Origin of the sequence: Luteolibacter ambystomatis (assembly GCF_018137965.1) — a bacterium.
GTDB classification, from domain to species: Bacteria; Verrucomicrobiota; Verrucomicrobiia; order Verrucomicrobiales; family Akkermansiaceae; genus Luteolibacter; species Luteolibacter ambystomatis.
Map to the genome: position 1 here is coordinate 4207402 of NZ_CP073100.1, position 113461 is coordinate 4320862.

The 113461-nt window shown below is 62.9% G+C and carries 103 protein-coding genes and 1 other RNA gene (2 of these 104 running past the window's edge); 47 read left to right on the forward strand and 57 right to left on the reverse strand.

What is annotated here, in order from left to right; genetic code table 11:
* The 5 genes from KBB96_RS16140 to KBB96_RS16160 form a co-directional block, all read right to left on the reverse strand.
* On the reverse strand, positions 1–591 hold the 5' portion of the coding sequence (locus tag KBB96_RS16140; protein ID WP_226373561.1) for a methyltransferase. 444 nt of this gene lie to the left of the window's left edge; 591 of the gene's 1035 nt are visible here — the first part of the coding sequence; the start codon lies at positions 589–591; its stop codon lies off the left edge, out of view.
* 117 nt (positions 592–708) lie between these two features.
* On the reverse strand, positions 709–2997 hold the full coding sequence (locus KBB96_RS16145; RefSeq protein WP_211630527.1) for a transglutaminase domain-containing protein: 2289 nt from the start codon (positions 2995–2997) through the stop codon (positions 709–711).
* Between the two features lie 208 nt (positions 2998–3205).
* The gene (gene rsgA / locus KBB96_RS16150) at positions 3206–4312 is read right to left on the reverse strand and encodes a ribosome small subunit-dependent GTPase A (RefSeq protein WP_211630528.1); all 1107 of its coding nucleotides are present in this window, start codon (positions 4310–4312) and stop codon (positions 3206–3208) included.
* Positions 4313–4366: 54 nt separating this feature from the next.
* On the reverse strand, positions 4367–5521 hold the full coding sequence (locus tag KBB96_RS16155) for an acyl-CoA desaturase (RefSeq protein ID WP_211630529.1): 1155 nt from the start codon (positions 5519–5521) through the stop codon (positions 4367–4369).
* A 127-nt stretch (positions 5522–5648) separates the two neighbouring features.
* Positions 5649–7016 carry a DEAD/DEAH box helicase gene (locus tag KBB96_RS16160; RefSeq protein WP_211630530.1) on the reverse strand — a complete coding sequence of 456 codons (1368 nt, stop codon included), beginning with the start codon at positions 7014–7016 and terminating at the stop codon, positions 5649–5651.
* 358 nt (positions 7017–7374) lie between these two features.
* On the opposite strand from KBB96_RS16160, the gene KBB96_RS16165 reads away from it, so the two are divergent.
* Complete coding sequence (locus KBB96_RS16165) at positions 7375–8010, forward strand: hypothetical protein (RefSeq protein ID WP_211630531.1); 636 nt, start codon at positions 7375–7377, stop codon at positions 8008–8010.
* A 60-nt stretch (positions 8011–8070) separates the two neighbouring features.
* On the opposite strand, the gene KBB96_RS16170 is transcribed toward KBB96_RS16165, so the two are convergent.
* Positions 8071–9522, reverse strand: a complete 1452-nt coding sequence (locus KBB96_RS16170) for a DUF1501 domain-containing protein (protein WP_211634669.1) — start codon at positions 9520–9522, stop codon at positions 8071–8073.
* Between the two features lie 77 nt (positions 9523–9599).
* Positions 9600–12764, reverse strand: a complete 3165-nt coding sequence (locus tag KBB96_RS16175; protein ID WP_211630532.1) for a DUF1553 domain-containing protein — start codon at positions 12762–12764, stop codon at positions 9600–9602.
* 240 nt (positions 12765–13004) lie between these two features.
* On the opposite strand from KBB96_RS16175, the gene KBB96_RS16180 reads away from it, so the two are divergent.
* The 3 genes from KBB96_RS16180 to KBB96_RS16190 all read left to right on the forward strand — a co-directional run bounded on the left by KBB96_RS16180 (position 13005) and on the right by KBB96_RS16190 (position 14518).
* On the forward strand, positions 13005–13496 hold the full coding sequence (locus KBB96_RS16180) for a DUF2726 domain-containing protein (protein WP_211630533.1): 492 nt from the start codon (positions 13005–13007) through the stop codon (positions 13494–13496).
* A 137-nt stretch (positions 13497–13633) separates the two neighbouring features.
* Positions 13634–13933 (forward strand): hypothetical protein, encoded by a 300-nt coding sequence (locus KBB96_RS16185; RefSeq protein WP_211630534.1) that lies wholly within the window; start codon positions 13634–13636, stop codon positions 13931–13933.
* Between the two features lie 48 nt (positions 13934–13981).
* Positions 13982–14518 carry a TlpA family protein disulfide reductase gene (locus KBB96_RS16190; protein WP_211630535.1) on the forward strand — a complete coding sequence of 179 codons (537 nt, stop codon included), beginning with the start codon at positions 13982–13984 and terminating at the stop codon, positions 14516–14518.
* A gap of 175 nt (positions 14519–14693) precedes the next feature.
* Here KBB96_RS16190 and KBB96_RS16195 read toward each other — a convergent pair whose 3' ends face one another.
* From KBB96_RS16195 to KBB96_RS16230, 8 genes are all read right to left on the reverse strand, one after another.
* Positions 14694–15587 carry a YceI family protein gene (locus KBB96_RS16195; protein ID WP_211630536.1) on the reverse strand — a complete coding sequence of 298 codons (894 nt, stop codon included), beginning with the start codon at positions 15585–15587 and terminating at the stop codon, positions 14694–14696.
* Positions 15584–17455, reverse strand: coding sequence for a monovalent cation:proton antiporter-2 (CPA2) family protein (locus KBB96_RS16200; protein ID WP_211630537.1), 1872 nt, complete (start codon positions 17453–17455; stop codon positions 15584–15586). The genes KBB96_RS16195 and KBB96_RS16200 overlap by 4 nt, the downstream gene beginning before the upstream one ends.
* An 11-nt stretch (positions 17456–17466) precedes the next feature.
* On the reverse strand, positions 17467–18045 hold the full coding sequence (locus KBB96_RS16205) for an NAD(P)H-dependent oxidoreductase (RefSeq protein WP_211630538.1): 579 nt from the start codon (positions 18043–18045) through the stop codon (positions 17467–17469).
* On the reverse strand, positions 18035–18499 hold the full coding sequence (locus KBB96_RS16210; RefSeq protein ID WP_211630539.1) for a VOC family protein: 465 nt from the start codon (positions 18497–18499) through the stop codon (positions 18035–18037). The genes KBB96_RS16205 and KBB96_RS16210 overlap by 11 nt, the downstream gene beginning before the upstream one ends.
* Before the next feature lie 251 nt (positions 18500–18750).
* Positions 18751–19335 (reverse strand): L,D-transpeptidase family protein, encoded by a 585-nt coding sequence (locus tag KBB96_RS16215; protein WP_211630540.1) that lies wholly within the window; start codon positions 19333–19335, stop codon positions 18751–18753.
* Between the two features lie 86 nt (positions 19336–19421).
* Positions 19422–19982 (reverse strand): flavodoxin family protein, encoded by a 561-nt coding sequence (locus KBB96_RS16220; RefSeq protein WP_211630541.1) that lies wholly within the window; start codon positions 19980–19982, stop codon positions 19422–19424.
* 78 nt (positions 19983–20060) lie between these two features.
* Positions 20061–20708 carry a YceI family protein gene (locus KBB96_RS16225; protein WP_211630542.1) on the reverse strand — a complete coding sequence of 216 codons (648 nt, stop codon included), beginning with the start codon at positions 20706–20708 and terminating at the stop codon, positions 20061–20063.
* A 43-nt stretch (positions 20709–20751) separates the two neighbouring features.
* Positions 20752–21468, reverse strand: coding sequence for a pirin family protein (locus tag KBB96_RS16230; RefSeq protein ID WP_211630543.1), 717 nt, complete (start codon positions 21466–21468; stop codon positions 20752–20754).
* A gap of 130 nt (positions 21469–21598) precedes the next feature.
* On the opposite strand from KBB96_RS16230, the gene KBB96_RS16235 reads away from it, so the two are divergent.
* From KBB96_RS16235 to KBB96_RS16245, 3 genes are all read left to right on the forward strand, one after another.
* Entirely contained in the window at positions 21599–22876 is a 1278-nt protein-coding gene (locus KBB96_RS16235) for a DUF2314 domain-containing protein (RefSeq protein ID WP_211630544.1), read from the forward strand.
* Between the two features lie 31 nt (positions 22877–22907).
* The gene (locus tag KBB96_RS16240; protein WP_211630545.1) at positions 22908–23792 is read left to right on the forward strand and encodes a LysR family transcriptional regulator; all 885 of its coding nucleotides are present in this window, start codon (positions 22908–22910) and stop codon (positions 23790–23792) included.
* 184 nt (positions 23793–23976) lie between these two features.
* The gene (locus tag KBB96_RS16245; RefSeq protein ID WP_211630546.1) at positions 23977–24492 is read left to right on the forward strand and encodes a DoxX family protein; all 516 of its coding nucleotides are present in this window, start codon (positions 23977–23979) and stop codon (positions 24490–24492) included.
* A gap of 15 nt (positions 24493–24507) precedes the next feature.
* Here KBB96_RS16245 and KBB96_RS16250 read toward each other — a convergent pair whose 3' ends face one another.
* Together KBB96_RS16250 and KBB96_RS16255 are read right to left on the reverse strand one after the other, a co-directional pair.
* Entirely contained in the window at positions 24508–25932 is a 1425-nt protein-coding gene (locus KBB96_RS16250; RefSeq protein WP_211630547.1) for a Gfo/Idh/MocA family protein, read from the reverse strand.
* Positions 25933–25939: 7 nt separating this feature from the next.
* Positions 25940–26875 carry a DUF6807 domain-containing protein gene (locus tag KBB96_RS16255; RefSeq protein ID WP_211630548.1) on the reverse strand — a complete coding sequence of 312 codons (936 nt, stop codon included), beginning with the start codon at positions 26873–26875 and terminating at the stop codon, positions 25940–25942.
* Between the two features lie 113 nt (positions 26876–26988).
* Here KBB96_RS16255 and KBB96_RS16260 point away from each other — a divergent pair, with 113 nt between their 5' ends.
* The 6 genes from KBB96_RS16260 to KBB96_RS16285 all read left to right on the forward strand — a co-directional run bounded on the left by KBB96_RS16260 (position 26989) and on the right by KBB96_RS16285 (position 31623).
* Complete coding sequence (locus tag KBB96_RS16260; protein ID WP_211630549.1) at positions 26989–27534, forward strand: RNA polymerase sigma factor; 546 nt, start codon at positions 26989–26991, stop codon at positions 27532–27534.
* Positions 27527–28444 (forward strand): hypothetical protein, encoded by a 918-nt coding sequence (locus KBB96_RS16265; protein WP_211630550.1) that lies wholly within the window; start codon positions 27527–27529, stop codon positions 28442–28444. Before KBB96_RS16260 ends, KBB96_RS16265 begins: the two co-directional genes overlap by 8 nt.
* Positions 28445–28535: 91 nt before the next feature.
* Entirely contained in the window at positions 28536–29303 is a 768-nt protein-coding gene (locus tag KBB96_RS16270) for an ABC transporter ATP-binding protein (protein ID WP_211630551.1), read from the forward strand.
* A 27-nt stretch (positions 29304–29330) separates the two neighbouring features.
* Complete coding sequence (locus KBB96_RS16275; protein ID WP_211630552.1) at positions 29331–30332, forward strand: MlaD family protein; 1002 nt, start codon at positions 29331–29333, stop codon at positions 30330–30332.
* 9 nt (positions 30333–30341) lie between these two features.
* Positions 30342–31001 (forward strand): hypothetical protein, encoded by a 660-nt coding sequence (locus KBB96_RS16280; protein ID WP_211630553.1) that lies wholly within the window; start codon positions 30342–30344, stop codon positions 30999–31001.
* A gap of 46 nt (positions 31002–31047) precedes the next feature.
* A complete protein-coding gene (locus tag KBB96_RS16285) occupies positions 31048–31623 on the forward strand; it encodes a hypothetical protein (protein WP_211630554.1) in 576 nt (191 codons plus the stop codon).
* 66 nt (positions 31624–31689) lie between these two features.
* Here the strand turns inward: KBB96_RS16285 and KBB96_RS16290 are convergent, their stop codons facing one another.
* The 4 genes from KBB96_RS16290 to KBB96_RS16305 form a co-directional block, all read right to left on the reverse strand.
* Positions 31690–32163, reverse strand: coding sequence for an EF-hand domain-containing protein (locus tag KBB96_RS16290; RefSeq protein WP_211630555.1), 474 nt, complete (start codon positions 32161–32163; stop codon positions 31690–31692).
* Between the two features lie 187 nt (positions 32164–32350).
* Positions 32351–33145 (reverse strand): hypothetical protein, encoded by a 795-nt coding sequence (locus tag KBB96_RS16295; protein ID WP_211630556.1) that lies wholly within the window; start codon positions 33143–33145, stop codon positions 32351–32353.
* 122 nt (positions 33146–33267) lie between these two features.
* A complete protein-coding gene (locus KBB96_RS16300; RefSeq protein ID WP_211630557.1) occupies positions 33268–34200 on the reverse strand; it encodes a LysR family transcriptional regulator in 933 nt (310 codons plus the stop codon).
* Positions 34184–35077, reverse strand: coding sequence for a LysR family transcriptional regulator (locus KBB96_RS16305; RefSeq protein ID WP_211630558.1), 894 nt, complete (start codon positions 35075–35077; stop codon positions 34184–34186). The genes KBB96_RS16300 and KBB96_RS16305 overlap by 17 nt, the downstream gene beginning before the upstream one ends.
* 578 nt (positions 35078–35655) lie before the next feature.
* Between KBB96_RS16305 and dnaE the strand changes: the two genes are divergently transcribed.
* The gene (gene dnaE / locus KBB96_RS16310) at positions 35656–39132 is read left to right on the forward strand and encodes a DNA polymerase III subunit alpha (protein ID WP_211630559.1); all 3477 of its coding nucleotides are present in this window, start codon (positions 35656–35658) and stop codon (positions 39130–39132) included.
* A 105-nt stretch (positions 39133–39237) separates the two neighbouring features.
* On the opposite strand, the gene KBB96_RS16315 is transcribed toward dnaE, so the two are convergent.
* The 7 genes from KBB96_RS16315 to KBB96_RS16345 all read right to left on the reverse strand — a co-directional run bounded on the left by KBB96_RS16315 (position 39238) and on the right by KBB96_RS16345 (position 47017).
* Positions 39238–40887 (reverse strand): AAA family ATPase, encoded by a 1650-nt coding sequence (locus KBB96_RS16315; RefSeq protein WP_211630560.1) that lies wholly within the window; start codon positions 40885–40887, stop codon positions 39238–39240.
* A 27-nt stretch (positions 40888–40914) separates the two neighbouring features.
* Entirely contained in the window at positions 40915–41421 is a 507-nt protein-coding gene (locus KBB96_RS16320) for a DUF6985 domain-containing protein (RefSeq protein WP_211630561.1), read from the reverse strand.
* Between the two features lie 32 nt (positions 41422–41453).
* Positions 41454–42206 (reverse strand): PspA/IM30 family protein, encoded by a 753-nt coding sequence (locus tag KBB96_RS16325; protein ID WP_211630562.1) that lies wholly within the window; start codon positions 42204–42206, stop codon positions 41454–41456.
* A 116-nt stretch (positions 42207–42322) separates the two neighbouring features.
* Positions 42323–43225 carry a hypothetical protein gene (locus tag KBB96_RS16330; RefSeq protein ID WP_211630563.1) on the reverse strand — a complete coding sequence of 301 codons (903 nt, stop codon included), beginning with the start codon at positions 43223–43225 and terminating at the stop codon, positions 42323–42325.
* Between the two features lie 17 nt (positions 43226–43242).
* A complete protein-coding gene (locus KBB96_RS16335) occupies positions 43243–44115 on the reverse strand; it encodes an ABC transporter ATP-binding protein (protein ID WP_211630564.1) in 873 nt (290 codons plus the stop codon).
* Positions 44102–45208 carry an ABC transporter permease gene (locus KBB96_RS16340; RefSeq protein WP_211630565.1) on the reverse strand — a complete coding sequence of 369 codons (1107 nt, stop codon included), beginning with the start codon at positions 45206–45208 and terminating at the stop codon, positions 44102–44104. The genes KBB96_RS16335 and KBB96_RS16340 overlap by 14 nt, the downstream gene beginning before the upstream one ends.
* A gap of 63 nt (positions 45209–45271) precedes the next feature.
* The gene (locus KBB96_RS16345; RefSeq protein WP_211630566.1) at positions 45272–47017 is read right to left on the reverse strand and encodes a phosphate ABC transporter substrate-binding/OmpA family protein; all 1746 of its coding nucleotides are present in this window, start codon (positions 47015–47017) and stop codon (positions 45272–45274) included.
* A 227-nt stretch (positions 47018–47244) separates the two neighbouring features.
* On the opposite strand from KBB96_RS16345, the gene KBB96_RS16350 reads away from it, so the two are divergent.
* On the forward strand, positions 47245–47637 hold the full coding sequence (locus KBB96_RS16350) for an NINE protein (protein ID WP_211630567.1): 393 nt from the start codon (positions 47245–47247) through the stop codon (positions 47635–47637).
* Here KBB96_RS16350 and KBB96_RS16355 read toward each other — a convergent pair whose 3' ends face one another.
* The gene (locus KBB96_RS16355; protein WP_211630568.1) at positions 47638–48735 is read right to left on the reverse strand and encodes a substrate-binding domain-containing protein; all 1098 of its coding nucleotides are present in this window, start codon (positions 48733–48735) and stop codon (positions 47638–47640) included.
* A gap of 394 nt (positions 48736–49129) precedes the next feature.
* Here KBB96_RS16355 and KBB96_RS16360 point away from each other — a divergent pair, with 394 nt between their 5' ends.
* Entirely contained in the window at positions 49130–53977 is a 4848-nt protein-coding gene (locus tag KBB96_RS16360) for an Ig-like domain-containing protein (protein WP_211630569.1), read from the forward strand.
* Positions 53978–54040: 63 nt separating this feature from the next.
* On the opposite strand, the gene KBB96_RS16365 is transcribed toward KBB96_RS16360, so the two are convergent.
* Complete coding sequence (locus KBB96_RS16365; protein ID WP_211630570.1) at positions 54041–54460, reverse strand: low affinity iron permease family protein; 420 nt, start codon at positions 54458–54460, stop codon at positions 54041–54043.
* A gap of 114 nt (positions 54461–54574) precedes the next feature.
* On the opposite strand from KBB96_RS16365, the gene KBB96_RS16370 reads away from it, so the two are divergent.
* From KBB96_RS16370 to KBB96_RS16380, 3 genes are all read left to right on the forward strand, one after another.
* Positions 54575–56689 carry a prolyl oligopeptidase family serine peptidase gene (locus KBB96_RS16370; protein WP_211630571.1) on the forward strand — a complete coding sequence of 705 codons (2115 nt, stop codon included), beginning with the start codon at positions 54575–54577 and terminating at the stop codon, positions 56687–56689.
* 67 nt (positions 56690–56756) lie between these two features.
* Positions 56757–58871, forward strand: coding sequence for a prolyl oligopeptidase family serine peptidase (locus tag KBB96_RS16375; protein WP_211630572.1), 2115 nt, complete (start codon positions 56757–56759; stop codon positions 58869–58871).
* 19 nt (positions 58872–58890) lie between these two features.
* On the forward strand, positions 58891–59355 hold the full coding sequence (locus tag KBB96_RS16380) for an SRPBCC family protein (protein WP_211630573.1): 465 nt from the start codon (positions 58891–58893) through the stop codon (positions 59353–59355).
* An 80-nt stretch (positions 59356–59435) separates the two neighbouring features.
* Here KBB96_RS16380 and pabB read toward each other — a convergent pair whose 3' ends face one another.
* The gene (pabB, locus tag KBB96_RS16385; RefSeq protein WP_211630574.1) at positions 59436–60704 is read right to left on the reverse strand and encodes an aminodeoxychorismate synthase component I; all 1269 of its coding nucleotides are present in this window, start codon (positions 60702–60704) and stop codon (positions 59436–59438) included.
* A 52-nt stretch (positions 60705–60756) separates the two neighbouring features.
* Positions 60757–61692, reverse strand: coding sequence for an endonuclease/exonuclease/phosphatase family protein (locus tag KBB96_RS16390; protein ID WP_211630575.1), 936 nt, complete (start codon positions 61690–61692; stop codon positions 60757–60759).
* A 120-nt stretch (positions 61693–61812) separates the two neighbouring features.
* Here KBB96_RS16390 and KBB96_RS16395 point away from each other — a divergent pair, with 120 nt between their 5' ends.
* From KBB96_RS16395 to KBB96_RS16405, 3 genes are all read left to right on the forward strand, one after another.
* The gene (locus KBB96_RS16395) at positions 61813–63444 is read left to right on the forward strand and encodes a beta-N-acetylhexosaminidase (protein ID WP_211630576.1); all 1632 of its coding nucleotides are present in this window, start codon (positions 61813–61815) and stop codon (positions 63442–63444) included.
* 140 nt (positions 63445–63584) lie between these two features.
* On the forward strand, positions 63585–64469 hold the full coding sequence (locus KBB96_RS16400; protein ID WP_211630577.1) for an ADP-ribosylglycohydrolase family protein: 885 nt from the start codon (positions 63585–63587) through the stop codon (positions 64467–64469).
* Positions 64470–64539: 70 nt separating this feature from the next.
* A complete protein-coding gene (locus KBB96_RS16405; protein ID WP_211630578.1) occupies positions 64540–65508 on the forward strand; it encodes a 6-phosphofructokinase in 969 nt (322 codons plus the stop codon).
* Between the two features lie 120 nt (positions 65509–65628).
* Here KBB96_RS16405 and KBB96_RS16410 read toward each other — a convergent pair whose 3' ends face one another.
* From KBB96_RS16410 to KBB96_RS16465, 12 genes are all read right to left on the reverse strand, one after another.
* Entirely contained in the window at positions 65629–65832 is a 204-nt protein-coding gene (locus KBB96_RS16410; protein ID WP_211630579.1) for a hypothetical protein, read from the reverse strand.
* A 274-nt stretch (positions 65833–66106) separates the two neighbouring features.
* On the reverse strand, positions 66107–66661 hold the full coding sequence (locus KBB96_RS16415) for an RNA polymerase sigma factor (protein WP_211630580.1): 555 nt from the start codon (positions 66659–66661) through the stop codon (positions 66107–66109).
* A gap of 128 nt (positions 66662–66789) precedes the next feature.
* On the reverse strand, positions 66790–68007 hold the full coding sequence (locus KBB96_RS16420) for an MDR family MFS transporter (RefSeq protein WP_211630581.1): 1218 nt from the start codon (positions 68005–68007) through the stop codon (positions 66790–66792).
* A gap of 732 nt (positions 68008–68739) precedes the next feature.
* On the reverse strand, positions 68740–69153 hold the full coding sequence (gene atpC, locus KBB96_RS16425) for an ATP synthase F1 subunit epsilon (protein WP_211630582.1): 414 nt from the start codon (positions 69151–69153) through the stop codon (positions 68740–68742).
* A gap of 88 nt (positions 69154–69241) precedes the next feature.
* Positions 69242–70705 (reverse strand): F0F1 ATP synthase subunit beta, encoded by a 1464-nt coding sequence (gene atpD / locus KBB96_RS16430; protein WP_211630583.1) that lies wholly within the window; start codon positions 70703–70705, stop codon positions 69242–69244.
* 62 nt (positions 70706–70767) lie between these two features.
* Positions 70768–71664 carry an ATP synthase F1 subunit gamma gene (gene atpG / locus KBB96_RS16435; RefSeq protein WP_211630584.1) on the reverse strand — a complete coding sequence of 299 codons (897 nt, stop codon included), beginning with the start codon at positions 71662–71664 and terminating at the stop codon, positions 70768–70770.
* 101 nt (positions 71665–71765) lie between these two features.
* Positions 71766–73307: a F0F1 ATP synthase subunit alpha gene (atpA, locus tag KBB96_RS16440; protein ID WP_211630585.1), complete on the reverse strand. Its 1542-nt coding sequence runs from the start codon at positions 73305–73307 to the stop codon at positions 71766–71768.
* Positions 73308–73358: 51 nt separating this feature from the next.
* Positions 73359–73751: a F0F1 ATP synthase subunit delta gene (locus KBB96_RS16445; protein WP_211630586.1), complete on the reverse strand. Its 393-nt coding sequence runs from the start codon at positions 73749–73751 to the stop codon at positions 73359–73361.
* A 28-nt stretch (positions 73752–73779) separates the two neighbouring features.
* The gene (atpF, locus tag KBB96_RS16450) at positions 73780–74361 is read right to left on the reverse strand and encodes a F0F1 ATP synthase subunit B (protein WP_226373562.1); all 582 of its coding nucleotides are present in this window, start codon (positions 74359–74361) and stop codon (positions 73780–73782) included.
* An 84-nt stretch (positions 74362–74445) separates the two neighbouring features.
* Positions 74446–74676 carry an ATPase gene (locus tag KBB96_RS16455; protein ID WP_211630587.1) on the reverse strand — a complete coding sequence of 77 codons (231 nt, stop codon included), beginning with the start codon at positions 74674–74676 and terminating at the stop codon, positions 74446–74448.
* Between the two features lie 73 nt (positions 74677–74749).
* Positions 74750–75643, reverse strand: coding sequence for a F0F1 ATP synthase subunit A (gene atpB, locus KBB96_RS16460; protein WP_211630588.1), 894 nt, complete (start codon positions 75641–75643; stop codon positions 74750–74752).
* 137 nt (positions 75644–75780) lie between these two features.
* Positions 75781–77109 carry a YiiX/YebB-like N1pC/P60 family cysteine hydrolase gene (locus KBB96_RS16465; protein WP_211630589.1) on the reverse strand — a complete coding sequence of 443 codons (1329 nt, stop codon included), beginning with the start codon at positions 77107–77109 and terminating at the stop codon, positions 75781–75783.
* Positions 77110–77335: 226 nt separating this feature from the next.
* Here KBB96_RS16465 and KBB96_RS16470 point away from each other — a divergent pair, with 226 nt between their 5' ends.
* Positions 77336–77611: an HU family DNA-binding protein gene (locus KBB96_RS16470; RefSeq protein WP_211630590.1), complete on the forward strand. Its 276-nt coding sequence runs from the start codon at positions 77336–77338 to the stop codon at positions 77609–77611.
* A gap of 136 nt (positions 77612–77747) precedes the next feature.
* Here KBB96_RS16470 and KBB96_RS16475 read toward each other — a convergent pair whose 3' ends face one another.
* Both KBB96_RS16475 and KBB96_RS16480 read right to left on the reverse strand, forming a co-directional pair.
* Positions 77748–78038 carry an NINE protein gene (locus KBB96_RS16475; RefSeq protein ID WP_211630591.1) on the reverse strand — a complete coding sequence of 97 codons (291 nt, stop codon included), beginning with the start codon at positions 78036–78038 and terminating at the stop codon, positions 77748–77750.
* Positions 78039–78078: 40 nt separating this feature from the next.
* Positions 78079–78603, reverse strand: coding sequence for a hypothetical protein (locus tag KBB96_RS16480; protein ID WP_211630592.1), 525 nt, complete (start codon positions 78601–78603; stop codon positions 78079–78081).
* A gap of 49 nt (positions 78604–78652) precedes the next feature.
* On the opposite strand from KBB96_RS16480, the gene KBB96_RS16485 reads away from it, so the two are divergent.
* The 3 genes from KBB96_RS16485 to KBB96_RS16495 are packed head-to-tail and all read left to right on the forward strand — an operon-like array spanning position 78653 to position 81945.
* Positions 78653–79327, forward strand: a complete 675-nt coding sequence (locus KBB96_RS16485) for a hypothetical protein (RefSeq protein WP_211630593.1) — start codon at positions 78653–78655, stop codon at positions 79325–79327.
* A gap of 42 nt (positions 79328–79369) precedes the next feature.
* Complete coding sequence (locus KBB96_RS16490; protein WP_211630594.1) at positions 79370–80767, forward strand: permuted SH3 domain-containing protein; 1398 nt, start codon at positions 79370–79372, stop codon at positions 80765–80767.
* Positions 80764–81945 (forward strand): prenyltransferase/squalene oxidase repeat-containing protein, encoded by a 1182-nt coding sequence (locus KBB96_RS16495; RefSeq protein WP_211630595.1) that lies wholly within the window; start codon positions 80764–80766, stop codon positions 81943–81945. Before KBB96_RS16490 ends, KBB96_RS16495 begins: the two co-directional genes overlap by 4 nt.
* A 12-nt stretch (positions 81946–81957) precedes the next feature.
* On the opposite strand, the gene KBB96_RS16500 is transcribed toward KBB96_RS16495, so the two are convergent.
* Both KBB96_RS16500 and KBB96_RS16505 read right to left on the reverse strand, forming a co-directional pair.
* On the reverse strand, positions 81958–82929 hold the full coding sequence (locus tag KBB96_RS16500) for an MDR family NADPH-dependent oxidoreductase (protein WP_211630596.1): 972 nt from the start codon (positions 82927–82929) through the stop codon (positions 81958–81960).
* Positions 82930–83252: 323 nt separating this feature from the next.
* Positions 83253–84515 (reverse strand): Glu/Leu/Phe/Val family dehydrogenase, encoded by a 1263-nt coding sequence (locus KBB96_RS16505; protein WP_226373563.1) that lies wholly within the window; start codon positions 84513–84515, stop codon positions 83253–83255.
* 9 nt (positions 84516–84524) lie between these two features.
* On the opposite strand from KBB96_RS16505, the gene KBB96_RS16510 reads away from it, so the two are divergent.
* From KBB96_RS16510 to ffs, 5 genes are all read left to right on the forward strand, one after another.
* Positions 84525–84854 (forward strand): hypothetical protein, encoded by a 330-nt coding sequence (locus KBB96_RS16510; RefSeq protein ID WP_211630597.1) that lies wholly within the window; start codon positions 84525–84527, stop codon positions 84852–84854.
* Positions 84855–84910: 56 nt separating this feature from the next.
* Positions 84911–86965, forward strand: a complete 2055-nt coding sequence (locus tag KBB96_RS16515; protein WP_211630598.1) for a glycosyltransferase — start codon at positions 84911–84913, stop codon at positions 86963–86965.
* 105 nt (positions 86966–87070) lie between these two features.
* Entirely contained in the window at positions 87071–88756 is a 1686-nt protein-coding gene (locus KBB96_RS16520; RefSeq protein ID WP_211630599.1) for a pyridoxal phosphate-dependent decarboxylase family protein, read from the forward strand.
* A gap of 156 nt (positions 88757–88912) precedes the next feature.
* Positions 88913–89902, forward strand: a complete 990-nt coding sequence (gene queA, locus KBB96_RS16525) for a tRNA preQ1(34) S-adenosylmethionine ribosyltransferase-isomerase QueA (protein WP_211634672.1) — start codon at positions 88913–88915, stop codon at positions 89900–89902.
* A 47-nt stretch (positions 89903–89949) separates the two neighbouring features.
* An RNA gene (gene ffs, locus KBB96_RS16530) (signal recognition particle sRNA small type) lies at positions 89950–90045 on the forward strand.
* A gap of 11 nt (positions 90046–90056) precedes the next feature.
* Here ffs and KBB96_RS16535 read toward each other — a convergent pair.
* The 3 genes from KBB96_RS16535 to KBB96_RS16545 all read right to left on the reverse strand — a co-directional run bounded on the left by KBB96_RS16535 (position 90057) and on the right by KBB96_RS16545 (position 94710).
* Positions 90057–91382, reverse strand: a complete 1326-nt coding sequence (locus KBB96_RS16535; RefSeq protein ID WP_211630600.1) for an OmpA family protein — start codon at positions 91380–91382, stop codon at positions 90057–90059.
* Between the two features lie 95 nt (positions 91383–91477).
* A complete protein-coding gene (locus KBB96_RS16540) occupies positions 91478–93019 on the reverse strand; it encodes a trypsin-like peptidase domain-containing protein (protein ID WP_211630601.1) in 1542 nt (513 codons plus the stop codon).
* Between the two features lie 65 nt (positions 93020–93084).
* Entirely contained in the window at positions 93085–94710 is a 1626-nt protein-coding gene (locus KBB96_RS16545) for a hypothetical protein (protein ID WP_211630602.1), read from the reverse strand.
* A gap of 256 nt (positions 94711–94966) precedes the next feature.
* Here KBB96_RS16545 and KBB96_RS16550 point away from each other — a divergent pair, with 256 nt between their 5' ends.
* Together KBB96_RS16550 and KBB96_RS16555 are read left to right on the forward strand one after the other, a co-directional pair.
* Positions 94967–95374 carry an acyl-CoA thioesterase gene (locus tag KBB96_RS16550; protein WP_211630603.1) on the forward strand — a complete coding sequence of 136 codons (408 nt, stop codon included), beginning with the start codon at positions 94967–94969 and terminating at the stop codon, positions 95372–95374.
* A gap of 88 nt (positions 95375–95462) precedes the next feature.
* Entirely contained in the window at positions 95463–97514 is a 2052-nt protein-coding gene (locus KBB96_RS16555; RefSeq protein WP_211630604.1) for a S46 family peptidase, read from the forward strand.
* Here KBB96_RS16555 and mnmG read toward each other — a convergent pair.
* On the reverse strand, positions 97511–99382 hold the full coding sequence (gene mnmG, locus KBB96_RS16560; RefSeq protein WP_226373719.1) for a tRNA uridine-5-carboxymethylaminomethyl(34) synthesis enzyme MnmG: 1872 nt from the start codon (positions 99380–99382) through the stop codon (positions 97511–97513). The two genes, KBB96_RS16555 and mnmG, sit on opposite strands and share 4 nt — an antisense overlap.
* 127 nt (positions 99383–99509) lie before the next feature.
* On the opposite strand from mnmG, the gene KBB96_RS16565 reads away from it, so the two are divergent.
* The 7 genes from KBB96_RS16565 to KBB96_RS16595 all read left to right on the forward strand — a co-directional run bounded on the left by KBB96_RS16565 (position 99510) and on the right by KBB96_RS16595 (position 105759).
* The gene (locus KBB96_RS16565) at positions 99510–100082 is read left to right on the forward strand and encodes a DUF6580 family putative transport protein (protein WP_211630606.1); all 573 of its coding nucleotides are present in this window, start codon (positions 99510–99512) and stop codon (positions 100080–100082) included.
* A 56-nt stretch (positions 100083–100138) separates the two neighbouring features.
* Positions 100139–101221, forward strand: coding sequence for a pyruvate dehydrogenase (acetyl-transferring) E1 component subunit alpha (gene pdhA / locus KBB96_RS16570; RefSeq protein ID WP_211630607.1), 1083 nt, complete (start codon positions 100139–100141; stop codon positions 101219–101221).
* Between the two features lie 57 nt (positions 101222–101278).
* Positions 101279–102265 carry an alpha-ketoacid dehydrogenase subunit beta gene (locus tag KBB96_RS16575; RefSeq protein ID WP_211630608.1) on the forward strand — a complete coding sequence of 329 codons (987 nt, stop codon included), beginning with the start codon at positions 101279–101281 and terminating at the stop codon, positions 102263–102265.
* A gap of 252 nt (positions 102266–102517) precedes the next feature.
* Positions 102518–102889 carry a hypothetical protein gene (locus tag KBB96_RS16580; RefSeq protein WP_211630609.1) on the forward strand — a complete coding sequence of 124 codons (372 nt, stop codon included), beginning with the start codon at positions 102518–102520 and terminating at the stop codon, positions 102887–102889.
* 151 nt (positions 102890–103040) lie between these two features.
* Positions 103041–104351 (forward strand): dihydrolipoamide acetyltransferase family protein, encoded by a 1311-nt coding sequence (locus KBB96_RS16585; protein WP_211630610.1) that lies wholly within the window; start codon positions 103041–103043, stop codon positions 104349–104351.
* A gap of 39 nt (positions 104352–104390) precedes the next feature.
* On the forward strand, positions 104391–104864 hold the full coding sequence (locus KBB96_RS16590; protein WP_211630611.1) for an SRPBCC family protein: 474 nt from the start codon (positions 104391–104393) through the stop codon (positions 104862–104864).
* A gap of 259 nt (positions 104865–105123) precedes the next feature.
* Positions 105124–105759, forward strand: coding sequence for an SDR family NAD(P)-dependent oxidoreductase (locus tag KBB96_RS16595; RefSeq protein ID WP_211630612.1), 636 nt, complete (start codon positions 105124–105126; stop codon positions 105757–105759).
* A 198-nt stretch (positions 105760–105957) separates the two neighbouring features.
* Here KBB96_RS16595 and tsaE read toward each other — a convergent pair whose 3' ends face one another.
* Positions 105958–106368: a tRNA (adenosine(37)-N6)-threonylcarbamoyltransferase complex ATPase subunit type 1 TsaE gene (gene tsaE, locus KBB96_RS16600; protein WP_226373565.1), complete on the reverse strand. Its 411-nt coding sequence runs from the start codon at positions 106366–106368 to the stop codon at positions 105958–105960.
* 128 nt (positions 106369–106496) lie between these two features.
* Between tsaE and rplU the strand changes: the two genes are divergently transcribed.
* Both rplU and rpmA read left to right on the forward strand, forming a co-directional pair.
* Positions 106497–106808 carry a 50S ribosomal protein L21 gene (gene rplU / locus KBB96_RS16605; RefSeq protein WP_211630613.1) on the forward strand — a complete coding sequence of 104 codons (312 nt, stop codon included), beginning with the start codon at positions 106497–106499 and terminating at the stop codon, positions 106806–106808.
* 20 nt (positions 106809–106828) lie between these two features.
* On the forward strand, positions 106829–107092 hold the full coding sequence (gene rpmA / locus KBB96_RS16610) for a 50S ribosomal protein L27 (protein ID WP_211630614.1): 264 nt from the start codon (positions 106829–106831) through the stop codon (positions 107090–107092).
* An 88-nt stretch (positions 107093–107180) separates the two neighbouring features.
* On the opposite strand, the gene KBB96_RS16615 is transcribed toward rpmA, so the two are convergent.
* Both KBB96_RS16615 and KBB96_RS16620 read right to left on the reverse strand, forming a co-directional pair.
* On the reverse strand, positions 107181–107474 hold the full coding sequence (locus tag KBB96_RS16615; RefSeq protein ID WP_211630615.1) for a hypothetical protein: 294 nt from the start codon (positions 107472–107474) through the stop codon (positions 107181–107183).
* Positions 107474–107743 (reverse strand): hypothetical protein, encoded by a 270-nt coding sequence (locus tag KBB96_RS16620; protein ID WP_211630616.1) that lies wholly within the window; start codon positions 107741–107743, stop codon positions 107474–107476. The genes KBB96_RS16615 and KBB96_RS16620 overlap by 1 nt, the downstream gene beginning before the upstream one ends.
* A 191-nt stretch (positions 107744–107934) precedes the next feature.
* On the opposite strand from KBB96_RS16620, the gene pyrE reads away from it, so the two are divergent.
* Both pyrE and KBB96_RS16630 read left to right on the forward strand, forming a co-directional pair.
* Positions 107935–108501, forward strand: coding sequence for an orotate phosphoribosyltransferase (pyrE, locus tag KBB96_RS16625; RefSeq protein WP_211630617.1), 567 nt, complete (start codon positions 107935–107937; stop codon positions 108499–108501).
* Positions 108502–108520: 19 nt separating this feature from the next.
* The gene (locus KBB96_RS16630) at positions 108521–109537 is read left to right on the forward strand and encodes a hypothetical protein (RefSeq protein ID WP_211630618.1); all 1017 of its coding nucleotides are present in this window, start codon (positions 108521–108523) and stop codon (positions 109535–109537) included.
* A 7-nt stretch (positions 109538–109544) separates the two neighbouring features.
* Here KBB96_RS16630 and KBB96_RS16635 read toward each other — a convergent pair whose 3' ends face one another.
* Entirely contained in the window at positions 109545–110138 is a 594-nt protein-coding gene (locus KBB96_RS16635; protein ID WP_211630619.1) for a hypothetical protein, read from the reverse strand.
* Positions 110139–110245: 107 nt separating this feature from the next.
* Between KBB96_RS16635 and ribD the strand changes: the two genes are divergently transcribed.
* Positions 110246–111277, forward strand: coding sequence for a bifunctional diaminohydroxyphosphoribosylaminopyrimidine deaminase/5-amino-6-(5-phosphoribosylamino)uracil reductase RibD (gene ribD / locus KBB96_RS16640; RefSeq protein WP_226373566.1), 1032 nt, complete (start codon positions 110246–110248; stop codon positions 111275–111277).
* Here ribD and KBB96_RS16645 read toward each other — a convergent pair whose 3' ends face one another.
* Positions 111278–111601: a hypothetical protein gene (locus tag KBB96_RS16645; RefSeq protein WP_211630620.1), complete on the reverse strand. Its 324-nt coding sequence runs from the start codon at positions 111599–111601 to the stop codon at positions 111278–111280.
* A gap of 182 nt (positions 111602–111783) precedes the next feature.
* Between KBB96_RS16645 and KBB96_RS16650 the strand changes: the two genes are divergently transcribed.
* The gene (locus KBB96_RS16650) at positions 111784–112488 is read left to right on the forward strand and encodes a hypothetical protein (RefSeq protein ID WP_211630621.1); all 705 of its coding nucleotides are present in this window, start codon (positions 111784–111786) and stop codon (positions 112486–112488) included.
* 82 nt (positions 112489–112570) lie between these two features.
* A protein-coding gene (locus KBB96_RS16655) for a DUF3472 domain-containing protein (protein WP_226373567.1) crosses the window boundary here: on the forward strand, positions 112571–113461 show its 5' portion. The gene runs 360 nt beyond the window's last position; 891 of the gene's 1251 nt are visible here — the first part of the coding sequence; its start codon is at positions 112571–112573; its stop codon lies beyond the right edge, outside the window.

Genomic DNA, 113461 nt, shown 5'->3' on the forward strand with positions numbered 1-113461 from the left:
CGCGTTCGCGACCAGCGAGCAGGCGTAGATGCCGGAACCGCCGCCGATGTCCACCAGCCGCGTGAACCGGGAGAGATCGAGCTTCTGCGCCATCGCGGGTCCGAGCAGCACGCCGCGGCAATCCATGGCGGTGGTGAAGAGGCGGGCGAAGGCATCGTCCTCCATCAACTTGTGCCAATCGCCCGCATCGTAGCTGCCCCACTTGGCCGGTTTCCCGGTGGCGAGCACCTTGAGATAGTCCATGGTGACAGGGCGGTCCTTCAGCGAGGCATAGTAGGGTGCGAGCGACCACGGCGAGCCGGCCGTAAGAGCCTCACGACCGCTCTCCGTGACATGGAACATGCCGTCCTCGGAGCGGACGAACCCATTCGCGGCGAACAAGGTCATCATCACATCCGCCGGACGGGTGGCGGCGAATCCGAACTGCCTGCAGATGGCTGGGAGATCGGATGGATGCTCCGCGAGCCAGGTGAAGAAATCAAGATGCACCAGCGCCGCGGTGACCAGATCTCCGGCATAAATGCCGTCGCGATAGCGGTAGGCGCGGATGGGATCGGTATCCGGCAGGCGGGTCAGGTCCACTTCGATCATGACATCCACCATGGATGACAACTCCGCCCTGCCAAGTCCCAACAGGCCTCACACATTCGAACAAAAAGCCCGGCGGAGAGACTCCACCGGGCTTTTCAAAACAAACTTCGGCGGTTGTTACAGCGCGTCGCGTTCGGCCTTGGCCATTTCCCGTTCGTAGCGCTTTTCCAGCATCTTCGCACGGGGTTCGTCGCCGACCTGGCGATAGTAGCCGGCGATGGTGGTCACGATGCCAGCTTCGGTCTTGGTGCGGAACCAGTCGCCGGAGTTGCTCTTCACCACGCGGTTGAAAGCGAGCTCGATGTCGCGGACAGCCTTCTTCGCCATCTCCGGATCATCCTTCATGTAGCCGAAGTAATCCGAGGAGATCATCTTGAAGCCGGTGATGCTGCCGCCGTATTCGCGGAGCGCCGGATCGTAGAGGTGCTCGATGTCCTTCTTCGCGGTCGGCTCGTTGCGTTTGAGGATGATCTCGGCCTCGCGCTTGAGCGACTCGGCGATGAGGTCCTTCTGCTCGGACTGGTTGCGCTCGTCGCGGCGGCGCTCGCGGAGGAAGGCGGTCTTGGCATCGTTTTCGCTGCCATACGGGAAGACGTGCTCGGTCTCCGCCTTGGCGGCGAGAGCGGCCATGCGCGGGTTCTCACGGAACTCGCGGCGCATGTCGCCGGCGAACTTCTTCCATTCGCCATAGACCTCGGGATCCTTCGGATCCTTCGCGCCGGTCTCATCCTCCAGAACGGCGTAGAGTCTGGCCCAGCTCTCGACAAAGGAACGGCCGATCGTGTTCGACAGCCGCACGGCCTCGGCCACGAGGTCCTTCTTGCCCTGCTCGGAGAAGTAGTCGCACAACCAGAGGTGGCGATAGACGCTGATCGAGATCACCGGGCTCTGGTGGTCGCGGTCGTTCCACTGCCAGACTTCCTGCTCGGTGATGGCACCGCCGATCTGCGGATTATCGGTCTGGCCCTTGGAGACGCCACCGATGCGGCCGACTCCGGTGGTCCATTCGTCATCCTTCACCTTGAGCGCCACCCAGGCATGCCCGCCGAGGTCGGTTTCACCGGCGAAAACCATCGCCGGAATGCCGTTGGCGCGGGCGGTGTTCGCACAAAAATAGGACTGGTCACCGCAGATGCCGCCCTCCTTGAGAATCTGGGCGAAGGTGTATTCGGTGTAGGGATTGATGCCTTTCACCGCGCGCTCCATGAGGTACTTCACCATGCCGTAGGCATCACCCCAGTTCTTGCGGTTGAGGTGCATCTTGTCCACCGCCCACTCCAGTTCGGACTGGATGACGGGAGCACAGACGACATAGACGAGATCGCGGGCCGGGAGGCGGTCGATCGGCCCGACCATCTTGCCCTTCTCGTCCTTCTCGATGTACCAGAGGTAGCGGACGAGCGGATCAATGGAGAGTTCGCTGGAATAGTCCTTTTCGCCACCGGGATTCTTGGCGGTCATCGGCTTGTCGAAGACCACGGCACAGGCGAGCGCAAGGTTGAAGTACTTCTTGGCGACGGCTTCCTTGGCGGTCCAGGCGTCCTTGAGGAAAACCATGACGCGGTCCTTGTCGTCCTCCGGCTTCACCGTGAGAAGGACCTGCTCCATTTTCTCCGGAGTATTGAAGAGCCAGGTGATCATGGCGCGGGCGCGCTCGTCATGGGTCACTTCATGGATGCTCTTCGGCGAAAACCGGCCGAGCACCTGCCAGCGCAGGAAGGCCTGATAGAACATCGGCGTCTTCCAGAACTCCTCATAGCGGCCGCGGCCATCCCCGATGTGCATGGTGGGAATGGCGGCTTCCAGAGAGCGGCCGAGCATCTTCCGGTAGCTGGTCCACGCGCCCTCGTTGATCGCCCGCTGGAGCAGATCGGCATCCTTCTTCAAGAAGGACTCACGGGTGGCATCGAGGCCCGCCAGAACCAAGGTGGTGTCCCCGAAAATGTCATCATTGCTCACGCCGGAGACTTCTCCCACGGTACCTTGGCTGCCGGTGCCAGTGGCATCACCTGCGGTGGCCCCTCCGGAGGTGCCATTGGCAGCCATCGTGCCGGGAGAACCGCCGGTGGTGCCGGAAGAAGCGGGCGGCTGGTTCTTGAAGAGGTCCGAGTAGCCGACGTCCGAGTCATGGGTACCCAAGTCCGGGCCACTGGAATCCTGCGCCTTTTTCTTGGCCGGCGTGGATTGTGCCGAAGCCATCCCGGGCACGAATTTCTGAACCAAGCCGAATTTCTGGACGAGCAGCCAGAGACCGCCCAGCGCGATGATCACCATCAGGACGCTGCGGAACTGCTGCATCTGTTCCTTTTTCCGGTAGCCCGCCTGGATGGCGCGCGGAGCGGGCACATTGCCCGCTGGAGGGGTGACGGGGCGGCGGGGCGGCACCGGTCGATTGGGAGGTTTCATGAGAGAGGGCGTATGATGCTATAAACAACAGAACAGAAAACAGAGCGCGCTGTGGCGCGGAAATTATCAAAGAAATTTGATCCGACAACTCCAGATAAGGGGCTCCCGGGTGGCTTCTTTGTTATATTGCAACTGGTTGCAAACCCCGGAGTGGTTCGAAAGTTGCGGCGGCATCCGGGAAAAGTGACGGAAAATTCCGTGAACTTATTCAACACCAATCACCACGCTCATCTTTCTCGAGCTGGATGCGATCCTCCAGATTGCGGGCTTTGACGCGATGATTGCGTTTTGCCCAGCGCTCGACGGACATCTGGCGCTTCTTCGCGCGGCGGCGGAGCTCGGCGATCTCGTCATCGAGCTGGAGGAAACTTTCATAGCGGCCGAGCTCCAGGCTCCCCGCTTCCACGGCACCCCGGATGGCGCAGCCGGCGTCCTTCTGGTGGCGGCAATCGGCGAATTTGCAGTCGTGGGACAGCGCTTCGACATCGGCAAAGCTTTCGCGAAGCGTCTGCTCGTCCGTCCACATCTGGATCTCCCGCATCCCGGGATTGTCGATGAGCATGCCGTTGCCCGGCAGCGGCACCAGCTCGCGGGAGGTGGTGGTGTGGCGACCCTTGCCGGTGACCTCGTTGCAGTCCCCGGTCCACTGCCATTCCTCACCATACAACTGGTTGACCAAGGTGGACTTGCCCACCCCGCTGGAGCCGACCACGCACATGGTGGCCCCTTTTTTGAGATAGGACTTCAACACACTGAGGCCCTTGCGGTTCAGCGCGCTGGTGACGTGGATGTCCGCATCCGGGCAGAGCGCGGCGAGTTCGGCGGCGGCCTCGGCATTCTCCTGCTTGGTGAACAGGTCGGCCTTGTTGATCAGCACCACCGGCTTCGCACCGCTGCGGGCGATCAGGGCGAAGTAGCGCTCCATCCGCCGCGGATTGAAATCCGGACCGGCATCCGTGACCACGGCCACGACATCGACATTCGCGCCGATGACCTGCTCCTCGGAGCTCTTCCCCGGCATCTTCCGGGAGAAGCAGGAGCGGCGCGGCAGGCGGGCGCGGATCACGTGATCCTCATTCTCCCCGCCCAGATCGACCGCCACCCAGTCGCCGACGGCAGGGAGTTCCGCGTCATTGGCGGCATCGTGCCAGACCTTGCCGGACAGGACGAGGTCGATTTCCTCTCCTCCTTCCAGAAACGCGCCGTAGTTGATGGCGGTCTCGCGGATCAGGCGGGCAGGAACAAGGCCCTTGCTCCGGTAGGGAGCAAAGGCCTCTTCAAAAAACGGGGACCAGCCGAGTTGGAGCAACGTCACGCGAGGATCACTCTACGGGTTGCTCCGGGTGCTGTCCACCCGAAGCGCACAGGATCAAGCCGTTGCGGGGATTTTGACCTCCGGCAGCTTGCACACCTCGGCGAGGTGGTCGAGCATCTCGCGGGTCTCCTTGCTCCAGCGGCGCAGGGCCTTGCGGGAGAGATCGACACGACCGGCGACGGCGGCTTCCAGTTCGTGGTAGTTCGCGGCAAGGCGCTCGCTGAGGGCATGCACCGCCTCCACGGCCTTGTCGCGCCATGGATGATCGTCGGCAGCCAGCAGGCGCTCCATTTCATCGGCGGCCTTGCGGCGGGCTTCCATGATCTGGGAAAGGACGACCTTGCTCGCCGGGACGCGGCGCAGGTCGCTGGCCAGGCCGACCTTCGAAAGGAGCCAGATGGCCCACTTGGTCGGGTCGAAGTTCCAGCTCTTCACGCCGTTGCGGTAGTCGTGCTGGAATTCGTGGTGATAGTTGTGGTAGCCCTCGCCGAAGGTGAAGAGCGACATGACGAAACTGTCACGGGCGCTGCAGCGGGTGGAGTAGGGCTGGCTGCCGATGGTGTGGCAGAGGGAGTTGATGAAGAAGGTGCTCTGCTGGACGAGGAAGACGCGCAGCACGCCGGCGAGAAGGAACCCACCGAGGGCGCCATTGTAACCCGTGCCGCCTTTCACGAACTTGTCCCAGGCGAAACCAAGCGCGGCGGGAACGATCAGACCGACCACGAGGGCGATCACTTTGTCCCAGCGGTGCTGCCACATGACGAGCTTGTCCTTGCGGAGGTCCTGAACGTTGTCCATCGGCGGCTCCGGATTCAGCTTGAAGAGAATCCAGCCGATATGGGCCCACATGAAGCCCTTGCTGATGTCATACGGATCATCGTCGTGGTCCGTGTGCTTGTGATGGCGGCGGTGGTCGGAGCACCAGTTGAGCGCCGAGTTTTCGAAAGCGCAGGCACCGAACACCAGAGTGAGGAAACGGACCGGCCACTTCGCCTTGAAGGACAGGTGGGAGAACAACCGGTGGTAGCCGAGCGTGATGCTCATGCCGGTGGCGATGATGTAGAACATCATCATGCCGAACTGGAACCAGTCCATGCCGTGATGCCAGAGGTAGATCGGAGCGGCGACGACGGCAATCAGGCAGATGATGCCGAGGAAGACGGTGTTGAGCCAATTGACCCGTTCAAAGGGAATCTGGAGCTTCGTCATGAGGAAAAGGATCGCTGCGTTTAAAGGGTTTGCGGAGCCGGGTCAATCCCGGGCACAGGAGCCATGGCCACCTGTACGGCCTCCGCTTCGTTTGTCGCGTACAATTAGAAACCGGGGGCGGGGGTAGTTACGCACGGGCCGGGCGGGAATCCCCGCCTCCGCCTCGGTTTTCGGAGCGCTTTCCGCCTTGGCCGGACCGCTGGCCACCCTGTGGCCTGCCGCCGGGTGGCCGGGAGCCGTGGCTGTGGGGGGAACGGTTGCGGCCTTGGTTTTGACCACCCTGACCTTGGCCGGGAGCACCTTGGCGCTGCCCGCCGCCCTGCTGGCCGCGACCACGCGGAGCGGGCTTGGGAGCCTTCGGGATCACCACGGTGAGAGGGATCTTCGGCTCATCGCCCTTCAGATACTCGCCCACGAGGCGGTTGCCGGTGAGTTTTTCGATATCGCGCAGTTTTTCCCGGTCCTCCGGAGCCACCAGTGAGACGGCGGTGCCGGTGGCTCCAGCACGGCCGGTGCGGCCGATGCGGTGGATGTAGTCCTCCGGAACGGTCGGCAGGTCGTAATTGATCACGTGGCTGATGCCGTCGATGTCCAAGCCGCGGGCGGCGACATCGGTGGCGACGAGCAGCTTCACGCTGCCGTCACGCATCTGGTCGATGGTGCGCTTGCGCTGGCCCTGGGTCTTGTCGCCATGGAGGGCGGCGCAGGAGTGGCCGCTGAGGGCGAGCGATTTCGCGAGGCGGTCGGCACGGCGCTTGGTGCCGGTGAAGATGACGGCCTGCTTGATCTCACGGTCGCCGAGCCAGTGGTCGAGGAGGCGGCGCTTGTGATCGACGTTGTCGACGTGGAAGAGCTTCTGGTCGATGCCCTCGTGGCGGCGCTTGTTCGCGGCCAGTTCGACGAGCTCCGGCTGCTTCAGCAGGTCGGCGGCGACGCGGCGGACCTCGCCCTCAAGCGTGGCGGAGAACAGCAGCGACTGCTTGGAATCCGGAGTGTAACCGGCGATGCGGCGCACCGGCTTCACGAAGCCCATGTCCAGCATGCGGTCGGCCTCGTCCAGGACGAGGAACTCGACATTGGAAAGGTCCACCTTCTTCTGGTCGAGGTGGTCGATGAGGCGGCCGGGGGTGGCGACCAGCACGTCCAGCGGGCGGGACAAGAGCTGGTACTGCGGGCCGTAACCCATGCCACCGACAACGATGCCGGAGGTGAGATTGGTGAACTTGCCGAAGCGGCGGACCTCTTCCTGCACCTGCACCGCAAGCTCGCGGGTGGGGGTGAGAACAAGGGCGCGCGGACCGCGGCGGCCGGTGCCGGGGCGCTCCATCAGGCGGTGCAGCATCGGCACCACGAAGGAAGCCGTTTTGCCGCTGCCGGTCTGCGAGGAGGCCATCAGGTCACGACCCGCCATCACGATGGGGATCGACTTGGCCTGGATCAGCGTGGGATTCTCAAAGCCGCAGGCTTCGATGGCCTTGGCGATGGAGGGATTCAAATTAAAGGAGGCAAATGTAGTCATCAGTATTCGGTCAGGTGGCCGTGCGCGAGATCGCGGCACGGCCTGTCAGGGCGACAAACGCCAGGGGAAGACGAGGGCGTCTCCCAATGTGGTTTCTGGTTGATTCACTCCGATGGCATCGGAGGAGAAACGGCCGGTTTGTCAAAAGCGGCCGATGTCGTTTGCAACCAGAGAACCGCGGGGATACCCCCCTGCCGAAACGGATGAAAACGGCTGGCACCTTGCGGGCAGCGGCGGTGCCTTACGGCGGATACCCTTCATCTGCAAGGGAAATCCAACTTGGCATGCCATCCCTCTCGCTTTCACGCGATGATCCTGCCACATGTGGGCAGCCATGAAACGCGCGCTGATGATTCTCCTGCTGGCTGCCGGTTTCTCCTCCGCAGAACAGCAGTTGAGCATGGAAAATCTCCCACTGGAAGAGATGGTAAAATCCCACGTGCCGGAAAACTGGAAGGTCGTCGCGGATGGCACCCGGATCATTGCCAGCACGGAGAACGTCAAATTCCTCTTTACGATATCCGGCTCGGCTTCAGGCCCGGACGAAGATCCTTGGAAAGACGCGGTGACGAAGGATTTCTTCATCGAAATCCGCAAGGCTCCTTTGATCTCCTCCCAGGAATTCCAGAAGCTCCGCCAAGCACGACGAGACCTTCTCGCCGAACGCGTCCGGCAATGGGAAAAATCAAAAGGAGAGGTCCTCCCGAAAACCCTCTTTGGTCTCAAGGCGGAAGTCGACAGTATCGTTCCCCTGCCCTTCTGCTACGACGAACACTACTCCTACTACTTCTATTCCAGCGATCGGGGCAGGAGTGCCACCCGCCCTGCATTGGCCCTGACCTGCGCAAAGGCAATCCGGGAATCCCTTCAATTCCTGCGGACGACCTATCTCCCCATGGAACAAGCAAAGGCCGACCTGCTGTACCCCGATCCTATCGGGGACATCGAGGATCCTCCGGCACAGCGTTGAACAGCCGCTTCCACTCCGGAGGCCAGCTTCCGACAAACCAGCCTCCGATAAATCCAGTGGCTACCCCAGCAATTCCTTCACCACCTTCGCGGGTTCCACGCCGGTGAGCTTCTGGTCGAGGCCTTGGAAGCGGAACGTGAGGCGTTCGTGATCGACGCCAAGCATGTGGAGGATGGTGGCATTGAGATCTCTTACGTGCACCGGGTCCTTCACGATGTTGTAGGAGAAATCATCGGTCTCGCCATACACGACACCCTTTTTCACGCCGCCACCGGCCATCCACATCGAGAAGCAGCGCGGATGATGATCGCGGCCGTAGTTCTCCTTGGTGAGTCCGCCCTGCGAATACACGGTGCGGCCAAACTCGCCGCCCCAGACGACGAGCGTGTCATCGAGCAAGCCGCGCTGCTTGAGATCCGCGATGAGCGCTCCGGTCGGGCGGTCCACATCCTCGCACAGGATGCGCATGCTGTTCGGCAGCTCCGTATGAGTGTCCCAGCCGCGATGGAAGATCTGGGTGAAACGCACGCCGCGCTCGGCGAGCCGGCGAGCCATCAGACAGTTGTAGGCATAGGTGCCCGGCTCCTTCACCTTCGGACCGTACATCTCGAGGATCGAAGCCGGTTCGCTCGAGAAGTCCGTGAGCTCGGGAACGGATGTCTGCATCCGCGAGGCCATCTCATACTGGGCGATACGGGCGTTCGTCTCAGGATCACCGATGCGCGCCTCCAGCCGACGGTTCATGTCCGCGACGCCATCGATCATCGCGCGGCGGATCTCCGGCGGCACCCCCTTGGGATTCGAAAGGTGGATCACCGGATCGCCACCGGAGCGAAGCGCCACACCGGCATGCTCGGGCGAGAGGAAGCCCGCCGACCACAGGCGCGAAGACAGCGCCTGGATGTTCTTCATGATGGGCAGCTTCGAAGTCAGCACCACGAAGGTCGGCAGATCGTCGTTCATCGAGCCGAGGCCGTAAGACACCCATGATCCGATCGACGGCTTACCCTGCACCATGTTGCCCGAGTTCATCAGCAGGATCGCGGGCTCGTGGTTGATGGCATCCGTGTGCATCGACCGGATCACCGCGAACTCATCGGCCATCTTCGCCGTGTGCGGCAACAGATCGCTGACCCAATGACCCGCTTGCCCGTATTGCTTGAATGGGAAGATCGAGGGCGCGACCGGAAACCGCGACTGCGAGGCAGTCATGCCGGTCAGCAACTGGCCGCCGCGCACCGACTCCGGCAGGTCCTGGTCGTAACGCTCGACGAGGCGCGGCTTGTAGTCCCACGTCTCAAGCTGCGAGGGCGCGCCCGCCATGAACAGATAGATGGCGCGCTTCGCCTTTGGTGCGAAGTGTGGCAACAGCGCGGCCTGCTCTTCCGCGCTGCCCGCTGCATTCGCGCCATTGCGCGCGAACAAGCTGGCGATGCTCGCCCACGCCAGTCCCTTGCCCGCGCGGGTGAGGAACTGGCGGCGCGAGGCGAGTGCGAACCACTCGGCCTTCATCTCCTCCGGGATCGGCAGGTCGAGGACGGTCGGTCCTTCACCACCGCTGTCGGAACAAAGTTGGATGGTTTTCGGATTCACTTGGTGATGGTTTCGTCGAGGTTGAGGAATTGGTTCGCCATCATCGCCCAGATCGCGGTTTCGACCGGATCGAGGGTGGCATTGGCAGGAGCCGCGCCCACGGTGAGGAGCGCCTTCGCGTCTTCCGGATGGCTGCGATAATAGTCGGCGTAGGTTTTCAGATTCGCGGTGAGCGCGGTGGCTTCCGGTCCCAGCAGGGATCGTGAAAGCAGCGTCTCTGCGAGGAAGGCGAAGCGCGCGGCGGGATCGGCGCTTTGCGTGATCGCACGCTCGGCGAGCTTGCGCGCGGCCTCCATGAACTGCGGGTCGTTCATGCTGACCAAAGCCTGCAACGGCGTGTTCGTGCGGGCACGGCGGATGCACACTGTTTCACGCGCCTGGGCATCGAAAGTCTCCAGTGAGGGCGGCGGGGCGAAGCGCTTCCAGAAGGTGTACATCGAGCGGCGGTAGAGCGCCTCACCGTTGTCCTGCTTGTAGTGCAGCGTGTTCGACTCCGGCATCGAGACGGACTCCCAGATACCATCGGGTTGGTAGGGCTTCACCGGTGGTCCGCCGACCTTCGCCGCCAGCAGGCCGGAGGCCTGGAGCGCGGTGTCGCGCAGCATCTCCGCATCCATGCGGAAGCGCGGGCCTCGCGAGAGCAGTCGGTTCAAGGGATCGGCGGCCAGCGCCTTTTCCGAAACGATGTTGCCCTGACGATAGGTGTACGATGAAAGCAGTAGTTCGTAGATGTGCCGGAGGTTCCACCCGGATTCGCGGAACTCGACGGCGAGCCAATCGAGCAACTCCTGGTTCGAGGGCTTCGCGCCCATCACGCCGAAGTCATCCGAGGTCTCCACCAGGCCGGTGCCGAACACCTCCTGCCACGCACGGTTCACGGTGACACGGGCGAACAGCGGATTCTCCGGCTTGAACAGCCACTCGGCGAGCTCCAGCCGGTTCGTCGCCATCTTCGGATTCGGCAGGAACTCCGGAGTCGCGGGTGTGACCAGTTCCTTGCGGGCGGAATAAACGCCGCGGTTCAGCACCCAGGCGGTGGCCGGAGTCGGACGCTCGCGGGCAATGAGCGTGGCATCGCCGCCCTTGCCGAGTTCGGCGATGGTGGCATCGGCAGCCTTCATATCCGCCAAGGCCTTGGCCGCGATCGGATCAGCCTTCGGCAGGAAGAAACGGTCGAGCACGATGAACCGCTCGCGATCACTCCACGTCCGCGGATCGGGACGCGCACCGACGATCACCGAACCGAGATCCTCATAAGGCAGGCGCGAGAACTCGGCGGCATCCAGCGTACGATGATACACGCGCACATCCTGAAGAGCGATCTCACGCAGACGGTCATCCAGATAACGCTGGCCGATGTTCAGCGGCAGGGCATTGCGGATGGTCTGTCCGGGCTGGAGGGAATTGTGGGTGATCCTGGCGGGACGCTCCTCGCCATTGATGAACAGCTTCACGCCCTCGGCCTTGCCGGAGCCATCGTAGCTGAAGCCGAGGTGCACCCACTCGCCGCGCGGCACGCCGGGTGTCTCCACGCGGATCGCCTGGTCCGGCCACTTGTGGATGATATGGACCACCAGCCGGTCGCCGTCGGAATACATTTCCCAACCGCGATGGTCGTCCTTGTTCTGGGCACCCATGCGCGACACCAACGCGCCGCCGCCAGTACCGATGTTCGCGGGCTTCAGCCGCAGGTTCGCCCAGGTGGAGGCGGAGAAGCCCTCGGTCGCCTCGTAGTCGCCGAGATCCGGCATCGGCAGGTTGCTGCTGATGTCCATCCGCATCGACGGCCAGAACCAGACGCTCTCGCCCCACACCAGCGGATTGGTATCAGCCTTGTAGGTGGCGGTCTTCGCACCCGGCGCGGAGTTCCGCACCTCGTCACCCTTGCCCTCGTTGAGCAGCAGATGGAGGTCGAGCTTGTCGGAGGAGACCGCCTGCAATTTGTTGCCCTGCGCGATCCACTGCTTGAAGTGATCCGCCGCCTCGCTACGACGTTTCTCGTACCCGGTGGCGGCCTGCGAACGCGCGGCGATGGCGGCATCGAACGGCGCGCGCTTGTCCGGCGATGGCAGGCGCAGGACCGGCGGGCTGTCCGAGACGTTCTCGTCCCAGGCCTTCTCGGCGGTGTTTCCGAAGAACGCGCCGAGCGAATAGAAATCACGCTGCGCGGTGGGATCGAACTTGTGATCGTGGCACGCCGCACAACCCACCGTGAGCCCGAGAAACGCCGCACCGAAAGCCTCGGTGCGGTCGCGGGTGTTGTTCACCAGCAGCTCCTCCGGAATCGTGCCACCTTCGTTGCTAGAAACGTTGCAGCGGATGTAGCCGGTGGCGATCCATGCATCGGCATCCGCATTCGGGATCAAATCGCCGGCAAGCTGCTCGCGCACGAAGCGGTCGAACGGCTTGTTCGCGGCAAACGAGCGGATGACGTAATCGCGATAGGGCCAGACGGACGAAACATTGTCGAAGTGCAGGCCGTGGGTGTCCGCGTATCGCGAGTAATCCAACCAGTAGCGCGCGCGGTGCTCGGCATAGGCGGGTGTGGCGAAAAGCTTCTGGAGATAGGCTTGGTAGGCAGCCGGAGAAGGATCTTTTGCGAAAGCCTCTACATCCTCGGCGTCCGGCAGCAGACCGGTTAGATCCAGCGCGGCGCGGCGGATCAATGTGCGCGGGTCTTCCACCGGCGGCGGCGGCAAACCCACGGACGCGAGCTTTGCCTGCACGAAGGCATCGACGGGATTGGTCACCTGCTCCGGATGGGCGGCCTTCGGAACCGCCGGACGCTTCGGCGGAATGAAAGACCAGTGTTCCTCATAGACCGCACCCTGGGCCACCCACGTTTCCAGCGTCTGGATCTGCTCCGCCGTGAGCTGCCGGTGCGACTTCGGCGGCGGCATCAGCGCATCGGGGTCCTTCGTCTTCAGCAGCTTGATCAGCAATGAGGCCTCCGGCTTGCCCTTCACGATCACCGGCTGACCGTTCTCACGGGCCTCGAAGGCATACTTCTCCCGGTCCAGCCGCAGCGGTGCCTTCTTCGGCTCCCGCGTCCCGGAATCCGGCCCGTGGCAATGAAAACAATTCTCCGAAAGGATCGGCTGGACCGACTCATTGTACGTCATGGTCCCGGCAGCAGGCGCCCCTTGAGCACGGGGAAACATGGCCAGGAGGAACAGGGTCGAACGATAGACCTTCATGGACCAATACCTTACGGGTACCAGCCGGGAAATATTCACCAGGAGCCTCTCCTGTTGCCACCCGATTTGCGACAATACCGATTATTAACACATCATGATATCTTTGCGTAATGCACGCCGATACACTTCATCGCGGGATTCAATAGCCAATAAACCCGTGCTATCAATTCACCCATGACGAACCGCTCCCCCCAAGCGGGTCGTATGGAAAGACTTCTCGGATGGCTCCCTTCCGCGAAGCCCCGTACCTCCCCCACCACCGATCAATTCGACCACGCCGCCAGCCGTACTTGGCGGAGCCGGACCGCCCTCACCCCGGCGGAATTGTCCTTTCTTCATCTCCTCACCCGCGTCGTCGACGGACGATTTTTGATCCTGACGAAGACGCGGATGGCCGATCTTTTCGGCCTGCGCCGCAGCGAGGAATCGCTTCCGGCCTTTGATCGCATCGGCCGCCAGCACGTGGACTTCGTGCTCTGCGATCCACGCACGTCCGAAATGCTCGCCGCCATCGAAGTGGATGATCGTCCTCTGGATCATCCGGACCGTGTGGACCGCGACCGCTTCATGGACCGCCTTTTCGCCTGGAACCGTCTGCCGTTGATCCGCATCCCGTCGACCTTCGTCTACGCGCCGGAGAAGCTCCGCCGCGAGTTGTCGCGGGCGCTCGGCGAGCAAGAGCTCCAGGCCGTCTGAACCATCTCCCCCCGAATCCACCACGGGCGGCTGGTTTTTCAGCTTCCGGCCGCCCGTGGTTTGGAGAGATTCTAACAGAGGTGCATTTTGCTGCGGACGGTTGACGTTCCATCGTCTGGCTGTGCTACATGGGAGGAATGGCGGACACACCACCCAATCCCTACGAACCCAGCCACACTCCCGCCACACCTGCGTCTCCTATCCGGAAGATCCGGAGAAACCTCAGGGCGCTGTTCATTCTCGGCTTCTTTTTCACCATTCCGCTCATTCTCGGCGGCGGTCTGGGGCTGCTGATCGCCCGGATGAGAGGTTCCACCGACGAAACGGATTGGCTGTTCGGACAGATGAGCCTCTTCAACGGTCTCATTCACCTGGCCATCTACCTGGCACTATTCTTCCAAGTCCGTTCGTTGGTCAAACAGAGCCCGAACGACTGATTCCGGAAATCCCCTCGACGCACGGATGCGATGTGGCAGGATGAGAGGATGAAATGGAGTTCCGTCCTGCTGGCCGCTGCCCTTGCGGTTTCGTTCCAAGCCCGCGCGGAGGAACCGAAAGCCGCAGAGCCCAAGCCCGCTCCCGCCGCCAAGAAGATCTGGGCGGAAGCCTATCTGGGAAAGAAGGCGCCCGAGTTGAAAGTGGAGAAGTGGCTGACGGAAAAACCGGCCACCGAGGGCAAGTTCGTGATGATCGATTTCTGGGCCACTTGGTGCGGGCCGTGCCGCAAGGCGATCCCGGAGCTCAACAAGTTCCAGGAAAAGTTCCGGGACAAGCTGGTGGTCATCGGCATTTCCGATGAGGAGGAAGCCAAGGTGAAGCCCTTCAGTGAAAAAGAGATCCGCTATTCCAGCGCCATCGACACCAAGGGCGAGACGAAGAAGGCGATGAAGGTGAGCGGCATCCCGCACGTGATCCTTCTCAATCCGAAGGGAGTCGTGGTGTGGGAGGGATTCCCGCTGTTGGACGGCTATGAACTCACCGAGGACGTGGTGAAGAGGCTGCTTGAGGCGAAGGTGGAGTGAATGGATAGCTGAAGTCGTGAGACTTCAGGCGGGGAGGATTCACGCGATCCCATCATACCCATACCTCTTTCACCTCCGAGCTGATCCAAGGCGGAGATCCAAAGGAGACTGATTCCTTTGGCATTTATGTGAATCTTCCCTGCCTGAAGTCTCACGACTCCAGCTACAAGAAAAGTCACCCCGTCACGATCTTCACCTCGAACTCGATGAAGTCGTTCACGAGGTGTCCGGCGAGGCGGTGGAAGAATTTGCCGGAGCCGTAGAGAACGCCCCAGCGGGTGCGGTCGATGGCGAACGACGCCTGCGCGGCGGCCTGGCCCTCGGCGGTGACACCGGAAGCGGCGGCGAACTCGATCGGGTGCGTCTGCCCCTTCATCGTCAGATCCGCGTGGACGTGGAGATTCGGAGCGCCGGGGCTGCCCGCATCGAGATGGGTGGCGGAGGTAATGACCAAACGCGCTTCCGGGAAACGCGCGACATCGAAGAAATCGTGGTCGTGCAGATGGCGGATCAGGACGGCGTGGTAGTCGGTGCCTGCGAGGTCGTTGCAGCCGATGTGCTCCAGATCGATATCGATCTCACCGCCCGTGAGACGACCGTTCACGAAATCCAGCCAGCCGGATTTCACGGGCACGTAGCCGTGATGGTGGTTGAGCAGGTTGCGGCCGGTCCAGCCGATGCGCGAGTGCTCCAGATCCACCAGCAGGCGGCCATGCGGAACCGCAGGTGCGGGCGGCAGCGGCGCACCGCAGGTGTTTGGCAAACCGGCGGCGAGCCAGGCTTCGAGACCGCCTTCCAGCTCCGCGACATCGGTATAACCGGCGCGCTCGAGTTTCTCCACGGCCATGCCGGCCTCGTGGCTGCTACCAGAAGCCCCGTAGATGCAAACGGGACGGGCCTTGTCCGGAAGCTGGGCAGGGAAGCGTTCGTTGAAGGAAACCTCGAAGACGGCGTTGTTCAGCGCGCCTGCGATGTGGCAGGCCTCGTAGTCGTCCGCGAGGCGGACATCGAGGACCACGGGCGGATGGGCGGAAGCGAGTTCCGTGGCCAGGGCGGAGGGAGCGATCATGGCGTTTCTTTGTTAGGATCTGCGAGGGGCGGTGACCAGCCTTCATCTCCGATCCCGTGGCCGGGTTCCTCGCGCATGACCTTGTCGAGCGTCTTCTGCACCTCGCGGGCGGCGGAGAGGAAGGCGTCATCGTCCTGGTGGCGGTGCTTGGCCATCTTGCGGAGGAAGACTTCGTCGCGGCGGCGGTAGAGCTTGGCGGCGCGGTAGGCGGTGTAGGCGGGCATGCCCAGCTCGCGGAGGACATCGGTGCCCATCGTGAGCGAGGAATCGAGGGTGTCACGATAGATGCGCTGCTCGCCCGCATCCAGCAGTTCGTAGGCCTCGGCACGGCTGTAGGCGCGCACGAAGATCTGGAGGTGCGGGAAGTATTTCCGCGCGGTTTCGATGATGTTCAGCGTGATCGCCGGATCCTTCAGCGTGATCACGAGGATCTTCGCGCGGGCGGCTCCGGCGGTGAGCAGCATGTCCGGCCGGCCCGCATCGCCGAAGAACACCGGCATGCCGATCGCCCGCAGCGTGTCCACTTGGTCCGGATCGTTGTCGAGCACCGTGCTGTGAACCCCCTGCGTGCGCAGCAGGCGGCCCACGATGTGGCCGAAGCGGCCGAAGCCGCAGATGATGACCGGCGCGCCCTCGTCATGGAGGTCGCTCTCGCGATCGGACACCGGCTTTTTCATGGCACGGGCGGTGAGACGATGGCTGGCGAGAATGAGCAGCGGGGTCGCCGCCATCGAGATCGCCACGCCTGCGGTGAGCGTCTTGGCCTGGGTTTCATTGAACACCCCGGAGCTGATCGCCAACCCGATGAGGACGAAGGCAAATTCCCCGCCACCCGCGAGCGCCGCGGCGAAGACGAACGAAGACTCCCGCGGCGAGCGGTGCAGCCGGGCCAGTCCGTAGATCAGCACCGCCTTCACCACGATCAACCCGGCGGCCAGGCCAAGCACCGTACCGGGAAAACGTCCGATGTGCCCGAAGTCGATGCCCACCCCCACGCCGAGGAAGAACAACCCGAGCAGCAGCCCCTTGAACGGCTCCAGGTCGCTTTCCAATTCGTGGCGGTACTCGCTGTTCGCCAGCACCACGCCGGCCACGAAGGTACCGAGGGCGGCGGAGAGGCCGACCTTCGTCATCAGAAGGGCGATGCCGATGATGAGGATCAGCGATGCGGCGGTGAAAGCCTCGCGCTGGCGGGTCTTGGCGATGGCCCGGAACAACGGCCGGGTGGCGAGCCGCGCGATGATGACCACCAGCACCACCGCACCAAGCGTGACCAGGCCCCTGCCCCATGCGGGCCAGCCTTCCATCCAATCATGCGAGGCATGGGCCGCCGCCTCACGGGCACCGCCGGTAGCCAGCAAGGGCAGCGCGGCGATGATCGGAATCACCGCCAGATCCTGGAACAGCAGCACGGCGAAGGAGTTTTGGCCCGCCTCGGTGCGCAGCAGGTTCTTCTCCGCCAGCGATTGCAGCACAATGGCGGTACTGGACATCGCAAGGATCAGCCCCATCGCCAGCGCCGGTTTCCAGTGGCAACCGAAGGCCACCGCCGCAGCGGCCAAGCCCAGCGAACACAGCACCACCTGCATGCCGCCCAATCCGAAGATCTGTCGCCGCATCCGCCACAGTTCGGTGGGCCGCATTTCGAGGCCGACGAGGAACAGCATCACCACCACTCCGAACTCGGCGAAGTGGGTGATCTGCTCGCTCTCCCCTCCGATCAGGCCGAGGCCCCACGGACCAATGGCCGCGCCGATGATGAGATACCCGAGCACGGCGCCAAGGCCAAGCCGCTTGCCCGCCACCACCGCCACCAGCGCGGCGGCGAGGTAAATGAAGGCCTGGAGGAAAACGCTTTCGAATGCCACGCGACCCACCCCTAACCCGGACCCGGCAACCAGAGCGAGGCCGAACCGTCGCGGATTGCCGTGAGCCATTCCACGTATCGTTCGCCCGCAGCGGTGCGGTCCGGATCCCCGATGTGATTCGCCGCGTGAACGGTGAAGGCCTCGGCATACGCCATGCCACACAGGCGCGCGGTTTGTTCGAAGGGAGACAGCAGTTCGCGGACGGAAAAATGGTTCGTGCCTTCACGCTGGTAGGCATCCTCGGGACCGCCCGCGGTGATGGCCTGTGCCATCACCTTGCCCCGCAGCGCATCACCTTTTTCGCCATAGGCCCAACCGTATTGCAGCACCAGATCGAGCCACTCCTTCACCAGCGCCGGACTGCTGTACCAGAAAAATGGATGCTGGAGGACCACGGCATCGTGTTCCTCCAGCAGACGCTGCTCCGCGCGGGCATCGATGAGAAAATCCGGATAGGTCTCGTAGAGGTCGTGGACCGTCACGCCTTCCGCAGACCGGGCGGCTTCCACCAGCACGCGGTTCGTCCGCGAGCGATGGAACGCCGGATGCGCGAATATCACCAGCACCTTGCCCATCGCTTCAGGAGGCATTGCAATCCCACTCCTTCGCCGCCTTCACGATCTCTTCCTCCGAGACATCGCGGACGTGGGTGGCGAGACTCCAGCGGTAGCCGTGAGGATCGGCGACGCGGGAGGTGCGGTCACCCCAAAACATATCGGTGGGCTCCTGCAGAGAGGTGGCACCGGCGGCGATGGCCTGCGCGTAAGCAGCATCCGTATCCGGGACGTAGATCATGAAGGCGCCACCCTGGCCCACCTCCGGAGCCACGCAGCCCCATTCCGGGAACTCGCTGGAGAGCATGATGCGGGAATTCCCGATCGCGATTTCCGCGTGCATGATCTTCCCGGTTTTCTCATCCGGCATGCGGAAAATCTCCACCGCACCCAGCGCGGCCTTGTAAAACTCCAGTGCCGCCGGTGCATCGGCGACGGTCAGGGACGGGGTGACGCTGTGATAGCCTTCGGGGATGTGTGACTCGGACATGGTGGTTTTCGTGGGTTTGAGTTCCGTCACCCTTTCTCACAGCCCCGGGAAAACGCCAGCGGCAAAATTGGCACAAGTGATCTCTTCGCGTAGCCGGAGTCGTGAGACTTCGGGCGGGGAAGATGATCCCCAAACACTCCGACATCGCAGTTCGGCCGCGGTTGGAGAAAGTCTGAAAGCAAAGACCGCAGCAGCAACCACGGGCGTTCTCCCAGCCCGAAGTCTCACGACATCGGCTACAAGAAAGGCTCTCAACCGCCGTACGTGATCGTCACCGGAGTGCCGACGCGGACGCTGTCGAAGAGAATCGGCGCGAAGGGCTTCGGCAGGCGGATGCAGCCGTGCGAGGCGGGTTCCCCGGGATTCGGAATGATGCCGGCATGCATGCCGATGCCATAGCCGGTGATGCGCATCCAGAATGGCATGGGAGCCGGCACGTAGCGGCAGCCCTTCGGTACGCGGGTGCGCGGGGTGGCGTCTCCATTCACCGTGTTGCCGAACTCGTCCTCAATCCAGCCGTAGGAGCCGGAGTACTTGTCCTCCAGTTTCTCGGTGATCGAGTAGCGCCCCGGCGGCGTGCCGTGGCCTTCCTTGCCGGTGGCCACATAGGACCAGCCGATGGGACGGCCGCCGCGGGTGTAGGTCGCCCGCTGGGTGCTTAAATTGATCTTCACCGCCACCTCGCCCGGGCCGCCATCGTCCTGCCAATCGAAGAGATGCCGGTCCGGATCCGGTGCCAGATGCGGGGCGGATATCGTCGTCAGCGGGCCGATGGTGCAGGAAACCAGACTTGTGGCGATGACCAGAGGGGCCAGTAGAAAGAGCGCGCGGGACATGCGTTCTGAGGGGTGGAAGGGGCACTCTAACACGGAATGCCCCCGCACCCAACTGGAAAACGATGCCCGCGCGCGCGGAACCCTTGTCAGGCCTTGAGTTTCAGGGCCACCGAGGCGACCCGCTCTCCCAGCACCCGGCCGGTGGCCTTGTCCAGATCGGACAGTTCGAGCTGTCCGGCCTGGCCCATGGCGCCGCCGAACGAGCCGAGGCGGTTGAGGCCGGGAGGCTCGATGTTCGGCAGCAACCCGAGCGTCACCCACAGCATGCCGTGCTGGGCGGCGAGGATCTGGAAGTACTGGAGCGTGCCGAGCTTGTCGCCGCTCGGGGAGTTCGAAACGGTGAATCCGGCGGCCAGCTTGTCCTTCCAACCCTGGCCAAACCAGCGGCTGGCAGTGGCATCGGCGAAGGCCTTGAACTGCGCGGCCGGGCCACCCATGTAGGTGGGCGAGCCGAAAATGATCGCGTCCGCGGCATCCAGCGATGCGAGCAGCGCCTCGTTGGTGAAGCGGCCTTCGACAATGTCCTTGCCTTCGATGGCGTGGATCTCGGCGTCAATGCCGGCGACGGACTGCGCGCCTGTGAGCACGGCTTCCGCCATCTTGGCGGTATTACCGGTGCCGGAGAAATAAACGACGGCGGTTTTCATAAGAAGTGGGGAGTGGGAAGAGACATCAGGGCTGTCAGGTCCCTCCGCAATCCATCGGAGGAACCTGACAATCGGGGTTCAGGCACCCGGCTTGGCCTCGAGGTCGAGCTTGATCACGACCTGGTCCTTGATGGCGTTGTCCGCCATGCCCGGATAGGTGATGCCGAAGTCCTGGCGCTTGATGTTGAACTCGGAGGTGATCTTCACCGCCTCACCGTTCTTCGACACCGTGGCGGGGAACGAGATGTTCTTGGTCACGCCGTGAAGCGTGAAGTTGCCGGAAACGGTGTAGCTGGTGTCCGAGTTCTTCTTCAGCTCGGTGACATCAAAGGTGGACTGCGGGAACTTCGCGACGTCGAAGAAGTCGGGAGACTTCAAGTGGCCGGTGAGCTTCGCCGAACCTTCTTCGTTTCCGCCATCGGCCCAGGTCGAGCTCATGTCGATGGTGACCTTGTGATCGTTACCGACCGGCGCGCCGTCCTTCACGGTGAAGTAACCGTTGAAGGTCTTGAAGCCGCCGGGATGGCTGGCGGTGACCTTCGCTCCGATGAAGTCGATCTTCGAATTCGGCGTGAACGTGTACTTCGTGCCGCCGGCGGCACCGGTGTCGGACTTGGCCACGGCATCCTTCACGTCGGCCTTGGCGGTGTTCTTGGCCGGGTCGTTGCAGGAAACGAGGCCGAGTGCGAGGAGGGCGGCGGAGCCCAGGAGCATGGTGGTTTTCATATCAGTGTCTGTTTTGGTTGATCGTTGGTTAGAGAGCACGGTTTCAGCCGATGTCAAAAAGAAGGGCCTCCAAGGGTTCGGTGCCGGCGGCGATGGTGTAGGTGCCGGCGGTTTCCGAAGAGATCGCGTCGCCGCCGTTCAGATCGACATCTTCGACCTTCGCGGAACCCCGCGCCACATGCAGCCACAGGCCGCGGCCATCCGGCAGCTCGTGGGTGATGGATTGGCCGGGAGCCAGCTTCACCCGGTAGATGTCCGCGTCCTGGTGGATGGTGGCGGAATTGTCACGGCCGTCCGGCGAGATCACGAGGACCTTGGGATCGTTTTCCGTGCCGGGCGCGGGCTTCCATTCGGTGTAGCCGGGCTCGAGCTGGCGCTCGCGGGGCATGATCCAGATCTGGAGCATGTGGGTCCAGTTCTTGGCCGAGGGATTGAACTCGGAATGGAGCACGCCCTTGCCGGCGCTCATGAGCTGGATCTCACCGGGATTGAGCACGCGCTTGTTACCCATGGAATCCTGGTGGGCGAGCTGCCCGTCGAGCACGTAGGAGAAGATCTCCATGTCGCGATGCGGGTGGCTCGGGAATCCTCCCTGCGGGGCGATGCGGTCGTCATTGATGACGCGCAGCGAGCGGAAGGCCATGTGGGCGGGATCGTAGTAGTCCGCGAAGGAGAAGGTGTGGTAGCTGTCGAGCCAGCCGTGGTCGGCATGGCCTCGTTCTTCACTGCGGCGGACGGTCAGCGTCGGGTTCGTTTTCATGGGTTCATCATGCCAGAAATCCGGATTCTGGATAATGCCCGCTCGTCAGGCTGAGCATATGGTTGAGGCATGGGTTCCCTCGTCGTGATTTGTCTGGCCACCCCTGAACCACACCGGCAGCGTCCGCTCCATGGCCACGCAAACGATTGGAGACGAAGCCAAAAGTGACGGCATCATGCTCATGGTGCTCGGAGGCGCCCTTTGCATCTGGCTCGCCTCAGGTCAGCACTGGCTGGTGGCGACCGAAACTGCCACCCTCATCGTCGCGGGGCTGCTGCTCCACCGGCACAAGATCGCCGGCATCTATCTCACCCTCGGGATGGTTCTTGCAATGAGCGTCTACAACCTCTCGGTCCTCCTCCGGAAAGGCCTCGGCATCAAGACCGCCATTGGTCTCCTACTATTCGTGGGCCTCTGGCAGTGCTGGCGGAAATACGGACGCATCCTCCGGAACCAGGCGACCTGGGATGATCCGCTGGTTCCCCATGAAACCCTTCCGCCCGATTCCGAGGAATCCGACGACACCCCGATGATCTCAATCGTCCTGCTCCGGCGCCACGCCTTGCCACTCGATGAGGACACCCTTTCCGCCGCCGTTCGCCGGGCCTGGAGCCATCCGCAAAAAGCCGGAGATGACGAGGAGTTGTTCGCGGTGGGTGAGGGCTTCTTGTTCATCGTGCGCAATGGAATGGGACTTTGGACGGTGCACAACCGAGCCCACCCTTACTTTGACGACGTCGAACCCGTCATTGCGTCGATTCCTGAAATGCGGCTGCAGAAAGCCGTTCGGGATCACGGTGCCTGGTTGTCGATCGATCTGACGGCGCCATTCGACAAATCGCTGCCGGCAGAATCGTTCTACCCCCACATTTTCCGGCTACTCCGCGAACTCGCTGACGGTGATACCTTGGCGATCTTCCGCCCCGAAACCGGGCAGATCAACGTGTGGGACGACGAGGTCGCGGCCAAGCTGTGCGGCCCGGAACCGCTTCAAGACTTCACCCAACGGTCCCAGCCGCCGGTGATCCATGTCGAAGACGATGATCCCCTGATGGTGGCCGCGGTCACCGAAGCCCGGGCTTCGTTCCCCGATTTCAGGAAGCGTTGGCTCGAACGGGACAACGGCGAGAGATTCCTCGTGAAAGGGCCGGTGCGTTCTGGAAACCGACAGGAATACATCTGGTTCTCCGTGACCGACCTCTCGGAGGAAACTGCCTACGGAACGCTGGAAAACGAACCGGTGGATCTCAACGGGCTGAAGCTCGGGGATCCGGTCGCCCTGGATCTCGCCGATCTCAACGACTGGGCCTTTCTGCCAGCCGATGGCACCAAGCCTCTGGGGTTCCACACGGTGAAGGCGGTGGATGCCGTGGGCAAACGGACTCTTGAGGCCGCCGATGGAAGTTGACCCACGTCTTGCGAGCCGTGACTTTCGGCCCATGGAACTGCGTCAGTTGCGGGCATTTGCGGAGACAGCGGAGGCGGGTAGCATCACTGCCGCCGCCAAGGTGCTGCGCCTCACGCAACCCGCACTCAGCCGCCAGATCAAGGCGCTGGAGGAGGAACTCGGCGTGAGCTTGTTCGAGCGCGGCGCACATTCGGTCACACTGACACCGGCCGGTGAAGTGCTGCGCGGCGAGACGGTGAAGCTGCTGAAGTTCACCGATGCGATGGTGCAGAAGGTGAAAGCCGAGGCCGATGGCGAACCGCTGCGCGTGGGCTATTCCCCTTCCCTTGCTTCCGATTTCCTTTCCATCGCCATCGAGCGCTTCACCCAGCTCCATCCGCGGGTGCGGATCACGCTTCACGATTGGTCGAGCGCGGAAATGCGCGATGGCATCGCGGCGGGCAAGCTGGACCTGATGGTCACCGCGCCGTGCCCGGGTGAGGCGATCCGCTGGGAGCCGCTGCGCCATGTCGGCTGGCGCGTGCTGATTCCCGCCAGCCATCCGCTGGCAAAAAAGAAGCGCATCGACCCCGCGGATCTCGATGGCCAGCGCCTGCTGCTGTTCGAGCGCGAGGGCTATCCGGACTACTGGGACCGCGTGATCAAGTTTTTCAAAGAGCGGAACCTTCAGGCGAAGATCGCGGGGGAGTTCGATGGCATCGTCAGCCTCAGTGCCGCGGTAGAGGCCGGAATGGGGCTCGCCCTCGCGGCGGAAACCACCCGCATCAGCGGTGGTGCGGATGCGCGCATGGTGATGCGTCCGCTTTCCGAAGAACCGCTCACCACCAAGGTCAGCGCCGGTGTGGCCGCGACGGGTGAAGTGCCCGCACGGGTGCTGGCGTTCGTGGAAGAGTTGAAGGTGGCTGCGGGTTCGTGAGGAGAGCGGAAGGCTCCGGAGTTTCGAAGGCAAAATGTATGTAGTTCCTCCTTCAGGAGGGTGTCTGACGTATCGTTGCCCAACCCAGCCCTCCTGAAGGAGGAACTACGTACAAAGATCGCATCGCGACACGGAAGCCTCAACTCCTTGGAATAAACTCCGCCCGGTGGTATCAAACGGGATCATGAACCCGTACCTCTCCAAGGTCTGCTCCCGCCTTCACGTCCTTGAGGCACCCGGCCGGGATCTGGTGCTGCTGTTCCTCCGCCTCACCATCGGTGCGCAGTTTTTCCTCACCGGCAAGGGCAAGCTCGCGCACCTCGACAAGGTCGCCGGCTTCTTCGAAAGCCTGCACATCCCGGCACCGCATTTCCATGCGGTGCTTGTCTCGAACGTCGAGATGATCGGCGGGCTGTTGCTGGTGCTCGGCCTGGCCACCCGGCTCGCCGCCGTGCCGCTCACGATCTCGATGATCGTCGCCTATCTAACAGCGCATCTCAACGACGTGCTCCATCCTGAAGACGCTGCGGATGCCACCGGGTTCAGCGCGTTCATGACCCATGTCAGCGCCTTCATTGATCAGAAACCATTTCCGTTCCTGGTCGTCTGTCTGGTCCTGCTGGCTTTTGGCGCGGGACGCGTTTCTCTTGATCACCTGATCGGGAAACGGTGCTGCCACCACAAAGCGGCAGCACCCTGACAGACACCCAAAAGCTTACAAAGGCAGCTCGAAACCCTTGCGGTAATCGCCCTTCAGGAGGGCATTCGCCGCTTCGGCACCAGGGCCGGTGAAACGCTCCGCCTTCGCATCGACCGCGAGCGCGGCTCCGAGCTTCAGCGGGGTCTTCGCCGGATCGACGCCGTTCGCTTCCAGGTGCTTCGCCAGACGATCGATCGCTTCCTTCGCCGGATCGGCGAACGCGGAGCGGATCTTGTCCATCGGCGCATCGGCACCGGTGCGCCACGAGATGTTCCCGATATGCGCGAGGGCCGCGGACAAATGGCCGGACTCGGCGCTGTGGATGGAGCGCTGCTTGCCGGAATGAACCGCATCGATCCACTCCTGCATGTGCGACTTCGTCCCTTTGAACTCCTTCACCACCTTGCCGTCCTTGTCGAAGACCTCGCAACCCGCCGAGTGGCCGCCGGCAAGCCAGCCGCCCTCGCACTCGATGACATTGCCAATGGACTCGCCCTTGAATGCATCGCTGCCGCTCTTGTAGTCGACACCCTTCTTCGGCAGGCCGCGCACTTCGAAGAGCACCGGCACCGGATCGTAGTCGAGCCACACAAGCTGGGTGTTCGCCCAGTCGCCATCGTCCTCATAACCGACACGGCCGCCCACCGAGAGCACCGCCTTCGGCAAGGCTGGATCACCAATCGCCCAGCGGCAGACATCGAGCTGATGCGGTCCCTGGTTGCCCAGGTCGCCATTGCCATAGGGGAACTGCCAGTGCCAGTCGTAGTGGAACTTCGTGCGCTTCACCGGCAGCAGCTCGCGCGGGCCGCTCCACAGATCGTAGTCCACGGTTGCGGGCGGCTTCGCCGGCGCGCCGATCTTGCCGATGGACGGACGCGGCTTGTAGCAAAAGCCGCGGGCCAGGGTCATCCTGCCGATCTGGCCTTCCTTCAGCCATTCCAGCGCGTCCTCCCAGCAGGTCTCGGACCGGCGCTGGAAGCCGTGATGGATGTTCACCTTGTACTTCGCCTGCGCCTCCGCCAGCTGGCGGCCTTCCCACACGTTGTGGGACACGGGCTTCTCGACATAGACGTGCTTGCCATTCGCCGCCGCCGTCATGGCGATCAGCGTGTGGGTGTGGTTCGGCGTGGCGATCACCACCGCGTCCACCTCCTTCGACTCGCACAATTTACGATAGTCGCCGTACTTCGCCACCACCGTGCCCTTCTTCGCCAGTTCATCGGCGGTCTTGTCGAGCACGGCGGAGTCCGCGTCACAGAGCGCGACGAGACGGGCACCCTTCGCCTTCAGCAGCGAGTCGATGTGGGCCTTGCCGCGGCTGTTGAAACCGATCACGGCGACCCGCAGGTCTTCGTTCGCCCCGAGGGCGCGGGCGCGCGGAGACAAAAGGCACCAGGTGCCCGCGAAGGCGGAGGCGGTGAGGAAGTGGCGGCGGTTCATGGCGGGTTTACTTGGAGAAAGTGCTCCAACGGTCCGCCAGCTTCGCGCTGTCCGCGGTCCCATGATGGAGGACGACGAGATAACGGAACGCCAGCTTGTCTCCTTTCTTCAAGACGTGCTGCCCGAGTGTCTTGTCCTTCTTGCCCTCGAAATCGTGGATGCCGAAGGGGTTCGCCGCGAGAAGACCGTAGTCGCGGGCGTGCCACCATGACGGGTGGCGGAAGTTCGAGGGATGATCCATCATCGCGATCACCGCAGGCTCGCCCTTTTCATCCGGGCCGGTGAAGGCGACCCAGTTCGAGCGCTTACCCCAGCAATCCTGGTCCGTGCGGCCCTCGCTGTCCGCGATGTGGCCCTTGGCGGTTTCGCCCTTGAGGCGCAGCGTGCGATCCACACGCAGGCCGCAGAAGCCTTCCTTGGTATCGCCGAACAAGGTTTCCGCCCCGGCGGACTCCATCACGGTGGCGAGCTCGATCTCCGTGGTCTCGGCCTCGGCCTTGCGGATCGTATAAGTGCGCTTTTCCGTGAGGCGGTCGGTGCCATCCGCAGTCCAGACGAGATCCACGGTGAAGGTGGCGGAACGTTCATCCGCCTTCACGCCGGAGAAGCCCTTGTGGACGATCTTCGGCTCACCTTTCTTGCTGGTCCACGCCCAGAAGTCGAAGCCATCGACATCCCCGTAGGAAAGCCAGAAGGAACGGTGGTGCGGGTGGTCGCGCTCCTCGCCGGGAGCGACGTCCTTCTCCATCGGCCAGTGCCGGGAAAGCGTCGCTCCGCCGGGCGAAAGCAGCGGAGCCAGATACGGCGTGCGGGCATCGGTGCGGTATTCCGTCACCAGTTTGTCGCCGTCGAACACCTTGAGGGAGCCGTTGCCGGCTTCGGTGCGGAACGCCGCCGAAGCAGGCAGGACCGCTGCGAAAAAGAGGGGTAGCAGGATTTTCATAATTGAATGCAATAACAACAGAGCCGTTGGAGAATGAGAGTATTTCTAAACGGAGCGCCAGCATTGATTTTTTCGGGAATATCCAAAAGCTGGAAATCTCCCATTCCCAGCCGATGAGCGAATTCCAGGAACTGGTCGACGCCCACTACCAACCGTTGTTCCGGTTTGCAGTGTCGCTGACCCGTGACCCGGACCGGGCGGCCGACTTGGTACAGGAAACCTTCTGCACCTGGGCGGAAAAGGGCGACCAGCTCCGCGACCGCTCGAAGGCCAAGACCTGGCTCTTCACCACCCTGCACCGCGAGTTCCTGGCCCAGCGCCGCCGCGCCTCCCGCTACTCGGACGAGCCGGTGGAGTCGCTCCACGGCACCCTGGCCTCCAGCGAAGACGATGCCGATCGCCAGATGGACGGCCAGCGCGCGCTCGAACTGCTCGGCTCGCTCGATGAAACCTTCCGCGCCCCCCTCGCCCTCTTCTACCTCCAGCAGCACAGCTACAAGGACATCGCCGAAATCCTCGAAATCCCCATTGGCACGGTCATGTCGCGCATCTCCCGGGCAAAGGAAATGCTGCGCCGCCAGATGACCGCGGAACCGGCCAGCGCGCCGAAAAACATCCTCCAACTCAACCCGGAGGCCCTGCGACAGCACCATGGATAAGGAACACGCCCGTTTCGTTCTACGCAGCTTCCGCCCGGAGGGCGCGGACGCCGGCGATCCGGACTTTGCCGGGGCGCTCCGCCTCGCCGCGGAGGATCGTGAACTGGGCGAGTGGCTGGCCGGAGAACGTGCCCGCGATGCCGCCTTCTCGGATGCGCTCGGCCGCGTGCCGATCCCCGCCGACCTGCGCGAGGACATCCTTGCCGGATTCGCCGTAGCCCGTGGCGAACTGCCGCTGCCGCATGACGATCTCGACCGCGCCTTCATTTCCGCACTGGCTGCCGTCCAACCGCCGCCAAACCTGCGCGCGGACATCCTCGCGGCGATGACCGCACAACCGTCCGCGCCGGTGGTGAGGAAGCCGTTTCCCTGGTTCCGCATCGGCCTGCCGGTGGCCGCGGCCGCCGGGGTGGCGCTGGCCTTCCTGCTGCCGAAGATCCTTCCCGGCTCTGGATCTGGCAGGAGCCATTCCACCGTCCGCACCGATGCCCGCGTGCCGGTTTCCGCCGTCCAGGCCGGGTTCTTCAAAACCTTCGAGTCCCCTTCCTTCGATCTGGAGCAGAAGGACTCCAACCATCAGGTGCTGTTCCGCCATCTGGATAAAAAGGACCTCCCCTGCCCCGGCTGCACCTGCCTGCCGAAGGGTCTGGAAAACGTGCCCGGCATCGGCTGCCGCGAACTCATCATCGATGGCAAGCGCGGCTCGCTGATCTGCTTCAACCGCGGTGAAGACGGCATCGTCCACTTCATCATCTTCCGCCGCGAGGATATCAAGGACGCCTGCCCCAGCGGTCAGGCACCGAAGTTCTCCCGTGCCGGCGAATGGTCCGTGGCGACCTGGTCGGACAGCAACGACGTCTATATGCTGGTCGGCAAGACCGACGTGCGGAAGCTCGGCGGGCTGTTTTGACCCCCCTTGGCGACCGGTTTCAAACGGCGTTCGCCGATTCCGCCCCATACCCCGGCTTGCGCGGCGGCCAAGTCCGTGGTTTCTCCTCTGCATGGCCGACAACGCCGCCGACACATTCATCAAGATCCGGGGGCTCGAACAACGGTTCGGCAGCCAGCAGATCCTGCGCGGCGTGGACATGGACATCCACCGCGGCGAGACCCTCTGCCTGCTCGGCGGCTCCGGCGGCGGCAAGTCGGTGCTGGTGAAACACCTGCCCGGCCTGCTCAGACCGCGCAAGGGCACCATCCATGTCGATGGCGTGGAAATCGGCTGCCTGAAGGAACGCGAGTTCGGACCGATCCGGAAAAAGATCGGCATGATGTTCCAGGGCGGCGCCCTGTTCGACTCCCTCACCGTCGCCCAGAACATCGCCTTCCCGCTGCGGGAACAGGGCATGAAGGATGACAAGGAGATCAACCGCCTCGTCAGCGAGGCGCTGGAGATCGTCCGCCTGCCCGGCCAGGAAAAAAAGATGCCATCCGATCTCTCCGGCGGCATGCGCAAGCGCGTGGCCCTCGCCCGCGCCGTGGTCTCCCGCCCCGAGTGTGTGCTCTACGACGAGCCGCACGCCGGTCTCGACCCCATCACCGGCGACTCGATCGACCACCTCATCAAGGACCTCCAGCACAATTACAACATCACCAACGTGGTCATCACCCACGAAATGCGCAGCGTGTTCCGCATTGCCGACCGCATCGTTTTCCTCAAGGAAGGACGCGTCTACTGGACCGGCTTGCCGGATGAACTCCAGAACACCGCCGATCCCGAGCTGCGCGCCTTCATCGAAGGCGACTCGGGCGAACCCTGGGACAACTGAATCCCTCTCCACCTTTCCCTTTTCGTCATGGCCAGTTCCGAACGCCGCACCGAACTCTTCGTCGGGCTCTTCTTCCTTGTCGGCCTGCTCCTGCTGGGCGGGCTCATCATCCAATTCGGCCGCTTCGGCGACCGCATCCGCGGGCACTATGAAGTCACCGTGATCTTCGATGACGCGTCCGGCCTGATCAAAGGCTCCGAGGTCCGCATGGGCGGCGCGAAGATCGGCAAGGTCGCTGCGGCGCCTGAACTCAATGAGGCAGTGAAGGTCCAGGTGGTTCTGTCCGTCGATGACCGCATCCGCATTCCCAGCGGCTCCAACATCCAGATCGCCTCCGCCAGCCTGCTGGGCGACAAGCTCGTGGTGATTACCCCGCCGGTGGAAAAAACCGGCGCCTACCTCGAACCCAATCAGACGGTCTTTGGTGGCGCTCCCGGCGGTCTCGATGCGATCGCCGACCAAGCCACCAAAGTAACGGAAGATGTCCGCCGCCTGATGAAGAACACGGAGGGCACCGTGATCAAAATCGACTCCGCGGTGGACGACCTGCGCGCCGTCACCGGTCGTCTCGGTGAAACGGTGGAGAAGGTGAATGTCTCGATCCTTTCCGACAAGAACCTCGCGAATGTCGACGACACCATCGCCAACCTGAAGGACGCCACCGCCGAGTGGAAGAAGGCCAGCACCGAACTCCAGCCGGCCATCGCCGATGCCCGCGAGGCGATCCATTCCATCCAAAAAGCCGCCGATGGCGCGGACAAGGCCATCACCGACATCCGCCCCGCCTTCAAGGAAGTGCCGAAGGCCGTCGATGCCATCGCCAATGCCGCCGACAGCATCGGCCACGCGGTTTCCAAAGCCGAGAAGAGCGAGGGGCTTCTCGGTGCCCTGGCCTACGACAAGGACACCGGCACCGACGCCCGCACCTTCATCCGCAATCTCCGCCAGCGCGGCATCCTCCGCTACAAGGACGCGGAGATGGAGGACGAGAACGACCCGCGCAACCGCTTTCGCGGCAAGCGCCGCTGATGCTGTCACATGCCGACAGGCGCCTCTGACAATCCCTACGCCACGCCATCCGCCGGAGCCGAACCGCCGGATGCGCCCGCCTCCCATGGCTGGAAAATGCGGAACGCGCGGCTCTGGGTGGCGAACGGGGCGCTGCTGCCGATGATCGATCCGCTTACCGGTGGTACCGCGGACCGCATGATCCTGCGCCGCCTCACACTGCGGCTGTATCCCTGGTGGTTCCACCTGCTGCTGCCGGTGGCTGCCTCATTGGGAGCCGCGGGTTTCTGGGATCAGAATGCACTCATGGGAGCCATCACCGGAGGCATCATGGGTTTGTTCGCCATGAGCGTGGTCCATTGGTTCCTGCCCTCCTGCCACCTCCACGCCTTTTTCCTGAAGCCCACCATCCTGTCCCGGACGGTTCTCTCGTGCATCATGATGCTGTTGGTGGCCGGGTTCGTCTTTTCCCCCTACGAAGACGAGTTGTGGTGGATCAAGGCGGTGTGTGGCGGAACCTGGCTGATCCTGTATCTGCACACGCGTTTCATCCGCCGGGATCTTCGCTGCCGGAGAAGGGAAGCGGATCGGTTCGAAATCCGGGGTGTCCATCCCCTCGCCCTCGCACAACTGGTGATTGCTCCTACCACGTTGGAATCGCTGGTCGTGGAGAGACAGGCCGTTTCGTGACCTGAATTTGATACCTCCCCGGCAGACAATCTGCTAGGCACGGGGCATGTCCATCGAAGCCAATCCCTACGCCACTCCGGCAGCCGCAGCTCCTGCTCCCGTCACGGTGGTGGCGAGCAACGACCTGGTGCGCCGCGATGGGAAATTCCTGGTGGTGTGGGATGGGGCGGTGCTGCCGCCGCGCTGCGTGCGGACGAACGCCCCCATCAACCCGGAAGACTGGACGAAATCCAAGAAGATGGTCTTCACCCCGCCTTGGGTCTGGGCCTTGGTCCTGCTCAGTCCTCTGATCGCCATCATTGTGGCCGCGGTCATCCAAAAGCGTTTCACCCTCACCTACAGCCTGAGCAAGGCGGAGCGCGCCCGCTTCCGCAACCGCATGATCGGTGGCTGGCTCGGATTTTTCGCAGGCCTCGGCGGCATCGGTGCATCTATCGCTGCCTTTAGTTCCACCAATGCCTCTTGGCCGGGTTTTCTCTTGCTGGCCGCCATCGTGGTCATGTTCGGTGGCTTGGTTTTCGTCGCTCTGGCCAACGCCCTGAAACCCGTGCGCTTCCGGGATGGCTGGTTCGTGATCAAGGGCTGCTCGCCGGAGTTCCTCGATTCCATCGCGCCACAGTAAGCGTCACCGCAAAAAGAAAGCCGGAGGCCGCGGAACGGCACTCCGGCTCGAAAAGACCCGGGTCGATCACTTCGGAAGAACCACGCCGAATTCCTTCGGGCTGAGCTCCTCGTTGGCATCGCGGTCGCGCTGGGCGAAAAGGATCATCACCTTGCGCGTCGGCCAGACCTGCGGCTGGGTCAGGGCGAACTCGGAAGGATCGAGCGCATTGTCATGATCGAGATCCGCGGTGAGAAAGGTGTTCACCTTCGACGGCCGGCCGCCGTCCTTGCCACCACGGGAGGCGCGGTATTCCAGCTTGTCCAGATAGTTGTCCTGATTCTCGTCATTGTACTGGAAACGCCAGGCCACATCGACCCAGCGGGAACCGCGGGGCTGCGTGGCGAGGAATTCATCCAGCGAGAGGAAATTGTCGTGGTTGAGGTCCGCCCGGTCGAAAAGCTTGTCATACACGCTGGCGCTGATCGCGTGTGCTTCGGTCGGGAAGAGGCCGAGCCACAGCAATGCGGCTCCCAGAGTGGTGCGGAGAAGTGCCTTCATTGTTTAAGAAACCCAAAATATACCCGCTTCCGAACCTGTCAAGGGACCGGCCCCGGCGGCGGGTGGACGCGGCTCCCTACGACCGCTCCGCCGGTCCGTCAAGGCGCGCCACGTGTACGTGCGTCGACGGCATCGGCCCTCCCCCCGGAAAGCCGACACCGCCTGGGTTGCTGTTCCCAACACTGCCCTATCGTTTTCGCCTTAGCAGGGCCAAGGCACTGAAACCGACAAGACCGAAAATCGAAGGCTCCGGAACCTGGCTGATGTTCAGCCCGGAGACGGTGGCGAAGGTGGTGCCCAGACCGAGCACCGAGACATTGGCAATCCCGCTGCCGCTGAAGCGGATCGAGGCCGGATTGGAGTTCACCGTGTTGCCGGTGGTGAAATCAATGGTCGCGACTCCCGAGGGAACGCCGCTGCCCAACAGGCCGACGACATCCACCAGCGTGCCGCTGCTGGCCGTGCCGATGTTGGTGCCCGCTCCATCCAGCAGTTCGACGTGGAACTGCGGCAACACCGCGACGCCGGAGTCCAGCAGGCCGTTGGAACCATCCAGCAGGAAGCTCACCCGGTAGGTGGTGTTCGGCTGGAGGATCAACTGGCTGCCCACCTTGTCGAAGGTGGCGGTGGAGGACCAATCCACGGTGAGGCCGGTGAGACCGGCATTGAGCAGGTCACCGACCAAACCGGTATTCACCACTCCGAACTGGAGCGAGGAACCGGTCAGGTTGATGCGCGCGCCGCTTTCCGAAGCACCGAGCAGGATGCTGGCGCCACCATTGGCGGTGGCATCCCAGTAGGTGCCCAGAGGACCGGTGGCGGAGCCGCCGACGGTCAGCAAGAGCGAGTTCGCGGGGTTGACGGTGACATTCGATCCATTGGGACCGAAGAGGTCGGAGTAGTTGGTCCCATTGACCAAGGATTGGGCTGACAAGAGGGGGGTTAGAGCCAGTCCGCAGAGGAGGGTGAACGCGGATTTCATGGGACACGACAAGTCTCATGAATTGATAGTTAAGACAACCTTACCTAACTACCAATCAGTTATGCCTAACCATAAGCAAATGATCGGATCGAAAGCCACCGCCGCAGCGGATGGACCTGCAATCAGGCCGGGATTTGCTTGTAGGCTTCCACCAGCCAGGAGGCCATTTCAGTCACCGCTTCGTTCTTCTCACCCTCCCGCATATGGAGGCCGTACGCATAGGCGTTTGGCAGGACCTCGCTGAAGAGAGCCCGTTTCTCCACGGACAGGCCGCTGGAATCAAACGGAGCTTCCGAACTGCCCGGGCTCAGGCTGATGCCATATCCCGCCTGACAAGCTTGGAAAGCCTCCCGCGCGGTATCGAACTCCAGGATATCGGCCGGGGTGGCGCCATAGGCACGGCGGCACCAGTCCTCCACGAAATGCCGGAAGCCCGGAACAAGCCGTTCCGAACCCACGAGCAGGGTGGTGCCGAGCACGTCCGCCAGATTGAATGCCTCCGGGGACATTTGATAGTGATGCGGAGCCCACATGGCGGACAGGCCCGCTTCGCGCCGCAATTCGATCCTCTTGAGTCCCAGCGGAGGATCGCTCTGGAGAAAAACGCCGGAGAACGCCAGATCGCATTCGAAGTGGCGGAGGCGCTCGGACCACGGGGATCCGGTACGGGAATCCACCCGCTCCACCTGCACGTGATCCGGAATCCGCTGCTCAAGAGCCGCCGCCAGTTTCTCGCCCTGGGTGGAGTGGTCGATCCACACCCGCACCCGCCCGGCGAAGGACCGCTGCTGCTGGGTGAGCCGCCGCCCCATGGCCTCGTGGCTCTCCACGCAGCGCCGCGCGCAGTCGAGGACCTTTTCCCCATAGCTGGTCAGCACCGCCCGCTCCGCGGAGCGGGTGAACAACATCAGCCCGAAGGTGTTCTCCAATCGGGCGATGCGCTGGCTGACCGCGGGCTGGCTGATGCCGAGGGTTTGGGCGGTTTCGGTGAAGTGGCCGTTTTCCGCCAGCAGGACGAAGGTCTTCAGCTCGTCGATATCAAACTGAATGCTCATGCAGCTTCAAGGTCGAGCTGGCTTTGTGAAGAGCGTGTTCCAGGCAGCCATACGGGTGCTGGATCAGGAAGCTCGCCCGCACGGGAATAGGCGACAACAGATTGAGGGAATGCCAGTGGATCTCCGGCGAGGAGGTTCCCGCCGCGGGAGCGGGCGCGATCACCGCCTGGAGGCTTCCATTCGCGGGATCGGTCGTCCACTCGCGGAACTGGGTGGTGGTAACCTGACGGCCTATGCCACCTCCCGCCATCTCGATGGCCTGCAACCACTCGCGGCTGGCAGCGCGCAAATCCGGAGCGTGCAAGGCCCAGGGGGTCACTTCCGAAAGATCCGAAAGATCCCTTACGGCGAAGCCCGGTGTCAGGCAACCCAGGCTCAACGCCAGAGGCGCGAGATGCACCGTGGCCACCCTCTTGCTGCCCGGACTGACGAGACCGACGTAAACGTCGCAAGCCCCGGACTCCACCAGCGTACGCTCCTGGCCGGTGGAAACTTCCATGAACGTCACCCGGAAACGGGCGTCCTGGCGCAGCAGATTGTACAGGCGGACGAAATAGGCGGTCTCGAAAAACCAGCGCTGGGCTCCGATGCGGAGCAAGCGTCCGGTTTCCCGGATTTCGGAGACGTATTGCTGCAGGGACTCCATCTCCTGAAGGAATCCCGACATCTCCTCATTCAGGCGATCGGCGTGGGAAGTCGGTTGGAATTTTCCGCGGCTTTCACGGTCGAACAAGGGAACCCCGAGTTCCCCTTCCAACGCGGTCACGATGCGCTTCACATTGGAAGCGCTGGTCCGCAACCGCATCGCCGCCTGACTCATCGAGCATTCAGTCAGTACGGCTTTGAAGACTTGGAGGTAGTGAGCATCCAGTGGCATGGATTGGCTTGGGTTGGGGAGGGAGAGCGGTGGCGAGTAAACAACAAAGATGGAAATACCTCCATCTTTTATCAATAAATACGCGATATTTATGATTAGGGATTCTTGGGAGGATGGAGAATGGTTTCAATTTCGGCCATCATGGGCATAAAATCGGCCATAAGTGGGGGTTTGCGTCCGAATAAGTGGATACGTTGAAAGATCGCCAAGCTTAACAGATTGCTTCCATTTTCAGTCCGGGAGAGCTCTTTTGTCATCGCTACGCACAAGAACATCTGCCAAACCTACTCCGGCAGTTAACGTCTCGGAGTTATGGAAAATACGATTCCGCCACAGCAGCTTGAGCAGGATACTTATGCGGCGGAACACGCGTGAATACGGAAGATCGAGTCGTTGTCATGAACGGCTTTGGAATGGCTCTGGGGGTCCGATCTCCCGGGGGCTGGAAGAACAAAAAAGTAAAGTTGTCTAAAGCATTTTCAGTTGGCAAGGGTGACCTCACCTCCCACCCGATCACGTAGGATGGCAGGCACCGTTCCTTGCCCTTTCGGACGGCATGGCTACGCTGGGCCGTCCCGATGTCCGATTCGTTCGTCCACCTCCACCTCCACACCGAATATTCCCTCCTTGATGGCATGATCCGCACCAAGGATCTGGCCAAGAAGGCGGTGGACTACGGCATGCCGGCGGTGGCGATGACCGACCACGGCAACCTCTACGGAGCGATCGAATTCTACCAGTCCTGCAAGAAGGCCGGGGTGAAGCCGATCTTCGGCTGCGAGATCTACCTCGCGCCAACCTCCCGCCACGACAAGCGCGATCTGGTGGGCCGCAAGCGCGCCACCCACATGACCCTGCTGGCCCGGGACGAGGAGGGCTGGCACAATCTCAGCAAGCTGGTCTCACTGGGCCACCTTGACGGTCTCTACTACGGCAAGCCACGGGTGGATTACGAATCCCTCTCCCAATTCTCCAAGGGCGTGACCTGCCTCTCCGGCTGCATTTCCGGTCCGGTGAACGAATGGCTGCTGGCGGGCGACGAGGACAAGGCCCGCGAGACGCTGGCGACCCTCCGCGATATCTACGGCCGGGAACATACCTGGGTGGAGATCCACAACCACGGGCTGGAGGCGCAGCAGAAGGTGACCCCCGGGCTGCTGAAGCTGGCGAAAGACCTGGAGCTGCGTCCGGTGGCCGCCAATGACGTCCATTTCCTCAATCGCGACGACCATGAGGCGCACGACGTGATGATCTGCATTGGTACCGGCCACCTGCTGATCGACGAGAACCGCATGCGCTACACGCCGGAGGTCCATTTCAAAACCGCAGCGGAGATGCGCGAGTTGTTCCGCGACATTCCCGGTGCCTGCGATGCCACGCTGGAGATCGCCGAGCAGTGCAACGTGGCCATCAAGCTGGACTCCACCAGCTCCGAGAAATACCCGCAGTTCCCGACTCCGGATGGCTCCCCGCGCGAAGAGTATCTGATGCGCGTCTGCCAGCAGGGCATGGTGAAACGCTACGGCGAGGAAGGCGCCACCGATCCGGAGAAGATGACCCGCCTGAAGTACGAGGTGGACATCATCAACCAGCTCGGATTCGCGTCCTACTTCCTCATCACCGCGGACTTCATCCAGTGGGCCCGCGACCACGACATCCCGGTGGGTCCGGGCCGTGGTTCGGCCGCCGGTTCGCTGGTGGCGTACTCGATGGGCATCACGGACATCTGCCCGCTCCAGTTCGGCCTGTTGTTCGAACGCTTCCTCAATCCGGAACGCGTCAGCCCTCCCGACGTCGACATCGACTTCTGCCAGAGCCGCCGCCCGGAGGTCATCGACTACGTGCGCCACAAATACGGCGAGCGTAGTGTTTCCCACATCATCACCTACGGCACGCTCGGCGCGAAGAGCGTGCTGCGGGACGTGGCCCGCGTGATGGGCGTGTCCTACGGTGAGGCCGACCGCATCGCCAAGATGATCGAGGCCAAGCCCGGCATCAGCCTCGATGGCGAGTGGAAGGCGAAGCCAGAGATCAAGGAGATGATCGAGAGCTCCTCGACCTACCAGGAGCTGTGGGGCTATGCGCTGAAGCTGGAAGGCCTGGTCCGCAACGTGGGCGTCCACGCCGCCGGGGTGGTGATCGGCGACCGTCCGCTGGACGAGCACGTCCCGCTCACCCGCGCGAGTGAAGGTGAAGTCGTGACCCAGTACGACATGGGCGCGATCACCGAGGTGGGCCTGTTGAAGATGGACTTCCTCGGACTGAAGAACCTTACCGTCATCCAGGACGCTGTGGAGCACATCAAGGTGCACACGCCGGATTTCGACATCACCAAGGTGCCGCTGGATGACCAGCCGACCTTCGACCTGCTGAACCGCGGCGAGACGATGGGCGTGTTCCAGCTTGAATCCGGCGGCATGGTCGAAACCTGCCGCAAGTATCAGATCGAGAAGATCGATGACATCATCGACCTTCTCGCGCTCTACCGCCCGGGTGCCATGCAGTTCATCGACCAGATGATCGAGGTGAAGAAGGGCCGCAAGCAGGCGGTCTACGAGCACCCGCTTCTGGAAAAGGTCTGCGGCAATACCTATGGCGTCATGATCTACCAGGAGCAGGTGCAGAACGCCGCGAAGCTGCTGGCGGGCTACACGCTCGGCGGCGCCGACCTTCTGCGCCGCGCGATGGGCAAGAAGGACCCGAAGAAAATGGCCGAGGAGCGATCGAAGTTCGTCTCGGGTGCCTTCACCACGAACGGCATCGGCGAGAAGCTGGCGAACCAGATCTTCGAGAAAATCGAGATGTTCGCGGGCTACGGCTTCAACAAGTCCCACTCCGCGTGCTACGGCCACATTTCCTACTGGACCGCCTACCTGAAGGCGAACCACCCGGTGGAGTTCCTCTCCGGCCTGCTTTCCAACGAAATCCACAACACCGACAAGATCGGCGTATTCGTGGCGGAGTGCCACCGCATGGGCATTGAGATCCTGCCACCGAACCTCAATGCCTCGAAGCTGCGCTTCGCTCCCGAAACCACGCCGTCCGGCGGCCGCGGTATCCGCTACGGTCTGGCCGCGATCAAGAACTGTGGCGAGGGCGCGATGGCCGCAGCGATCGAAGAACGCGAAACGAAAGGCCAGTTCTCATCCCTGGAAGACTTCGCCACCCGTCTGGATTCGAAGTCGGTGAACAAGCGCATTCTCGAAAACCTGGTGAAAGCCGGGGCGCTCGATTGGACTGAAGAAACCCGCGCGGGCATGTTCGGTCGCTTGGAGCAGGTGGTGGCTTCCGCTTCTTCCACCCAGAAGGACCGCGCCGCGGGACAGGTCTCGCTGTTCGATGCGCTCGACTTCGCCGCGCCTGCTCCGGCGGCCAAGGCTTCGGTCGCGAACGTGCCGGAGTGGTCGAAGGACGACCGCCTCGCACATGAGAAGGAGTTGCTCGGCTTCTACGTCACCGGTCATCCGCTGGACAAATTCCGCGGCGTGATCGACTCGGACCGCTATCACCGGTTGGGCTTGGTCGATGAACTGGACACTTCCAATCCGCGCGCGCGTTTCCCCTTCGCCGGGATGATCCGCAGCCTCGAATCAAAGGTCACCAAGACCGGCAAGCCATTCGGCGTGCTGATCCTGGAGGATTTCACCGGCAGCTCGGAAATCATGCTGTGGGGCGAGACCTTCGTGCCCGCCCGCGACAATGGCATTCTGGAAGCGGGCAAGATCATCAAGCTGAAGTGCTCCGTGCAGGTGGATGACCGCACCGGTGGTTATCGACTCACCGGATATGAGCTTAACGAGCTGAAGCCGAAGCGCACCTCCGAAGCCGCTGCTGCGAAAGGCCCGCTGGAGCTGACGCTGTGGACGACCCGCCACGGCGAGCGCGACATCGACCAGATCCGCAACGTGCTGGTCGAGCATCCGGGCCAGACGCCGGTGCTGCTGCACTTCCAGAACAGCGCCGGCCGCCGCGTGACCGTGGAGGCCGGGGAGAAGTTCCATGTCAAACGCACCCCGGCCTTGGTGGAGGCGCTGGATCGGTGGTTGGAGGAGTGAATGTAGTCGAAAGCTCTGCTTTCGAATGGTCTCCGCCAGCTCCTGTTGGCGGTGGTTCACCGGCCAGGCGATCTCCAACCCCAATGGGAAAGCTGGAGCTTCCCCCTACATCCGGAACCGCTCGGGCACGAAGCTGAGGTCCGTGGCTTCCGCGACGGCTAGACCGATCTGTTGTTCCAAGATCACCGGTGACACCGGTGGCTGGTAGTCCTTCAACGCTTCGGCGAGTGCCGCGCATTCGGTGAGATCCGTGGTCTTGGTGACACGGTACGCTTTCACCGCGAGCGCCTCCGCGGCACCGGGCGTGAGCAGATCCGGAATTTTCGCACGCAGATCTTCGGGCAAGCCTTCCGGCAGCACCAATCCCCGGCGTTTCGACAGAGCACGGATCAAACCATAGCCTTCCTCCGGCGTGCCGGTCGGGAAGAGCGGGATCTTCACGTCCACACGCCCGGGACGTTTCAGGTCCACCTCGACCAGATCGGGCCGGCTGGTGGCGAGCGCCCACAACAGGCGGCCACGATTCCGGCTCTGGCTCATCTGCTCCGCCATCATCCCATACACTCGGCCGGAGATGCCGGAGTCTCCGGATTCCGCGGAGCGTCGGCCAAGCGCCTGATCCGCTTCATCAATAAAGACGATGCAGCGGCCGAGCGCTTCCAGCAGCCGGAAGATCTTCTCCAGGTTCGCCTCGGTGGAGCCCACCCAACGGTCGCGGAAATTCTTGATCTTCACCACCGGCGCCCCGGCTTCACCCGCGAGGCATTCGACGAGGAAGGTCTTGCCGGTGCCGACGGGACCGCAGAACAGGTAGCCCATCGGCAGGGCCTGCAGGTCGTTCTTCCGCCACAGCGCGATGTCCTGCCGCAGCCATTTCTTCACGCCTTCCTGACCGTGGAGGTCATCGAGCGTGCGGCCGGATTGGATGAACTCGATCAGGCCCTGTGCATCCTCCTCCACAAGCTGCTTCTTCAACTCCACCAGATCGGCATCCGTGATCGGAGCTGCCGCATGCTGGCGGCGCTGGAGCAGCGAGGCCACGGCATGAAGCGTGGAACCCACCAAGGCTGCGGCCGGTTCACCCAGTCGACCACTGAAAGGAGCAAGCGCTTTCGGACAGGCGGGCTCCAGGATCTCCAACGCAGCCTCCACCGCCCCCGCATCCGGCAACGGCACCGTGAGTCTTGCGGCGCGGGCGTTCTGTGCGACCAAACGATGGAGATCGCTGAAGTTCTCCGTGATCAGGAAGCTGGCACAATGGTGGCCGGTGATCATCGGATCGGTGGACCACTCGCGGATCTGCAAGGCCATCGCGCTGGTTTCGGGATTGCTGCCACCGGCGGACGCGGGCACCACCAGATCGGCGGCGCGCACGATGACCGCCACGCGGATCGCGCGTTCCGGCTTCATCGCCGCGAGGTTCGCGCAGAACCGCAGGTAATGGGTGATCACGTGCACCGCCTCACGCGGCGCGGACGGCAACTCGCGTTCGCCGAACGACGGCCACTTCGCGAACGTCTCGCCGCCCTTTTCGACCCGCATCCCGTTGCCGAGATCGTAGCTGAGAATGACATCGAAGCGCTGGAGCAGCGTGTCCTTCAAAAAGCCTTCCAAGGGCACCAGCCGCGGCGTGCCCGCAACCGTGGCCACCAAGCGGTCGCCGATGTTGCCATGAAGGATGAACTGCGAGGCCGCTCCCGATTCATAGAGGGAGATCAGTTCCTGCGCCCATGAGGGCATTCCGGGAGCGGGCATGAAAAATGGGTATTGAGGGGTTTTCGATCAAACAATCCGATCTTGATCTTCGGTCAAACCATGGGCGTCGGAATGGGTCAAATGGCCATCATATCCGCTGACACGTGAAAGCTGCCGCCCCCTTCGATAGATCATTTGCAGCCCGTGTTCCGCATCCCAATCGCATCCGCCGCAGATCTGGACGTAGATCAAATCGTCTTCCTCCCGCTTTGTCAGCGTGAGGGAACACGGGTGAATGTGCTGCCAGACATCATCGGGAGAATCGATGTGGCATTCCAGTTGGTCTCCAAACAGCTTTGCGATGCGGAGGTAGTGCTGGTAGACGTACGGTTGTGCTTCGCGCCGCCCATCGGTGCCAAGTGCGAGAAACGCCTGAAGCGCGGCATTCGCTTCCCCCGCATCCGCTTCGTCGATTCCTTCAATGTTGGCATCCAGATCGAGCCCTTCATAAAGGGGTACTGAGATTGGGGCACAAGCCATCCAACCAGAACCATCCGGCTCGGGACGAAGTCTTCCGAGCAAGGGCACGTTCATGTCCGGACCGGCGTTGAGGCGACCAAAGACCGTTAGAGCTGCTGCTGTTCCGGAGCCATCTGCTTCTCAACCGGCGCTGACGCGGCGGCCGGGGTACTGGGAGTCGGGGTCGCCATGCCGAGCTCGGCGGCAAGGTCGGCGAGGGCGAGGTCTTCGAGGGCCTCGCGCTCGGCCTGCTTGGCTTGGAACTGGGTGGTATCGATGCTGTCGCGGGCGACGCGGGCGCGGCCTGCGGCTTCGGTCTTCTGCTCCTCCACCATCTCATGGAGACGCGACAATGTATCGCCGCTGCCACCGATGGAGGACAGCATGCCGGACGCCATCTCGTTCATCTCGGCGAGAGCCTTCTGCATCTTGAGGCCATCGAGATCGCGGCGCAGGGACTCGATTTTCTCGCGGGCGGTTTTGATCGCGGAATCGCGGGCGGCGACGAGTTCCTTGTAGGTCTTCTCGGCATCGCCGAGCTGGCCGCGGTTGTCGGCGAGCTCCTTGCGGAGGTTCTGAAGCTGGAGGGCGATTTCACCGGCGAGGCGCTGGTTGCCCGCGCGGAGGTTGGCGGCGGCGCGGGCACGCAGGTCCTGCTCGTCCCGCTCCTGGCGCTTCACCTGGGCGATGAGCTTCTCACACAGCCCGGCGTGCGCGGCGAGGCCTTGGTTGAACTGCGCGATCTGCGTGCGGAGGTTTTCCTTCTCCAGTTCGAGCAAGGCCTCGGGATTGCGCTTCTCCATGCCGGAGACGAACAGGCCGATGAAGCCGCGGAAGAGATTGGCGATGCGTTTGAACATGGCGGTATGGGAGAGGATGTTAGAGGAAAGGCGGGTGTTTGCAGATTCCAAAAAGCACCGGCGATTACACGGATAGGCTCATGGGAACATGAAACGGGCGGGTATGGCGAGGCGGATCATTCGCTCTGAGCGACACGGCTGGTGAGAGGCGGCGGGCCGCTTCGGACCGGCAGCGCGGCGGAGAGCAGTGGCGGCGGCACTTCATCGAGCAACAGACCACCCACCGAGGCATCGGCGAAGGCGCGCTCGGAGGATTGGAGCGAGGAAGAAATGCTGTCCACCTGGGCGGCGAGTTCGCCGGAATCACGCAGGGTCATGCCGACTTCGCAGAGGCGGTTGATCTGTTGCTCGGTCTTGTCGATCTCCGCGCAAACCAGTTCCCAGTTCTCTCCGGCCTGCTGGTGGTTTTCCAAACGCTCGCGGACGGTGGCGATGCGTTCGCGGATCGAAGTGACAAGGCGGCTCTCCGGGCCATCCGCGCCACCGGGCTGCTTGCCCTGCGCTTCCTTGAGCTGGGTTTCGGAACGGGAAAGCTCGGCGATGATCGATTCGCGGCTGGTGGTGGCGAGGAAGCGTTCCAGGCCGGACTTCTGGTGCAGGAGTTTCAGGAACAACCACAGCATGCGGTCGAGGCCCTCGCCGCGGAACTGGTCGGCCATGCCGGGTTCCTTCGAGTCCATGTTGCGGCGCAGTTCCAGCAGATCGGAACAACGCTGGCGCAACGCGGCGAAACGCTGGGTATCCGCGGTGGAGAGGAAGGACATCAGTTGCTCAAGCTGGGCGGACGAGGCCACGGACTGCGGGCGCGGCACCATCTTCTGGCCGCGCAGCACCCGCTGGAACCGCGGGTTCAGGCCGAGGAAGCCGAGGTAGGCCAGTTCCAGTCCACCGAGAATCGCGAGCACGCCAAGCGGCACGCCGCTGAGCAGAGCGAAGACTCCGCCCGCCCCCACGCCGAGGAGATTCCAATGCCATTTGGCAGCCCGCGCGAGGGACGCTCCCAAACCTTCTTCACTCATGACTCCATCTCTCCATTCTACAGCGCTGGTTTACCAGCCTGATCGAGCAGGCGGCGCACTTCCTTCACCGAGGACAGGAAGGCGGGCTCCACCTGCATTTCCGCCGCCGGACGATCCGGCGGCATGACCGCCAGCTGGTGGACGATCGTCCCCGGCGACGGACTGAAGATAAACACGCGGTCACCGAGATAGACGGCTTCCGATACATCATGTGTCACGAAAAACACGGTGGCCTCCAGCTCGCGCCACAGTTTCACCAACAGGTCCTGCATGTTCTGGCGGGTGCCGGGATCGAGCGCGCCGAAGGGTTCGTCCATCAGGATGATCCGTGGATGCATGATCAGGGTGCGGGCGATGGCCACACGCTGGTTCATGCCGCCGCTGAGCTGGTGCGGATACTTGCCGCCGTCCTTCTTCGGATCGAGGCCGACCTTGGCGATCCACTCATTGGCCCGCTCGATGCGTTCCTTGTCCGGCACATGCGCGCATTCGAGACCGAAGCCGACGTTCTCCAACACCGTGCGGTGAGGGAAGTTCGCGTAGTCCTGGAACACGAACCCGCGGTCCGGGCCGGGGCCCTCCACCGGCTGGCCATGCACCAGCACCTCGCCGGTGGTGGCGGGGAAATGCGGAGCCAGCCCGGCGATCAGGCGCAACACGGTGCTCTTGCCGCAACCGCTCGGGCCGAGAATCCCGATGAACTCACCGACATCCGGCGTGTCCTCGATGTGGAAGCTGATGTCGCGTATCGAAGTGAATTCATTCCGCGTGCCGGGGTGGTACACCTTCGACACGTTCTTGAAGTCGACGATGCGCGGCAGCGTCGGATCGGATGCCACCGGCTTGAGTTCGCACGGGGCGTCACCGGTCTGGAGTTCAGTCCTGGCCATGTTTCAAGTGAGGGAATGCCTGGCGCTGGATCCACAGGATCAGCTTGTCGATGGCCCATGCGAGAAGGGCGATGGCGATCAGGCAAAGGTAGATGTGTTCCCGGGGCCCTTGGCGCTGGCTGAGGTTGATCAGCGCGCCGAGGCCCCGCTTCGCATTGATGACCTCGGCGAGCATGATGTAGCCGAAAGCCAGGCCGAAGAGCAGGCGCAGGCTGTTCACCACGTCCGGCATGGCCATTGGCATGATCACCTTCCGCAATGTTTGATGGCTGAGGATCGGAAACCACAGGCCGAAGCCGAGAACGAAACCGATGGTGGCACGGATCCAGAATTTGCCGGTGGCCATGGCCTCAAGGAATGGATTCGGCTCGGGAGCGCCGGGGATCGCTTCCACCACCACGTTCATGCTGCCCTGTTCCTGGAGGAACTGCCAGCCGAGCGAGGCGATGAGGGCATAGATCAATCCTACCAGACACGAAAGGCGCAGGCCCTTCGACCAGTTCCGTTTCGCCCCCAGCGTGTAGGCGGTTTCCAGAAAGCGGTCCGGAACCGCGCGGGCAGCCGAGGTAGTGTCGAACAATACGAAAGTCACCGCGGCGAGAAAGATGAACATCACTTTCTGAACCTCGCCCAGACCGAACCAGATGAGCGTGAGCGGGATCAACGCGGCGATGGGAATATTGCGGCCGAAGATGCTGATCGGCTTCAACATCGCGCCGATGCGGAAATAGCTGCCCGCGAGCAACCCGAGCGGCACGGCGATGGCCGCCGCGATCAGGAAGCCTGCAAGCACGCGACCCAGACTGACCATCGCGCTGATGGAGAGACCGCGCTCGAACCACAGAGACGGGAAAGTCGAGAATGTCTCCTTGATGCTGGGCAGCGTGTAGGGATCGAGAATGCGGGCATCGCTCTCGCCACGGGTGAGAATCCACCACACGAAGAACACCAGCCCGATCATCGCCACGCCGAGCAGGCTGCCCTCGAGCAACGAAGGCTCGTCACGCAGCGTGCCGAAACGCTTCAGCCATGCGGCCAGCGGATGGCGCTTCTTCGGCACGAGGGAGCCGGATTCCTTGGTGCGATCGGACATGGCGTCAGGAGTGGATGAGGAGCGTGGCGGCCATCTCGCTCCGCTCGATGGCGGCCACGTTTTTCACTCGGTCGGATTCTCCAAGGCGATAACCTTGATCTCCACGCGGCGGTTCTTGGCGTGGTTCATCGGATCTTCGGCATCGAAGGGGCGGTCCCAACCGATGCCATCGACCACGAACTGGTTCGGGTTGAAGTTCGGGAACTTCTTCACCAGTTCGGTCTTCACCGCGGCGGCGCGGTTCGAGGACAGCTCCTTCACCATCTGGGCGCTGACCTGACCCTTCATGCTGGCATCGGTGTGACCTTCCACCACGATGTTCGCGGCACCGTACTGGGCGGCGAGCTTGCCGACTTCCTCCAGCACCGGATCGACGTTCGGCTCGTAGGGCTTCTCGATGTCCTTGCCGTTCTCACGCACGGTCACCGTTTTCCGGAGCTCCCAGGAGTTCGGATAGAAGTGGAGCGTGATGACCTTGGTGAGGATCTCGCTGCCTTCGACCTTCAGCGTCTGGACCGACTTCGGCGCGAAGTTGATCTGGTATTCGTTGCGGCTCGATTTGAAAGGCTCCTCGTTCTCCAGCTTCTGGAGGATCGAGAAATCCATGACCTGGTCGAAGGGCACCTGCTGCTGGATGCGGTTCATCTTGCGATACAGCAGGTAGGCGGTGTTCCAGGTGCGCTCGAAGTTGGCGGGGTTGTTCTGGTTGAGGAAGAACTCGCGGTTCTCGGCGTAGTTGGTCGAATGGGCGTCGCCCAGCATGCCGAGCGTGTCGGCCTCCGGGATGCTGTAGAGCTTCGACATGTGGGAGGCGGCCTGCTTGCGGCCTTCCTCGGTCTTCATCTTCTCCATGCCGGCGAAGACGCCGCGGACGAGGCCTTCGCAGATGTCCGGATTGTCACGGGCGAAGTCGGAGCGGGCGAACCACACGTCCGCGATCAGCTTGTTCGCGGTGGCGGTGCTGACGAGGAGGTGGTTGTCCGCGATCTTGGACAGGTTGTAGATGTCCGGAGCCCATGACACGCAGGCGGCGATGCTCTTGTCCGCGCTGAAAGCAGCCGCGGCCTGGAACGCGTCCTCGGTGTAGATGAACTGGACTTCGGACGGCTGCACGCCGCCGTTCACCAGCGCATTGAGAAGGAAGTACTCGGACGGCGAGTTCTGGGCGAGCACGACCTTCTTGCCGCGCAGGTCGGAAACCGTCGGCTTGGCGGGGTCCTTCGCGGCCTTGCGGCGGATCACGATGCCGTCACCCCCGTTGGAGAAGTCCACCTGCTGATAGATGCGCGGCATCAGGCGCGGGTCCTTCTTCAGCTCGTCCATGAACAACGGCACCATGTCCAGCGTGGCCCAGCCGATGTGGACCTTGCCGGCGGCATACGCATCACGCATCGCCACGGGATTGTCGATGAGCACCAGTTCGACCTTGAACGGCTGGCCGGACGGAGTGGTCCAGATCTTGCCGGGGGCACCGCCCTCGTTCTGGAGGATGATGGGAGCCCAGCCCGCCCACACATTGAGGGCGAACTTCACAGTGCGCGCCTGCAGCGGTTCATAGGCGCTGGTGGCCTTCACCGGCGGCAGCTTCTCGCTGGGCTTGAAGGTGTATTCCTTGACGGTGGTCGGGACGTTCGAGTCCGCGGCTTCCACGCCCGACGCTTGTTTCAGGTCGTCGGCGCTGATGGTCGTCGGCGCATGTTCCCTGCCCTTCGGAAAGAGCACGTTCCGGAATCCATACGCGAGCAGGCCGGCGACAACGCAGGCGAGCACGACGAAGAACAGCGGTTTCGGTTTGGGCGATTCATTCATAGTCGTTGTGATAGGCGCGGGCCCTCATGCCGCGCGGTTTTCCATGGGGTCTTTCGTCCGCTCTGCGGGTTCCAACAGATCCCCGGAGGACCGGGTGGCCGGCGGAAGGCAAAACGGACGTCCGCTGTCCTATGAATTGTGAACAACCCCATCAATCCTTTTCGGGTTCCAAAGAGGAACCTCTTTTCCATAAGGCGGGCATCCCGGAATGATGTTCTCTATCCATCATGTCCATTCCGACTCACAGCAAGGCCATCGGCTACCTGCTCTGGATCTTCGGCTTCACCGGCGCACACCGTTTCTACTACGGCCGCACCGCGACCGGCATCCTGTGGTTCCTCACCGCGGGCCTGCTCGGCATCGGCTGGCTCATCGACCTGTTCCTCATCCCCTCGATGGAACGTGAAGCCGCCCGCACCTACACGGCAGGACGTTATGATTATACGGCCGCCTGGCTCCTCCAGACCTTCCTGGGATATTTCGGCATCCACCGCTTCTATCTCGGCAAGACCGGCACCGGTATCCTCTGGCTGCTGACCGGCGGTCTTCTTGGCATCGGCTGGTTGTACGACTTCTGCACGCTCAACGAGCAGGTGGACGAGCGCAACCGAGCCGCGTGACTAACGGGGCAGCTTCCCGACATACGGGGGTGCGAGGCTTGCCTCCGGCAGGAATGAGGATGGCAGGAGCTTCACCAGCGGTTCGCGTCCTTCGCGGGATGGATGCTTCAACCAATCCATCGCTGCGGAAACAAGCTCCGCGCACGGCGCGATGCGGATCATGGCCAGCTTCGGCCGGAACCACTGGACGCTCAGGGAACTCTCCAGCACCACCAGCGAGAGATGCTCGGGAATGCGGAGGCCGCACCGGTTGCAGAAGGACATCAATCCCGCGAGGGCCAGCGAGCTTCCTACGATGATTGCCGTAGGTGGCGTGATCCGGAACAGCTCCTCCAGAACCTCCTGCAGGCCCTCCACGGATTCGTCCCAGGCCGGATGATTGTAGGGGGAAGCCTCGACCCCCGCATCGGCCAGCGCGTCGATGAATGCCCTGAGTATCCTTCCCGGTGTCGGTGCCTCCCGGATATAGCGGTGGCAGATGAAGGCGATCCGGCGATGGCCGAGCCGGGTCAGGGTGCGCACCGCGTCACCCACCGCCAGGCTGGTGTCGATCCCGATGCTGTCCAGGTTCAGGCCCAAGGAGCGGCCTCCCAGGGCCAACACCGGCTCCGGTCGCTCCGCGAACCAGCGCAGGCTTTCCCAGGCTCCGCCGTAGATGATCCGCACATCCGCGGCGCGGTCTTTGACGAACCGCTCGAACCCACCCGCCGTCGGCTTGATCGTGCTCAGATTCGGAAAGTCCTGCGCCATCCGATGCCCGGCTTTCATGATCGCCTCCGAGAGGCCGGTCAGAACCTGCCGGTCATCCTGATCGAGAAAATGGAAATCACGGCCGATCAGGAGATCCACCCGCAGGCCATCGCGCGATGCTTCCACCGGCAGCGCGCGCACGGACCGCTTGTGTCCCTGGCTGGGTGACGAGAGGTGGCCCATCTCCGTGAGCAGCGCCAGCGCGTTGCGCACCGTCGCACGGCTCACTCCCAGTTCGGTCGCCAGATGACGTTCTCCGGGCAGGCTCGGCCATCGTCGTGTCTGCAGTCCCGTTTTGATGACTTCGGCCGTGGATTCACTGATGGAGATGGCACGCGGGAGTTGCATGGGATGAACGAAAAGCAACGGACAACAAACGCGAAAGTTACCCTGCAAGGTAGAGGGACGGAGTCAAATGGAAACTTGGGATATTCTTTGCAATCAAGATATTGCATCGAATTTCTTGTTTTGGATTTTGGGATTCGAAGAACCCTTGATGTCCGTTTTTGTGCATGAAACTTGAAACTGATAGGTAGCCATCCCGTGGTCCGCTCAACGGACCACCAATCATTCAAAGAAAATCGCAATTACTCACGGATGGGATACCACGCGGAGTGAATCCACCGGAAAGGCGGATTCCATTCCCTTGATGCGTCCTGTGCTACGCCGTTTTCGTCGGGCCCACAGGGCCGTGAAGGGTCGCCTGTTCGTTCCGGCATTTGCCGAAATTGCGCAAACCCATATGAAATCCACACTGAAGCAAACGCTGCTCGCGGCGCTTCTGCTGGCTCCCCAATCGGGATGGGCTGACGGAAGAAGCTACAACACCACCGGCACTCTCGACTGGGTGACGGTGGAAGAACGCCGGCCTTATTTCCAGGCCGGAAACTGGAGTCCATTCCTTGGCAACGGCTGTCCCGTCGTGAGCGATGAAGGCGCGTCCTTCGATTTCTACACGGGCGTCGGGGACTCGAACGGCCGTTTCTGGCATTGGTCCACCTGGCCGATCAGCAATCCGATCACTCCGGGTGACGCATTGAAGATCGCCTATCTCGGATCGACCACCAGCGGCCACGATGGCAACGGCGGTGAAGGCACTTCCGGGGGCATGACCAACCTGCCGAGCTTCGGCATCCAGGCGAATGTCTGGTACCGCTTCGCGCTGCGTTGCTGGCGTCCGGCCGATGGTACGCCGCACAAGGGCTACGCGGGCCAGTGGATGCGGGACAATTCCACCGGCAACTGGTATCACTGCGGCACCTATCAGACGCCGTTCGCTCCCCGGGGCGTCACCGGCCTCGGCGGATTCATCGAAGGCTATCCGCCCTACAACGGCGCGAAGCAGATCGATTTCCGCAACGCCTATGTCCACCAGTATGGAACTCCGGCCAGCACGATCCAGTCCGCCAGCACCATCAACATCAGTTGGAACGGACTCAATCCGAATGATCCCGATTGGAAAGGCGGCTATGCCGCGCTGAGCAGTGATGGCTCCTACGCCTTTGCCAGCAGCATGTACAAAGTCACCTCGGATCCGCTGGGGAATTCCTACACGCCGAACGTGGTCGGCACCACCAAGACGCTGACCATCACCCAGCCCTCCACGCCCGCGTTTGATGCGATCGTGGTCTCGAGCTCCAGCGCGAAGACCAGCGGCAGCCAGTTGATGGTGCAGTGGGCATCCCCCGCGACCAGTTCGCCGCAGCTCGGCTACAAGATCGAGGTGTTCAACAACTCCGGCTACACCGGCACGCCCTCGGTGACGTTCGTCGAGAACGAGCCCGAGGCGCGGCAGAAGCTGTTGGACATCACCGGAGTGGCCACCCCGTACGTGCGCCTCACCATCACTGACATCTTCGACCGCACCGGCACGCCGGTGCTCATCACGCCATCCGCCGCCACGCCCAGCGCGGCTGCCAGCGTGAGCGGCACGGTGGCGGGCCTGGGCTACCAGTACTATGAAGCCGGCGGCGGCGTGGATTGGACCACGCTGCCGACATTCGGTTCCCTGACTCCAGTCCAGCAGGGCGCGGTCGATTTCGTGGACACCAGCCCGCGCCGCCGTCGCAGCCAGTATGCCTTCAACTACAGCGGCTATCTGGAGGTGCCCACCACCGGGATTTACACCTTCTCGCTGTACTCCTTCGACAGCAGCAAGCTGGTGATCGACGGCACCGAGGTGGTGAACTTCGACGGCCAGCACCAGCCGTCCGAGAAGAGCGGCTGGATCGCCCTCGCGGCGGGAAAGCATACCGTGAGCGTCCAGTACGCCTTCTCCAGCCAGCGCGGGCAGACCACCTACTGGGATGACATCAAGCTGAACTACGAGGGTCCTGGTATTTCCAAGGCCCAGATCCCCGGCAGCGCGTGGTCACGCGTTCCCGGCGGCAGCGATCCATCCATCGCCCTCGCCACCCCGGCCAACGGAGCGACGGTCTCCGGTGCCAGCGTGCCGCTGACCGCCACGGTCACGGCCAATGGAGCGACGGTCAACAAGGTCCAGTATTTCTCCGGGCCGGTGCTCCTGGGCGAATCGACCCTCGCGCCCTACACCGTGAATGCCTTCCTGGGCGCCTCCAGCGCGAACCAACTGCGGGCCCGCCTGTATTACAACAGCGGCTACACCACCGACTCCGGCCCCCAGACCGCGCTGACCACCACCAACATGGATGTCAGCCCATGGACGCTCAGCGCGATCGGCTCCCAGCACCTCTATCCGACCGGCGGCAGGCTCCTGGGAGACACCCTCGGCCTGACCGGCGATTCGTTCAATACATTGACACGCCAGGTCACGGGAGACTGCACGCTGATCGCCCGTCTTTCGGACATCACCAGCGCGGGCACCCTGCCGGACGGAACCACTCCGGACAGCAGCGCGAAAGCGGGCATCATCCTCCGTGCGACCCTGAATCCGGACACCGGCAATCCGCTGGGAGGAAACTCGAACAGCACCCGCTACGCCGCGATCTTCGGCGAGGTCAACGGTGGAACCTACTACGAAGACAGTACGATGGCGGGCGGCAACGGTGCGCCGGACCGGACATCGGAGAACCTCGGCGGAGGGAACAAATGGTTCAAGCTGGTCCGCACCGGCGACACCTTCGTCAGCTCGATCTCGCAGAATGGCACCACCTGGACCCAGGTGAACAGCGTGACCATCAGCGGCATCGGTTCCACCCTCTATGCCGGGGTGTTCCAGTTCACCTCATGGAACCTGCTCCAGTACATTCCGCATGCCGGCTTCGACAACGTGAGCCTGTCCGGTACGATCACCGGCGCGCCGAGCGCAACCGTCTCACCGGCCAGCACCACCGAGTTCACCGGCCAGAGCATCACGCTGAAGTCAGCCGTGGTCGGCCAACCCGGCTACACTTACCAGTGGCAGAAGAATGGCGTGAATATCTCCGGTGCTACCTCCGCGACCCTCACACTGACCAACCTCCAGCCGGGCAACAGCGGCATCTACCGCGTACTGGTCACCACCGCCAATGGCAGTGCCACCAGCAGTACTTCCACCCTCACCGTGCGTACTCCCACGCCGTATGACGCGGCCGTCCTTGCGGCCTCGCCGCTGGCCTGCTGGCGTCTGAATGAAAGCGCCGGACCGGTGATCGCGGATTCCGCGGGCAACCTCAATGGCACCGCGCTCGGCGGCTTGGGCTACGTTTCCAGCACGCTCGGCACCACACCCTACAACGGCTTCGAGCCTTCTCAAAAGGTGATCGAACTGAACGGCACCGATGCCGATGTGGCACTGCCGCCGCTGAACCTGACCTCCAACTCGGCGACCATCGCCGGCTGGATCAAGCGCAACGGCTCGCAAACCGCGTGGTCCGGGATCTTCTATTCCCGTGACGGCGGCACCCAGGCAGGCCTGCACTTCGGTTCGTCCAACGACCTGCACTACACTTGGAACAACACCAACTGGGGCTGGGGCTCCGGCCTGGTGCCGACCGATGGGCAATGGACCTTCGTGGCGCTCGTGATCGAGCCGACCAAGGCCACGATCTACATGGGGAATAATGGCAGCCTGACCTCGGCGGTGAACACCACCAGCCACACGACGGAGGCCTTCGCCGGCACGACCTACCTGGGCTGGGACACCAACCAGTCCTCGCGCCGCTTCAAGGGCCAGATGAGCGAGTTCTCCATCTACAACCAGGCACTGAGCTCCACCCAGTTGACCGCACTCCGGGATGCGGCACTGGCTTCCTCGCCCGCAGTCACGCTGACCACGCCTGCTTCACCGGTCGCGCCGACCGTGAACCTGTCCGCGAGCGTCACCGCGAATGGCACGACCATCAACAAGGTGCAGTTCTACAACGGCACCACCCTGCTGGGTGAATCCGCCGCCGCTCCGTACTACTATACGTGGGATGGCGTCGCTGCCGGAACCTACACCATCACCGCGAATGTCGTTTACAATGGCACGGCCCAGATGTCGTCCGCTCCGGCGATCATCACCGTGGCCGCGGCTCCGTCCAACCCACTGCCCTACGGCTGGGCCTCGCAGGACGTGGGCTCGGTCGGTGTGGCGGGCAGCGCGAGCTGGTCTGCGGGCACCTACACGATGTCCGGTTCCGGCTCCGATGTCTGGGGAAGCTCGGATCAATTCCGCTACAGCTACCAGGCCATTACCGGTGACTGTGACATCCGCGCACGCGTCACTTCGGAAACCAACACCCACGAATGGGCGCGGGCGGGCGTGATGATCCGCGAGACACTGGATGCGAATTCGAAGCACGCCGACGTGTTCGTCACTCCCGGCCATGGCTTCAATCTCCAGTACCGCACCAGCACCGGTGGTGGCAGCAGTTCGACCAGCGGCCCGGCGCTCAATGCCTATCCGAACAACTGGGTGCGTCTGGTGCGCGCGGGCAATCTGTTCACGGCCTACAGCTCGGCGGATGGAACCACCTGGACCACCATCGGCTCGACCACAATCACCATGGGCTCACCGGTGTATGCCGGCCTGCTGGTGTGCAGCGTCTCAAACAGCACGTTGTGCACCGCCACCTTCGACAGGGTTTCGGTCGTCGCGGTGCCGAGTCCGTGGCAGTCCCAGGACATCGGTTCGACCGGCATCGCCGGAAGCGCGATCAACAACGGCGGCATTTACACGCTCAGTGCCTCCGGTGCGGACATCTGGGGCACGGCGGATGCCTTCCGCTACACCTATCAGGCCGCGACGGGTGATTGCGACATCATCGCGCGCGTCAACGGAGTGGCGAATACCGATGGCTGGGCGAAAGCGGGCGTGATGATCCGTGAAACGCTGGCGGCGAACTCGACCCACGCCTCCGTCTACATCAGCCCGTCCAATGGTGTGGCGTTCCAGAACCGCACCACCACCGGCGGCAGCTCGAACAACGTGCAGAACACCGGCATCACCGCGCCGGTCTGGCTGCGGGTGAACCGCACCGGCAGCGCGTTCACCGCCTATCGTTCCACCGATGGCTCCACGTGGACGACCGTCGGCTCCACGACCATCACCATGGGCACGAGCGTTTACATCGGCCTCGCCGAAACGAGCCACAACAACAGCCTGCTCGGTCGCGCGCAGATCGACAACGTCACCGCGACTCCCTGAGATCCGCAACGCTTGTTCTTCCCAAGCCTTCCCCGCCTCATGTGCGGGGAAGGTTTTTTCATTTCAACTCCCCTCCGTCTTTCCCTTCTTTTCCTTCCGCCCGTCCATTTCATTCCGCGCCTCGGCGGCGAGCTTGAGGAACTTCTCCCGGATCTCATCGAGCTCCTTGTCCTCCAGTTCTTCAAGATCGAGCAGTCCGTTGTTCGCGCCTTCCACCACGCGGATGATCTCGTCGAGCTTGATCTGGAGGGCTTCCGAGTCGCGGTTCTGGGTGTTCTGGATCAGGAACACCATCAGGAAGGTGACGATGGTGGTGCTGGTGTTGATCACGAGCTGCCAGGTATCGTTGTATTTGCAAGCCGGTCCGAAGCAGGCCCAGACGACGAGCAGGAGTACCGCTCCGGCGAAGGTGGCCGGCTTGCCCGCGTAGCCGGACGTTTTCTTGGCAAAACGGGTGAACCAGGAGTTTTTGCGGGTGACCATGGCAGGTGAATGAAGTTCCAACCTGCACACTAACGGCATCCCTATGGGAATCAAATGACGGCGCGAAGGATTCTCTGGTGCCACCGCCACAGGTCCGCCATGGTGCGGACAGCCATGAAGTTTCCGGCCCCGCGTTCCTGGATCTGCCTGCTCGCCCTTTCCTCTCCGCTCCATGCCGCACCGGCCTACCCCGTCGCGCGCGAGGTGGACGTTTCCGACGACTACCACGGCACCAGGGTTGCGGACCCGTACCGCTGGCTGGAAGATGACAATTCGAAGGAAACCAAGGCCTGGGCCGCGGCGGAAAACAAGGTGACCCGTGCCTGGCTGGATGCCAACCCGCGCCGGGAAACAATCCGCAAGCGCCTCCGCGAACTCTGGAACTACCAGCGCGTGGGCACGCCGTTCCGCTATGGCAGCAAGTGGTTCACCTACCGCAACAGCGGCCTCCAGAACCACGGCGTACTGTATGTATCGGACTCGCCCGAAGGCGAGGCGAAGGTACTGCTCGATCCCAACAAGCTCTCGAAGGACGGCACCGTTTCGGTAGAGAACGAGTCCGCCAGTACCGATGGCAAGCTGCTGGCCTACGCGGTTTCCTCCGCCGGCAGCGATTGGCAGGAGATCCGGGTCCGCGACACGACCACCACCAAGGATCTCAAGGACGTGGTGAAGTGGGTGAAGTTCAGCGGCATTTCATGGGCAAAGGACGGCAGCGGCTTCTATTACAGCCGCTACGACGAACCGAAGAAGGGCGCGGCGCTGACCGACAAGAATGAGTTCCAAAAGCTCTATTTCCACAAGCTCGGTACTCCGCAATCGGCGGACCCGCTGGTGTATGAGCGCAAGGATCATCCCGAATGGGGCATCGGAGGTGATGTCACGGAGGACGGAAGTTATCTCATCATCACCTCCAGCGAGGGCACGGAGGAAAAGACCCGCGTGTTCTACAAGGATCTGTCGCAGCCGGATGCCAAGGTGGTGGACCTGCTGCCGGAGGGCGATGCGGAGTTCAGCTTCATCGACAACGACGGGCCGGTGTTCCTTTTCAAAACCGACTTGAATGGGCCCCGTGGACGCGTGGTCGCCATCGACACCCGCGAGCCCGGCCGCGACAAGTGGAAGGAGATCATTCCGGAATCGAAGGACCTGCTGCAGGGCATCTCCACCGTCGGCGGAGTGCTGACCTGCCACTACCTTCAGGATGCGAAGTCGGCGCTGAAGACCTACGACCGCCAGGGGAAATTCCTCCGTGATGTGGCGTTGCCCGGAATCGGCAGCATCTACGGCCTGGAGGGCCGCCGGGAACACGAGGAAACCTACTATAACTTTAGTGGATTCACCCAGCCGGGCGCGGTCTATCGCCTCGATCCCGCCACCGGCGAAAGCACGCTGTGGAAGCAGCCGAAGGTGGGATTCAATCCGGACGACTACGAGACGAAGCAGGTCTTCTACCCGAGCAAGGACGGCACCAGGGTGCCGATGTTCATCGTCCACAAGAAGGGCCTGAAGCTCGATGGCACCAACCCGACGCTGCTCTATGGCTACGGCGGCTTCGCGATCAGCAGCCCGCCGGATTTCTCGATTCCGCGGATCGTGTGGATGGAGATGGGCGGCATCTACGCGCAGGCGAATATCCGCGGTGGCGGTGAATATGGCCGCGACTGGCATGAAGCGAGTTTCAAGACGAAGAAGCAGAACGGATTCGATGACTTCATCGGCGCGGGCGAATGGCTGATCGCGAACAAGTACACCTCGTCACCAAAACTGGCGATCCAGGGCGGCAGCAACGGCGGCCTGCTCGTCGGTGCCTGCATGGTGCAGCGGCCGGAGCTGTTCGGTGCGGCGATCCCGCAGGTGGGCGTGATGGACATGCTGCGTTTCCCGAAATTCACCATCGGCTGGGCATGGGAGGCGGAATACGGAGATCCTCAGAAGCCGGATGACTTCAAGGCCCTGTTCGCCTACTCGCCCTATCACAACCTGAAACCCGGCACGCGCTATCCGGCCACGCTGGTGATGACCGCGGACCACGATGACCGCGTGGTGCCCGCCCACAGCTTCAAGTTCGGAGCCCGCCTCCAGGAGTGCCAGCCAGAGGACGGCCCTCCGGTGCTCATCCGCGTGGAATCCAGCGCCGGCCATGGCGCGGGAACCTCGTTGACCAAGGCCATCGACCAAGCCGCGGACGAGTGGACCTTCCTGAGCAAGACACTCGGGATGGAATGAGGAAACCCGACGCCGACAAATCCGCTGGCCAGCGGACGTAGGGACGGCCAGTTCTAATTTGTCGCGTATGAAAATTCCGTCCCCGCTGGTCTGCCTGTCCGCCATCACCTGCCTCATTCATGCCGCGCCGGGCTACCCCGCCGCCCGCAAGGAAACCGTCACCGATGACTACCACAGCACCAAGGTGGCCGATCCCTATCGCTGGCTGGAGGATGACAACGCCGCGGACACCAAGGCCTGGGTGCAGGAGGAAAACAAAGTCACGCACGCTTTCCTGGATGGCATCCCGCGCCGCGAGGCGATCCGCGAGCGCCTGCGCACTCTCTGGAACTACGAACGCATCGGCGCGCCGACCGAGTACGGCGGCAAGTGGTTCTTCAGCCGCAACAGCGGCCTCCAGAACCAAGCCGTACTGATGGTCGCGGATGCCCCGGAGGCCGAGGGCAGGATCCTGCTCGACCCCAACACGCTCTCGAAGGATGGCACGGTTTCGCTCGGCGGCCAGCGCCCGAGCGAAGACGGCAAGCTGCTCGCCTATTCACTCTCCACCGGTGGCAGCGACTGGCAGGAAATCCGGGTCCGTGATGTCACCACCGGCAAGGATCTGGAAGATCATCTCAAGTGGGTGAAGTTCAGCGGCACATCCTGGAAGAAGGACGGCAGCGGCTTCTACTACAGCCGCTACGATGAGCCCAAAAAAGGCGCGGCACTGACCCAGAAGAACGAGTTCCAGAAGCTGTGCTTCCACAAGATCGGCACGCCGCAGGAACAGGACGTGATCGTCTATGAGCGCAAGGACCACGCCAACTGGGGCATCCACGGCGGAGTCACGGAAGACGGCCGCTACCTCATCATCAGCATCAGCCAGGGCACGGATCCAAAAAACCGCGTGTTCTACAAGGATCTCTCCGACGAGAACGCCAAGGTCGTCGAGCTGCTGCCGGACGCGGACGCGGAGTATGACTTCATCGACAACCAGGGGCCGGTATTCTTCTTCAAAACCGATCTCGATGCGCCGCGCGGCCGCGTGATCGCCATCGATACCCGCGAGCCCGCGCGCGCGAAGTGGAAGCAGATCATTCCGGAGAGCAAGGACCTGCTCAAAGGCATCTCGTCCGTGGGCGGGCAACTCGTCTGCCAATACCTGCAGGACGCGAAGAGCGCGGTGAAGTGCATGGATTTCGAGGGCAGGTTGATCCGCGATCTCACGCTGCCGGGCCTCGGCAGCGCGGGCGGATTCGGCGGCAAGAAGGAGGACAAGCAGACGTTCTACGGTTTCTCCACCTTCACCGAACCGGGATCGATCTACCGCCTCGATCTCGCCACCGGCGAAAGCAAGTTGTGGCGGAAACCGAAGGTCGGCTTCGACAGCGATGCTTATGAAAGCGAACAGGTCTTCTATCCGAGCAAGGATGGCACCAAGGTGCCGATGTTCATCGTCCACAAGAAGGGCCTGAAGCTGGACGGCACGAACCCGACGCTGCTCTACGGCTACGGTGGTTTCGACACCAGTCTCACGCCGGGCTTCTCGATCCCGCGCGCGGTGTGGCTGGAGATGGGTGGCGTGCTCGCGGTGGCAAACCTGCGCGGTGGCGGTGAATACGGCCGCGAGTGGCACGAAGCCGGCACCAAGCTGCGGAAGCAGAATGTCTTCGATGACTTCATCGCCGCCGGTGAATGGCTGATCTCCAACAAGTACACCTCCACACCCAAGCTCGCGATCCAAGGCGGCAGCAATGGCGGCCTGCTCGTGGGTGCCTGCCTCGTGCAGCGTCCGGATCTCTTCGGCGCGGCGATCCCGCACGTGGGCGTGATGGACATGCTGCGCTTCCACAAGTTCACCATCGGCTGGGCGTGGCAGAGCGACTACGGCAGCTCGGACAATCCGCTCGAGTTCAAGGCGCTCTACGCCTACTCCCCTTACCACAACCTCAAGCCCGGCACGCGCTATCCGGCCACGCTGGTGATGACCGCGGACCACGATGACCGCGTGGTGCCCGCACACAGCTTCAAGTTCGCCGCACGATTGCAGGAGTGCCAGCCGAAGGACGGCCCTCCGGTGCTCATCCGGATCGAATCCAGCGCCGGTCATGGCGCGGGCACGGCGCTCAACAAGAGCATCGAACAGTCCGCCGACGAGTGGACCTTCCTCTCGAAGGCACTCGACATGAAACGGGATTGATGGCCCGTTGGCGGTGGCGATGAACCTCCACACGCTCACGCAGGTCCAGGATCTCCCGATTTCCGTCGCGGAGGCCTGGACCTTTTTTTCGACGCCGGCGAACCTCCAGTCGATCACGCCGCCGGACATCGATTTCCAATTCATCGGCGATCATTCGGGGCCGATGTATGAGTGCCGCATCCTGCGTTATCGCATCGGCATCGCACCGCTTGTACGAGTGAACTGGAATACCGGGATCAAGGCCGTGCGCGAGGGACATTCGTTCGTGGACGAGCAGATCTCGGGCCCTTACCGGTTCTGGCACCACCGCCATGTGTTTGAAGCTATCGAAGACGGCACGCGCATGACGGATGAAATCCACTACGCCGTGCCTTTTGGGTTCATCGGCGATCTGCTTCACCCTTTCCTGGTGCGGAAGGAACTGGAGCGCATCTTCCAATTCCGCCGCGAGGAACTGGTGCGGCGGTTCGGGACGGTGAAGTGATCATGCTTCCCAGCAGGCGCTCTCGCACCTCTCCTCTTTGCCCTGGCAGGGGCAAAGAGATGGCAGGCGAACCGCTAGCTTCACGGGTGATCTGCGATCCACCGCTCGATGGCGAGGCGGATGCCTGCGGCCTTGTGGAGGGTTTCCTCGTATTCCTTCTGCGGATCGGAATCGGCGACAATGCCGCCACCAACATCGTAACTCAACCGCTCTCCCTCGCGAACCAGAGTGCGGATGGCGATATTGAACTGGCTCTCGCCATTGAAACCGAACCACCCGATGGCACCACAGTAGATACCGCGCTCGCGTTGCTCCAATTCAGAGATGATCTCCATCGCCCGCTTCTTCGGTGCACCCGTGATGCTGCCGCCGGGGAAACAAGCGGCCAACGCATCCACCGCCGTGACGCCTCCCCGCAATGTGCCGGTGACCGTGGACACCAGATGATGCACCTGTTCCAATGTTTCGAGCTTCAGCATTTCCGCGACATGCACGCTGCCGAACTCGCAGACCTGCCCGATGTCGTTGCGCAGAAGGTCGGTGATCATCACCAGTTCGGAAATCTCCTTGGCTGATGTCTGGAGCTCGTAGGCGCTGCGGCGGTCGTCATCCGGATCCGCGAAGCGCGGGCGCGTGCCCTTGATCGGACGGGTTTCAATACCACTGCCGGAAATGCGCAGGAACGTCTCGGGCGAAGAACTCAGCACCTCGGTTCCACCCAGCGACAACCACGCCGCCATCGGCGCGGGCGTGGCCTCGCGAAGATGGCCATACAGCGGAAACAACGATCCTCCTTCGATGGTGGCACGGAACGATTGCGAGAGATTGACCTGATAGATGTCCCCCGCCGCGATCCATTCCTGCACACGACGGACATTCGCCAGATAGGCCTCACGCGGCGTGCAGGAAGAAAACTCCCCCACCCGCACCGGCTCATCCGGCATCTCACGCAGCTCGGAGGAAAGCGCTCCGATCTCCCACCACTCGCCGCTCTCGTGGACGAAGACCAGCATCTCCGGAAACTCCCCGAAGACGAAATCCCCCTCATAGCCTACCCAGCCACACAGCCCTCCCAGCGGAAATCCACGATCCGCGGTTTCAGTTCGTGAGGCATCGAGAATCGCCTGCAAGCGAGCGCGATCCGCCGCCGCGTGAATGTTCCCCTCGATCAACCGCGCCGGGCGCGCCGCGATCACGGACACCGGCATCGGCGCACTGGAGGGCTGGTTGCCCGCGGTATCGAAAAACACCAGCCCGCCAAGATGGCGCAACCGGGCCGCCACATCGGCAGGCAGGAAACCTCCGAGGCGTGGCTGGCGGATGGCGGAACGCGTCAGCGGGTCGGCCATGATGGGCGGCAGGAAACTACCCTCCGCCCCGGCTGGCAAGGCGGAAGACCGCTCAAGGCCGCGGAAACTCCACCCGCGCGGCCACCGGGAAATGATCCGAGGGATAGGGCTCCGGGTCGACCACGATGTCCGCCTCCAGCACCCGCGCTCCCTTCGAGACGAGGATGTGATCCACATTCCGCGTGCCCGCGCGCTTGCCATCCCAGAAGTGGAGCGTGGTGCGGTTGCCCTCGCCGCGGTGGCGGCTGTCGAAGGCATCCACAAGGCCGCTCTTCCAAACCTCCTGACGCGCGGACAGCACCGAGTTCTGGCCAAGCAGATAGGTCACGGCCGGATTGCCTTCCACCGCATTGAAATCCCCGAGCAGCACCACCGGTTCATCGCCATGCCGGCGGGTGTCGATCCGCCGCGCGATCAAGCGCGCCGCCTGCTCGCGCGAAGGCTGGTTGCGGTGGTCCCAGTGGGTGGCGAAGACGTAGAAGGAGCGGTCCGTGGCGCGGTCGGTGAGGCGCGTCCAGCAGGCGATGCGCGGGATCTCATTTCCCCAGTTCTTGGAGCCGGGAATTTCCGGCGTATCGGAGAGCCAGAACGTGCCCGCATCCGAGGTGTCCTTCACAAAGCGGTCACGGCGGAAGAAAATGCCGGTGTATTCCCCCAGGGTGCGACCGTCGTCTCGGCCCACGCCGGTGAAATCGTAGTCCGGCAGCGAGGCCCACAGGTCCGCCACCTGGCCGTGGAGCGCCTCCTGCACGCCGAAGACATCCGGCTTCATCCGGCACAGGCTGCGGACAGCCGCCACCGAGCGTTGGTGCCAGTTGCGCGGGCCGCGGTCACCATCATTCTCGTAGCGGAGGTTGAAGGTGACCAGGCGCAGCGCGATCACGCCGTCCTCCCGCACGGCCACGGCTTTCGGAGGAGGCAGGACCTGGCGCCGGCCACAGCCGCACAACAGCACGGCCATCATCGGCAGGATCCATCCGGGACGCATCGGCGGGACTTTCCGTGGGCTGGGACGGATGTCAATTCCGGCGGCGGATTCGACATTGAAAGAAATCCCCGGTTTTCCCACGTTATCGGCCGACTCTTTTGTCCATACCCAATTGATTTCATGAAACATCCGATTCTCGCCTCCCTGCTGGCGCTCTCCGGCCTCGCCGCCGCCGACAGCCTGCCGCTCATTCCCCAACCGGTGAACTTGAAAACCGGCGAAGGCTCCTTCGATTTCAGCGCCGCCACCGGCATCCGCTACGACCGGACCCTCAAGGCCGAGGCCGGCCTCTTCGCCGCCGACCTGAAGGCCCTCACCGGCAGCGAGCCGAAGGCCGTGACGGAGGAAATGCGGATCATGCTTCCCAGCGAAATCCGCCTCGATGTGGATACGACAGCGGACCTGCCCGCGGGCGGCTACAAGCTGGAGATCACGCCGAAGACCGTGGTGATCACTGGCAAGGATTCCGCCGGTGCCTACTACGGTACCCGTACTTTACTCCAGCTCCTGCCGGTCGCCAACGACCCGGCGTGGAAGGACCAGGCTCCGGAGAAACTGCCCGCGGTCTCCATCAGCGACTACCCGCGCTTCGCCTGGCGCGGCATGATGCTCGATTGCGGCCGCCATTTCTTCGAGGTGAAGGACATCAAGCGCTTCATCGATGAACTGGCGTATCACAAGCTCAACGTCTTCCACTGGCACCTCACGGAGGACCAGGGTTGGCGCATCGAGATCAAGAAGTACCCGAAGCTCACCGAGGTCGGCGCGTGGCGCGAGTCCAGCCCGCCCTATGGCAACCGCAATGGCAGCGACGGCAAGCGCCACGGCGGCTTCTATACCCAGGAGCAGGTGAAGGACATCGTCGCCTACGCCACCGCGCGCCACATCACCGTGGTGCCGGAAATCGAGATGCCCGGCCACGCCGCCGCCGCCATCGCCTCCTATCCGAAGCTGGGCAACGATGACATCCCCGGCTACGCGCCGAAGGTCATCACGCTGTGGGGTGTTCACCCCTACACCTATGCTCCCACGGAGGACACCTTCCGCTTCATTGACGATGTCTTCACCGAAGTTTGCGCGCTGTTCCCCTCGAAGTACATCCACATCGGCGGCGACGAGGCTCCGAAGACCCAGTGGGAGAAATCCCCACGGGTGCAGGAGCTGATGAAGAAGGAGAAACTCAAGGACGGCCACGACGTGCAGAGCTATTTCGTGAAGCGCGTGGAGAAGATCCTGGCGAAGAAAGGCCGCAAGCTGATCGGCTGGGATGAGATCCGCGAGGGCGGCCTGTCCCCGGAAGCCACCGTCATGTCCTGGCGCGGCGAAAAGGGCGGCATCGACTCCGCCAAGGAAGGTCATGACGTGGTGATGGCTCCGAATTCCCACCTCTATCTCGACCACTATCAGGAGCCCAAGGAAGCGGCGCTGGCGAAAGGCCAGGACAAGGAGGCCATCGGCGGCTTCCTGCCGATCTCGAAGGTTTATTCCTACAATCCGGTTCCCGCCGCGCTCACTCCCGCCGAGGCGAAGCACGTGCTCGGCGTGCAAGCCCAGCTCTGGTCGGAATACTTCCACGATTTTCCGAAGGTGGAATACATGGCCTTCCCGCGCATGGCGGCGCTCGCCGAGGTCGCGTGGACACCCTTGGAGAAGAAAAACTTCGAGGACTTCCGCAGCCGCCTCAACAGCGTGCTAAAACACTACGATGCCGTGGGCCTGAAGCACGGCGACCCGGACCAACCGGCCAAGTGATTTGAATTCCGGGCCTTCGCGCCACGTCGAAGCGGCACCGGGTGAATCCCGGTGCCTGATTGATGAAGCGACCAGCCCGACAATTTTACACGAGTCCTTGCAATGCCCCGCATCCGGGTGAAGCTCATGCTCCGCATCCCATGACCTCACGTGACCTCGTTCTGCCCGCCTTTTTCGGTGACGCCCTCGCCCTTGGTGCCCACTGGATCTACGACGATGCGGAGATCGCGGAGGCCTTTCCGGCGGGCATCACCAACTACTCCGATCCACGCAGCGACTACCACCCGGGCAAGCAGGCCGGCGATTTCACCCACTATGGCGATCAGACGCTGATGCTGCTGGAATCGCTGGACCGCCATCGTGGCTTCGATCCCGCGGCGTGGCGGAAGGACTGGCTGGCCTTCTGGCGCGGCAAGCCGAATTCCTATCTGGATGGCGCGACCCGCCGCACCTTGGAAAACTCCACTGCGGGCTTGGACCGGCCTTCTGACAGCCACGATCTCGGGGGAGCTTCGCGCATCGCCGCGTTGTTCGCGCTGCATTTCGCCAGCGATGAAGAAGCGGTCACTGCCGCGCGGGCGCAAACCACTCTCACCCACGGTGATCCACGGGTGGCCGCCGTAGCGGAATTCCTGACTCTCGCCACCCGCCGGGTGCTGGAGGGTGCTTCCTTTTCCCAAGCCTTCGAAGCCGCGGCGGCCACTGGCATGCCGGACCTGGATGCCGCCATGGAAGCCTCCCGGGGAACAAACGAAGACCTGGTCGATCTCGGCCTGAGTTGTGACGTGGCCAAGGCCTTCCCGCTGATGGTGGCGCTGGCCTTGAAGTATGAGAACGAGCCGGTCACCGCTCTGCGTGAAAACGCCCGCCTGGGTGGCGATTCCGCCGCGCGCGGGATTCCACTCGGTCTGTTGATGGGCGCGAAGCATGGATTGTCGGCTTTTCCAGCTGCGTGGTCGTCGGAATTGACGAAGTTCGAGCGGATTTCGTCGGTTTTGGAGCGGCTGGCATTGTTGCCTGCGTGAATTTTCGCACGAGACCGGCATTTCTCGTGCTTGCCAGCCCTCGCAGGAATGATTTCCCTGCGCGCGCGACATGGCTGAAGGACTCGCTATCATGACCTCGGGCGGCGACGCCGCCGGGATGAACCCCGCGATCAAGTGCGCGGTCGAATATGCGGCGGCGAAGGGCTACAAGCCCTTCCTCGTCTATGACGGCCTCCGTGGCCTGATCGACGACCGGATCGTGGAAGCAAACCGCGAACTGGTTTCCGGCATCCTCCACCGTGGCGGCACGATCCTGCGCTCGTCCCGCTCGCAGCGTTTCTTCGACATCAATTTCCGCCGTCAAGCGTACGAGAACCTCAAGCGCCGCGGCATCAGCAAGCTGATCGTGATCGGCGGCGACGGTTCCTTCCGCGCCCTCAACCAGTTCTACGCGGACTTCGGCGTGCCCTTCGCCGGCATCCCGGCCACGATCGACAACGACATCGCCGGTACCGACTACTGCCTCGGCGTGGACACCGCGCTGAACATGATCCGCCAGTCGGTGGACTCAATCCGCGATACGGCGAGCTCGTTCTCCCGCGCCTTCGTCATCGAGGTGATGGGCCGCCACTGCGGCTACCTCGCCCTGACCAGCGCCCTTTCCTGCGGTGCGGAGATCTGCCTCGTGCCGGAGCTGGAATACGACCTCAATGCCATCGGCGCGCGTCTCAAGCATGAGATCGATAACGAGGGCCGCGGCTACATCATCGCGATCGTGGCCGAGGGCGTGAAAATGTCCGACTACCTCACGCGCTGGATCAAGGACTCGCTGGAGATGGACGCCCGCCTCACGGTGCTCGGCCACGTCCAGCGCGGCGGCTCGCCGACCGTGCTCGACCGCATCATGGCCTACAAGTTCGCGGTCGCCGCGGTGGAAGCCCTGGATGCCGGGGAAACGAACGCCATCATGGTTTACCGGGACGGCACCTACGGTCATCTGCCGATCCACACGGTGGTGGATTCGAAGTACAAGCTCGATCCCGCCCTGATCCGTCTCGGCGCTCCGCTGGGCCGCTGAGGGCTGCAGCGATTCCGTGCCTTCGGAACCCGGAGGAACGTGCGGAAAAGACCCCCGCCCGAGCTCGTCACACAGGTCATGCGGAGCGCCCGGACGGAGGCGTTTTTTGGGGGGAAAAATTCAGGAACGTATCCGCCTTTCGATCTCGGCAAGCCGCTGGTTCAATTCACCCACGCAGCCGAAGAGCCCGCGGAGAATCCCCAGAAGCTTGTCGGTCTGGTCCGGAGTGAGGCGCAGCAGTTCGCCTTCAAGCGGCTGCCGCGGATCCTGATCGGGAAGAGGAGGAGGCGCGTCCTGATTCACGGGGTTGGCGTGGTATGGCATGGTTGGTAGGTCGGCTCCTGATTGACATGGCTGGCAGGCACGATGCAGGGAGCGGTTTGGTCTCTGTGGCGCTCGGTCGTGGCTCCTCTGGCGGAAAACCAGAGCAACAGGCCGGCGATCAGCAACACGGTCATCAAGGCGGCACCCGCCCAAGCCAGTTCAGGCCTGTGCGGGTGGGGATTCAGCAATCGCGCGAGCAACCGCCCCAGGCGGGGCGGCAGATCCCGCGGCGCGGCGCGGCGGATCAAGTCTTCAAGTTCGGGGTCGGACAGCATTATTCAGAGGGACTGAGAAGAGGGCGCAGCTTTTCCAAAGCGAGCCGGTAACGGGAGGCAGCGGTATTCCTGGAAATTTCGAGAAGGGAGGCGATCTGGTCGAAGGTGAGATCCGACCACAGCTTGAGGCTGACCACCTCGCGGAACATCAGCGGGAGTTGGTCGAGCGCGGCCTGCACACGCTGCCGGTCATGCTCCGTGTCCGAGGGAAACTCGGCCCCGCGTTCCTCGGAGTGATGGTTTTCCCGGTGCCAGTCGCTTTCGCGACGGCTGCGTGAGCTTTCCGAGCGGAGGTGATCGATCGCCCGGTGGCGGATGCGGGACAGGGCGAAGGGAAGCTCGAGCGTGGAAGCATCCGCGCCGGAATTCCACAACTCCGCTACCACCGCTTGGACGAGATCCTCCGCATCATGTTGCAGCGGGCAGAACTGGCGGGCATGGGCATACAGTTTCCAAGCGTATTCCTTGATCCAGGATTCCCACTCATCGGGGATAGGATCGGGAAGTGCATCAGGATCTGGTTCGTCATTCTCAGAATCAGAAAAATTGGTCATCCTTGGGTAGCACATAGCAAACGGAGACCTTGTCGTTCCGTGTCACGCGTTCAGGCAGAAAATCACAGATTTTGTTCCAATCATGCACCTTGCACCTGCCGGAACACAGCTAACCGCTAGAGGACGCCCTATTCCGTGCGTTTCACACCCTCCACACGGGTGGCCAACATCAGGAGGGCGGACACCCACGCCAGCAGCAGGGTGATCAACCAGAGCACGACCGGACTGCGCTCATAAATCGCCAGACCCGCCGCGGGTCCAAACAACGTTGCAGCGCTCCAGGTCATGGACATCACGCCCTGATAGCGGCCGCGCATGTCATCCGGCGAAAGCGCGGCAAGATAACTGTTACTGATCGGGAAGGAACAAATCTCCCCCAGCGTGAGTACCACCATGCTGGACACCAGCAACGGCACGCTGGCACCGAGCATGTTGATGCCGAGGCCCACCCCCACCACGGCATAGCCCGCCGCCATGATCCGCGAGGGGGAGAACCGGCGCGTGACAGACGTGAGCGGCAGTTCGAACAACACCACCAGCAGCCCGTTGAGCGAAAGCAGATAGCCATACGCGTGCTCGTCCAGGCCCGCCTGCTTCGTCGCCTGGAGGCTGAAGCAACTGCCGATCTGGGTGAAGGTCAGCGCGATGAGAAAAGAGGCCGCCACCGCCAACAGGAACGGCCGGTTGCCACGCATATGGGAAACGGCGGGCAGCCAACCCTGGCGCTCGGACTTGGGAACGACCACGTTCTTCAATCCGAACCACGCCACGAACCCCATGATCAGAGTCGTGAGCGCGTCCCCGATGAACAGCGGCGCAAAGCCGAAACGCACCATGAAACCCGCAGCCGCCATCCCGGCCGCAAAGCCCGTATTCACCGCCCAGCGTTGGCACGAATACGCGCGCGTACGCAGCTCCGGCGGAACGAGATCCGCGATCAGCGCGCCCACCGCCGGATTGTAGAGCGCGGTGAGCACCGCCATGATGAAGATGCAGCTCGTCAATGCGGCCATGCCGTGGGCCTGCGACAGCAACAGCATGAACACCGAACTGCCGAAGCAGGACAGCATCACCACCGGCTTGCGGCCCAGCTTGTCCGTGAGGTGCCCGCCGACCAGCCCCGCCAGCATCGAACCCGCACCATACGCACCCAGCACGATGCCGATCTTCGCCTCGGAATAATCCCCGTGCCCCGCTTCGCGCTCGTGGCGCAGGTAGAGGGTCATGAACGGCATCACGAAATTACCGAAGCGGTTGATGAGCGTGCCGCCGAAAAGGATCCAATACTGCGAGGGCAGGGCCCGCAGGTCCTGCCACAGCGTGGTATCGTGTCGTGACGCGTCCATTCCAACCGGAACGGCAAGCACCCGTCCGCTCGCCGCGAGTGGGGCGGAAATCGCGATGAAGTTCCATGTTATTTCGCCGCGATTTTCGGCGATTCCCTCTCCGGTCCTTTCGCTTGGATTGCAGAGCCGGAGAGCCCCTCCCACGCGAGAAGGTCGTGACTGGATCAGGGCCATGCAAAGCCGCGCGTCCGCCATGCTTTGATGTATCCCCAGATCATGGGAACGCGATCACGTGATATCATCGCGGCCGATTTTGTGACAGTCTTTATTTGTCAGCGCGAGGTCCCCGCCGGACGCCGACCTTTCTCCCCCCGGAAAGCACTACTCCCCCCGACCCCTTTAGATCGGCGGATGCCGGAATCCCCCCGTTCCGGCATCCGCCGATCGGCTTTTCAGACCCAGCAACCAAACTCGGTATGAACCTGCCGATGTCTGCGAAAAAGTCGGAATGATCCAATCCGATGGAAATCCGCCACCTGACAACGTTGGTGTGCGCCCTGATCACCAGCTCCCCGTTGTGCGCCGGGGAATTCCGACAGGATACCCTGCTGGCCGCATTTGACACCCGTGAAACTCTAGAGACTTTGGCTGCCAGACTTGAAAGAGCACGCCGACGTGATTCGTCCCCATCTGGCGGCCATTCCGGATGCCGACGAAAAATAAAGCCGCACCGGTTTCCCGGTACGGCCCTTAAAGGTAGAATAAGAACGGGACGATGTCCCTGCTCCTTGTTCAGGAATGGTTGCGGCGCTTGAGGCGGAGCTGCGCGAGGTTCTTCGCGATGACGCCCTGGAGGTGGGCGACTTCCTCGGCATCATCCGCGTGGTCGAGGGACTTGAGGGCCTCTTCAGCGCGATGGATGGCGGCTTCGGCCTTCGCTTCGTCGATCTCGGCTTCACCCAAGGCGTTGTCGGTGAGGACAACGACCTTCTGGTCGGTGACTTCGGCGAAGCCGGAACCGATGGCGAGGTGGACGGTCTGGCCAGCCTTCTGATAGCGCAGTTCGCCGGGCTTCAGGCCGGTCACGAGAGCGGCGTGATGTTCGAGGATGCCCAGTTCGCCATCTTCACCGGGAAGGTAGACGTTCTCGACGGTGTCCGAGAACACCTTCTTTTCCGGAGTGACGACTTCGAGATGGAGGGCCATGGGAAGGTTATGGGTTGGAGGTTAGAGGTTATTGGGGTTCTGGTTCTACCCAATAACCCTTAACAAATAACCTCTAACTTGAAGCCGATTAGTCGCGGGAGACGGTGTCGATGCCGGCCTTCATGTAGAAGTTGCCTTCCGGCACATCGTCCCACTTGCCGTCGATGATCTCGGCGAAACCGCGGACGGTGTCTTCGAGGGAGACGAGGGCGCCCGGGACGTTGGTGAAGATTTCCGCCACGTGGAAGGGCTGGGTGAGGAAGCGCTGGATCTTGCGAGCACGGAACACGGTGAGCTTGTCCGCGTCGGAAAGCTCGTCCATGCCGAGAATCGCGATGATGTCCTGGAGGTCCTTGTAGCGCTGCAGGATCTGCTGGACGCCACGGGCCACGCGGTAGTGCTCGGCACCCACGACTTCCGGCGCGAGCGCCTTGGAGGTGGAGGCGAGCGGGTCGACCGCCGGGAAGAGCGCCTGCTCGGCAAGGGAGCGCTCAAGCACGACTGTCGCGTCAAGGTGGGCGAAGGTGTTCGCCGGAGCCGGGTCGGTCAGGTCGTCCGCCGGCACGTACACCGCCTGGATGGAGGTGATGGAGCCCTTGTTGGTGGAGGTGATGCGCTCCTGGAGGGACGCCATTTCCTCGGAGAGGGTCGGCTGGTAACCCACCGCGGACGGGGTGCGGCCCAGAAGAGCGGACACCTCGGAACCGGCCTGCGAGAAGCGGAAGATGTTGTCGACGAACAGAAGCACGTCCTGGTTGTCCTGGTCGCGGAAGTGCTCGGCCATGGTCAGGGCGGAGAGCGCGACGCGGAGACGGGCGCCGGGAGGCTCGTTCATCTGGCCGTAGCAAAGAGCCACCTTGGAGCCTTCGGTGAGGACTGGGTTGCCCTTGTCATCCAGCTTGATGTGGCCGGACTCGTCCTTCTCGGTGGCGATAACGCCGGACTCGATCATTTCCCAGTAGAGGTCATTGCCCTCACGGGTGCGCTCACCCACGCCAGCGAACACGGAGAAACCACCGTGCGCCTTCGCGATGTTGTTGATGAGCTCCATGATGACCACGGTCTTGCCCACGCCCGCACCACCGAACATGCCGCCCTTGCCGCCCTTCAGCAGCGGGCAGATCAGGTCGATGACCTTGATACCGGTCGGAAGGATTTCCGTGTTCGCGGACTGCTCGGTCAGGGACGGAGCGGCGCGGTGGATCGGGGAGCGCTGCTCCGGATTGGCCAGACCCACGTTCTCGTCCACAAGATCGCCGGTGACGTTGAAGATACGGCCAAGGACCTGCTTGCCGACGGGCACGGCGATCGCCTTGCCGGTATCAACCAGGGTCATGCCACGCTTGAGACCGTCCGAGGTGGACATGGACACGGCGCGGACCCAGCCGTCACCGAGGTGCTGCTGGACTTCGAGCACGAGCTTGGTCTCCACGCCGTTGAGCGGATAGGTGACTTCAAGCGCGTTGTAGATCTCCGGCAGCTTGGCGGCCTTCGAGAAATCGGCGTCGATGACGGCGCCGATGACCTGGACGATGGTTCCTTGGTTGGACATGGTGGGAGTGGGACGGGATCGCGGGCGCGATCGGGGTTGAATGTGGACGGACGTTGAAAGGGTTATTCCATCGCCTTCATGGCGGTGGTGATCTCAAGCAGCTCGGAGGTGATGGCCGCCTGGCGCAGCTTGTTGTACTCGAGGGTGAGTTCCTTGATGAACTTCTTGGCGTTGTCGGTGGCGCTCTTCATGGCGACCATCCGGGCGGAGTGCTCGGAGGCGCGGGATTCCACGATCATCTGATAGACCTGGAAGTTCACGTAGAGCGGCAGCAGCGTGCCGAGGACGTCCTGGGCGGAGGGCTCGAAGAGGTAGTCCTTGGCCAGAGCGGCCTTCTTGTCCGCGGTGCCGTGGTCGATGCCGGTCATGCCTTCGTAGGCCTGGTCCTCGCCGAGGTGGTTGGCGTCGATCGGCAGGAGCTGCACGACCGTCGGCTCCTGGCGGAGGGTGCTGACGAAGTTGGTGAAGGCGACGCTGACCTTGTCGTACTTCCCATCAAGGAAGAGCTTGGTGAGCAGCTTCGCGATCGGGCGGGCTTCCGCGAAGGGAACCGGGTCCTTGATCTCGAAGTCGGCCACAAGGTGCTTGCCGAGTTTCTCAAGGGTGGTGCGGAGCTTGCGGCCCACGGTCACGAACTCGGCGGTCTCGGAAGTCTCCGCGCGGAGCTTCTTGTAGAGGTTGGTGTTGAGCGCGCCGCAAAGACCCTTGTCGGTGGACACCACGAGGACGAGCTCGCGGTTGCCCTCGCGCTTCACGAGCAGCGGGTGGGCATCCTCGGCGACGTTCTCCTTGAGGTTGACGAGGACTTCCTTGAGCTGCTTGGCGTAGTCACGGCCGGCGATGGCCTGATCCTGCGCCTTTTTCATCTTGGCGGCAGCAACAAGCTGCATCGCACGGGTGATCTGTGCGGTGCCCTTGACCGACTTGATACGCCGGCGGATGTCGCGAAGGTTGGCCATTGGTGGGAAACGTTACGTGTTAAGAGTTATTTGTTAGAGGGGAAGAGGCCGGAGTTGGACCGTGGCCCCCTCCCATAACCTCCAACCCATAACCATTAACTTTACTTCCAGCCCTTCTTGAAGTCTTCGATGGCCTGCTTGACGGCGCCCACGGAGGTGGCGTCCTTCTTGAGGTCCGGCTTTTCGTTCCGGATCTTGTCGAGCAGGTCGGTCTTGCGGGTTTCGAAGAACTCGCCGAGGTCCTTCTGGAAGCGCTTCACATCGGACACGGCAACATCGTCGAAGTAGCCGTTCTGCATGGCGAAGAGGTAGACGGACTCCATCTCCATGGAGAGCGGCGAGTACTGGTTCTGCTTGAACAGCTCGACGATGCGCTGGCCGCGCTCGATCTTCTTCTTGGTGGAGGCGTCCAGATCGGAACCGAACTGAGCGAAGGCCTGGAGCTCGCGGAACTGGGCGAGGTCGAGCTTGGTGGTGCCGGCGACGGACTTGATGGTCTTGGTCTGGGCGGCGGAACCCACGCGGGACACCGAGAGACCCACCGAGATGGCGGGGCGGATGCCCTGGTAGAAGAGGTCGGTCTCGAGGTAGATCTGACCGTCGGTGATGGAGATCACGTTGGTCGGGATGTAGGCGGACACGTCACCGGCCTGGGTCTCGATGACCGGGAGGGCGGTGAGGGAGCCGCCACCGGCCGCGTCGGAAAGACGGGCGGAACGCTCGAGCAGGCGGGAGTGGAGGTAGAACACGTCACCCGGATACGCTTCGCGGCCGGACGGGCGCTTCAGGATCAGGGACACCTGGCGGTAGGCCACGGCGTGCTTGGAAAGGTCATCGAACACGATGAGGCAGTCCTCACCCTGGTCCATCATGTATTCCGCGATGGCGCAGCCGGCGTAGGGAGCCAGGAACTGCATGGCGGCTGCGTCCGAAGCGGTGGCGGAGACGATGGTGGTGTATTCCATCGCACCGGCGTCCTCGAGGGTCTTCTGGATACGAGCGACGTTCGAGAGCTTCTGGCCGATGGCGACGTAGATGCAGTAGAGCGGCTTGAAGTTCTGGAGCTTGCCCTGCTCGGCCAGCTTGTTCTGCTTGGCTTGGGAAATGATGGTGTCCACCGCGATGGTGGTCTTGCCGGTGGCACGGTCACCGATGATGAGCTCGCGCTGGCCGCGGCCGATCGGGATCATGGCGTCGATGGACATGATGCCGGTCTGGACCGGAACGGACACCGACTTGCGCTTGATGATGCCCGGCGCGATTTTCTCCATCGGATACTGGGCGGAAGCGGCAATCTCACCCTTGCCGTCGATCGGAGCGCCCAAGGCGTTCACGACACGGCCGAAGGTGGCGCGGCCGACCGGCACGGAGAGCAGCTTGCCGGTGGCGGAGCACTCGTCGCCCTCGGCGATCGCGTTGTACTCGCCGAGAAGCACGACACCCACTTCGCTTTCCTCAAGGTTGAGGGCGATGCCGGTGACGCCGCCCGGGAACGAGATCATCTCGTTGAGCATGACGTCGGAAAGCCCTTCCACGCGGGCCACGCCGTCACCGACCTGGCGGACGACACCGACGTTGGTTTTGTTCACGGAGGTCGCGACGTTCGCGATTTCCTTTTCGAGTTCCTGCAGGATGCTGCTCATGGGAGTGGCGGGTTGAGAGTGGGAAGTTGGTGGACGTGGGAAACGGGCGGATCAGAAGACTTGGGCGAGACGGTCGAGGCGGCCCTTCACGGAGCCGTCGAAGACGTCGCTGCCGACGCGGACCTTGAGACCGCCGAGGAGGGCGGGATTGACGCGGTATTCGAAGGTGAGGCCGTGGCCGTATTTGTCGGTGAGACCGGCTTCGACACGGGCGCGGGAGGCGGCATCGAGATCGGTGGCGCTTTCGACGGTCACCTGGCGGCGCTCCACCTCAAGGCGCACGAGGCGCTTGAGGCCGTGGAGGATGCCGCGGTAGTCGCGCGGCTGAGTCGCCACGAGCTCACGGATCGCCGCGGAGAGCTTCGGCTCGTCCAGACCGGCGGCGGTCTGACAGGAGCGGAAAATCCGGCGGGCGGCGATGGTGGCGGTCTTGGAGATCTTCATGGCGACGCGGCGGGAAAAAGGGAGGGGATCAGGCTTCGACGGTGGCGAGCGCTTCGTCGTTGATGCGCTTCTGGTCGTCGGCATTGAGCACCTTGCCGGTGACCTGGGCGGTCGTGGCGGTGACGAGGCGGCCGAACTCGCGCTTCAGGTCGGCGGCGATCTGCTCGCGCTCGGCGCGGGCGGCGGCCTCGGCCTTGACGAGAATCTGCTGGGCGGAGGCGATGGCTTCCTGCGACTTCTGCTCGGAGAAGGCGGCGGCGCTTTCCTTGGCCTCGTTCACAAGGCGCTGGGCCTCGGAGTTGGCCTTGGCGATGGCCTCGGCGGTGTGCTTCTCGGAATCCGCGAGCTGCTGCTGGATGCGGACGAGATTGGCCTCACCCTCGGCGATGCGGGACTTGCGCTGCTCGAGCATGGCCTGGATCGGGCCGAAGGCGAACTTCTTGAGCAGGAAGGCGACGATCAGGAAGCTGACGACCTGGCTGACAAAGAAGGGGGTTTCGACGTGGAACGTCTTGAAGATTTCACCCACGCCACCACCACCAGCGGCACCGTGCGCTTCGGCTTCGGCATGAGGAGCGACCTCCGCAAGGATGTGAATGAAGGACATCATGGAATCAGAGTGGTGGGATGAAGAGGGAAAATCAGAAGAGGAATTGGCGCGGGAGTTGCTGGAACTCCCGCGCCGGTGCGAAACTTACTGCGCGCTGTTGGCGAGGAAGATCGAGAAGAACACGATACCTTCGATGAGCGCGGCGAGAATGATCGACAGCGTCAGGATGTTACCGGCGGCACCCGGGTTGCGGCCGGTGGCTTCAGCGGCCTTGGAGCCGAGGAGGCCGATACCGATGGCGGCACCGATGGCGGCGAGAGCGACGTGGAAGTTGCCGCGAAGGCCGACTTCAGCAAGGAGGTTGAGGATTTCCATGGTCTTGGATCGTTTGTGTTGTGGTTTCTCCCGGCCCCCACGGTCTTTGCCATGGTCAGGCCGGAAAAGGGGGTCAGTGGGCGTGCTCCTCGTCGTGATCGCAGATCAGCTTGAGGAAGACGGCGGTGAGAAGCATGAACACGAGGGCCTGGATCAGGCCGACGAGCAGCTCCATGAAGTAAAAGGGAAGCGGCGGCAGCCAGGCGAGATAGGTCTTGTCACCCACCACCTGCATCATGTTTTCGAGGATGTTTTCACCCGCGAAGATGTTGCCGTAGAGACGGAAGGTCAGCGCCACCGGGCGGAAGAGGATCGAAACGACTTCCAGCACACCGACGAAGGCGAACACCAGAATCATGAACGCCGCCATGATGCCGCCGAACTTGCCCTTCGGCGCGAAGATGTGGGCGAAGAAACCCTTAAGACCGTTTTCGGTGATCGCCCAGTAGAACCAGAGCAGCGCGAAGGTGAAGGCCATCGCCGCAGTCATGTTCAGGTCGGCATTGCCGCCGCGCAGGAACGGGCGGAAGGTATCGTGCGGATCCGCGCCCGGACCGGAAAGCTCCCAACCCACGGTGCCGACGCCCGGAATCAAACCGAACCAGTTGGAGGCGAGAATCAGGATGAAAATCGTGCCGAAGAACCAGAAGGTGCGTTTCACCAGGTGCTTGCCGAGGATCCCTTCGAGGAAGTTGTAGAGGCTTTCGACCACCCACTCGACACCGTTCTGAAGGCCGGATGGCACCAGCGAGAGCTTCTTCGTGGCAAGCTGGGCCACGAGAATCAGCACCGCGGCCACGATCCAGATCATCAGCATCGAGTTCGTGATGATGAACGGCCCGATGTTGAAAATCTGCTCGGCATGCGCCGGTAGATGATCGTGCCCCTGATGAGCGGCCTCAGGTGCCGCAAGGGCGGAACCGAGTGCAAGGAGCCAGACGGACAGGGTGGAAGTGAGAAAGCGCATGCGGAATGGCCCGTTTGCGGCGGGCGCCCGGGTGCATAGGTAGGGCTGACGCGCCATGCAAGTTCTAATTGTAACGCATTTGTGAAAAATTTCACAAGCTCCGCAGGTGGCTTGATAATCCGTGGCTTGCGACGGAATCAGGAGGCCCTCCGGGAGGCCCGGAACGCCCGCTCCGCAGGGTCGCCCAGCAGCAGCGGATTTTCCCCGATTCCACAGACCGCCACGACCTGGAAACCGCATTCCAGAGCCTGATCGAGGAGGTCTTCCGCAGGCAGGCAGAGCCGTCCGGAGACCTCTTTCAAACGGAACGCCACCGGTCCGATGCCATCGAATCCGCGGTAGATGACCCCGGTGCAGGCCAGCCGGTCGGCGGAGCGGAAATCGAAAAGGAAGTCATACAATTTCCCCTCGTGGGACATGGCGCGGCGGAGCGCAGTTGCCACCGCATCGCCCTCCAATGGCGGGCGGATCACCACGCAGGCGTCCACCGCCAGGGTTTCGTCCATGGGTCGGAACCGGACGCCGTCTTTCTTGGATTCCAAAAACCGGACCGTGCCGCCGCCGTGAGCGGGCGATTCCACGCCGAGAGCAGCGCGTTCCTCGGCGCTGCCGAGGTAGAGAACGGCGTGGGGCCAGAATCCGGGGAGGAACAGGTTGCTCACCGCGTCATCATGGCGGGTGACGATCACATCTCCGGGGCGGAGGTGGGGCGCGAGGACGGCGCGCAGTTCCGGGCCGAGGCGCTTCGGCGCACCCGCGGGCTTGATGCCGGGCATGTGCAGATCGGCGATGGCGGTGCCCGCGGCCTCGAACATCCCGAACATGACCTTCCGCCACGCCGAGCGATGGCGGCGGCGGAACGAGAAAATCCGGTAGAGGAAGTGCCTCCGGACCGCGGCGCGGCGGCCGGACTCGATCCACGGTTCTTCCGATTCGAGGAGATCGATCACAGGCGCGAGCAGCGGATCGGAACGCAGGGCATGGATCCTGGTACGATGGATGCCGTGGAACTCCACCGCTGCCTGGAAACGCGCGAGCGTGAGCGGCAAGACGGATTCCTTGTAGGCACGCGTGAAGGTCTTCCGCGGCAGGCCGAGGCACAGGTCGTCCTCGTCCAGCTTCTTCCACAGCACCGGGTGGCGGTTCGCGAGATCGCTGGTGAACTTCGCCGCCCGCGCCAGCACGCAGGCCGCCGCGAAGGCGGTGGCGAACGCGGGCAATCCCTCCTCCCAGCCGCGGTGGTCCGCGGCGGCGGACACCTCCGCCAGCGATGCCAGCAGGGCGGAGCGCACCGCCAAGTACTGCATGTATCGTAGTCGTACCGCCTCGTCCTCGGCCGGCAGGAAGTAGCCGCGCTCCGAAGCGGCGCGCACCTGCCCCAGTTCCGCGGACAAACCCTCCTCATCCGGCAATGCGCGGGCCGCCGCGAGGATCACCGGCACGTGGCGGCGGATGATTTCGTCCATCGGTTCCATCGTCCGCCGTTCTGCACGCTCCCGTCCCGGAGGTCAACAGGCCGCATTTCTAACAGAATCTAACAGGTCCGCCTAACGTTCTCCGGCCCGCCCGGCACGGGCATCCGCGGGCATGTCCGCGGAGCCGTCCGGCCCGGAAGTCAAGCCGCCCGTAGGGAATTTTTAAACCGGAATTCTCTTGCAAACATTCGACAAGGTTCGCAGAAAAAGCGTCGCCATGAATAAAGCTGAACTCGTTGAAGCCATCCAGAAAGCCCTCGGAAAAGACGCGACCAAGCGCGCCGCTGACGAAGCCCTCGACGCCGTTCTCGGTGCCATCGAAAAAGGCATCAAGAAGGACAAGAAGGTCCAGATCATCGGTTTCGGCACCTTCGAAGTGAAGAAGCGCGCCGCGCGTCTCGGCCGCAACCCGAAGACCGGCGAGTCCATGAAGATCGCCGCCTCCAAAACCGTTGGCTTCAAGGCTTCCTCCACTCTCAAGAGTGGTCTGTAATTCCGGCCATCAGGCCTGCCCTATATAATTCCTGATAAAAACCCGACATGAAAGACCCCGGCCTCACGGCCGGGGTCTTCTTTTTGGAATCGGAATGAGCGGATGGTGCCGGATCACGGAATCCCGCATTCCGCGATCAGAACCAAGGCTTGCGGCCTTTGATGTAGGTATCGACGAATTCCTGGTCGGACTTCGTGAGATAGATGATGCCCTCGATGATACCGACGATGCCGCCGATGCCGCAGGTCACCACACTGCCGATGAGCTGGATGATGCCTTCTTTCTGGTAACCCAGCACGAACTTGTGCGCGCCGGTCCAGCCCAGCAGGATGCCAAGCAGGCCTGCCAGCAGTTTCTTGTCCGCACCGGGAATGGGAGCCTGGGTCGGAGCCGGCGACGGCTCGGGAGAGGAAGGGTCGTTTGACATACGATCGCGTTTCTAACGATTCGAGGAGAGCACGGCAAGATCAGGCGGAGAAAAGTCCCTTGAGCTTGTCCTGGATGATCGGCCCCAGCACCGGGATGGACTTCTGCTGGCTGTTGATGGCTCCGATGAAGCCAATGAGCCAGAGGACGAACAGCGCGAGGCTGTAACCAAGATTCGCCAGCCCCACCAGCATGGAGAGGACGGTGCTGCTGTGGACCGCCACGGCGATGATCTGGAAAACAACCCAGCCGCCGATCGAAAGAATCAGCAGGCCAGCCATCTGCCGAAGATGGAAAGTCGCGAGACCGGGCTTCTTGTTATCCTTGTTCATCACGATGGCGATGACGAAGCCGACGATCCAGAGATAGCTGACGATCGCGATGGTTTTCTCATCCGTGGGAGCTGCGACGGCAGCAGCGGGCGCCACGGGAGCAGGGGTCTCCGGAGCGCCCGGCGCGGCCGGCGGGGCATCGGCTGGAGCCGCCTCGGAGGCGGCGGTGGGCGGCGGCACCGCGGGAATGGACGGCGGTGGCGTGGGTGGTGGAATGGAAGGATCAATGGACATACGCATTTTCTTCTACTATCGCCTGCGGGCAGCCGCAAGTCTCCTCGCCATGAAACCACGCATCATTCTCGCCACGGCCACGCTCGCGGACGGCACCCCGCTCGAGCTCCAGGAACACGACGGCCGTCACGCACTGGTGGTGCATGGCCAACAAATCGCCGGAGCCTCCACCCGCACCGCGGAGGAAGAATGCGCCCGTCTCGCCTGCGCGCCCTTCCGTCCGGTCCGCCAGCCGAAGATCTGGCTCGGTGGCCTCGGACTGGGACAGGCGCTCGCCGCCGCCTGTGACTCGCTGCTCCAGAAGCGCGCCACCTTCTTCGTGGCCGAACCCCAGCAGGAATTGGTCGAATGGCAGAAGGCCTATTTCCCGGATGGAGCGTTCATGAAGGACACCCGCGTCCAACAGGAAACCGACGCCAGCGCCTCCGGCCTCGGAACGCACCGCGGCACCCTCCATGCGATCATCGTCCACACCGAAACCGCTCCGATCGGTGCCGATGGAAAATCCGTGGTGGAAAACAAGCGCTGGCTCACCGCCGCCTACGATGCGCTGCAACCCGGCGGCCTGCTCGCGGTCGCTTCATCGCGTCAGCTGGCCTCGCTGGGCCGCACGCTGGAACGCACCGGTTTCACCGTGATCGAGCACCGCGTCCCCTCCTCCACCACCGCCAAGCGCCCGCGGCTCCTGCCGGTCTGGCTGGCGCGGAAGGGAAAACCGGAGTAAGGAGAGGAGAACACGTCTGCGAAAATCCAACATCCCGCGACCATGCGATTGCTCACCACCGCCGCCCTGCTTCCGTCCCTCGTTGCTGCGGCTCCACCGCCGGGTGAAATCACGATTGAGCTGAAGCCGTTCACCATCGAGCGCACGCTGGCCGCCACCGCGCTGCCCGCCGCACCCGTGGTTCTCAAGCTGGAGGCCGAGGGCTGGGCCGCATTCGAGATCAAATCGATCGCCGCCCACGGCAGCCGCGTGAATGCGGGTGACGTGCTGGTGGAATTCGACAATGACAGCCTCGACCGCAAGCTGGAGGACAGCCGCAAGGCCTTCGACAGCGCCACGCTCACGCTCGCGCAATCGGAGAGCGACCTGCGTTCGCTGAAGGACAACTACCTGTTGAAACTGGATGCGGCCAAACGCGGCGCGCGCAATGCCACGGACGACCTCGCGTACTTCAGCCAGATCAGCCGCAAGGCCCAGGAGGAGCGCTCCAATGAAACGCTGAAGCGCAGCAGGCAGCAGCTCGAAAACGCCCGCGAGGAACTGCGCCAGCTCGAGAAGATGTACAAGGCGGATGATCTCACCGAGGAAACGGAGGAGATCATCCTGGTGCGCCAGCGCGATGCGGTGGCCAGCGCCGAGTTCGCCACACGGATGGCGGAGATGGACAACAAGCGCGTGCTGGAAACCACCCTCCCCCGCCAGGCCGAGGAATACGATGCCGCGGCGAAGTCTTCCACGCTGACCCTCGCGAAGACCGAGGCCGATCTTCCCCGCCAGATCCAACTCAAGGAGATCGAGGTCGCCAACGCGAGGACCGCTCTCGGCCGCCAGAAGGACGACCTCGCCAAACTGGAGGAAGCCCGCAAGGCCACCGTGCCAATCAAGGCTCCCGCCGCCGGATGGTTCTACTACGGCTCCATCGAGGATGGCCGCTGGACCACCGGTGACTCGGTGAAAGCGCTGGTACCCCACGGTTCCATCGCGCCCCGGAAAGCTTTCGCCACCTTCATTCCCGCAGGGGCGCCGCTGGGTCTCATCGCCTTCGCCGATGAAGCCACCGCCCGTTCCCTACCAAAGGACGCCACCGGCTCCGCCACCCTGCCCGGTCGCGAGGATCTCGCCGCCACCGCCACCGTGAAACACGTGGCGGACACCCCCGGCACCGATGGCCGCTACCGCGTGGACCTTTCCGCGAACTGGCCCGCCGAAGCTCCTCCCGTTCCCGGTACCACCGCTCAAGTACGAGTGATCTCGTACGAAAATCCTTCCACGGTCGTCCTTCCCGCATCCGCGGTCAAACCGTCCAAAGAAGGCTGGACCGTCACGGTGAAGCTCGCCGACGGCAAGACCGCTCCGCGCCCGGTGAAACGCGGCCGCCTCTCCGGCGACCAAACCGAGATCCTGTCCGGCCTCGAAGCCGGACAAGTCGTGATCCCGTGATCCGCCCGCTGGTCATCTCCGCCCTGCTGCTCGCCGCCGTCCGCGGTGAGGACGAACCGTCGCGCGACAAGGTGCGGGAACTCACACCCGTTCCCGCCACCGAGGAAAACATCGACGCCGCCATCCGCCGCGGTGTCGACTTCCTGGTGGCGAACCAGAACCCGAACGGTTCCTGGGGCGGTCCCACCCTGACCAAGGATCTCAACATCTATGCGCCGCTTCCCGGTGCCCACCACGCGTTCCGCGCCGGAGCCTCCGGCCTCGCGATGTCCGGCCTGCTCGACAGCCATGACGACCGCCCGGAGGTGAAAGCCTCACTCGACAGGGCCGCCGCATGGACGCGCGAAAATCTGCCGAAGCTGCGCCGCGCCGATCAGACCACGACTTACAATGTCTGGGGCCACGCCTACGGCCTGCGCGCGATGACGCGCTTCTGGGAACATGAGACCGATCCGGCGAAGAAAGCGGAGTGGCAGAAGCTCGGCCAGGAACAGATCGAACTGGTCGGACGCTCCGAGGACGTCAACGGCGGCTGGGGTTATCTCGATCTCTTCGACGACCTGACGACAAAGAAGCCGTCCGGCACCCCGACCTCATTTACGACGGCCACCGTACTTCTCTCGATGGCCGAGGCGAAGCGTGTGATGAACGTGAAACTGGATGACAAGCTGGTCGAGCACGCGCTGGTATCGCTGCGCCGCCAGCGGACGCCGGACTTCTCCTACCTCTACTCGCTCAGCTTCGTGTACCATCCGCGGGCGCCGATCAACCGCCCAGCGGGATCGCTCGGCCGTTCGCAGGCCTGCAATGCCGCTCTGCGGACCTACGATGGCGACAAGCTGGTGACCAATGAAGTGCTGGATACCTGGGCCGGGCGTTTCCTCGACCGCCAGGGCTTCCTCGACAACGGCCGCGAGCGCCCGGTGCCGCATGAAGCGCCGTTCCAGATCGCAGGCTACTTCTACTACTACGGCATCTACTATTTCACGGAGTCCGCGAAGTTCCTGCCGAAGGAAAAGCAGGCGGCCTATGCGAAGCGCCTCTCGGGATTGCTCCTCACCCGCCAGCAGAAGGACGGCTCGTGGTGGGACTATCCGCTCTACAACTACCACCGCTCCTACGGCACCGGCTACGCGCTGATGAGCCTCGCCTGGTGCCGCGAGGCGATGAAGCCGTAGCGCGGGTTTCCGTTACGGGACAAATAGTACTTTGCCCGAGCGTCCGCCTTCGTTCGCCCGGACCAGCGCCGACTGGTAGTCCTCCAGCGGATACACCGCGTCCACCGGCTGGACGAGCCCACCGGACAACGTCATCTCCGCGAGACGGCCGTACACCTCCGCGATCTCCGCATCCGACGCCTGCTCGATCCACTTGGTGATCCACAGGCCGCGGAACCGGAGATCCTTGAAAATGAGCAGACCGTTCGGAATCGTCAGCGGCCGCCGCGCCATCGCGCCATAGGTGATGTGGATCGCATGCGACGCCAACAGGTTCATCACGCGCAGCGCGCTTTCTCCTCCGACCGCATTGAAACCGAGCGCCGCGCCGGGTTTCCCCATCACCTGCTTCGCTTCCCGAAGGCCTTCCTCGCCATCGACCACGACATGATCGGCACCCAGTTCCTTCAGTTCCTCCACCAGTTCGGGACGACGTACGAAGTTCATCGTACGAACACCGATGGACTCCGCCAGCCGGATCACGCAGCGGCCCACCCCGGAGTTCGCCGCATTCTGGACGATCCACGAACCGGGCTCCGGCCGTTGGAAGCCGGTGAGTAGCTGCCATGCGGTGGCCGGATTCACCTTCAGCATCGCCGCCTGCTTTGGATCGATCCCGGCGGGCACCTTGAACAGAACATCCCCCGGGACCTGCACGTGGCTGGCCCAGGTGGCGGAACGCCGCAGGAAAATCGCATGGTCCCCCGGCGCGAACCGTGCATCACGGCTCTCCACCACTTCCCCGCAGCCCTCGATGCCGGACACCGCGGGCAGCTCCGGCTTGATACCATAGGTGCCCTCGATGAAATTCAGGTCCGCGGGATTCACCGGCGCGGCCAGAATCTTCAACCGCACCCCGCCTTCCGCCAGTGTTGGCAGTTCCAGCGACTGGAGTTCCAGTACTTCCGGAGGCGGTCCGAAACGGGAGAAGGCGAGACGCTTCATGGTAGGAAGCTAGGCGGAATCGACATCTGGGCAAACCCCGATTGACCACTCTTTCGCACCAACGGTGCGGCCCATACCAGCCAGGGGTCGGAGACCCCTGGTCGAGCCGGTGTATGACCCGCGTCCTGAAAGGACGCCCCATATGGGTGGATTGCGTTGGATCGCCAACGCTCATAGTTCAAACTGTGCCCTCCCCTCATGGAGCGTCCCTACAGGACGCAGAAATCCGGGCCACACTTGCCAGGGGTTTGCACCCCTGGCTGGTATAGGTCGCACCGTTGGTGCGAAGATTCCATTACGCCAGTCAGCACAGAATGGTAAAATCACGGGAACATCCCGCGCTGCGCCTTGGCATCGGCCACCGTCTTGATCGCGATCGACTGCGCCGCCACACGCTGGGACACGCCTTGCCGCGCGGCAAAGGACGTCACCTTCTCGAAGGAGCGCTGGAGCATCGTCTCCAGCTTCGAGAGCACCTCGCGCTCGGTCCACTGGAAGTGCTGGAAGTTCTGCACCCACTCGAAGTACGACACCGTCACACCGCCGGCATTGCAAAGGATGTCCGGGATCACGTGAATGTCACCGCGCTGGTCGAGCACCGCATCCGCTTCCGGAGTGGTCGGACCGTTCGCGCCTTCGGCGAGGATCTTGCACTGGAGCTTGCCCGCATTGTCGCCGGTGATCACGCGGTCGAGCGCACAAGGCGCAAGAACGTCGCAGGGCTGGCACAGAAGCTGGTCCGGATCGATCGGCTCCGCATTCGCAAAGCCGACCACCGTGCCGGTTTTCGCCACATGCTCGCGCAACGCGTGGACATCGAGGCCGCGGTCGTGCCAGATCGCGCCCTGCACATCGGAAATGCCGCGGATCTTCACACCGTAGCTGGCCAGCGTGTAGGCTGTGTGCGAGCCCACGTTGCCAAAGCCTTGAATCACCGCGCTGGCTCCCTCCACCGGCAGGTTGTTCTTGTGCAGCGCGCTGGAGGCCAGGAACGCCACGCCATGACCGGTCGCCTGCGCGCGACCCGCGGACCCTTGCAGGCCGAGCGGCTTCCCGGTGACGATGGATGGCACAAGGTAGCCCGCATGCGTGGAATAGGTGTCGGTGATCCACGCCATCGTCTGCTCGTTGGTGCCCATGTCCGGCGCCATCACATCGATCTCGGGTCCGATGAATGGCAGGATCTCCATGGTGAACCGACGCGTCAGCCGCTCCAGCTCGCCGATGCTCATCGAGCGCGGATCGCAGGTGATGCCGCCCTTGCCACCACCGTATGGCAAATCCATCAGCGCGCACTTCCAGTTCATCCACATCGCCAGCGCCGCGACCTCGCCGAGATCGACCGCCGGATGGTAGCGCAGGCCGCCTTTCACCGGGCCGCGGGTGAGGTGGTGCTGCACGCGGTGGCCGAAGAACACCTTCACCTCGCCGGAATCGAGTTTCACCGGCATGGTCACGCTGATCAGCCGTTTCGGCCACTTGCAGCGCTCGCGAAGCTCGTCATTGAGGTTGAGGAAATCCGCCACCCGGTCGAACTGGGCGGCAGCCATGGAGAACACGGGGTTCTGAAGCAGCTCCTGTCGCATGGTTCTTGTATGAACAAGCTTCATTCCGAAGCAACCGAATCGTTCAGGAAACAAGGTCGGCACCGCATCCCGGTGGATTGGAATCGCCTTGCCCTTGAAATCCTTGGAAACTGTCCCGTGCGATGGATGTTTGTACTCATTCTGCTGTCCGGCGGCTGCACTCACGACCAGTTGCCGATCAAGCTCGGTGGTTACGGCATCGCCACCATAAGCGTGATTGGAGCCGTCATGCTTGGCGTGCTGGCCGAGTGCCAGACAAACACGGATCTCAAGGAACGCTATGACCGGCTTTGTGGCCTGCTGCTCCTGCTCGCCTTGTGTGCCTTCCTGGCCGCTTGAAAGCTCCCAAAGAACGGGTTTGCGCCCCACGTCGCCCAGCCCCTAGCCTGACGGCGATGGAACGCCTCCAAACCGACGGGAAATTCTTCCGCGCCGGGGAGGATCGTGTCCACGTCCGGGCGGTCACTTATGGACCGTTCCCGGGTGGGTGGCCGGTTTCGTTCGATCCGGATTTCGCCCGCATCGCCGCGGCCGGTTTCAACGCACTGCGGCTCTATCAGATGCCGCCGCCCCACCTGCTGGATGCAGCGCTGCACCACGGCCTGCGGGTCTTCGGCGGTCTCAAATGGGCATCCTCGATGGATTTCTTCCGCCGCCCCGAGCTGCTCGCCACCGCCCGCGTGGATCTGGCCGGAGGCCTGCGGGACATCACCGGCCATCCAGCGCTCGCGGGAGTTTACATCGGCAACGAAGTGCCCGCCGATCTGGCCCGCTGGATGGGCCCGGCCAAGGTCCGCGAGACGCTGGAGGAGCTCATCACGCTGGGCCGTTCGCTGGGGCCCCATCTGCTTTTCGCCTACGGCAACTATCCGAGCACGGAGTATCTGGAGCCGGAGAATGCGGACTTCACCGCCTTCAATGTCTATCTGGAGGACGAGCCCGCGCTGCGCCGCTACCTGCGCCGCCTGCACCACATCGCGGGTGACCGGCCGGTGGTGATTTCCGAATTCGGCCTCGATACCCGCCGCAATGGCGAGGAGCGGCAGGCCGCGATGCTGTCCGCCGCCATCCGGCTCGCCCGCGAGGAGGAAACCGCAGGCTTCACCGCCTATGCCTGGAGCGACCGCTGGTGGAACGCCGGCGCGGAGGTGCTCGACTGGGACTTCGGCCTGATCCGGCGTGACGGCACCGCAAAACCGGCGCTGGCCGCAGTGACCGAAGCCTTCGCCAGCTCCCCTGCCCCGCCCCGCAGCGTGCCACGCATCTCGGTGATCGTTTGCACCCGCAATGGTCGGGAGCGCATCGGTGGCTGTCTGGAAGCCATCGCGCGCATGACGGATTCCGATTTCGAAACCATCGTGGTCGATGATGGCTCGTCCGATGGTACGGGAAACTTCGTACATGGCCACTTTCCGGAAATGACGTTGCTGCGCCTGCCACCCGGCGGTCTGAGCGCCGCACGCAATGCGGGTGCCGCCACCGCTACCGGCACGATCCTCGCCTTCACCGATGACGACTGCGAGCCGGACCGCGAATGGGTCTCGCGCCTGCGCCGGGTCTTCTCCTCCGGGCGGTTCGCCGCCGCCGGTGGACCAAACCTGCCGCCTCCAGCGCGCTCCTGCACCGAGGCCGTGGTTTCCTCCGCTCCCGGCGCACCCAGTCACGTGATGCTGGATGACGAGGAGGCGGAACACCTGCCCGGCTGCAATATCGCGGTGACGAAGGAAGCCTTCGATGCGATCGGCGGTTTCGATGCACGCTTCCATACCGCCGGAGACGATGTCGATTTCTGCTGGCGGATGCGGGATGCGGGCTACCATCTCGGGTTCGCTCCGGGGGCGTTCGTCTGGCATTGGCGGCGGCCGTCATTCCGCGCCTTCCTCCGCCAGCAACGCGGCTACGGTCGCGCGGAAAAGCTGCTGCTGGAGAAACACCCGCGCCGCTTCACCGCAAATGGCGAGGCGATCTGGCACGGCTTCGTTTACAATGGTGGTCCATTGCGCGCTGGCAGCGACTCGATCATCTACCACGGACCGATGGGTCTCGCGGGCTACCAGTCGGTGGTGGACCGCATGATGCCTCTGCGCGGGATCGATCCCCGGTTCGACTCACCCCGGGCGCGCTGCTCCCTCGCCTTCCTCACCTGGCTGCAGCCGCGCGTGCGTGCGTGGGAACGGAAGCGGATCTGGACCTGGCGTTCGCCATGGACGTGTAAACGCGCTCCGGAACCCGGCCGGGAAATCGAGCTGTGGTCCGAAGCGGGCAAGACCCGCGACGGCTTCCTCCGCGATCTGCTCGCCGATGGCTGGAAACCCGGCGGCCCGACCGACGATTGGGACGTGGAGAAAAACGGCACCCGCCTGCTGCTCGCCACGGAATCCGGCGACGGCCCCGGCAAGCGCACGCTCGTCCGCATCTGGGGCGATTTTACTCCCGATCTCCGCCTCTGAAGGCTTAACTCCTTTGTCCGCATCCGCGCTTTTGACGCGGACATCGGTCAAGACAGCGTCCTTGGTTTCTGAAACACTGCGAACGTTCCATTGAATGTGCCCGCCATGAGTTCCAGCGTTCTCGCCACCGCCGTGTCCGTGTCTCCCGTGTTCCGCCAGCAGTTGGAGGAAGTCCGGGCGCGCTATTTCTCCCGCAATCCGGACCTGTGGCCGGTGTTCCGCGATCCGGCGATGGCCCGCATCATCGACGTCCGCAAGAGCCACACCCCGCCCGCGGAACGTCTCGGCATCTACCCGGATGGCCCGGCGCTGCTCGGCCAACTCCGCGCCGAAGATCACGTGCCGGACGAAAGCCTCGCTCCCGGAGCGCTGCACGAGCGTCTCGTCTTCGCCGCCGCGCTTTCCAAAGCCTGGGAGGATCCATGCAGTGTCGAGAACGTGGTGACCATGCCCTGCGATCCCGCGATCCACGGCGCGATGATCGGCGCGCTCGCGAACCCGAACCTGGTCTACCGCGAATACAGCGAGATGGCCGAGGAGCTGGAGCGCACCGTGGTCCGCCAGATCGCCAATCTCGTTGGTTACGATCCGGAGGAAGCCACCGGCATCTTCACCCAGGGCGGTACCTTCTGCAATCTCTACGGCTACCTCTTCGGCATCCGCAAGACCATGCCGGAGTCACTGCACCTCGGCCTCGAGTACGGGCAGGACTACCGCATGATCAATTCGCAGGGCGGCCACTATTCGAACACGACCAACCTGTCGCTGCTCGGGGTGAACCTCGCGAAGAAAACCATCCGCATCCAGGTCACCGACGATCACGACATCGATCTGGAGGACCTTGAAAGCCAGCTCACCGCCTGCTTCCGGCTCGGCTGCGTGGTGCCGACCATCATGCTGACGATGGGCACCACCGATACCTTCGGCGTGGACCGCGTGAAGCCGGTTCACGATCTGTCGCAGCGCCTGTGCAAGCGCTTCGGCGTCACCACCCCACCGCACATCCATGTGGATGCGGCGGTCGGCTGGCCGCTCATCTTCTTCCTCGACTACGATTTCGACGCGAACCCGCTGGAGATCGACGGTCTCACGCTCGAAGGGCTGCGCGCGAACGTGGACCGCTTCCGTGAGCTGCGTTACGCGGACTCCTTCACCGTGGATTTCCAGAAGTGGGGCTACGTCCCCTATACCTCCAGCCTCGTGATGGTGAAGCACCGCGACTCGATGAAGGCACTCGAGCACGATCCGGAAAACTTCTCCTACTTCGAAAAAGACATCCAGGGCCAGACTCACCTCCAGAGCACGATCGAATGCTCGCGCGGTGCCGCCGGTCTCTTCGGCGCGTATTCGGCGATGCAGTATCTCGGCAAACGCGGCTACCGCATCATGATCGCGAACGGCCTGCAGAATGCGAACTACCTGCGCCAGCGTCTCAGCGAAACCAAGGGCGCCTGTGTCATCGCACCGAAAAACCACGGTCCGTCCGTCGCCTTCCGCCTTTACGATCCTGCACGGGTGAAGGACCCGGTGGCGGAGCTCGCACGCGACAAGGAACTCTCCGCCGATCCGGCATGGCGCCGCCGCATCCAGCAGCACAACGCCTACCACCGCGAGGTCTTCCTGCGCCGTGGCAAGCGCGGACTCTACACCAACTGGGTCCAGTTCGCCACGCACACCAACTACGACGAGACCGACAAGTGGGAACCCATCCCGGGCGAGAAAGCGGTGTTCTTCAACCCGCTCACCGACCCCTGCCACATTGACGCCTTCCTGGCGCGCCTCCACGGGTGACTTCCTCTTCTCCAACCACGAAGCACACGAAATTCACGCAATCGAGGGGAGGCCTGCTTTCATTCTCATTTCGTGTCTTTTCGTGATTTTCGTGGTTTCACTGAAAGCGCGGCCCTTGCCCTTCAGCAGCAGCGGGACTACATCGTCCGCGTGAGCCTGCGCACGTCCGACTTCCACTACGATCTTCCGCCGGAGCTGATCGCCTCCCGGCCGCTGGAGCGTCGCGCCGATTCCCGGATGATGGTGATCGACCGCGCGACGGGTGCCATCACGCATCGGATGTTCCGGGATTTCGAATCGCACCTGCGCCCGGACGATCTGGTGATGCTGAACAACACCCGCGTCATCCCCGCCCGTGTGTTTTCGGACGACGGCAGCATCGAGTTGCTGTGTCTCGACCGCCTCTCGCCCATCGAATGGCGTTGCCTCGTCCGTCCTGGGAAGAAAATGAAGGTCGGCCGCATCGTCGAGGTCGGCGGAACTACTGGAACTGTCGTAGAAGTATTCGCGAACGGCGACCGCCTGATCCGCTGGTCGGAGCCGGTGGACCTGGATGCCCACGGCCACCTCGCGCTGCCGCACTACATGAACCGCGACGACGAGGTCGCGGACCGCGAGCGCTACCAAACCGTCTTCGCCAAGGAAGAAGGCGCGATCGCCGCCCCCACCGCCGGGCTACATTTCACGCCGGAGTTGCTGGCCCGCGTGCCTCACGATTTCCTGACGCTGCATGTCGGCGTCGGCACTTTCCGTCCCGTGCAGGTGGACCGCCCGGAGGACCATGAAATGCATTCCGAGCGCTACGCCATCAGCGGAGCCACTGCGGAAAAGATCAACGCCGCGGGCCGCGTGCTCGCCGTCGGCACCACCGTCACGCGGGTACTGGAACACCTCGGCCGCAGCGCACCGGCTGACAAGCGCCTCATCCCTTCCGATCAGAGCGGAGAAACGGACATCTTCATCTACCCGCCGTATGACTTCCGCGTGATCGGCGCGCTGCTGACAAACTTCCACCTCCCGGAAAGCACGCTCATCATGCTGGTGAGCGCCTTCGCCGGGCGCGAGCTGGTACTGGAGGCCTACCGCAAGGCGGTGGAGGAGAGATACCGCTTCTACAGCTACGGCGACTGCATGCTGCTGGTCTGAAACTTCACGGTTGCACGCCGGGCCGGGAGGCTGTTTGCTTCCGCCGCTGTCAGGGGCCGTGGAGGTCCGGCAGGCGAACCCCGCCAGGCCTTGATCGGAGCAACGGTAGTTTGTCCGGGCTTGCCGCGGATTCCCTGGCAGCACTTTTCTTCCCTCAGAAGTCGAGGTAAATCTCCGTGCGGCGGTTCGCGCGGCGGCCATCCGGATTATCTTCTCCGGATTCAGTGAAGTTCGGGCGGCGCGGCTGCGTCATTCCCTTCGCGACAGTGACAATCTGCTGCCTCGACACGCCTTTGGTGGCGAGGAAATCACGGACGACATCGGCACGCTTTTCCGAGAGCACGTTGTTGTATCCCTTGCTGCCGAGGGCATCCGTGTGGCCGCTGATGGTGAGCTTTTTCCCGGGGTCGGTGCGGAGGATCTGCGCGACGATCTCCAACTGGCGGCGCGTGCGCTCGCCGAGCTGGTCCTGGTCGAATTCGAAATAGAGCACCAGCGTGTCCCCGCCCTGCGGGTTCTTCACCAGCGGCGTGTAATAGACATCTCCGCCCGCGAAGCGCTTCGCGTAGTCATCAAGGAGTTGGTCCAGGTTCACCTCGCCGACACGCCAGCTTGCCGTCGGCGTGGACTGGCCGAGCATGAGTGAGAACTGAGCGGCCTGCGAGCCATCCGCGGTTTCGACATTGGCGAGGTATCCGGCGGCACCGGGCTTGTTCATCAGCGCGCGCAGCGGCTTCTCCGCACGCAGCTTGTAGTTGCCCTCTTCAAAGAGGATGCAAAGCCCGGCGATTTTCGCATCGGAGACGGTGGAGGAATCGACGAATTCCTTCGCAAGCTGGAAGTTCTGATGCAGCGCGGCCTGCAGGAAGGCGTCCGCAATGCCAAGGGAGTCGACCAGCACGGCCTTCGGCACGGCTTCCTCCTTGCCCGGCGGCAAGGCGAGCTTCTCCACCAGCCACTTGCCATCCTTGCGACGGAGATCGAGATAGATGCGGTCGCGCCCGAGATCCGCGCCATCGAGTTCCAACGCCCAACGGATGAGTTCATTGCGCTCCAGCTCGCCCACCTCACGCACCGGCGGTTGGCGCAGCTTGAAGCCGGAAGTTCCCACCAAGGCCTTCAGGCGCTCGGCGGTTCGCTCGTCCAGAGCCTCCTTGCCGATGAGCTTGGCAGCGGTATCGAGGTCACCGGCCTCCAGCGCCTTGCCGATCCGCGCCACCAGGGCCGCCGGATCCGCTGCGATGGGTCCGAGGCCGAGATCACCCGGCTTGGTCGCCGGATCACCGCCAGGTTGGCGCTCGTTGAGCGTGGGCACCGGTACCTTCGGCTTGAGGTCCACGGCAGGCACTTTCGGCGCGATCATTTCGCGCGGCGTCTCCTCATGGCGGTGGCGCATGGCGAGGATCACCGCCACGATGCCGGAAAGGACCAGGGTGATCGAAAGGAAGATGTAGGGAAGCTTGGAGCGGGACTCGGCCATGACAGAGCGGCAGGATAGCGTGCGGCCGCGGCCTGTGAAAGCCCCGGCTCATGCCTGCAAGGAACGTCGGAAAAACGGCGGATGTTTCGCCGGTGTCAGTGCCCGGAGGGATTGGAAGTGCCTGGCGAATCGTCACGCGGCAGCGCGGGCAGATCGACACGCAATTGTTTGCCCTCGCGAAAGACCACCACTGCGGTCGCTTGCACGGCTGCGGACGCCGCGAGATTCATGTAGAATTCGTTCGCGCTGCCGATGCGGGCATGGTTCACAGCCACAACCAGATCCCCGGCTTTCAACCGGTCCGTCGCCAGCGCGTTTGGCACCAACTCCGTCACCACCACCCCGCGGAAGCCCCGCATCCGCTCCGGCACACTGAGATCCCGCACTTGGATGCCGAGCGCCTGGAGCACCTCTTCCGAATCCCGGACACGGCCCTGTGCCACCGGCGGCGGTGTTTGAGCCGGCGCGGTGGTGCCGCTTCCGCTTTCCACGATCACCGCCTTGAGCGTGAGGGTCTGACCCGCGCGCCACACCGCCATGGGTACCTCCTGGTTGGCCCGGCTGCGCTGCACCAGGGTGAACAGCTGATCCATGGAATGGATCGATTCGCCATTGTAAGACTGGATGACATCCTTCGGTTGCAACCCCGCGGCTTCGGCCGGCGATCCGGGCGTGACCGCTCCCACCACCGCTCCGTCCTTGCCGGAATATTCCAGGAGGGAACGGATGCGGGCGTCCAGATCGGCCATCTGCACGCCGAGGAACCCGCGCACCGGCCGCCCCCGCTCAAGGATCTGGGAAATGGCATCCTTCACGTCATTGGAAGGAATCGAGAAGCCCACTCCCTGGAAACCGGGATTGGTGCGGTCCGAGGAAAAGATGGCGGCGTTGATCCCGATGATCTCACCGCGGAGATTCACCAGCGGGCCGCCGGAGTTGCCCGGATTGATGGCGGCATCGGTTTGGAAGAGATCCCGCTGGTTATCGGAGATCGAGCGCTCCTTTGCGGAAATGATGCCCTGGGTCACGGTCTCGCCGAGACCAAAGGGATTCCCCACGGCGAAGACGAGCTGCCCGACCTCCACCTGCGCCGAATCTCCGAACTTGAGCGGCTGCACTTCCCCCGCCCCCTCCAGCTTCAATACGGCAATGTCGAGCAACGCATCCTCACCGATCAGCGTGGCCGGATAGGTCTTGCCATCATGCAGCGTGATCTGGATCTGCTGCTGGCCGGCGATGACGTGATGGTTCGTCACCACGTGACCCTCATGGCTGACAATCACCCCGGAGCCTTGACCCTGGGTTGGATACTGGCGGATCCGGGCGCGGCCGAAGTTATCCAACAGCTTCTCCGTCCGGACGCCCGCCGTACCGATGCTCACGACGGAAGGTGTCACCGCCTTGGTCAACCGGGCGTATTCGCCATTGAGGCGGGACAACAGCTCGACATCGTCCGTCTCCAGCGGAGCCTTTTCCGCGAGGGTGAATTTTTCCGGGCGGAACTCCCCTGCGGGCTTGCCACCCAGAAAATCCTTCCATGAGCCCCCGGCACGCCAATGGCGGAGGGCGGACACGGCGACGAACGCCGCGGCAAACACCACGATCAGGGCAAGCAACCTACGGAATCCGGCATTCATGGGTGGGTGGGGGAACGCACCCACACTGGCGGCTTTCAGCGCCCGCTTTGCAAGGGGAAACCGCGTCAGCGTCCACCGGAACTCCGGATGCGGTCATCCGCATCCTCGTCCGCCGCCACGGCGTCCAGTTCACGGCGGACGGCCTCGTAGGTCCCCTTGGCACTGTTGATCGCCGTCTGGTAACGCGAGTAGCCATTCTCATTGTCCCGGTCGCGGCGGGCCTTGGCGAGATTCCGCAGCGCGGTGATGAGATCCTTGCCCCGGGTGGTGAGATCGCGGTCCCGCATGTCGGTGTAGCGCTCGAGTGCCTCCACTTTCGGGCGGCAGGCTTCGATCACCTTCTCGATGGTATCGACCTCCAGATTGTAAGTGTCGCTGTTCTTCGCGAGGGGGCCCACCGGTTCCAGCGCGCGGCGGACCTCGGCCGCCAACACCGGCCGGGGCAACCAGGTCGGTCGCTTGCCCGAGCCCTGCAATTCCAGCATGCGTGCCGAAGCATGATCCGGAAACGCCTGGGCGATATCGACCAAACGCTGGCGGACGAAGCGGTTGGCAGCGTACTGGCCCACCGACATGGTGCCCTGCTTGACCTGGATCTCGGCAAACTTGGCGCCCACTTCCGCCACCGTACCCTGTGCACCCTTGTCCGCCCGCTCGACGAGTTCCTTCAACGAACCCGCCAGCAATACCTCGTACTTCAGATAGAAAGCCGGGTCCTCCATCACCAGCACGGACGCCAGCAACGGCTCCGCTTCACGCGGCAGGATCAGACGGCCGCCCGGACCATCGGACAACGATCGCAGGCGATCCCACGCCCGGCTCGGCAGCTTGAACGAACCATCCTCACGGATGATGCCCATGACCGTCGCCTGCGGCTCACGGGCGCTGACGGAGGAATCCATCAGCAAAGCCGCGGCCGCCGAGATGGATTTGTGGTTGGCATCCACCAGATAGTCGCCGCTGCAATCCAGATAAACGCGGCCGCTTCCGGGGAACTTGTCGCCCAGGGTTCTCAGCGCTCTTGTAAGCGTGTCGCTGGTCCCATCGAGTGAACGGTAGTTCTGTGTGCCCTGCAGGATGAATTTGAACCCGCCGCCGCGATCCTCGTCCTCCGCCCTCGTGCTGGTGGTGCGCATGGTGATCTTGCGCGGCTTCATCACGTATTGTTGCACCTCCCGGCCGTTGGAATTGTCCCGTTCGATGAACCACAGGGGCGTGCTGACCGTGCCGGTGGTATGGGTGAAAGTCACGGCCGCCACCGTGGGCTCGACCGGATCGGGATCCACCGGTTTGACCTCCTTCGGCTGGTACGCGACCAACTCGGGCACCCAGCCATTCCAGGCACCGGTGTCCTTCTTGTGATCCGCCGCGGCATCGTGGTAGGGATCGATCACCACCGCCACATCGGTCAGGCAGGCTGCCAGCGCCTGGGCATCGCGACCGGCTTCCGCCGACTCCAGCCAGGCCAGAAGCTCCCAGAGATGGCTCTTCGATTTCTCCGCCTTGGTCGAATCAGCGGGGTCACGGAGGAGTCCGTCCCGCACGTTGTCCATCAGTTCCCGCGCTTCGCGGTTGGCGGGATCAAGGGCGAGGGCGAGGGCGAGCGTCTGGGCGATCTTGCGCCGGTCGGAAGGTTGGTCGGCTCCCAGTGTCCGGCTCAACATGGAAAGCTCGCCGGAGAGCCGGGTCATGGATTCCACCTCGAGCGGCAGCCGGTCACGGCGGAATGGGATCGGCCCTTCCGCGGGTACCGCGAACGGTTCCGCCGCCCACCCGAGGGTCGCCGCAACGGCCCACCATCCCACGCATCTGGAAATCCACGCTCGCATCTTCCCAAGAGATCTATCTCCCCGCTACGTCTCTCCTCAAGCGCACATTGCAGGGAGATTGATCCGAACCCGGCGGGTTGCTCTGGATTCCGGTGGCGGGATTCCCAATTCTCCGCCCATGTCCGAGCGCCCGACGATCGAAACCCGTGAGGAAGTGATGTTCTTCGACACCGACTGCGGCGGCGTGGTCCACAATCTCGCCTACCTCCGCATGATCGAGACCTGCCGCACCCGGCTCGCGGCGCTGATGGGCATGGACCTGCGCGGGATGGCTTCCACCCACCTCTTCCCCGTGCTCACCCGTACCGAGGTGGACTACAAGCGTCCGGCGAAGCTCGGCGACTGGATCGTGATCCGCGGCCGCCTGGCGGAACTCAGCCGCGCGCGCTTCATCTGCGAATTCGAAATGATCCGGGAAAGCGACGGTACCCTCCTCGTCACCGCCCGCCAGGGCCTCGCCCTGGTCCAGATGCCCGAGGGCAGGCCCGCGCGGCTGCCGGCGGAGTGGTTGGAACAGTGGGGGTGATTTACTAGAGATCTAGTATTTATGGACCGGCCTCCGGCTTGCAACGAGCGGGCTTGCACCCGTCATCGGGCTTTCTAACCTCCGCGTCATGTCAGGCAGATCGGTTCGGGCGGCGGCTTTCCTTTTCCTCATCACGACAGGTGCGCGCGGGGATGAAGGCATGTGGTTGTTCAACAAGCCCCCGGTCCGGCAGGTGAAGGAACGCTACGGCTTCGAGATGAAGCCGGAGTGGCTGGATCACCTCCAGCGCTCGGCGGTACACTTCGGTGGCGGCTCGGGTTCGTTCGTCTCGGGCGATGGCCTGGTGCTCACGAATCATCACGTGGCGGCGGGCACCCTTGAGAAGCTGGGCAGCGCGGAACACGACTACCTGAAGGATGGATTTTCCGCAGCAACCCTCTCCGACGAACTGCGCTGCCCGGACATGGAGCTGAAGGTGCTGATGGACATCCAGGATGTGACCAGGCAGGTGACAGACGCGGTGGCCGCGAAGAACCCTGCCGAAGCCGTAGCCGCACGCCGCGAGGTGATCGCCCGCATCGAGCGGGAGGCTCTGGCGGCCACAGGCATGCGCAGCGATGTGATCACACTCTACCGGGGCGGGGCCTACCATCTTTACCAATACAAGCGCTACACGGACGTCCGGCTGGTCTTCGCTCCGGAGAAACAGGCCGGTGCCTTCGGCGGCGATCCGGACAATTTCGAGTTCCCGCGCTGGGACCTCGATATGGCGTTCTTCCGCGTCTATGAAAACGGCCAACCGGCAAAGACACCCGACTACCTGAAGTGGAGCACCACCGGTGCCAAGGAGGGTGAGCTGATCTTCGTCGCCGGTCATCCCGGCCGCACGGATCGGGCGGACACCCATGCCGAGCTGATTCAAGCCCGGGACCACTCCCTCCCGCAACGCCTGGATGCCATGCTCCGCAATGAAACCCTCCTGAGCAACTGGTCGGCACGCAGTGAGGAAAACCGCCGCCGCGCTTCAGGACTGATCACTGGCATCCAGAACGGTCGCAAATCCATCCAAGCCCGTTTGGAGGGCCTGCTCGATCCCGTCTTCATGGCGAAAAAAGCGTCCGAGGAACAAGCACTCCGGGCCTCTTTCGCGGCGAGCCAGGAATGGAAGAAGGCCGCCGAAGCCTTTGACGAGATCGCCGCCATCGAAGCCGCCCAACAACCGTCCGCTCGCCGGGAGCGGATGCTGGAGGGAGCCGAAGGCTTCAACAGCAGCCTGTTCTCCATCGCCCGCACGTTGCTCCGGGCCGGGCAGGAAACCCCCAAACCGGATGGCCAGCGGTTGCGCGAATTCCGCAGCGCGGCCCGTTCGTCCCTGGAGCTTTCCCTGTTCTCCACCCGGCCCATCTACAAGGATCTGGAAATCGAGAAGCTGGCCAATTCACTGACTCTTCTCTGCGGCACCTTGGGCGCGGACGATCCTCTGGTCGTCTCAGTGATGGCTGGAAAGCCTCCCCGTGACCGGGCGACGGAACTCATCCAAGGCACGCGGCTGGAGAATCCCGCCTTCCGTCGCCAGCTCTATGACGGCGGAACCACAGCCGTGACCGCGTCCAAGGACCCGATGATCGCCCTCGCCACCCTCATCGAAAGCGAATCGCGGACACTCCGCGATCAGGAGGATACCGCCGGGGAATCGATCACCCGCGCTACCGAAACCATCGCCCTCGCCCGCTTCGCTCTCGGGGGAGATGCCGTCTATCCCGATGCCACCTCCAGCCTGCGCCTCGCCTTTGGCACGGTGAAGGGCTACGAAACCGCCGCTGGCAAGGTGCCTTGGTCAACCACTTTGGGTGGACTAGCGGAAACCTCGGCGGCCCACCGCAATCAGCCGCCGTATCAGATGCCTGCCAACTGGGAGGGCAAGACCTTTGACCGGGACATTCCATTCAACTTCATCAGCACCGCCGACATCACCGGTGGCAACTCCGGCAGCCCGGTGGTCAATCAGGCGGGCGAACTGGTCGGCCTGATCTTCGACGGCAACGCCCCCAGCCTGACCTGTGGCTACGCCTATTCCGACAAAACCGCCCGCGCCGTCTCGGTACATTCCGCGGGGATGCTGGAAGCCCTCCGCCAGATCTATCACGCCAACCGGATCGTGAAGGAGATCACCCGCTAAAGGACTTCCTCCCGCTCCCGTTTCTCCAGCCAAACGGCAAGCACGGCAATGTCCGCCGGGGTGATCCCGGAGATGCGGCCCGCTTGCCCGAGGGTGGCCGGGCGGATCTGGCTGAAGCGGGTCTTCGCCTCCTGTTTGAGACCCGGGATGACACTGAAATCGAGGTCGGCAGGGAGCTTTTTCGTCTCCTGACGGGACATCCGGTCGATCTGGGTCTGCTGCCGGTTCAGGTGGCCTTCGTAGCGATACTCGGTTTCGATCATCGGCCAAAGTTCCACGTGGAACATCTCCTTCAGTTCGGCAGGCAATTCCTCCCAGCTCGTCTCGCTGCGACGGAACCAGTGATCCAGTTTCACCCCCTCATGGTTGGTTTTCCGACCCCAGGCGAGGGCTTCGTCCAGTTTCACCTGCTTCTCCCGCACCCTCTCGGCCCGTTCTCCGGAAACCAACCCGGCTTCCACTCCACGCGGGGTGAGGCGCAGGTCGGCGTTGTCCTGACGCAGCAGAAGCCGGTACTCGGCCCGGGAGGTGAACATGCGGTAAGGCTCGGTGCAGCCCTTGGTCACAAGGTCATCCACCATGACCCCGAGGTAGGCTTCGTCACGACGGAGCACGAACTCCGGTTCTCCGAGGACCTTGAGCGCTGCATTTGCCCCGGCGAGGAGTCCCTGACCGGCCGCTTCCTCGTAGCCTGAGGTACCATTGATCTGACCGGCGAAATAAAGTCCCTCCACCCGTTTGGTTTCGAGAGTGGAATGAAGCTGGGTGGGCGGACAGTAATCGTACTCCACCGCGTAGCCCGGGCGCAGGATCTCACAGTTCTCCAGTCCCGGAATCGTGCGGAGGAACGCCAGTTGGACCTCATACGGGAGAGAGGTCGAGACCCCGTTGACGTAGTATTCGTGGGTGTGGCGGCCTTCCGGTTCGAGGAACACCTGATGGCGCTCCTTCTCGGCGAAACGCACCACCTTGTCCTCGATCGAGGGACAGTAGCGGGGCCCAACGCCCTCGATCACCCCGCAATACATGGGGGATTGGTCGAGATTGTTACGGATGATCTCGTGGGTGGCTGGGGTGGTGTAAGTGATCCAGCACGGCATTTGTTCCACGTGGAACGTTTCCTCCCCCCAGGGATTGAGAGTGAAGAGATCATCGGCCCCCTTCTTCAGCGTATCGGCGAGGAAACTGAACTTCGGCACCGGAGTATCTCCCTCCTGGCGCTCACACTTGGAAAGATCCAGCGAGCGGCCATTCAGACGGCAGGGCGTGCCGGTCTTGAAGCGTTCCACTTGAAAGCCAAGGTGCTTCAGGGAATCCGAAACAGTGGAAATGGCATCCCCCATCCGCCCCCCCTTCTCATTCCGCAGGCCGACATGCATCAGGCCACGCATGAAGGTGCCTGCCGACAGCACCACCGATCGGGCGGCGATTTCCATCCCAAGCGAGGTGCGGATCCCGGTGATGAGGTCATTCTCCACCAGCAGCTCCGCCACGTTCCCTTGGTGAAGGTCCACACCCGGTGTTCCTTCCAGCACCCACTTCATCCGGAATTGGTAGGCCTTCTTGTCGCACTGGGCACGGGGTGCCCGGACGGAGGGCCCTTTGGAAGCATTCAGCATCCGCCACTGGATGGCGGTCGCATCGGTGTTCAGTCCCATTGCTCCCCCAAGGGCATCGATCTCCCGAACCATGTGCCCCTTGGCCAACCCGCCGATGGCAGGGTTGCAGGACATCTGCCCGATGGTGTCCAGATTCTGGGTCAGCACCGCCACTTGGCAACCGAGGCGGGCGGCAGCCAGCGCAGCCTCAACCCCGGCATGGCCGGCACCGATCACAAGGACATCATAGGATTTCGGATAGCGAAACACGCGGATCGTGTAGCCCAGCCCGCCCCCGCCCACAAGTACCGCTAGAAAGACCGATTTGTGTTCCACGTGGAACACGCACCCGAAATTTCCCTCGCCCCTTGCCCATGGATCTTCCAATCTCCTTGGCATGAAGCGCTGGCTCCCTGCCCTCCTCATCGTCGCCCTGCTCGCGGCTTTCCGGATTCTTGGCGGATTGTTCCCGACCCAGCTCCCCAACCTCCAGCCTCTCCCCGCCCTCCTGCTCTGCGGCATCGTATTCCTCAAGGGAGCCCAGCGCTGGCTCCTGCCGCTTGCCGCGTGGGTGATCAGCTACCCGGCCACCAGCATTGCCCAGGGCTATCCGATCTTCGGCTGGGATCTTCTCAGTGTGATCCTCGGGATCGCCACCACTGCCGCGATTGCCCTGTGGACCCGCCGCCACCCGGCCGCGCTGCCGGTGCTCGCCTCGTCGATTGTGGCGGCGCTCGTCTTCTACTTTGTCACCAACCTGGTGTCCTTCACGGTGGATCCGCTTTATGCCAAGACCGTGGATGGTTTCGTGCGTTCCCAGTGGACCGGTCCCGAAGGTGGCATCCCCACCTGGATCTTCCTGCGAAACCTGCTCGCCGCGAACTTCCTCTTCTCGGCCCTCTTTCTGCTCTCCCGTCGTTCGCTCCCGCAGGCTGCCGGCGTTCCGGCCAAGCCCGCCGCTGCCAGATAAGACTTGCCTGTACCCCGCCCCGAACCTAAGCCGCAATCCCCTCTCCTCAGCATTCCATGTCGACCGCTCAACTTGACACGCCACGCCTCGATTTTGCCAGTTCTCCCATCAACCGGGAACTGACTCCGGAACGGAAGATCGATCTGTTCCGCCAGATGATCCGGATCCGCCGCTTCGAACAAACCGCGCTCAAGTTCTACAATGCCGGCAAGATGGGTGGCTTCCTCCACCTCTACATCGGACAGGAGTCGGTGGCCGTCGGCACCATCTCCCTCAAGGAAGAGAACGACCACTTCATCACCGCCTATCGCGACCACGGCCACGCCATCGCCTTGGGCATGGGCATGAACGAGTGCATGGCCGAAATGTACGGCAAGCAGACCGGATGCTCGAAAGGCAAAGGTGGCTCGATGCACTTCTTCGCCCCGGACAAGGGTTTCTGGGGTGGCCATGGTATCGTCGGTGGCCAGACCCCGCTCGGCCTCGGCCTCGCCTACGGTCTGAAGTATCTCAACAAGGAAGGCTGCTGCCTTTGCTACCTCGGAGACGGTGCCGTGAACCAGGGAGCGTTCCACGAGTCCCTGAACCTCGCCTCCCTCTTCAACCTCCCGGTGGTGTATGTGATCGAAAACAACGGTTACTCGATGGGCACCTCCCAGAAGCGTTCCTCCGCCTACCGCGGCTGCCTGGCCCAGCGCGCCGAAGGTTATGACATGGAATGGGATGTGATCGACGGCTCGGATATCTACGAAGTCCGCGCCAAGACCCACATCGCCATGGAGCGGGCCCGCAAGGAACAGAAGCCCTGCATTCTGGAAATCGCCACCTATCGCTACTACGGCCACAGCGTCGCCGACGCCAATGCCAAGAAGTACCGCACCCCGGAGGAGATCGAGAACTACAAGCAGAACCACGACCCGATCACCCTCTTCCGCCGGCGCCTCGTTTCCGAAGGCGTGCTGACCGAGGAACAAGCGGACGCCATCTCGAAGGAAGCCCAGGATGAAGCCGCGGCTTCCGCCAGATTCGCCGAGGAATCCCCCGCCCCGACCGCCGCGGACATCATGACCGACGTCTACTGGGAGACCGACAACAACACCGAGGCCTCGAAGACCGGCTGGCACTTCTTCAACGACTGAAGCCCGGCCAACTACGATAAACCTAGTAATTCATCCCACTCTCCCAGACCGATCTCCATGTCCCGCACCCTCACCTACCGTGAAGCGCTCCGCGAAGGCCTCGATGAGGAACTCGCCCGCGACCCGAACGTCGTCCTCCTTGGCGAGGAAGTCGCCCAGTACAATGGCGCCTACAAGGTCACCGAAGGCCTCTGGAAAAAATGGGGCGACAAGCGCATCGTGGACACCCCGATCTCCGAAGCCGGCTTCATCGGCATGGGCATCGGCGCCTCCATGCTCGGTGTCCGCCCGGTGATGGAACTGATGTTCTGGTCGTTCCACTCCGTGGCCTTCGACCAGCTCGTCAACAACGCCGCCTGTGTCCGCTACATGTCGGGCGGCCTCATCAACTGCCCGATCGTGATGCGCGGCCCGGCCAACGGCGGTACCAACGTCGGTGCCACCCACTCCCACATCCCGGAAGGCCTCTTCGCCGCCTTCCCCGGTCTCAAGGTCTGCGCCCCGGCCACCCCGGCCGATGCCAAGGGCCTGATCAAAGCCGCCATCCGTGACAACGACCCTGTCTATGTCATGGAGAACACCCTTCTCTACGGCACCACCGGCGAAGTTCCAGATCCTGCGGAAGGCGACTACGTTGTCCCGCTCGGCAAGGCCGACATCAAGCGCGAGGGCAAGGACATCTCCCTGATCGCCCACGGCCGCTCGGTCATCCATGCTCTCGCCGCCGCGGAAACCCTCCAGACCGAGCACGGCATCTCCGCCGAAGTCGTGGACCTCCGCTCGATCCGCCCGCTGGACGTGGACACCATCCTCGCCTCGGTCAAGAAGACCAACCGCGTCGTGCTGGTGGATGAGTCGAAGCCCTTCGGCGGTGTCTCCGCCATGGTTGCGACCCTCATCCAGGAGCACGCCTTCGATTACCTCGACGCCCCGATCAAGCGGGTCTGCACCATCGATGCCCCGGCCATCTACTCGCCGCACATCGAGAACGAGCAGCTCCCCAACCCGCGGCGCATCGTGGAAAAGGTCCGGACCTTCTTCTGATCCCGCAATCCGGTTTGTTTCCAAAAGGCGCGGCCGGGCAACCAGCCGCGCCTTTTGTTGTCCATCCCCACGCGAATTCCCGTTCCAGAGCGGCGAAAGCCCTCGCTTCCACCGAGGATTTTCGTTGCCACGACCGCAGGCAGGCCTAACATTGGGACACCATGATCAAGTTGCTTTTCGCCGCGACCGTGACCGCTGCCTGCCTGGCCGCGACTTCCTGCTGCTGCATGTTCTGAAAACTCCTTTCCTCTCATGAAAAACCTGCTCCTGCTCGCCGCCGTTTCCCTCGGCTTCTCGTCCTGCTGCTCGATGTTCGGCGGCATCCCGGCCGCCCAGTATCGCACCGAGACCGTCCGCACCTGCGGCTATGACACCGTCACCCAGGAAGTTCCCGTCGCGGGCTCCAAGGGTGGCCTGACCCAGACCGTCACCACCAAGGTGCCGCGCTTCAAGAAAGTGAAGCACGTCGTCTATTGCGGCCGCTGTGTCCGCTACTACTGCCCGGACACCGACTGCTGCGGCAGCACCGGCCCGAAGGTCAAGAAGCTTGCCAGCGTCAGCGGTTCCTCCATCGGCAGCCCGAATATCGGTCTGGTTCCGAGCATGGAAACCCTCGCTCCCTGAGCATTCCATCCCACGGATTTTCCAACAGAACGGCGGCGACCTCACCGGTCCCCGCCGTTTTTCTTCTTCATCACCGGGCTAGCGGAGAAAAATCTGGAAAAGGCCCGGCATTCTCCCATCCTCCCTGCGGCCTCCAAAGCCTCCTCCTGTCATGCCTGTAAACATCGAAATGCCCAAGCTCTCGGATACCATGACCGAGGGCACCCTTATCAAATGGCACAAGAAAGTCGGTGACCACGTCGAGATCGGCGATGTCGTCGCTGAAGTGGAAACCGACAAGGCCACGATGGAAATGGAAGCCTTCGACGAAGGCACCCTCACCCAGATCCTGGTTCAGGAAGGGGAAAAGCTCGAAGTCGGTGGAATCCTCGCCGTCCTTGATGGCGACGAAGGTGCCGCGCCTGCTCCAACTGCGGCGCCAGCGGCAGAAACCGCACCCGCTCCGCAAGCCGCCGCAGCCACCTCTTCCACTCCGGCAGCCGCACCTGCTGCACCGGTTTCTGGAAGTGGCGACCGCATCAAATCCTCGCCGCTGGCCCGCAAGGTTGCTGCGGACCTCGGCGTGAATCTCTCCGGTGTCGCCGGTTCCGGCCCGGGAGGCCGCATTGTCCGCGCCGATGTGGAATCCGCCTCCAAGTCTCCCTCTCCGGCACCATCCAGCACCGCCGCAGCAGCTGCCGCCTTGGCCGCCTCCGTGAAATCGAAGGCCACCACCCCGGCTCCCGCCTCTTCCGCTCCTGCGGTCAATGCCATTCTGCCAGTCGCCAAGGAAGGCGATGAAGTCGTCCAGCTTTCCTCGATGCGGAAGGTCATCGCCTCCCGCCTCCTCACCTCGAAGGTCACCATCCCGCACTTCTACCTCCATGTGGAAGTCGATGCTGCTCCGCTGATGGCGATTCGCAAGCAGGTGAACGACCAAGCCGAGAAGACCCACGGCAACAAATACTCGGTCAACGACTTCATCCTGAAGGCCGTGATCAGCGCCGCCCAAGCCGTCCCGGCTGTCAATGCCTCCTACGCTGGCGACCACATCATCAACTTCAAGCACGTCGGCCTCTCGGTCGCCATCGCCGTGGAAGACGGCCTTGTCACTCCGGTGATCAAGAAGGCAGAAACACAATCCCTGCTGGCCATTTCCCGTGCCGTGAAGGACTTCGCCGTGCGTGCCAAGGACAAGAAGCTCAAGCCGGATGAATTCGACGGCGGCACCATCACCGTCTCGAATCTGGGTGCCTGGGGCATCGAATCCTTCGACGCGATCGTGAACCCGCCGCAGGCTGCCATCCTGTCCGTGGGTGCCGCGATCGAAAAGCCGGTCGTGAAGAACGGCCAGATCGTCCCCGGCCTGCGCATGAACCTCGGCCTGTCCTGCGACCACCGTGTTGTGGATGGAGCCGTCGGTGCCAAGTTCCTCGCCGAGGTTAAGAAGCTCATCGAGCAGCCGGCCCTCATGCTCATCTAACCCGCGCGGTTTCCAACACCCCGGACCCTTTCCCGACCGGTGACCACGATCCAGCTCACAACGCGGATCGAGGCACCGGTCGAGCGCGTTTTCGACCTCTCACGCAGCATCGACCTGCACCTGGCTTCCACGGCGCACACCGGTGAAAGGGCCATCGCAGGAATCACCAGCGGCCTGATCGGGCTGAATGAGGAGGTCACCTGGAGCGCCCGGCACTTTGGGATTCGCTTCCGCATGACCGTAGGCATCACCGCGTACGACCGGCCACACCACTTCCGGGATGAGATGCTCCGCGGGCCGTTCCGGAAAATGGAGCACGACCACGTGTTCGAGCTCCAGGGCAGTACCACGCTCATGCACGACACATTCCGGTTCGCATCCCCGCTCGGCCCGTTTGGAGGCCGTCTTGTGGATCGTGCGTTGCTGAAGCCACACCTGCTCGCTCTGTTGGAAGAACGGAACGGGTGGATCAAGCGCATGGCGGAATCCGAGGAAGGAGAACGCTTCCTCTGAAGAATTCTTCCTTTTTGAACTCCATAGAATCTTCGTCTTAAGCGTGTGGATAACCTTGGTTTTTGACCGTTCCTCGCTTCTACCATGCGGGTTCCACGGTGGGAAAAACCTGGGTAGGATCCGGTGCCCTTCGTGAACCGGTACTGTTCTTGGGTTTCGGGGTCCTCGGTTCTCAGGTGCTGTGCCCAAGTTATTCGCAGGTTTCTTGGCAGTTGTCGGCACCCGGCTGGTCACGTAGCACTCAGGAGTGCCGGGCAGCATGGTCATCACGGGCGGAGAGGGCGATCTCGGGCAGGCAATCGCCGGAGAGTTCCGCACGGCTGGTTGGCAGGCGACTGCCCCGGGGCGGATGGAACTTGATGTGACGGCTTCCGAATCGGTCACAGCGTTTTTCAAGGATTCGCAAACCGATCTGTTGGTGTGCAACGCCGGCCTCGTACGTGACCTTCCGCTGCTGAAGCTTTCTGAGGATGATTGGGATGCGGTGATGGCGGTGAACCTGACAGGAGCCGCCCGCTGTGCCAAAGCCGCCCTGCGGGGCATGCTGAAACGTCGCAGTGGGCACGTCGTTTTCATCTCGAGCTTTTCAGCCCTGCATCCTCCGGCGGGACAGGCCGCATACGCTGCTGCGAAAGCCAGCCTCATTGGCCTTGGGAAATCGCTGGCCTGCGAAGTCGGCCCGGCCGGAATCCGGGTCAATGTGGTGCTGCCGGGATTTCTCGAAACACGAATGACCGCCGGGGTTTCAGAGGGGCGGCGCGGTCAGGTGAAGTCGGAGCACGTTCTTGGGCGCTTCAATACCGCAGAGGCTGTCGCGCGGTTCATCCGATCTCTTCAGGAAGATCTACCTCACACCTCCGGCCAGGTGTTCCAGCTCGACAGCCGGATTTCCTGACCGCGCTAACAGTTCCTCCACCCGCTTGACTCCCGCCATGGAGCGGGCAGTCTCCGTGCCATGCTCCGGATTCTCCTCAGTCTTGCCTTGGTCGCAGGTTGCCTTTTTTCGACCTCATGTGGCTTGGCGAAGGGACTCGGCGAAACCGCCATGGCCACTGCGGACTCTGTCGGCCGGATGATCCCCAAGCGTTGAGCCTCATTCCCCGGTGATCTCCCGCGAACCGTCCGCGAGCAGACGGAAGCGGAACCAACGGGTGCCCCTTGGCAGTACTTCCGGGAATTTGTCCGCCCATTCGGCGACAATCACGCCGCCTTCATCGAGATATTCATCCCAGCCCATGCCGAAGAGTTCCTCGATGGTCTCGATCCGATAAAAATCGAAGTGAAATATCGGCAGACGCCCACCCCGGTACTCATGAGCCAGCGAAAAGGTCGGGCTGGTCACGTCACCAGTGAACCCAAGCCCATCCGCCAGGCCCTTGGTCCAGTGCGTCTTACCCGCCCCCAAATCCCCTACCAGTGCGAAAACCTGCCCGGAGGAGGAGGAGACTCCCGCTTCCCGGCCGAGGGCTGTCATGGCTTCCGGAGTGGGCGCGCGTGAGATCATGGCCAATTACTCCGGAAACCCGAAGCACCTGCCAATTCCGTTTCTAAAAAAATTTCTTGCCGCTTGAGCTGACCCGTGTTGTTCTCCCCGCCCGCCCGAAAAGGCGGCAACCCTCTTCCTATACGGCCATGGCCTACGCAGTGATCAAAACCGGCGGTAAGCAATACCGCGTTCAGCAAGGCGACAAAATCGACGTCGAGAAGCTCGACGCCGAAGTCGATTCCGAACTCACTTTCGACGTGCTCCTCGTCGGCGAAGGCGAATCCGTCAAGATCGGTGCTCCGACCGTGGCGGGTGCTTCCGTGACCGCCAAGGTGGTCGAGCAGTTCCGTGGCAAGAAGGGCGTTGCCTTCAAGTTCAAGCGCCGCAAGGGCTTCCACAAGACCAAGGGTTTCCGTCGCCACCTGACGAAGCTTGAGATCACCGCCGTTGGCGTCTAATCCCCTACCTCCTCACTGTTATGGCCCATAAGAAAGGACAAGGCTCCGTCAAGAACGGCCGCGACTCCCGCTCCAAGCGCCTCGGCGTGAAGAAATTCGGCGGTCAGGCTGTCATCGCCGGCAACATCATCATCCGCCAGCGTGGCACCAAGTGGCACCCGGGCGTGGGCGTTGGCATCGGCCGCGACCACACCATCTTCGCCGTCACCGATGGCCGCGTGTTCTTCGACCGCGATGGCCGCCGCGTGAACGTCGGTCAGCCGGTGGTTGCCGCCGTGAACTAAGCGATCTCCGCTGCGAAATTTCCAGAAGCCGCTTTCTGAAAAGAAAGCGGCTTTTTCGTGTACGCAATGGGATCTTCTCTAAAGGCCTTCAACTCCGCCCCAACCGCCGCCGCCACATCAAAAACAGCCAGACGACAAACGCATAAATGAAGGAAACCGCAGCGAGACCCAGGATAGCCAGTCCAGAGGTAGACCACGGCAATGACTTACCATGCGCCTCCACGTATAGAGTCGGATCTTTGCTCACCTTGACCCGCGCGAGCTCCTGATTCAGCCAAAAATTGGTGATTCCAGCAACCACCATTCCCACGGCCATCGCGATGCAGGATGCCACAGCGACCTGGAACCAATGCCGCTCCTGTCCGTCCAGATCCTTTGACATCAGACCAGCGAATTTGGATTCGCAAGCTTTCGCCGCCGCTGCATCGCCAGCAGCCAGAAGACCAGCGAAATCAGGAACGCGAGCCCTGCTAGCATCAGCACCACCAGGGAGATCTTGTATGCAGTAAACAGTGTCCCCATCGTTGCGCCGAGCTGTTCGAGAGCTTTTTCCGCTCCCGCACCACCGACGGCGTTGTTCGCCGCCGCCACTTGGTTGTTTCCCCACCAACCGATTCCGATTCCCGTCCCGTATGCCAGCAGCGCGGCCAAGGACGAGCCCAATGTCCGCCGGAACCACCGGCGTTCCTGTTGGCTGGCGGCTGTGAGAGCGGCGGTTTCCATGCCCTTCCAGTAGCGGAGGGACAGCCGTGTTCAAGCTCTACTCTGGAATGAAGGGGAGCACTCTTCGCCCGTCTCCCTCTTCACTTGCCTCCGGCTTCCGGATTCCGGACTCTATCCTCATGTCCGCCGCCGCGCTCAAGTCCCTCCTCTTGGAAAAGTCCGTCCGCACCGGAACCTTCACGCTCGCCTCCGGTAAGGAGAGCGATCTCTACATCGACTGCCGAGTGACCGCGCTTGATCCCTTCGGCGCGAATCTGATTGGCGAACTCGGCTGGGCGGCGGTGCGCGAGCGGATCGCGGCGGAAGGTTTGAAAATCGATGCGATCGGCGGCATGACCCTCGGCGCGGACCCGATCTCGCTGGCGGTCGGCATGACCTCCGCGAAGCAGCATCCGGACGAGGCCCTGCAGGTCTTCACCGTCCGCAAGGAGCCGAAGGGCCACGGCCGCGGCAAGCAGATCGAGGGCAACTTCAAGGAAGGAAGTACGGTGATCGTCGTAGATGATGTGATCACCACCGGCGGTTCCACCATCAAGGCCATCGACGTGATCGAGCGCGAGGGCGGCAAGGTGGCGTTCGCGCTGGTGCTGGTGGACCGCCAGGAAGGCGGCCGCGAGGCGATCGAGGCCCGCGGCATCCCGGTGCTGCCGCTGTTCACGCGCAAGACGCTGCTGGACGAGGCCTGATCTTCCATCCTCCGCGCTCATGATCTCCCGCCGCAAGATCCAGTACCCCGTTTCCGGGCTCCTGCGGCAGTACTTGCACCGCTTCGACCGCTACCGCGAGATTCCACAGGTGTACAACGACCTGTGCCGTTTCTCCGGTGCGATCCCCTATGACGATCCACAGGGCAAGGAAACCCTGTGGCTCACGGTGATGTATCCGCCGGACGTATTCGCGGATCTCAAGCCGAAGCTCACCCAGATCTACGCGGAACTGAAGATCGGTGGGGAGGTGGGCCATCATGAGCACCTCACCGTGGACCGCGTCGACTTCGGTGATTTCGGGAACTCCCGGCCGTTCCGGGTGCGGATCACCAATCTCTTCAACGACAACTCGGACTACTTCTACGTCAAGGTCGCGGACGCGTCCCGCATCTTCGGTCTGGAGCTCGAGCACATCCTTTCACCGAACCGCATCAACTACTTCGTCAAGGGCAATACCCTGATCGAGGAGCACATCGCGGGAGTTCCGGGCAATGTCTTCCTTGAGGATTATCTGAAACGGCCGGGACTCAACAAGGTCCGCATCGCGAAGGAATTCACCAAGTTCAACGAGCGCTGCTTCATCCGCCTGCTCGGCGACATGCGCAGCGTGAACTACGTCGTGGACATCACCCCGGACTTCGAGGAAGTGCAGTACCGCGTGCGGCCGATCGACTTCGACCAGCAGTCGTACGAAGGCCGTGGCAAGATCTACCTCGCCTACCGTTTCGATTCGAACCGCAGCATCACCAAGCTCGCCTTCGAAGTTCTGAACCGGAAAACCATCGACCAGTATGTGGCCGAAGAGCATGCCCAGATGGCGCGCCGCGCGAAGGTCGAGGCGGGTCGCCTGAAGGCCTTGCTCGGAATCATGCGCCGCGAGGAACTGGCCCCGCGCTCGCATGTCGGCACCCTGGCGCGGGACCTGGACAGGATGCACCAGACCTCCGGTTTCGGCGATTGCGAGACGATGGGCGAACTGACCGCCGCCCATGTCTCGATGATGGTCGGAGTGTGAACGCGGGTCAGCCGCCTCCGGAACCCACTTTTCCGGCGGGCGTGCCGTTCACGGGAGTACCGCCGCCGCGGGGGCTCACCACGATGGCGTGCTCGTCGAAGCGGGCCTTGGCGTCCACTTGTGAGAGGATGTATTGGAGTGCCGCCTTTGCGGGAACCTTGTTGAGCTGCAGGGTGACTTCCTTGGTCGCCAGCGTGCTCTTCGGATCGTCGAGGACGATGTTGGCGCTCACCTGGTCCTTGCTCTCCTTCTTGACCAGGGAAGCGAGGTATTCCAGCGATTCCTGGAGGGTCGCCTTGTCGAGTTGGATCTTCTCGATCATGACCCCGCCGAATTTCGCCTCGCGCCCTTTTGCGGCAATCGCGGCGGCATTGCGCCGTACCTCATTGAGTTGGTAGCGGGCGTTGGCATTGTTGGGGTCCTGTTGGAGCGCTTTGGTGAAACTGGCTTCGGCCAGCTTGGGATCACCGGCTTCAATGGCAGCCATGCCCTCCGCGTAGGGGGAGAGTTTGGCGGGTGCGGCTGGGGCCGCGGGTTCCGCGGCGGTGGCAAATTGGAACGCGAGACAAGCCACCGGCAGAATTACGGAGCGTGTTTTCATGGTTGTGTGTTCCTCAACTCCTGAATCATGCAGGAGGATGGCCCGGCTTTCAACTTGGATTCACCGCCGGACTTGCGCCGCGTGGCGGAACATCGAAGCTGGCTGCCATGGATGACGCGTACTGGATGGCCCTCGCGCTGGAGGAGGCACGGAACGGAGTGGGCCGTACGGCTCCGAATCCTCCCGTGGGTGCCGTCATCGTCAAGGACGGTGCGTTGATCGGCCGCGGCTGGCATCGCGCCGCCGGCCAGGCCCATGCCGAGCGCGAGGCGCTGGCGGATGCGCTGCGGAATACGGGTGCGGAGGCGATCCGTGGTTCGACCGCGTATGTGACCTTGGAGCCTTGTTCCACGTTTGGCCGCACGCCGCCTTGCACCGCGGGATTGATCGAGGCCGGAGTTTCCCGGGTGGTGTACGCGGTGAAGGACCGGAATCCGGCTCATGTGGGCCGGGCGGATGCCGTGCTCGCCGGAGCGGGCATCGAAGTCGCGTCCGGGATCTTGGAAAAGGAGGCCACCGATCTGCTGCGCCCGTTTTTCCAAGTCCAGGAGACCGGGCGGCCGTGGGTGATTTGGAAGACCGCCATGAGCCTCGATGGCCGTATCACCCGCCCGCCGGGCGAAGGCCAGTGGTTGAGCGGCGAAGCCTCCCGGGCCGATGTGCAGAAACTGCGCGGCGAGGTGGATGCCATTCTCACCTCCGGGGAAACCGTGCGGCGGGACCGGCCCCAGCTGACGATCCGGCAGCCGGAATGGCTGGAGGGGCGCAATCAGCCGTGGCGAGTGGTGGTGACGGATCGGCTGGAGGAGTTGCCGACCGATGCGGCGCTGTTCACGGATGAATGGCGGGATCGGACGCTCATCCGTCCCGCCGGAGATTTGCCCGGTATGCTCGGAAACCTCGCCGCGGGGCAGGGAGTGCTCAGCGTGCTGGTGGAGGCGGGCGGTGCGTTTTCCGCGGCACTCTTCGAGGCCGGGTGCGTGGACGAGGTGGTGATCTATCTCGCTCCCCTGCTATGCGGAGGGGATGTTCCGGCACTTGCGGGAACAGGGTTGCCCGTTCCCGCGTCACTGGAGGATGTCCGCTACGAGCGCATCGGCGATGACGTCCGGATGCGCGCGCGGGTGGCGCGGGGTTGATCAGAAGCGGATGGTGATGCCGGGGCGGTGGTAGCCGTAGCCGCCATAGGTATACCCGCCGCGGTACGGAGTGTAGCTCCCGCGATAGTAGGTGCGGCCCCAGCCGCAGCGATGCTGGATCGGCAGGACGCGCGTGCGCCAGACCGGACGGCCCCAGCCATCATAGAACGCGACGTAGCGCTGGACGTAAATGGGGCAGCCGCAGCGGGCATAGCTGCTGACGTAAGTACTCCGGCCGGAGTGGTAATGGCGGGCTTCCGCCTGCGGGGTGGCACCGAAAAAGGCCATCGCCGCGGCAGCAAGGGAAAGGGCGATTCGTTTCATGGCTGTGAAGGGTTGGTTTACGTCCTTTTCGACGGGCTCCGCGGAAGCGCTATTCAAAATCCTTCACGGATTCGCGGGTGCGATTTGCAAGGTCCTGTTGGAGGGAGTATGTTGAGACGATAAACCGGCATTTCTTTGATTCCGCCGGGTACCCAGTCATCCAACCACAACCCTTTCCCGTCATGAGTGAATCCAATTCCAATGTGTTCGTGCTGTCCCGGATCAACAAGGCGCTGCGCGGAGACTTCCAGCATCTCAGCGAGGCCGACTCCGAGTTGCAGGGCATGCTGAAGGACACGCGCTCCTTCGGTGAGCGTGTGCTTCCTTCCATCGGTTCCGATCCCACCTGGAAAAGCCGGTGGGAAACGGCGGAGTCATTGCTGGCGGAGATCCGTCTTTACACCGCGAAGTTGCGCGAGGAACTGGAAAGCGAGGCGACTTCTCCTCTCGCCGGGTTCGATGCCGTTGTCACCCGCGATGAGAATCTCCATGAGACGCTGCACGGTCTTTCGTCGCAACTGGATCGTGCGCTCGACATTGATGACCGGGAGGACTGGCGCGAGTTGTGGCAGTCGGTGGAGGGCCAGCTCGATGTGATCCGCGCCTATCTTGCTGCCACCCGCGCCCGGGTGGAAACCCGCCGCAAGCACGGCGAGGCGGAGTCCGAGCGGCTGCGCCAGGAGGTTCTCAGCCATCTGCCGGCAGATGCCTCGCTGGAAGACCCGGCGAAGTATTCCGCGGAGTACGAACGCGCCTTCCAGCAGTTCCAGCGGGACAAGCACCGCACCGGTGGCTTGATCGATATTTTCAAGGGCCTCCTGCTCATTCAGGAGGAAGGTCCGGAAGCGAAGCTCCGCCGCCGTCTCCACGAACCGGCGGACGGGTGAGCAGACCAGCGGCCGGATGAAAGAAATGGACGAAAGGGAGCCGTTCTGCTGGCTCCCTTTTGTCATTTCCGTTTGTCGCATTATGAAACCTGCATTCCTCATCCTGGCGGCGCTGACCGCCAGCCTTCACGCCGATCCGGTCCGGATCCCCGCCCACACCGCCTACCTTGAACCCGATGCGAACGGCGCACGGATTTCCGAGAACAAACCGATCACCGGCTGGAACAAGCCCGGCCTGAAGATCGAGTGGTTCGGCCAGATCAAGACCGCAGGGAAACTGGATACCTCCATCGAAGTCACCCTGCCCGCCGGCAAGGAATCGCGCCTGCGCCTCACCGTCGCCGGGAAATCGCGCGAGGCCGTGGTGAAGGGCACCGGCAGCCCTGCTCCGGTTTCCTTCGGCTCGTTCGACATCGCCAAGACCGGCTACCAACGCTTCCTGCTGGAATCCTTGAATCGTCCCAATGAAACCAATGGCGATGTGGGCGACCTGCTGCTCGATGGCCCTGCGGCGAAGGACGCGCATTTCAATCTCAAGGAGCGCCGCAATGCCGCCTCCATCCACCTTTCTTATCCGAATCCGGAAGGCGTGAACGTGGAGGCTTTTTACTGTGAAGCCACCGCCGTTGCCGATCCGGTGGCGACCTACTACATGGTTTGTGGCTGGGATCGCGGTTACTTCGGGATGCAGGTGAACAGCCCCACCGAGCGCCGGATCATCTTCTCGGTGTGGGATGCGGGTGGCGAGGCCAAGGATCGTTCCAAGGTCGGCGCGGAGGACCGCACGATGCTCGTCGCGAAGGGTGACGGCGTGGACAGCGGCGACTTCGGCAATGAAGGCACCGGTGGTCACAGCCATCTCGTGTACAACTGGAAGACCGGTTCCACACAGCGTTTCGTCGTCACCGCGAAGGTGCTGGATGGCAATCACACCGTCTATTCCGGCTTCTGGTTCCATCCGGAACAGAAGAAG

Coding starts and splice junctions, on each gene's coding strand:
- KBB96_RS16145 (WP_211630527.1), bottom strand. CDS start 2,997: ATGAAACCTCCCAATCGACCGGTGCCGCCCCGCCGCCCCGTCACCCCT.
- KBB96_RS16155 (WP_211630529.1), bottom strand. CDS start 5,521: ATGACGAAGCTCCAGATTCCCTTTGAACGGGTCAATTGGCTCAACACC.
- KBB96_RS16165 (WP_211630531.1), top strand. CDS start 7,375: ATGAAACGCGCGCTGATGATTCTCCTGCTGGCTGCCGGTTTCTCCTCC.
- KBB96_RS16170 (WP_211634669.1), bottom strand. CDS start 9,522: ATGAAGGCCGAGTGGTTCGCACTCGCCTCGCGCCGCCAGTTCCTCACC.
- KBB96_RS16175 (WP_211630532.1), bottom strand. CDS start 12,764: ATGTTTCCCCGTGCTCAAGGGGCGCCTGCTGCCGGGACCATGACGTAC.
- KBB96_RS16180 (WP_211630533.1), top strand. CDS start 13,005: ATGGAAAGACTTCTCGGATGGCTCCCTTCCGCGAAGCCCCGTACCTCC.
- KBB96_RS16185 (WP_211630534.1), top strand. CDS start 13,634: ATGGCGGACACACCACCCAATCCCTACGAACCCAGCCACACTCCCGCC.
- KBB96_RS16190 (WP_211630535.1), top strand. CDS start 13,982: ATGAAATGGAGTTCCGTCCTGCTGGCCGCTGCCCTTGCGGTTTCGTTC.
- KBB96_RS16195 (WP_211630536.1), bottom strand. CDS start 15,587: ATGATCGCTCCCTCCGCCCTGGCCACGGAACTCGCTTCCGCCCATCCG.
- KBB96_RS16205 (WP_211630538.1), bottom strand. CDS start 18,045: ATGCCTCCTGAAGCGATGGGCAAGGTGCTGGTGATATTCGCGCATCCG.
- KBB96_RS16210 (WP_211630539.1), bottom strand. CDS start 18,499: ATGTCCGAGTCACACATCCCCGAAGGCTATCACAGCGTCACCCCGTCC.
- KBB96_RS16215 (WP_211630540.1), bottom strand. CDS start 19,335: ATGTCCCGCGCGCTCTTTCTACTGGCCCCTCTGGTCATCGCCACAAGT.
- KBB96_RS16220 (WP_211630541.1), bottom strand. CDS start 19,982: ATGAAAACCGCCGTCGTTTATTTCTCCGGCACCGGTAATACCGCCAAG.
- KBB96_RS16225 (WP_211630542.1), bottom strand. CDS start 20,708: ATGAAAACCACCATGCTCCTGGGCTCCGCCGCCCTCCTCGCACTCGGC.
- KBB96_RS16230 (WP_211630543.1), bottom strand. CDS start 21,468: ATGAAAACGAACCCGACGCTGACCGTCCGCCGCAGTGAAGAACGAGGC.
- KBB96_RS16235 (WP_211630544.1), top strand. CDS start 21,599: ATGGCCACGCAAACGATTGGAGACGAAGCCAAAAGTGACGGCATCATG.
- KBB96_RS16240 (WP_211630545.1), top strand. CDS start 22,908: ATGGAACTGCGTCAGTTGCGGGCATTTGCGGAGACAGCGGAGGCGGGT.
- KBB96_RS16245 (WP_211630546.1), top strand. CDS start 23,977: ATGAACCCGTACCTCTCCAAGGTCTGCTCCCGCCTTCACGTCCTTGAG.
- KBB96_RS16250 (WP_211630547.1), bottom strand. CDS start 25,932: ATGAACCGCCGCCACTTCCTCACCGCCTCCGCCTTCGCGGGCACCTGG.
- KBB96_RS16255 (WP_211630548.1), bottom strand. CDS start 26,875: ATGAAAATCCTGCTACCCCTCTTTTTCGCAGCGGTCCTGCCTGCTTCG.
- KBB96_RS16260 (WP_211630549.1), top strand. CDS start 26,989: ATGAGCGAATTCCAGGAACTGGTCGACGCCCACTACCAACCGTTGTTC.
- KBB96_RS16265 (WP_211630550.1), top strand. CDS start 27,527: ATGGATAAGGAACACGCCCGTTTCGTTCTACGCAGCTTCCGCCCGGAG.
- KBB96_RS16270 (WP_211630551.1), top strand. CDS start 28,536: ATGGCCGACAACGCCGCCGACACATTCATCAAGATCCGGGGGCTCGAA.
- KBB96_RS16275 (WP_211630552.1), top strand. CDS start 29,331: ATGGCCAGTTCCGAACGCCGCACCGAACTCTTCGTCGGGCTCTTCTTC.
- KBB96_RS16280 (WP_211630553.1), top strand. CDS start 30,342: ATGCCGACAGGCGCCTCTGACAATCCCTACGCCACGCCATCCGCCGGA.
- KBB96_RS16285 (WP_211630554.1), top strand. CDS start 31,048: ATGTCCATCGAAGCCAATCCCTACGCCACTCCGGCAGCCGCAGCTCCT.
- KBB96_RS16290 (WP_211630555.1), bottom strand. CDS start 32,163: ATGAAGGCACTTCTCCGCACCACTCTGGGAGCCGCATTGCTGTGGCTC.
- KBB96_RS16295 (WP_211630556.1), bottom strand. CDS start 33,145: ATGAAATCCGCGTTCACCCTCCTCTGCGGACTGGCTCTAACCCCCCTC.
- KBB96_RS16300 (WP_211630557.1), bottom strand. CDS start 34,200: ATGAGCATTCAGTTTGATATCGACGAGCTGAAGACCTTCGTCCTGCTG.
- KBB96_RS16305 (WP_211630558.1), bottom strand. CDS start 35,077: ATGCCACTGGATGCTCACTACCTCCAAGTCTTCAAAGCCGTACTGACT.
- dnaE (WP_211630559.1), top strand. CDS start 35,656: ATGTCCGATTCGTTCGTCCACCTCCACCTCCACACCGAATATTCCCTC.
- KBB96_RS16315 (WP_211630560.1), bottom strand. CDS start 40,887: ATGCCCGCTCCCGGAATGCCCTCATGGGCGCAGGAACTGATCTCCCTC.
- KBB96_RS16320 (WP_211630561.1), bottom strand. CDS start 41,421: ATGAACGTGCCCTTGCTCGGAAGACTTCGTCCCGAGCCGGATGGTTCT.
- KBB96_RS16325 (WP_211630562.1), bottom strand. CDS start 42,206: ATGTTCAAACGCATCGCCAATCTCTTCCGCGGCTTCATCGGCCTGTTC.
- KBB96_RS16330 (WP_211630563.1), bottom strand. CDS start 43,225: ATGAGTGAAGAAGGTTTGGGAGCGTCCCTCGCGCGGGCTGCCAAATGG.
- KBB96_RS16335 (WP_211630564.1), bottom strand. CDS start 44,115: ATGGCCAGGACTGAACTCCAGACCGGTGACGCCCCGTGCGAACTCAAG.
- KBB96_RS16340 (WP_211630565.1), bottom strand. CDS start 45,208: ATGTCCGATCGCACCAAGGAATCCGGCTCCCTCGTGCCGAAGAAGCGC.
- KBB96_RS16345 (WP_211630566.1), bottom strand. CDS start 47,017: ATGAATGAATCGCCCAAACCGAAACCGCTGTTCTTCGTCGTGCTCGCC.
- KBB96_RS16350 (WP_211630567.1), top strand. CDS start 47,245: ATGTCCATTCCGACTCACAGCAAGGCCATCGGCTACCTGCTCTGGATC.
- KBB96_RS16355 (WP_211630568.1), bottom strand. CDS start 48,735: ATGCAACTCCCGCGTGCCATCTCCATCAGTGAATCCACGGCCGAAGTC.
- KBB96_RS16360 (WP_211630569.1), top strand. CDS start 49,130: ATGAAATCCACACTGAAGCAAACGCTGCTCGCGGCGCTTCTGCTGGCT.
- KBB96_RS16365 (WP_211630570.1), bottom strand. CDS start 54,460: ATGGTCACCCGCAAAAACTCCTGGTTCACCCGTTTTGCCAAGAAAACG.
- KBB96_RS16370 (WP_211630571.1), top strand. CDS start 54,575: ATGAAGTTTCCGGCCCCGCGTTCCTGGATCTGCCTGCTCGCCCTTTCC.
- KBB96_RS16375 (WP_211630572.1), top strand. CDS start 56,757: ATGAAAATTCCGTCCCCGCTGGTCTGCCTGTCCGCCATCACCTGCCTC.
- KBB96_RS16380 (WP_211630573.1), top strand. CDS start 58,891: ATGAACCTCCACACGCTCACGCAGGTCCAGGATCTCCCGATTTCCGTC.
- pabB (WP_211630574.1), bottom strand. CDS start 60,704: ATGGCCGACCCGCTGACGCGTTCCGCCATCCGCCAGCCACGCCTCGGA.
- KBB96_RS16390 (WP_211630575.1), bottom strand. CDS start 61,692: ATGCGTCCCGGATGGATCCTGCCGATGATGGCCGTGCTGTTGTGCGGC.
- KBB96_RS16395 (WP_211630576.1), top strand. CDS start 61,813: ATGAAACATCCGATTCTCGCCTCCCTGCTGGCGCTCTCCGGCCTCGCC.
- KBB96_RS16400 (WP_211630577.1), top strand. CDS start 63,585: ATGACCTCACGTGACCTCGTTCTGCCCGCCTTTTTCGGTGACGCCCTC.
- KBB96_RS16405 (WP_211630578.1), top strand. CDS start 64,540: ATGGCTGAAGGACTCGCTATCATGACCTCGGGCGGCGACGCCGCCGGG.
- KBB96_RS16410 (WP_211630579.1), bottom strand. CDS start 65,832: ATGCCATACCACGCCAACCCCGTGAATCAGGACGCGCCTCCTCCTCTT.
- KBB96_RS16415 (WP_211630580.1), bottom strand. CDS start 66,661: ATGACCAATTTTTCTGATTCTGAGAATGACGAACCAGATCCTGATGCA.
- KBB96_RS16420 (WP_211630581.1), bottom strand. CDS start 68,007: ATGGACGCGTCACGACACGATACCACGCTGTGGCAGGACCTGCGGGCC.
- atpC (WP_211630582.1), bottom strand. CDS start 69,153: ATGGCCCTCCATCTCGAAGTCGTCACTCCGGAAAAGAAGGTGTTCTCG.
- atpD (WP_211630583.1), bottom strand. CDS start 70,705: ATGTCCAACCAAGGAACCATCGTCCAGGTCATCGGCGCCGTCATCGAC.
- atpG (WP_211630584.1), bottom strand. CDS start 71,664: ATGGCCAACCTTCGCGACATCCGCCGGCGTATCAAGTCGGTCAAGGGC.
- atpA (WP_211630585.1), bottom strand. CDS start 73,307: ATGAGCAGCATCCTGCAGGAACTCGAAAAGGAAATCGCGAACGTCGCG.
- KBB96_RS16445 (WP_211630586.1), bottom strand. CDS start 73,751: ATGAAGATCTCCAAGACCGCCACCATCGCCGCCCGCCGGATTTTCCGC.
- atpF (WP_226373562.1), bottom strand. CDS start 74,361: ATGATGTCCTTCATTCACATCCTTGCGGAGGTCGCTCCTCATGCCGAA.
- KBB96_RS16455 (WP_211630587.1), bottom strand. CDS start 74,676: ATGGAAATCCTCAACCTCCTTGCTGAAGTCGGCCTTCGCGGCAACTTC.
- atpB (WP_211630588.1), bottom strand. CDS start 75,643: ATGCGCTTTCTCACTTCCACCCTGTCCGTCTGGCTCCTTGCACTCGGT.
- KBB96_RS16465 (WP_211630589.1), bottom strand. CDS start 77,109: ATGGACGAAATCATCCGCCGCCACGTGCCGGTGATCCTCGCGGCGGCC.
- KBB96_RS16470 (WP_211630590.1), top strand. CDS start 77,336: ATGAATAAAGCTGAACTCGTTGAAGCCATCCAGAAAGCCCTCGGAAAA.
- KBB96_RS16475 (WP_211630591.1), bottom strand. CDS start 78,038: ATGTCAAACGACCCTTCCTCTCCCGAGCCGTCGCCGGCTCCGACCCAG.
- KBB96_RS16480 (WP_211630592.1), bottom strand. CDS start 78,603: ATGTCCATTGATCCTTCCATTCCACCACCCACGCCACCGCCGTCCATT.
- KBB96_RS16485 (WP_211630593.1), top strand. CDS start 78,653: ATGAAACCACGCATCATTCTCGCCACGGCCACGCTCGCGGACGGCACC.
- KBB96_RS16490 (WP_211630594.1), top strand. CDS start 79,370: ATGCGATTGCTCACCACCGCCGCCCTGCTTCCGTCCCTCGTTGCTGCG.
- KBB96_RS16500 (WP_211630596.1), bottom strand. CDS start 82,929: ATGAAGCGTCTCGCCTTCTCCCGTTTCGGACCGCCTCCGGAAGTACTG.
- KBB96_RS16505 (WP_226373563.1), bottom strand. CDS start 84,515: ATGCGACAGGAGCTGCTTCAGAACCCCGTGTTCTCCATGGCTGCCGCC.
- KBB96_RS16510 (WP_211630597.1), top strand. CDS start 84,525: ATGAACAAGCTTCATTCCGAAGCAACCGAATCGTTCAGGAAACAAGGT.
- KBB96_RS16515 (WP_211630598.1), top strand. CDS start 84,911: ATGGAACGCCTCCAAACCGACGGGAAATTCTTCCGCGCCGGGGAGGAT.
- KBB96_RS16520 (WP_211630599.1), top strand. CDS start 87,071: ATGAGTTCCAGCGTTCTCGCCACCGCCGTGTCCGTGTCTCCCGTGTTC.
- KBB96_RS16535 (WP_211630600.1), bottom strand. CDS start 91,382: ATGGCCGAGTCCCGCTCCAAGCTTCCCTACATCTTCCTTTCGATCACC.
- KBB96_RS16540 (WP_211630601.1), bottom strand. CDS start 93,019: ATGAATGCCGGATTCCGTAGGTTGCTTGCCCTGATCGTGGTGTTTGCC.
- KBB96_RS16545 (WP_211630602.1), bottom strand. CDS start 94,710: ATGACCCGGCTCTCCGGCGAGCTTTCCATGTTGAGCCGGACACTGGGA.
- KBB96_RS16550 (WP_211630603.1), top strand. CDS start 94,967: ATGTCCGAGCGCCCGACGATCGAAACCCGTGAGGAAGTGATGTTCTTC.
- KBB96_RS16555 (WP_211630604.1), top strand. CDS start 95,463: ATGTCAGGCAGATCGGTTCGGGCGGCGGCTTTCCTTTTCCTCATCACG.
- KBB96_RS16565 (WP_211630606.1), top strand. CDS start 99,510: ATGAAGCGCTGGCTCCCTGCCCTCCTCATCGTCGCCCTGCTCGCGGCT.
- pdhA (WP_211630607.1), top strand. CDS start 100,139: ATGTCGACCGCTCAACTTGACACGCCACGCCTCGATTTTGCCAGTTCT.
- KBB96_RS16575 (WP_211630608.1), top strand. CDS start 101,279: ATGTCCCGCACCCTCACCTACCGTGAAGCGCTCCGCGAAGGCCTCGAT.
- KBB96_RS16580 (WP_211630609.1), top strand. CDS start 102,518: ATGAAAAACCTGCTCCTGCTCGCCGCCGTTTCCCTCGGCTTCTCGTCC.
- KBB96_RS16585 (WP_211630610.1), top strand. CDS start 103,041: ATGCCTGTAAACATCGAAATGCCCAAGCTCTCGGATACCATGACCGAG.
- KBB96_RS16595 (WP_211630612.1), top strand. CDS start 105,124: ATGGTCATCACGGGCGGAGAGGGCGATCTCGGGCAGGCAATCGCCGGA.
- tsaE (WP_226373565.1), bottom strand. CDS start 106,368: ATGATCTCACGCGCGCCCACTCCGGAAGCCATGACAGCCCTCGGCCGG.
- rplU (WP_211630613.1), top strand. CDS start 106,497: ATGGCCTACGCAGTGATCAAAACCGGCGGTAAGCAATACCGCGTTCAG.
- rpmA (WP_211630614.1), top strand. CDS start 106,829: ATGGCCCATAAGAAAGGACAAGGCTCCGTCAAGAACGGCCGCGACTCC.
- KBB96_RS16615 (WP_211630615.1), bottom strand. CDS start 107,474: ATGTCAAAGGATCTGGACGGACAGGAGCGGCATTGGTTCCAGGTCGCT.
- pyrE (WP_211630617.1), top strand. CDS start 107,935: ATGTCCGCCGCCGCGCTCAAGTCCCTCCTCTTGGAAAAGTCCGTCCGC.
- KBB96_RS16630 (WP_211630618.1), top strand. CDS start 108,521: ATGATCTCCCGCCGCAAGATCCAGTACCCCGTTTCCGGGCTCCTGCGG.
- KBB96_RS16635 (WP_211630619.1), bottom strand. CDS start 110,138: ATGAAAACACGCTCCGTAATTCTGCCGGTGGCTTGTCTCGCGTTCCAA.
- ribD (WP_226373566.1), top strand. CDS start 110,246: ATGGATGACGCGTACTGGATGGCCCTCGCGCTGGAGGAGGCACGGAAC.
- KBB96_RS16645 (WP_211630620.1), bottom strand. CDS start 111,601: ATGAAACGAATCGCCCTTTCCCTTGCTGCCGCGGCGATGGCCTTTTTC.
- KBB96_RS16650 (WP_211630621.1), top strand. CDS start 111,784: ATGAGTGAATCCAATTCCAATGTGTTCGTGCTGTCCCGGATCAACAAG.